General features: G+C 42.4%; 70 protein-coding genes, 1 pseudogene and 1 riboswitch. Of the genes and pseudogenes, 32 read left to right on the top strand and 39 right to left on the bottom strand.

Annotation, left to right across the window (positions count from 1 at the left end; all coding sequences use genetic code 11):
* Positions 1 to 38 precede the first annotated feature (38 nt).
* The 4 genes from L4D09_RS15500 to L4D09_RS15485 all read left to right on the top strand — a co-directional run bounded on the left by L4D09_RS15500 (position 39) and on the right by L4D09_RS15485 (position 2,348).
* Positions 39 to 923 (top strand): LysR family transcriptional regulator, encoded by an 885-nt coding sequence (locus L4D09_RS15500; RefSeq protein WP_428458420.1) that lies wholly within the window; start codon positions 39 to 41, stop codon positions 921 to 923.
* Between the two features lie 119 nt (positions 924 to 1,042).
* On the top strand, positions 1,043 to 1,318 hold the full coding sequence (gene nifW / locus L4D09_RS15495) for a nitrogenase-stabilizing/protective NifW family protein (protein ID WP_428458419.1): 276 nt from the start codon (positions 1,043 to 1,045) through the stop codon (positions 1,316 to 1,318).
* A 122-nt stretch (positions 1,319 to 1,440) separates the two neighbouring features.
* Positions 1,441 to 1,593 (top strand): hypothetical protein, encoded by a 153-nt coding sequence (locus L4D09_RS15490; RefSeq protein WP_428458418.1) that lies wholly within the window; start codon positions 1,441 to 1,443, stop codon positions 1,591 to 1,593.
* Between the two features lie 593 nt (positions 1,594 to 2,186).
* Positions 2,187 to 2,348 carry an Eag protein gene (locus L4D09_RS15485; RefSeq protein ID WP_428458417.1) on the top strand — a complete coding sequence of 54 codons (162 nt, stop codon included), beginning with the start codon at positions 2,187 to 2,189 and terminating at the stop codon, positions 2,346 to 2,348.
* A gap of 151 nt (positions 2,349 to 2,499) precedes the next feature.
* Here the strand turns inward: L4D09_RS15485 and L4D09_RS15480 are convergent, their stop codons facing one another.
* Genes L4D09_RS15480 through L4D09_RS15445 form a run of 8 tightly spaced genes read right to left on the bottom strand, consistent with a single transcriptional unit; the run spans position 2,500 to position 9,437 of the window.
* Positions 2,500 to 3,168, bottom strand: coding sequence for a GntR family transcriptional regulator (locus L4D09_RS15480; protein WP_428458416.1), 669 nt, complete (start codon positions 3,166 to 3,168; stop codon positions 2,500 to 2,502).
* Between the two features lie 53 nt (positions 3,169 to 3,221).
* Positions 3,222 to 3,740 (bottom strand): citrate lyase holo-[acyl-carrier protein] synthase, encoded by a 519-nt coding sequence (citX, locus tag L4D09_RS15475; protein ID WP_428458415.1) that lies wholly within the window; start codon positions 3,738 to 3,740, stop codon positions 3,222 to 3,224.
* A gap of 45 nt (positions 3,741 to 3,785) precedes the next feature.
* Positions 3,786 to 5,186: a citrate lyase subunit alpha gene (citF, locus tag L4D09_RS15470; RefSeq protein WP_428458414.1), complete on the bottom strand. Its 1,401-nt coding sequence runs from the start codon at positions 5,184 to 5,186 to the stop codon at positions 3,786 to 3,788.
* Entirely contained in the window at positions 5,171 to 6,061 is an 891-nt protein-coding gene (locus tag L4D09_RS15465) for an HpcH/HpaI aldolase/citrate lyase family protein (RefSeq protein WP_428458413.1), read from the bottom strand. The genes citF and L4D09_RS15465 overlap by 16 nt, the downstream gene beginning before the upstream one ends.
* Positions 6,054 to 6,326, bottom strand: a complete 273-nt coding sequence (gene citD / locus L4D09_RS15460; RefSeq protein ID WP_428458412.1) for a citrate lyase acyl carrier protein — start codon at positions 6,324 to 6,326, stop codon at positions 6,054 to 6,056. Before citD ends, L4D09_RS15465 begins: the two co-directional genes overlap by 8 nt.
* 11 nt (positions 6,327 to 6,337) lie before the next feature.
* Positions 6,338 to 7,246 carry a triphosphoribosyl-dephospho-CoA synthase gene (locus L4D09_RS15455; protein ID WP_428458411.1) on the bottom strand — a complete coding sequence of 303 codons (909 nt, stop codon included), beginning with the start codon at positions 7,244 to 7,246 and terminating at the stop codon, positions 6,338 to 6,340.
* 26 nt (positions 7,247 to 7,272) lie between these two features.
* Positions 7,273 to 8,124: a nucleotidyl transferase family protein gene (locus L4D09_RS15450; RefSeq protein WP_428458410.1), complete on the bottom strand. Its 852-nt coding sequence runs from the start codon at positions 8,122 to 8,124 to the stop codon at positions 7,273 to 7,275.
* A gap of 44 nt (positions 8,125 to 8,168) precedes the next feature.
* Positions 8,169 to 9,437, bottom strand: a complete 1,269-nt coding sequence (locus L4D09_RS15445; RefSeq protein WP_428458409.1) for a 2-hydroxycarboxylate transporter family protein — start codon at positions 9,435 to 9,437, stop codon at positions 8,169 to 8,171.
* Between the two features lie 355 nt (positions 9,438 to 9,792).
* Here L4D09_RS15445 and L4D09_RS15440 point away from each other — a divergent pair, with 355 nt between their 5' ends.
* The gene (locus L4D09_RS15440; RefSeq protein ID WP_428458408.1) at positions 9,793 to 10,143 is read left to right on the top strand and encodes a hypothetical protein; all 351 of its coding nucleotides are present in this window, start codon (positions 9,793 to 9,795) and stop codon (positions 10,141 to 10,143) included.
* Between the two features lie 100 nt (positions 10,144 to 10,243).
* Here L4D09_RS15440 and L4D09_RS15435 read toward each other — a convergent pair whose 3' ends face one another.
* The 3 genes from L4D09_RS15435 to L4D09_RS15425 form a co-directional block, all read right to left on the bottom strand.
* Positions 10,244 to 11,053 carry an NAD(P)-dependent oxidoreductase gene (locus L4D09_RS15435; RefSeq protein ID WP_428458407.1) on the bottom strand — a complete coding sequence of 270 codons (810 nt, stop codon included), beginning with the start codon at positions 11,051 to 11,053 and terminating at the stop codon, positions 10,244 to 10,246.
* A gap of 377 nt (positions 11,054 to 11,430) precedes the next feature.
* Positions 11,431 to 14,466: a hypothetical protein gene (locus L4D09_RS15430; protein WP_428458406.1), complete on the bottom strand. Its 3,036-nt coding sequence runs from the start codon at positions 14,464 to 14,466 to the stop codon at positions 11,431 to 11,433.
* Between the two features lie 433 nt (positions 14,467 to 14,899).
* Positions 14,900 to 15,427, bottom strand: coding sequence for an NADPH-dependent FMN reductase (locus L4D09_RS15425; protein WP_428458405.1), 528 nt, complete (start codon positions 15,425 to 15,427; stop codon positions 14,900 to 14,902).
* A gap of 122 nt (positions 15,428 to 15,549) precedes the next feature.
* On the opposite strand from L4D09_RS15425, the gene L4D09_RS15420 reads away from it, so the two are divergent.
* The 6 genes from L4D09_RS15420 to fhuB all read left to right on the top strand — a co-directional run bounded on the left by L4D09_RS15420 (position 15,550) and on the right by fhuB (position 23,281).
* The gene (locus tag L4D09_RS15420) at positions 15,550 to 16,479 is read left to right on the top strand and encodes a GyrI-like domain-containing protein (protein ID WP_428458404.1); all 930 of its coding nucleotides are present in this window, start codon (positions 15,550 to 15,552) and stop codon (positions 16,477 to 16,479) included.
* A gap of 169 nt (positions 16,480 to 16,648) precedes the next feature.
* Positions 16,649 to 18,766: a TonB-dependent siderophore receptor gene (locus L4D09_RS15415; protein ID WP_428458403.1), complete on the top strand. Its 2,118-nt coding sequence runs from the start codon at positions 16,649 to 16,651 to the stop codon at positions 18,764 to 18,766.
* A 59-nt stretch (positions 18,767 to 18,825) separates the two neighbouring features.
* Positions 18,826 to 19,560: a siderophore ferric iron reductase gene (locus L4D09_RS15410; RefSeq protein WP_428458402.1), complete on the top strand. Its 735-nt coding sequence runs from the start codon at positions 18,826 to 18,828 to the stop codon at positions 19,558 to 19,560.
* A gap of 9 nt (positions 19,561 to 19,569) precedes the next feature.
* Entirely contained in the window at positions 19,570 to 20,337 is a 768-nt protein-coding gene (locus L4D09_RS15405; RefSeq protein ID WP_428458401.1) for an ABC transporter ATP-binding protein, read from the top strand.
* Entirely contained in the window at positions 20,331 to 21,308 is a 978-nt protein-coding gene (locus tag L4D09_RS15400; protein ID WP_428458400.1) for an ABC transporter substrate-binding protein, read from the top strand. The genes L4D09_RS15405 and L4D09_RS15400 overlap by 7 nt, the downstream gene beginning before the upstream one ends.
* Positions 21,308 to 23,281: a Fe(3+)-hydroxamate ABC transporter permease FhuB gene (gene fhuB / locus L4D09_RS15395; protein ID WP_428458399.1), complete on the top strand. Its 1,974-nt coding sequence runs from the start codon at positions 21,308 to 21,310 to the stop codon at positions 23,279 to 23,281. The genes L4D09_RS15400 and fhuB overlap by 1 nt, the downstream gene beginning before the upstream one ends.
* Positions 23,282 to 23,361: 80 nt before the next feature.
* Here fhuB and L4D09_RS15390 read toward each other — a convergent pair whose 3' ends face one another.
* The 6 genes from L4D09_RS15390 to L4D09_RS15365 all read right to left on the bottom strand — a co-directional run bounded on the left by L4D09_RS15390 (position 23,362) and on the right by L4D09_RS15365 (position 29,639).
* The gene (locus L4D09_RS15390) at positions 23,362 to 24,567 is read right to left on the bottom strand and encodes a NupC/NupG family nucleoside CNT transporter (protein WP_428458398.1); all 1,206 of its coding nucleotides are present in this window, start codon (positions 24,565 to 24,567) and stop codon (positions 23,362 to 23,364) included.
* 288 nt (positions 24,568 to 24,855) lie between these two features.
* Complete coding sequence (locus tag L4D09_RS15385; RefSeq protein WP_428458397.1) at positions 24,856 to 25,794, bottom strand: LysR family transcriptional regulator; 939 nt, start codon at positions 25,792 to 25,794, stop codon at positions 24,856 to 24,858.
* A 210-nt stretch (positions 25,795 to 26,004) separates the two neighbouring features.
* Positions 26,005 to 26,403, bottom strand: a complete 399-nt coding sequence (locus tag L4D09_RS15380) for a VF530 family protein (protein WP_428458396.1) — start codon at positions 26,401 to 26,403, stop codon at positions 26,005 to 26,007.
* A 151-nt stretch (positions 26,404 to 26,554) separates the two neighbouring features.
* Complete coding sequence (locus L4D09_RS15375) at positions 26,555 to 28,105, bottom strand: tripartite tricarboxylate transporter permease (protein ID WP_428458395.1); 1,551 nt, start codon at positions 28,103 to 28,105, stop codon at positions 26,555 to 26,557.
* Between the two features lie 3 nt (positions 28,106 to 28,108).
* Positions 28,109 to 28,582, bottom strand: a complete 474-nt coding sequence (locus L4D09_RS15370; RefSeq protein ID WP_428458394.1) for a tripartite tricarboxylate transporter TctB family protein — start codon at positions 28,580 to 28,582, stop codon at positions 28,109 to 28,111.
* 121 nt (positions 28,583 to 28,703) lie between these two features.
* Positions 28,704 to 29,639, bottom strand: a complete 936-nt coding sequence (locus L4D09_RS15365; protein ID WP_428458421.1) for a tripartite tricarboxylate transporter substrate binding protein — start codon at positions 29,637 to 29,639, stop codon at positions 28,704 to 28,706.
* A gap of 242 nt (positions 29,640 to 29,881) precedes the next feature.
* Here L4D09_RS15365 and L4D09_RS15360 point away from each other — a divergent pair, with 242 nt between their 5' ends.
* Both L4D09_RS15360 and L4D09_RS15355 read left to right on the top strand, forming a co-directional pair.
* Entirely contained in the window at positions 29,882 to 31,519 is a 1,638-nt protein-coding gene (locus tag L4D09_RS15360; RefSeq protein ID WP_428458393.1) for an ATP-binding protein, read from the top strand.
* Positions 31,519 to 32,229, top strand: a complete 711-nt coding sequence (locus tag L4D09_RS15355; RefSeq protein WP_428458392.1) for a response regulator — start codon at positions 31,519 to 31,521, stop codon at positions 32,227 to 32,229. Before L4D09_RS15360 ends, L4D09_RS15355 begins: the two co-directional genes overlap by 1 nt.
* Positions 32,230 to 32,357: 128 nt before the next feature.
* Here the strand turns inward: L4D09_RS15355 and L4D09_RS15350 are convergent, their stop codons facing one another.
* Both L4D09_RS15350 and L4D09_RS15345 read right to left on the bottom strand, forming a co-directional pair.
* Entirely contained in the window at positions 32,358 to 34,247 is a 1,890-nt protein-coding gene (locus L4D09_RS15350) for a TRAP transporter permease (RefSeq protein WP_428458391.1), read from the bottom strand.
* Positions 34,248 to 34,375: 128 nt separating this feature from the next.
* Complete coding sequence (locus tag L4D09_RS15345; protein WP_428458390.1) at positions 34,376 to 35,302, bottom strand: TAXI family TRAP transporter solute-binding subunit; 927 nt, start codon at positions 35,300 to 35,302, stop codon at positions 34,376 to 34,378.
* Positions 35,303 to 35,625: 323 nt separating this feature from the next.
* On the opposite strand from L4D09_RS15345, the gene L4D09_RS15340 reads away from it, so the two are divergent.
* Positions 35,626 to 35,955, top strand: a complete 330-nt coding sequence (locus L4D09_RS15340) for a DMT family transporter (RefSeq protein WP_428458389.1) — start codon at positions 35,626 to 35,628, stop codon at positions 35,953 to 35,955.
* A 16-nt stretch (positions 35,956 to 35,971) separates the two neighbouring features.
* Complete coding sequence (locus L4D09_RS15335) at positions 35,972 to 36,193, top strand: hypothetical protein (RefSeq protein ID WP_428458388.1); 222 nt, start codon at positions 35,972 to 35,974, stop codon at positions 36,191 to 36,193.
* Between the two features lie 98 nt (positions 36,194 to 36,291).
* On the opposite strand, the gene L4D09_RS15330 is transcribed toward L4D09_RS15335, so the two are convergent.
* Complete coding sequence (locus tag L4D09_RS15330) at positions 36,292 to 36,777, bottom strand: prepilin-type N-terminal cleavage/methylation domain-containing protein (RefSeq protein ID WP_428458387.1); 486 nt, start codon at positions 36,775 to 36,777, stop codon at positions 36,292 to 36,294.
* Positions 36,778 to 37,155: 378 nt separating this feature from the next.
* On the opposite strand from L4D09_RS15330, the gene L4D09_RS15325 reads away from it, so the two are divergent.
* The 11 genes and pseudogenes from L4D09_RS15325 (at position 37,156) to L4D09_RS15275 (ending at position 48,684) form a co-directional block, all read left to right on the top strand.
* Positions 37,156 to 37,944, top strand: coding sequence for a YMGG-like glycine zipper-containing protein (locus tag L4D09_RS15325; protein ID WP_428458386.1), 789 nt, complete (start codon positions 37,156 to 37,158; stop codon positions 37,942 to 37,944).
* Positions 37,945 to 38,194: 250 nt separating this feature from the next.
* A complete protein-coding gene (locus L4D09_RS15320; RefSeq protein ID WP_428458385.1) occupies positions 38,195 to 38,668 on the top strand; it encodes a hypothetical protein in 474 nt (157 codons plus the stop codon).
* Positions 38,669 to 38,725: 57 nt separating this feature from the next.
* Complete coding sequence (locus tag L4D09_RS15315) at positions 38,726 to 39,220, top strand: copper chaperone PCu(A)C (RefSeq protein ID WP_428458384.1); 495 nt, start codon at positions 38,726 to 38,728, stop codon at positions 39,218 to 39,220.
* 171 nt (positions 39,221 to 39,391) lie between these two features.
* Entirely contained in the window at positions 39,392 to 40,273 is an 882-nt protein-coding gene (locus L4D09_RS15310) for a LysR family transcriptional regulator (RefSeq protein ID WP_428458383.1), read from the top strand.
* 172 nt (positions 40,274 to 40,445) lie between these two features.
* Positions 40,446 to 41,615, top strand: a complete 1,170-nt coding sequence (locus tag L4D09_RS15305; protein ID WP_428458382.1) for an efflux RND transporter periplasmic adaptor subunit — start codon at positions 40,446 to 40,448, stop codon at positions 41,613 to 41,615.
* Between the two features lie 9 nt (positions 41,616 to 41,624).
* Entirely contained in the window at positions 41,625 to 44,705 is a 3,081-nt protein-coding gene (locus tag L4D09_RS15300; protein ID WP_428458381.1) for an efflux RND transporter permease subunit, read from the top strand.
* Positions 44,692 to 46,143 carry an efflux transporter outer membrane subunit gene (locus tag L4D09_RS15295; protein ID WP_428458380.1) on the top strand — a complete coding sequence of 484 codons (1,452 nt, stop codon included), beginning with the start codon at positions 44,692 to 44,694 and terminating at the stop codon, positions 46,141 to 46,143. Before L4D09_RS15300 ends, L4D09_RS15295 begins: the two co-directional genes overlap by 14 nt.
* A gap of 562 nt (positions 46,144 to 46,705) precedes the next feature.
* Positions 46,706 to 47,017: a hypothetical protein gene (locus tag L4D09_RS15290; protein ID WP_428458379.1), complete on the top strand. Its 312-nt coding sequence runs from the start codon at positions 46,706 to 46,708 to the stop codon at positions 47,015 to 47,017.
* 79 nt (positions 47,018 to 47,096) lie between these two features.
* Positions 47,097 to 47,489, top strand: coding sequence for a hypothetical protein (locus L4D09_RS15285; protein WP_428458378.1), 393 nt, complete (start codon positions 47,097 to 47,099; stop codon positions 47,487 to 47,489).
* Between the two features lie 53 nt (positions 47,490 to 47,542).
* Positions 47,543 to 47,641: pseudogene (locus L4D09_RS15280) on the top strand (S-(hydroxymethyl)glutathione synthase); the annotation flags it as partial.
* 278 nt (positions 47,642 to 47,919) lie between these two features.
* Positions 47,920 to 48,684, top strand: a complete 765-nt coding sequence (locus tag L4D09_RS15275) for an MBL fold metallo-hydrolase (RefSeq protein WP_428458377.1) — start codon at positions 47,920 to 47,922, stop codon at positions 48,682 to 48,684.
* 128 nt (positions 48,685 to 48,812) lie between these two features.
* On the opposite strand, the gene L4D09_RS15270 is transcribed toward L4D09_RS15275, so the two are convergent.
* Both L4D09_RS15270 and L4D09_RS15265 read right to left on the bottom strand, forming a co-directional pair.
* Positions 48,813 to 49,409 (bottom strand): type 1 glutamine amidotransferase family protein, encoded by a 597-nt coding sequence (locus L4D09_RS15270; protein ID WP_428458376.1) that lies wholly within the window; start codon positions 49,407 to 49,409, stop codon positions 48,813 to 48,815.
* A 105-nt stretch (positions 49,410 to 49,514) separates the two neighbouring features.
* Positions 49,515 to 50,315 (bottom strand): PhzF family phenazine biosynthesis protein, encoded by an 801-nt coding sequence (locus L4D09_RS15265; protein WP_428458375.1) that lies wholly within the window; start codon positions 50,313 to 50,315, stop codon positions 49,515 to 49,517.
* A gap of 298 nt (positions 50,316 to 50,613) precedes the next feature.
* On the opposite strand from L4D09_RS15265, the gene L4D09_RS15260 reads away from it, so the two are divergent.
* Positions 50,614 to 51,015: a cupin domain-containing protein gene (locus tag L4D09_RS15260; protein WP_428458374.1), complete on the top strand. Its 402-nt coding sequence runs from the start codon at positions 50,614 to 50,616 to the stop codon at positions 51,013 to 51,015.
* Between the two features lie 123 nt (positions 51,016 to 51,138).
* On the opposite strand, the gene L4D09_RS15255 is transcribed toward L4D09_RS15260, so the two are convergent.
* Entirely contained in the window at positions 51,139 to 52,149 is a 1,011-nt protein-coding gene (locus L4D09_RS15255) for an adenosine deaminase (RefSeq protein WP_428458373.1), read from the bottom strand.
* Positions 52,150 to 52,225: 76 nt separating this feature from the next.
* A riboswitch (purine riboswitch) is annotated at positions 52,226 to 52,325 on the bottom strand.
* 181 nt (positions 52,326 to 52,506) lie between these two features.
* Between L4D09_RS15255 and L4D09_RS15250 the strand changes: the two genes are divergently transcribed.
* Positions 52,507 to 53,874, top strand: a complete 1,368-nt coding sequence (locus L4D09_RS15250; RefSeq protein WP_428458372.1) for an FAD-binding oxidoreductase — start codon at positions 52,507 to 52,509, stop codon at positions 53,872 to 53,874.
* Between the two features lie 74 nt (positions 53,875 to 53,948).
* Here L4D09_RS15250 and L4D09_RS15245 read toward each other — a convergent pair whose 3' ends face one another.
* The 5 genes from L4D09_RS15245 to L4D09_RS15225 all read right to left on the bottom strand — a co-directional run bounded on the left by L4D09_RS15245 (position 53,949) and on the right by L4D09_RS15225 (position 60,315).
* Positions 53,949 to 55,478: an endonuclease/exonuclease/phosphatase family protein gene (locus tag L4D09_RS15245; RefSeq protein ID WP_428458371.1), complete on the bottom strand. Its 1,530-nt coding sequence runs from the start codon at positions 55,476 to 55,478 to the stop codon at positions 53,949 to 53,951.
* Between the two features lie 150 nt (positions 55,479 to 55,628).
* On the bottom strand, positions 55,629 to 56,315 hold the full coding sequence (locus L4D09_RS15240) for an HAD family hydrolase (protein ID WP_428458370.1): 687 nt from the start codon (positions 56,313 to 56,315) through the stop codon (positions 55,629 to 55,631).
* Positions 56,316 to 56,420: 105 nt separating this feature from the next.
* On the bottom strand, positions 56,421 to 58,151 hold the full coding sequence (locus L4D09_RS15235) for a putative 2-aminoethylphosphonate ABC transporter permease subunit (protein ID WP_428458369.1): 1,731 nt from the start codon (positions 58,149 to 58,151) through the stop codon (positions 56,421 to 56,423).
* Positions 58,148 to 59,212 (bottom strand): putative 2-aminoethylphosphonate ABC transporter ATP-binding protein, encoded by a 1,065-nt coding sequence (locus L4D09_RS15230; RefSeq protein ID WP_428458368.1) that lies wholly within the window; start codon positions 59,210 to 59,212, stop codon positions 58,148 to 58,150. Before L4D09_RS15230 ends, L4D09_RS15235 begins: the two co-directional genes overlap by 4 nt.
* A gap of 89 nt (positions 59,213 to 59,301) precedes the next feature.
* A complete protein-coding gene (locus tag L4D09_RS15225; RefSeq protein WP_428458367.1) occupies positions 59,302 to 60,315 on the bottom strand; it encodes a putative 2-aminoethylphosphonate ABC transporter substrate-binding protein in 1,014 nt (337 codons plus the stop codon).
* Between the two features lie 237 nt (positions 60,316 to 60,552).
* On the opposite strand from L4D09_RS15225, the gene L4D09_RS15220 reads away from it, so the two are divergent.
* The gene (locus tag L4D09_RS15220) at positions 60,553 to 61,488 is read left to right on the top strand and encodes a LysR substrate-binding domain-containing protein (protein ID WP_428458366.1); all 936 of its coding nucleotides are present in this window, start codon (positions 60,553 to 60,555) and stop codon (positions 61,486 to 61,488) included.
* Between the two features lie 7 nt (positions 61,489 to 61,495).
* Complete coding sequence (locus tag L4D09_RS15215) at positions 61,496 to 61,825, top strand: SMR family transporter (RefSeq protein ID WP_428458365.1); 330 nt, start codon at positions 61,496 to 61,498, stop codon at positions 61,823 to 61,825.
* Between the two features lie 246 nt (positions 61,826 to 62,071).
* On the opposite strand, the gene L4D09_RS15210 is transcribed toward L4D09_RS15215, so the two are convergent.
* The 3 genes from L4D09_RS15210 to L4D09_RS15200 form a co-directional block, all read right to left on the bottom strand.
* Entirely contained in the window at positions 62,072 to 64,621 is a 2,550-nt protein-coding gene (locus tag L4D09_RS15210; RefSeq protein WP_428458364.1) for an Ig-like domain-containing protein, read from the bottom strand.
* Positions 64,622 to 64,849: 228 nt separating this feature from the next.
* On the bottom strand, positions 64,850 to 67,717 hold the full coding sequence (locus L4D09_RS15205) for an Ig-like domain-containing protein (RefSeq protein ID WP_428458363.1): 2,868 nt from the start codon (positions 67,715 to 67,717) through the stop codon (positions 64,850 to 64,852).
* A 619-nt stretch (positions 67,718 to 68,336) separates the two neighbouring features.
* Positions 68,337 to 68,801 (bottom strand): hypothetical protein, encoded by a 465-nt coding sequence (locus L4D09_RS15200; protein WP_428458362.1) that lies wholly within the window; start codon positions 68,799 to 68,801, stop codon positions 68,337 to 68,339.
* 244 nt (positions 68,802 to 69,045) lie between these two features.
* Here L4D09_RS15200 and L4D09_RS15195 point away from each other — a divergent pair, with 244 nt between their 5' ends.
* A complete protein-coding gene (locus tag L4D09_RS15195; protein WP_428458361.1) occupies positions 69,046 to 69,984 on the top strand; it encodes a patatin-like phospholipase family protein in 939 nt (312 codons plus the stop codon).
* 12 nt (positions 69,985 to 69,996) lie between these two features.
* Here L4D09_RS15195 and L4D09_RS15190 read toward each other — a convergent pair whose 3' ends face one another.
* From L4D09_RS15190 to L4D09_RS15170, 5 genes are all read right to left on the bottom strand, one after another.
* Positions 69,997 to 70,740 (bottom strand): GntR family transcriptional regulator, encoded by a 744-nt coding sequence (locus L4D09_RS15190; RefSeq protein ID WP_428458360.1) that lies wholly within the window; start codon positions 70,738 to 70,740, stop codon positions 69,997 to 69,999.
* Positions 70,741 to 71,991: an L-lactate MFS transporter gene (locus L4D09_RS15185; protein WP_428458359.1), complete on the bottom strand. Its 1,251-nt coding sequence runs from the start codon at positions 71,989 to 71,991 to the stop codon at positions 70,741 to 70,743.
* A 174-nt stretch (positions 71,992 to 72,165) separates the two neighbouring features.
* Positions 72,166 to 73,119, bottom strand: a complete 954-nt coding sequence (locus tag L4D09_RS15180; RefSeq protein WP_428458358.1) for a PfkB family carbohydrate kinase — start codon at positions 73,117 to 73,119, stop codon at positions 72,166 to 72,168.
* On the bottom strand, positions 73,109 to 74,131 hold the full coding sequence (locus L4D09_RS15175; RefSeq protein WP_428458357.1) for an ADP-ribosylglycohydrolase family protein: 1,023 nt from the start codon (positions 74,129 to 74,131) through the stop codon (positions 73,109 to 73,111). Before L4D09_RS15175 ends, L4D09_RS15180 begins: the two co-directional genes overlap by 11 nt.
* A 112-nt stretch (positions 74,132 to 74,243) precedes the next feature.
* Positions 74,244 to 75,524, bottom strand: a complete 1,281-nt coding sequence (locus tag L4D09_RS15170) for a nucleoside permease (protein WP_428458356.1) — start codon at positions 75,522 to 75,524, stop codon at positions 74,244 to 74,246.
* Positions 75,525 to 75,988: 464 nt separating this feature from the next.
* Here L4D09_RS15170 and fabG point away from each other — a divergent pair, with 464 nt between their 5' ends.
* Positions 75,989 to 76,768: a 3-oxoacyl-ACP reductase FabG gene (gene fabG, locus L4D09_RS15165; RefSeq protein ID WP_428458355.1), complete on the top strand. Its 780-nt coding sequence runs from the start codon at positions 75,989 to 75,991 to the stop codon at positions 76,766 to 76,768.
* Positions 76,769 to 76,853: 85 nt separating this feature from the next.
* On the opposite strand, the gene L4D09_RS15160 is transcribed toward fabG, so the two are convergent.
* The 3 genes from L4D09_RS15160 to L4D09_RS15150 all read right to left on the bottom strand — a co-directional run bounded on the left by L4D09_RS15160 (position 76,854) and on the right by L4D09_RS15150 (position 81,612).
* Positions 76,854 to 78,485 carry a polysaccharide lyase 6 family protein gene (locus L4D09_RS15160; RefSeq protein WP_428458354.1) on the bottom strand — a complete coding sequence of 544 codons (1,632 nt, stop codon included), beginning with the start codon at positions 78,483 to 78,485 and terminating at the stop codon, positions 76,854 to 76,856.
* Positions 78,486 to 78,548: 63 nt separating this feature from the next.
* Complete coding sequence (locus tag L4D09_RS15155) at positions 78,549 to 79,805, bottom strand: alginate lyase family protein (protein ID WP_428458353.1); 1,257 nt, start codon at positions 79,803 to 79,805, stop codon at positions 78,549 to 78,551.
* A gap of 28 nt (positions 79,806 to 79,833) precedes the next feature.
* Complete coding sequence (locus L4D09_RS15150; protein ID WP_428458352.1) at positions 79,834 to 81,612, bottom strand: sodium:solute symporter family protein; 1,779 nt, start codon at positions 81,610 to 81,612, stop codon at positions 79,834 to 79,836.
* Between the last annotated feature and the right edge of the window lie 221 nt (positions 81,613 to 81,833).

Below are 81,833 nucleotides of genomic sequence, written 5' to 3'. Positions count from 1 at the left end.
TTTATATAATGAAGCAGGCTTCAAAGTGGTGATGGATAATGAGTAAATTAGACCGATTAGACATGAAACAACTGAGGGTTTTCCAAGCGTTGATACGTGAAGAAAATGCATCGAAAGCCGCTAATCAACTCGGGTTGACGCAGCAAGCTGTAAGCGAACACCTAAAAAAGCTCAGGGACGTATTTGATGATCGGTTGTTTATTAGAAAAACAAACGGTTTTGTTCCGACACCATTTGCTCAACAGCTATCGATTAAGATTGATAAGTTACTCATTGATTTCAATACACTGTTGTCACCGACAACGTTTAAGCCAGAAAAGGTTAGCGGTACTTTCGTGATTGCTGCCACCGATTATGCTCAACAAGTTGTTTTGCCGGATTTGATTGCAAAGCTAAGGATACAATCACCGAATTTAAAGCTCATTGTTAGAGATTTTGAAATCGATAGCCTGCATGAACTGATGGAAAGCGGTAAAGTCCATTTAGCCATTGCCTTCCCTGATTACATCCCAAATAGTTACCCAATAGTAAAACTGTTTGAAGAGCATCATGTATGCGTTTCATCAGTAAGTTCATCTATCTCGCAAACCACGCCTTCATTAGCTGATATTGCCAATTACCCAACGATCATTGCTTCTCCATCTCGCCCAAACTTTAAAGGCTCGATTGATGATTGGTTCTCTCAATTTGGCTTAAAGCGGAATATTGTTGTGTCAGCACCCTGCTTCTCTATTGTCCCTATGTACCTTGAAACAACCGACTCGATTGCTTTTCTACCATCGAGAGCGATTAAAGGGTTAGACATTGTTGAAATACCACTAGAACAGTCACCTGATAGTTTTGATGTTATCGCGGCTTGGCATCCTCGCTACAATGACGACCAACTGCAAAAGTGGGTTATATCTTTACTTGATGTCGAGTAAAGGCACCCGCTTGACGTAGAATGCGAGTAACACGGTAATCGCGTAAAACACGTGCGATATCAATAATTGAAAGTCGACACTTTCATAAAATGGTCAAAACACTGTTATCAAGTTAGATTATGAGCCAAACTGACATTCAACACACTATCGCGAGTTTCACGTCAATTGAGCAAGCACTCGATTACTTTGATATTGGCTTTGATAGTCGCTTTATCAATGAGCACCGTACTGAGTTAGTAAAACGCTTTAATGGATACTTGATCCTTGAGAAGCCTGATGATTGGTTTTCAGGTCGACGAGCACTGAAAAATGCTTATTGCAAAATACAGCGAAGCCAACTCGATAAGCACACCCGATCTGCTTGCCGAGGGTGCACATCTTGCCAGCGTCGATAAGCGTTCAGAAGTAAATTGAATCAACACGATTGATAACTCGATTAGTCCGCAAACTGAATACCTGATTTAATACTGATGTTGAGATTTGTCATTCTCTATTCTCTCATATTCAAGGTATATAAATGTTTGCAGTTGATGATCTAGTCGTAGCAACTAAAGGGGTTGATTTAGGCCAAATGGTTGTTACAGGCACGAGTGGTGGTGATTTTTACGTACACGTGAAAGCGGGCGATAAAAAGCTTACTTACCCAGCTCAAGATTTAAAAAAAGCATAATACATTGCTGACCAATCGCTAAAAGGTAGCTAACGAGCTACCTTTTTATTATTCACCTATTATCACTCTTTTCATCCTCCACCAGCCTATCTAAGCACGTATTTCTCAGTTGATAATTCAACTCAATATTGTCGTATAATGACCTATATACATTTATCTGTATTACTCATAATGTCATTAAATAGAGGCATTCATTGAAAAGTTAGGATAACAGCTTAAGAACTATAAAATTTAGCCGCTATTACATCATTATCCATATTCTAAAAGTCGTTTAATCACACGGCTTTTGTATCAACTACATGACGTGTAGAACGGATATAATTAAGCTGCAAGGAAGCAGCACATAACCTCACACTTTGATTAAACCTCTCCTTTAATCAATTTACCTATTCCTTTTACTCGCTATTCAATTGATCAGAATCAATTTTATTTAACTTAGCTTTATACCCTAAGAGCTTAGAGTATGACACCTAGCCTTAATCTGGTTAAAATACGTACAATGCGTATTCACCAACCCGTTAGGTAACATGACTTGTTTGTGATTTTGATGCACTGATTCCAATTAGTTTTATTCATTGTTTAAAGGAGTAATCATGAAAAAGGTAAAACTAGCTGCTTGCCCAATATGTGAGTGTGAAGATATCGGTAAGCAGAAGCAGTTAGGTATTCTAACCGATGATTTTGTTTGTAGCCATTGTCAGTATATAAGTAAAAAGCGTGAATTTTTAAATACTTACAAACATATTCACCGCTAAAAAATGAACCTACCAATAGCGTTAAGACAATGAAAATTCTGAAATTGTCTATTGCAGTCAGAAGGCTACACCATTCTGACTGTATACATTGCTAATACAATAGTTAAGCCATTCTTTACAAAAGCTTCGATTACAAAAAAGAACAACTTAACTAAATTTGGTCTTTATTTAATTGCTGCAATAAACTCATAAATCGATGCTTACCTTGCAAAATATGATCATGCATAGCTTTGGCAGCTCGCTCACAATCACCGTCAACTAAGTAACCAATAATTTGGCAGTGTTCATCAGTCGAATCATTTACTGAAGTACTTACCTTAAAACTACGTAAACAGCTAAGTGTTTGCTTTTTATTGAGGTCATCCAATAACTCTACTAACAATGAATTATCACATAATGAGTAAATAGCTCGGTGGAAATCCCAGTTTTGCTTCATCGCATCACCAGGACGATCGTTATTAAAAGATTCGATCATCTCCTGATTTTTTCGCTTTAACTCTTGAGCGATTTTTGGGCTGATATTTAATGTGGCCTGCTTAACCGCCATTAGTGCTAAGTGCGCCCTTAAATCAAACATCTCAAGGGTTTCGGTAAGGCTATAGTCACGAACAAATACCCCTTTATGAGGCACAACTTGTACCACACCCGTCTGCTCAAGTAGCTTGAATGCTTCCCGAATCAACCCTCTACTATGGCCAAGTTCTTGAGTAAAGCGAACTTCTTTGAGGTGTTCACCGGGCTCAAACTCTCCGGAAAATATTCGCAATTCCAAATCGGCTACTAACGCCTGTAAGCGAGTCGATTTTTGTTCTGCAACCACCCTAACCCCTTTTTAAATAGTCACTTTTTAGCAACTAATATATCGCGATGGGATTAGATAGCAACCTGATTTAGTTTATTCGTTATCGCATCCCAAACCTCATCAAAACTATGATTACGGTTACGAACGCAAACTGCCGCCACTTGCTCACACAATATGCAACATCTTGGTGATAAATCAAGTTCACTTCGACCAACAGTAATACCTTTACTGTTTACCAAATCAAAGTCCGCCAGACGCCCTAAGGGGTCGTGCTGTTCAATCTCAACAGTCATTTGTTTCAACTTTGCGCTGGGCGAAGAAACTACCCACATAATGTAGTTCCCATCCGCAGAATCCGCTTCTACTTTGGCCGTTACCTCAATATTTTCACTCTCTAATTTAGCTTCAAACTGCTGAGATAAACGTTGCAGCGCCAATTGGCTTTGGGGTGGGTTTTTATTTGTGCCCGGAATATTTAGCGCTAAACAAATAACACAGGAATTATAACGTTTAGCTAAGGCTAAACGTTTATTCCAACGCTGTTCTCGGGCGTCTAAAATAGCGGAGACAATTCTTTTTTCTTGATTCATGCGTTCTCCAAAGATGCCGGTAAACACGCGTTTACCAGCTTTGATTTAGCGGTAAATCTGATCAAGGATAGAGCCATCACGGTACTCGACCGTGGCAATATGCTGCTGCCCCTGCTTGCGTAGTTCAGGCTCTCCCGCAATCATCACGGCTTTTTTACGTAATTCCTGCATCGTAAATACTGGCAGGCCTGCATCACGGCACATCATTGCCAGTTCAGGACGACGAGGGTTAGGAGTAACGCCATACTCTGTAATCAGCAGGTCAACAGTGTGACCTGGTGTACTGATCACCGATACTTTATCGACAACGATAGGTAAACGAGCGCGTAATAAAGGTGCGACAATAATCGTCAAGTCCGCACCTGCGGCAGCGTCACTGTGCCCGCCTGAGCCGCCGATAAGTATGCCGTTCGAATCTGTATGGACGTTGACATTAAAATCGGAATCGATCTCAGTTGCCCCTAACAGTACTGCGCTTAGCCCTGCAGTAAAGCAAGACTTACGTTGTGGATTAGCATATTGGGAGGCCGTAATTTCATGATGACGAATATTCTTAGCCAACGAGTTTACTGCCGCTAAATCAAAACACTGAACATCATAAATATCTTGGAATAGTCCTTCTTCCAACATATCGACAAAATAGCCTGTTATACCACCGAGTAAATAGCCCCCTTGCACCTGAAGCTGCTGCATGCGCTCTCGAACAAAACTGGCAGCTGCTAGCGAGGCGCCTCCGGCCCCCGTCTGAAAATTGAATCCATCTTTAAGCAACCCAACGGCTTCAATGCTTTTTGCTGCGTATTCAGCAATGACCAACCCAACAGGATCTCGAGTAACCTGTGTGGTGCCAGACACAATACCGGCAGGATCGCCAATACGGTCAACTTCGACCACAAAATCGATATTGGTATGCGATAGCGATATATGCTCTAAGGCGTGATCAAGAAGATTATCCGTTACTGCCACTACGTATTTAGCATGTTCGGCATCTGCTTGTGGATACCCTAAAGAGCCACAAGCAGAAGGTCCCTGCGCCCCCGATGCATTACCATGAATATCAACCGTCGGTGTGGCAATAAAGGCAACGTCTATGGCTAACTCACCCGACTCGATTGCACGGGGACGTCCCCCATGGGTACGGAACATTACTGGCTTGTTCAGCACTCCTTGTGATACCGCTTGCGCCATTGGACCGCTGATATAATTAGTATCAAGCCCTGTCACCACACCTTGCTGAGCCATCTCAACTAATACACGATGAGCACTAAACACTGAGCTTAAAGCTACTTTTAAGTCTTTGATCCCTAAAGCCGCAATTTCTTTCATCACTAATTCAACCACATAATCGCCATTACGTAGGTGATGGTGAAAAGAGATCGTCATACCATCTTCCAAGCGGCTAGCTAGAATGGCTTCACGAAGGGAGGAAATTAATTTTTCATGCATTGTGAGGTCCTTTCTGCATTTTCAACGCTATTTAATATACGTAAAGCACGCTTCACAATGGGCCCATCAACCATGGCTCCATCAACGGAAAACGCACCTTTCTTATCACGCTCAGCTTGTTTCATTGCGGTAACGATACGCTTTGCCCACCCTAGCTCTTGCTCTGAAGGGGCAAAGACCTGATTGACAACTCGAGTATGTAGCGGTGATATCAGAGCTTTACCGGTAAAGCCCATCTGTTTTGCCAGCTCAGCGTCCTGTCGTAAGTTGTCCAAATCATCAATAACAGTAAATGGTGTGTCGATAGCATCAATACTGGCCGCTCTTGCTGCATTCACCACACGGCCACGTGCATAAGCAATCTCCTCACCACTTAAACTGCGTTTAGCCATTAAATCTGCCGCTAAATCTTCAGCCCCCAACAATAAACCTGTCACCCTAGGGTCACTGCACGCTATCTGAAATGCATTTTCAACGGCGAGTGCACTTTCAATAATGGGTAATATTTGTATTGAATTTAGCTCTAATCCTAAACGCTGCTCTTCTCCGAGAAGAGCTTCGCTGAGTTGTTCAACCACTTGACGACTATCGCACTTAGGTAATAAGACCGTGTCGATCCCAGCGGAAACCACTGCTCGGAGATCGTCTTGCCAAAACGGTGTATCAAGGCCATTGATTCGAGCTATACGCTCTAAACCTTCACATTCTATTGTTCGATAGGCTTCGCGAACCAAGATTCTGGCTGCATCTTTTTCGCTGTGGCTAACCCCATCTTCAAGGTCAAAAATGACAGAGTCAGCGCCAAGTACTGGCGCGCTGATCAGCATTGCTGGCGTATTGCCAGGTACAAACAACACCGTTTTCCGTTTAAACATGATCACCTCCAGCCCGAAGAATTGCCGCTTCAACTCGCGCCTTTATAACGCAGTCTAACGCGCCTTTATCTTGTATTTTTATTCTGGCGGCGCTAACACCAAACTCAGTACAAACACCGTGAACTGTCGCTTTGATCGCCTCACCAAATTGAGCAAGTACGATACTATCGACCGCAATATCGACCTGGTTTCTTGCGGGGTAAACCGAAACTAAACAATCGTTTGACTCCAAGGATCCAACCATTGCTGATTGCACTAATTTCATTTTAAATTCCTTTATATTACGCCTTCAGGCCAAGCCTGATGCTCCATAAGATAAATAGCACTACTCAAAGCAAGTAGATCTGCGCAGCCGCCAGGACTAAGACGACGAGCTAAACATTGCTGTACCAATAGTTGATAACTTGCCAGTCCACTGGAACAAAAAACCGAGCCTTGCGATAAGACATTCCGAGCTTGCTGTTGCAGCCAACGTAACCCTTCAATACCGCCTCGGTGCAGTACCGTTGTATCTTCAACTTCTGCCATTAGGCTAAGTAAAGTGTGTTGCAAACTACGCTCAAGATTACCGCTTTGCATTAATCCGACCTGTAAAGCTGGGAGGGCGTGATATATGACCGAGGGTAAACCACCCTCCACTTCGCCACGGATCCCCTTAACGCCATGCAGCTTAAATAAACGCTCACCATAGCTGCGAGGTTCAGGGTTGTTCTGTAATTCGCGCTCGCAGAGCCCGTGAGTCATCTCAGAAATACCTTCTGCAATATCGAGCGCATAAATTTTTCTATTCTTTACTGATTTTTGAGCTGCTACCGCAGCGGCGAGGCTTCCAACAAATAGCATCCCACGGTGAGTATTTACCCCTCTTGTCGCAAGCATTAAACTCTGCTCCCAAGCATGACCGTGTTGCCTTAAAGTCTCGAACAGACTGCGGTCACATCCTTGAGCTGGCTGACCGATTTGTGCCGCTTGGTAAAATGCAGGTAGCATCGCAGTGGAGCCTGAGATAAAACTATGAAAGTTCATGTCATTGTGGGCACCCTGGCTCTCTGGGCAAACCAAACCAGGCTTGTTACTACACGCAACTTCGTGCAATACGCCTTGATGAAGCAAACTCGCGATATGCCACGCCTGAACATTGAACTCAGTACTTACTGAACGTTGAGTTGTGCTTAATTCTTCCATGCTCTTACTCCTTTTTACGCAGAACCTCATACAGGGAAAGCCTTAGCCAATATGGGCTGAAGCGGTACTGAGTAGTTGGATAAAGCATGTTGGTATTCCTGCATCGACTCGCCCGCCCTACCTTCTATAACAAACACTTTTTCAACATTCAGAGCCGGTACAATTCGTTCAGCAAAAACAGCAGCAGCAAGCTGGCTATGTACCAAAGCGTGATCTTCTCGGCCGCAGAAGTAATCTGGAAAAAAATCGGCGCTAAGCACATACGCTGAAGGTGCTATTAATTGACAGTTAGGCAAATCAGCACAAGCTTTTTGCAGCTGTTGAAATTGGTCGATATCTGTTAACTCTCCCTCAGCCCACAGTATTAGTTGCTCACAACTGGCTGAAGCCTGCTCAATGACACTAAAAATCGCAGGGCAAAAGTCAGTTGTTCGTACCCTTAGGGCTGCTAGGCTTTTATCATTTACAGAAAGTTGCTGCTGCAAATCATCAAGCCAATAGTCAATATCAGGCCAGCCATATTCAAACATCGAAGCTTGGCCACTATTGGCAACGCAGCTAAAACCCAACTGTTCAAACTGACGATTTTCAGGTTTACTAAACAGGAACATTTGATCGTGCCCTGCATCGATGGCGGACTTGAGTAATTCAGTTATCAAACCGCCAAGTAATTGCTGACCTCGGTATGCCTTCGCGATACAGATGCCCAATATCAGCTCTCTTCGACGATGACCAACAGCCACCATCTTTGCTCCATCAAAAAAACCAACGGCGATATCTGGGTTTTCTATCGGTAATAGCGCTTCGCTTTCAAGTAATGCGGCGGCATCGCTAAAGTCTTGCTCAGTATTTAAAGTTCGAAGAAAAAGTGGCTGCATGCCGAACTCCTCATAGGCAGGGAGCATCGCTCCCTGCAAATACACTAAAACAGGAAGGGAACTGTCACACCAACAATCACGAGGATCATCGCGCCACCAATTCGAGATGATATTTGAGCGAAAGGAATAAGCTCCATACGACGTGCAGCCGACAATACTGCTATATCACCAGTGCCGCCCATATTCGCCATACATAAACCCGCACAGAGTGATGACTCGATAAAGTAGAAACCGACCAATCGACCGCCAATACCTGCGCCGACAATCGCCCCTACGATAACCGAGATAACTAACAATACGTTTTCAAATGTTACAGCGTTAATGACCATTCCCAAATCGGTATAAGTAACACCGACACCCACAAGCAGAGGCGTTGTCAGGTATTTCGCCATGAATGAAAACCAAGTAGCACAAGCATCTTCGATTAATTTAGGGAAGAAATTACCCACTTTAAGAATCGCAACGGTAATGATCATCAAAGCGTAATAGTGGACACCCGGAATAATCAAGTTCAGTAACCGCCCAACCAGTAACAATGAGCAAGCGGTAAATATCCCAATAGCTAATGTTCTAAAGCTTAATTCCCGATCCTCACTTTTGACGTCATCATTCTGCTGAGACACCATGAGCTGACCATTACCAGTAAGCGATGGATGCCTGTTGCCTAAGCGGTATAACATTCCACCCGCAACAATCGAGGCTACATTACCTAACGCCATTGCAGGGATCAGTAGTGACAAAATTTCATCTGTTTCCATTGCTATGGCATTATTAAAAATTTCAGCAATGGGTAAAGCACCAGCACCTAGGCCGCCTCCCATGATTGGATAGGTTATAAAGGCCACACCATTACCCGCACCATACCCAATAAGCATTGCCACCATTCCGCATAGCAATACGGCAAACAGTAAGCCCATTACTACAGGCACGGCAAAGCGTACACCCGCTTTAATGAGTAACTTTGAATCAATACCCAAAATCGACCCAACAACCAACGATGCAATGTAGAAAGTTAGAAAGCCCCCCCCTTTCATAAAGTCATCAATTACAACTTTAGTGGTGTCAGGCATAATGCCCCAATACACCAAGGCTGCGCTTAAAAACATGCATACGATTGGACCACCACCCAAGTAGTCTTTCACTATGGGGGTACGGTCTCCTACATGTTCAAATAGATAGCCCAGCGACATCATTATCGCAAAGCCTCCAACTAACCCACTGGGCAGTTTTCCTAACAAAGCGGCACTACAGCTAATTGCCAGAAAAATCATAAAATACGGTAGAGGGATATCCTTTATGTGAAGCTTGTTCATGAAAGTCACTCCTAGACTCACTAAATAATATTGAAGAGGCTTACCTCTCACATTGAACTACACATTTACAGATTGTCCTACAATCTACCGAGCAACAACTTAACTTGTTAAGAATTTGTATACTGATCACAAGAAATATACAAACAATGATTAAATCAAGGATCTACATCACTATATCGATATGAATAGCCCGAGGTTCATCGTGGACTTTATCATAGGGTATGGCATTGCTATTTCCGTTAAGACGTAGCTAACTTCTGTTTCACAATCTCTGATATCATCAACACCATCATCTAATTACAAGCAGCTGCTAGCGACGATGGAAATTAAGATATTCAACAAGGATTAAATAACAATGAATTTTGAAACGATGTCAGATACCGCGCTGTGGGATATCGCTAACCCACTAATGGATAACCTGATAGAAGGATCGACGGAAATCAATCATGCAAAACATGTTCACGATTTTACCCAACGCATGCGTGAGATTGTTTCGCCAGAGTACTTCGACATGATTTGTAAGCAATATCAGCAAGAAAAAGGCTTTTTCACTCATCGAGAGCCTGTCGCTATTTTCAGGCGTCCAGACTCTGTTGCCTTTATATGGAAGCAATCATTTACCAAAGTTCAAGGGGAGTTTGTTGCGGAAATCGTGCTAGTTTATCGTAATAATCGTTTGCTTATTGACCATACCATGGTTTTCTAAACTCGATTATTATACTCCCCCCTCAAATCACCCTATATTATTAGCGATAGAGGACATTGATGGTTTGTTCAACGCTATCTTTTTTAAATAAACGCTTGTTTCAACTTACCTTCTTATCAACAAGATAAACGCCATGACCGTGCCATTTTTTCCTTTCAATTTCTGAGAGCGTTGCGACCCTTAAAATTTCTTCTGCAACATCTTCTCGGCTTATGCTTATTTTGGCATGCTTGAGAGGAAAATCATCTTTGTTTAATCCTGTAATATCAAAGCTATAGCCGTAGTTTCTTTTTGCTGGGGCGTCATTCAATGCTGCAGGCCTAAAAACAACAAACTTCAGGCCATCATTCGCAGCATGACCTAGAAGGTTTTCACTTTCAGTCACATTTCGATAAACAGGAAAGATATGGGGAATAATGTTTGCGATTACATTGTAGTTAGCAGGCCAAGCCGTGATAGATCCACCAGGAATACCTTCAGTACCGACAGAGCTATGGTAGAACGTCTCTACCCATCGGCTTTTCTTCATCCCTTCAATAAGCGCGCTAATAGTATCGGTGTAAACACAATAGCGAGTACTCAACATATCTTTGAACTTCGTAACACCAACAAAGCAACAGACAGCATCAATAGTGCTATCTTGCGTAAGAATAGTCTTGTAAGAACCTGCGTTCAATATACTTATATTAGTCGCTTTTAATTCACCTTTCTTTTCAGACGGTATAATTTTATTTTCTGTTAGTTTCGTGGTTTTAAGTATTTCATTCATTCGCTTTAATGCATCATCATCACTATTCGCTCTACACATTGCAGTTACGCTATGACCTTGCCTTAAGGCATTTTTGATGAAGATCCGTGCTCCTCTTGATGCAGCAGCGATGACCAGAAAGTGACGCTTTTCATTATTCATAACATACTCTATAAAATAAAATTTCACATACTTTAAACTATCCCCCCTAGGACAGAGTCAACAGCAATATCAATGCTAATATCGATAACTAACAATATTAAATATAAATATGAACTCGATCTAATTTATTCATTTTGTTGCATTGACTTAGAGCGCACTCTAAGTTTTAAGCTTCCCTCTAGTTTAACAAGAAAATTTAACAGAGAAATTAAACATCAGAGGCAAAAGATGAAAACAAAAACACTCGGTAATACAGAAATGAACATATATTAGCTATTAAGCCCTCTCAACGATGCCTCGTGGTTATATATGTCTTTTTTAAGATAAAAAAAACAGCCACCGGAATGGTGGCTGTATCTAAGAAAAACTAGGGGTAATTAGTCTTTAGTCAACTTTAGCTCAATACGATCCCACTCAAGTAGCTCTGTGGGTGTAACATCACTTTGTGAGTGACTTGAAGCATAGTCTTCCGATGTACGATAAGTCACAAATGGTTGTCCTATTTCCCATTCGCCATCATAAAAGAAAGCGTCATTTATGAGTGATTTATCAACCACGGTATAGGTAATAAAACGACTGGTTGGACGACCATATAAGCAATAATTTCCTGCTTCAAAAGAAGATGCTTTTTTCTCTTTCATTAGATTGGGTAAATTCAATATGTTGACAGATGTCGAACACCCTTCATATCGTTGTACATAAATACGTACTTTCGCTCGAGCTTTATTTTCATGTCCAGAAATATTCTCTACCGAGAACATCTCTACTGACAGTGCAACACCCTTTCCAAACTTTTGAAGCTCTTCATCTGTTGGTTCTAATACATCTACACCAGCAAAACCAATAGCTGTTTTATTATAAGGGTGCTTAACGTAATCTACCGAACTTTCTACTGGCGTTAATACAGGTGCCAACGTGAAGTCTCGTGTTGCTTTCCCTTTTTCCGGAGCTCTAACAGAAACATGGCTTGCAAAAACTGGACTTAACGCTTCATAAAACTCACTCTCTGCTTCACTAAGCACAACGCTAGAGCCATTCCCATAGCTATAATCTAAGAGTGTAACCTCACCTGACGTTGGATTTATTGAAATATAGTTGTCTTCAATCTCACCAGTAACAGACGTGCTATATGTACGAATACCATATGCTTTAGGCAGATCCAACATCACTTTCTTCAATGGCTCATATTCAAAGTCAGCTCTTCCCTCCTCTATACCAGGGTGATCCACTTTTGCGATAACAGCACTGACTGTGAATTGGGTCGGTTTATAGTTGCCCGTTTCATCAGCCGTTACTTCAACATTAAATTCTCCAGTAGATCGAATATTTAATGCGCCATTCTGTTCCAGAGTAACAGGTGATGTATTGGCATCTTTAACTTTATAACTTATGTTACCTTTAGCGTTTTCAATCGTTGGTATAATTACACCATCAGGTGAATAATCAGTATTTTGATATGACACTGAGACAGGGTTATTAGCTTTTTTAACTGTCACAGTGAAATGAGTTGAAGCCGTTTTATATTGATCATCACCTGCATCAGTCACCTTAACTATGGCATTACCCGCACTGACTACCGTTATTTCACCTGTAAGGCTATCAACCGCAATTGCATTTGAGTCACTTTTCTCTTCTACTACCTCAAAACTGAAATTACCAGTACCACCACTTATTGCAGGTGGGTTAATCGTATTTAATGCTTCAGAATAGGTAATTTCAACGTCACCATGCACCTCTAAGTTTAATTCTGCAGGGTGGACGATCATGTTCAACCTTTGTACGCTTGATGCTAGGTAATTATCACTTTCTTCAAGAACAACATCATAACGTGCAGTACCACTGCGCTTAATCCAAAAACACTGGCTGTCAGGTTTATACTCAGCAATAGCATTATCACCACTTGATACAGGCGTGATATTTATAGCCCCAATATCGCTGCTAATTTCTGGTCGAATACAACTGCCAGGCGTATAAGTCGTCGTGATACTCTTGACACTAAAATCAGGATGTTCGGCTTTTAGCACAATGACTTTAAGCGCTGCAGGCAACGATGTTTGGTAGTTTTCACCACCATCATCATAAACAGATAAGTTGACAGTACCCGCTTTCAGCACCGTAAATTTATTGCCTGATAAGGAAACAACATCAGTATCACCGGTTATAGCAAGTCTACCTAGCTGGCCTTCCATCTCAGGTGTAACAATCAATCCTTCACTATAGGTATACGTATCTGTTTGATTTTTTAACCCAGGGTGGACAGCAGGTACAACGGTGATCGAAAACCATTTCTCACTTGGATAGAAATTATCGTTTTGATCATCTGTTGCTTTTAACTGTGCATATCCAGCATTAAGAATACGTATAAACCCTGTTTGTTCGTCAACCTTTACAACATTTTCCCCAGAGATAACCTCAAATCGTACTGCTGCAATGTTATTATTCACGGCTGGTTGATAAAGAAAATCTTTAAGGTAAGCTAACTCGCTATCGGCAACACTTAGTTCAGGTCGCTCCCCTTTCATAATCTGAACATTAAAATAAGCAATTTGCTCTACATCACCATATTCAGCGCCCAATTGCTGAGTCACTTTAATTCGAACAACACCAGTTTTATTTACCGTCATCAAACCATTCGTTTCACCAATGGTGAGCACATCACTATCTTTGTCATCAAGCTCAAAATGGTATGTACCACTATCTACGCCACTGACTTTTATTGGGCTTAATGTCATCCCTTCTTTAAAGGTTCGATCTATATAGGAATACATCAGAGTATTAGGCTCAACAGTATCAATCGCTAATAGCGCAGTAACACTTCTCGAGCGATAATTTCGGTCCCCACTGTCTGTTACAGTAACCTCGACTTCACCAGGAACACCTGTTGACCAAATATGGCCTGTCTCTTCATCAAAATTCACCATGCCTTCAGGCTCAAAAGTGTAGCTTAACTCACCTTTATTCCCTTGAATTGGCAAAAACATCTTATTACTTTCAACCGTAGGCAAGTCAACAGTCGATACATTGAAATCACTATTCTCAGTTTGACCAACAGTTACGGTAAATGTCGTTGAAGAAGTACGATAATAACTACTTTTATCTTCAACCAAAACTTGTGTTTCACCAACGGCAAGGATCCTCATTTCACCAGTGCTATGGTCAACCCAGACAACATCCTCAGCTGCACCATCAGCAATTTGGTAGGTCTGACTGCCATAGAAGTCTGAAACTTGCGGATAAGCGATACCATACTCGGAAAATGTAAGAGAAAGGTCATTGGCAGATAACGCAACACGCTCTTGTTTGTCTTGGTGCACTGGCTTTGTAACATCCTCATTAGATCCGCCACTTCCACCGCCACATCCTGAAATTAATATACTTAATATTAATATGGTTGTTTTAAATAGTCTTTTCATATAGTCCCATAAATAATAACCACCACTAAAGTAGTAAGCAGTCAATTGTTCAGTGTTTTATTTGAGGTGATTATATATTCAGGTTCTATTCAGCTTCAATAGGGTACTTAAACTATTATTTAAATTAATATTTTAAGAATAATTAATTTAGGTTAATAAATATTAAAAACAAACATAAACAACAACTTAAAAATATTTGAACATACAATTAAATTGCAACATTTGATTTTTAAAATCATATTGTTCATTTTTGATTAACTAAAATCGTTCATTTGTATAGAACGGTGTAATTTATAAAACAGATTTGGTGATAAATAGTAGTTTCATTTCAAATACTGTTTTTTATAGTTCGTCAATTTATATGATATTCGATATTTAGAATTATAAAAGCCACCCGATACAAAGGGTGGCCTTATGCTTATTCTTCTGATATTTAGCTATAAAGTGCGCTCACTGCCGTTATAATCTGCTGATTAATTTCAGGATTACTCACTTTCTGTTCTTCTGAATTAAAATTATCAAAGAAGCTAGGTACTGAGACCGACGCTTTAACGTCTGCGCCAAAAAAAGGCATCGCACTACTTGCTGCGGCAAGTACACCCTGCCCACCTCTTGCTCCCGGTGATGTGGCAAGTAACACCATCTTTTTATCTTGGTATACCTTTGGCTGAATCCGTGAACACCAATCAAATAAATTCTTATATGCCGCAGAATATGAGCCGTTATGCTCTGCAAAGGAAACAACAACGGCTGTCGCACTTTGAATTTTCGCTAAAAATGCTTTCGCTAACTCCGGCTGGCCAAGCTCCTGCTCTTTATCTTGGCTAAAAAGCGGTAATTCGTAGTCGTTAAGATCTAACACTTCAACGTCTGCCCCCTCCAGTAAAGATACGGCATAAGTGACAAGCTGTTTGTTTATAGAAGTACTACTGCTACTTGCAGCAAAGGCGATAACTTTCATCGTCGTTTCCTTACGTTATTAATATCGTCGTTGATATACCTATAAAATAGAACAATAATTTACGGTTATTCAATGCTATCCTATCACTATTGGTCATATTTAGATCAGCGCCGAAAAAGATAATGAAAACCACTAACAATACCAATATTCAGCTAGACACCGAAAATCATCAACTTACCAGGATTGAGCGTGTTTTAGATTACATTCATACGCATATCGATCAACCGTTATCGGTGGAGTTGCTTGCTAAGAAAAGTTGCTGGTCACGCTGGCAGCTGCAACGGGTATTTCTCAGCGAAACCAACCAAACCGTTGCTCACTATGTACGTGAGTTGAAGCTAAGCTTGGCTGCTGAACTGCTGCTTAGCGGTAATGAGCGTATTGTTGACATAGCCTTAAACTGTGGTTTTAATTCCGAAGTCAGCTTTACCCGCGCGTTTAAACAACTTTTTAACTGCTCCCCCAGCGCTTATCGTAAACGTGGGCAACGTATCGGGTTAAAAACACCACTCAAAGCGACCATGCCAATTCATGAAGCCCATGAAATTAAAAAGCGGTTACTGCAAATACGGGTAGAACGTAAAGCTGAGTTTTTCCTACACGGTGTTAAAGGCGAAATCCAAGGCCTTTGTGCTAACGAACCCAATTTCGCTAATGTTGTACCGACTATATGGCAACAAATGCACCAACTCACTGGGCAAACAGCACCTTTAACTGTTCCAGCTTACGGTGTGATAGACACCCATGATATTGATGAAGGTAAACCAATCCCCTATTGGGCTGGCGTTGAAGTATCTATACAAGAGATGGCCAACTTAAATAAAGAGAGCATTTTGGTCGTACCAACTCAAGAGTACGCGGTGATCCCCTATACGGGTGCCATAGGTAACCTCAATCGAACGTTAGAATGGTTCCTTTCCGCTTGGCTTCCACAATCGAACTACCGTGGTATAGAAGGGTTCGAGCTTGAAATTTATCAACCTGGTTTCAACATTAATAGCAGTGATGCTTCCATGGAGTACTGGATCCCTATTCAACCAGCTACTGCTTGATTAAATTCCAACCAAATCAAACGTATTTCAACACCTGCAAATGCGTTTTTTTCTTATTTAGCCTCAATGATGCCCCAAATTGTTAATTTTGCATTTTCTCACTGCATTAGAATGCGAGTGAGAATAATTCCTATTTAGTAACAACTTTTTAACTATTTTTGAGGTATCCATGCAGCAGCTATATTCACGTTCTGTTATTGCGCTTTCAATCGCAACCGCTCTGGCGGTGCCTGCTACAGCGGTGGCCAACAACGAAGCGGCACAATCTGACGACGTGACAACCATGGATACCATTACGGTACTGGGTCAGGCTTACCGTAATACCGCGACAAAAACAGCACTAGCACCAGAAGAAACACCGCAGTCAATCACAACAATAGATAACGAAACCCTTGAGATCCGTGGTGTTAACTCTGTAAGCGAAGCGATGCGCTATGTACCGGGTGTAAATACCGAGGTGCGTGGTGGTGGCGTTAAAATCTATGACACCTTTAATATTCGTGGTTTTGATGTTAACCAAAGCTATTACGATGGCCTTGCCCTACAGTATCTATCAGGCTGGAACCTTCAACCTCAAATCGACCCGGTTGCCATCGAGCAAATCGAAGTCTTCAAAGGTCCAACATCGGTTCTTTATGGTGCAATGCCTCCTGGCGGTATGGTCAATATCATTCCAAAGACACCTCAAAAAGAGCGCAACACTGATGTGAGTGTGTCAACGGGTACCAACAACCTAAAAGAAGCCAGCATCGATACTACAGGTCAAATCGGTGATAGCGATTTTGCCTACCGTATTATTGCAAAAGCAAGTGACCGTGACAGTCAGGCTCCAGGTGTAAAAGAAACTCGCTACGTAATTGCCCCATCACTTGATTGGAACGTAACCGATCAAACATTGGTTAACTTCAACTTATACTACCAACGTGATCCTGATGCAGGCATTAACTCTGCAGCGCCAGCTGTAGGCTCGGTTTACAACAGTCCTAACGGTAACCTGCCATCTGATTTATTTTTGGGCGACCAAAACTGGAATAAGCTAGATCGTGAAGTTCTTCTAGCAGGCTACAAAATTAACCATGAATTCAACAGTGATTGGACGCTTCTTCATAATGTCCGCTATATGGATGCAAGCCTTCGTCAGGAAAACGTGTACAACACTGGTTTTGAAGATGGTAGTTCAGAAATGCTTATGCGTAACGCATACAGCACCGATGAAGAGTCGAAAGGCTTCACTATGGATAACCAACTAAGTGGCGTTATCTATACCGGTGATCTTGAGCATAATGTGCTATTTGGTGTCGATTACCAAAAACTAAAAGGCTCTGCACTTCACACAGATTTTGGTGCGGTTTCTTCAGTTAATATCTATAACCCAAATACAAACCAAATCGACCCATCATCGCTGCAAGCACAAGCTGAATACGATTATGATATTGATTCAGAGCAAATTGGTTTGTATTTCCAAGATCAGGTACGTGTTGAAAACTTAGTCTTGATTGCAGGCGGTCGTTTTGACCAATACAAATCAGATGCTGACGATGTAGAACAAGATCACTTTTCATACCGTCTAGGTGCACTATACGAATTCAGCACGGGTTTATCACCATTCTTTAGCTACGCGACCAGCTTTGAACCAATAGCAGGCCGTGATAAAGACGGTAACGCTTTCAAGCCTTCTGAAGGCAAGCAATGGGAAGCTGGTGTTAAATACATGTCTGACGACATGAGCAAAACAGCCACGGTATCTGCTTTCCATATTACGAAAACCAATACATTAGTACCGCTTGACCCTTCTGATATCTATGGCCCACAGACACAAACGGGTGAGGTTGTATCTAAAGGTATCGAACTTGAAAGCCAAGTCTTCTTAACTGAAAACCTAGATGTGGCGGTTAACTATACCTTTATGGATATGGAAATTACCGAGCATAACTCTGAGTACAAAGGTAAAACACCAATTTGGGTACCAGAGCAAACGGGTTCAGTCTGGGCAAACTACAACGTGTTTAACGGTGCGTTATCTGGCACAACATTTGGTGCAGGTGTTCGCTACGTCGGCGAAACACAACTTGACGCTCTAAATACCGATACAGTACCAAGCTACACACTAGTAGATCTAGCAGTTAAGTATGATTTGGGTGAGTTGAGCCATAGTATGCAAGGCGCTAGTGCCGTTGTTTCGGCAACAAATCTATTTAATACCGACTACTACTCGTGCTACGACAGCAACAACTGTTGGGCTGGTGCAGAACAGACCATCGAAGCAACAATCAACTTCAGCTTCTAAGGTTTAAAATAACATTAGACAGCAGGTACGCCTGCTGTCTTCTTCGTTATAGGCAGGTTATGGCGATAGCAAAGTACAAACAACTTTTCCAGTATGCAGAACAGGTTTCACCTTATTTGAAGGGGCGGATCGGCATTGCAGATCATCAGCATATATCAGCAGCTCATGGTAACCCTGAGCTGCTGAATACGTTATATCAACATTGGAAATCTGCGCACCCAGAAGCTGGTAACCCTTATTGGTTAACCCGCAGTTGGACCATGCTGGCCTGGCAACCGTTATATATTGCGTTTATCGGCGTCTATGCACTTCGCAGTATTCCTCCTCTTCGTAATATCGCACAAGATTACAAGCAAGGTGTTGTTGCGGGTTTTCACCTTCAAGGGGATAATTGGTACACCGGCACAGAAGATGAGTTGATTGAATATGCTTGCGCTCAGCTAGCCATGTTACTTGACGAGTTACACTGTCAATTTAACCAGCACAACCGCCTACGCCCTGGGCTAACAAAGCCCCTCATTGCTGATGCGATTCTGGAAGCATTGGTACAACGTCAATCTTTAATGACTGAGCAACAAGCCTGCGAAAAAACAAACCAAGAGATAGATAACGATATTGTTCGCCATGCCACAATGTGGCTTAGCCACCTAGGACTCCCTTTGCGCCACCTTGACGCATTGCAAAAAGATGAACAATCAGGACGCTGGCAAGTAAAGCGTATTAGTTGCTGTATGCACTATCGCCGTCACGATGGCGAGTTATGCGATAACTGTCCCCGACAGCAAGATAAATAAGATAAATGTATGTTTGATCTCAATAATATTAAGGTCCACCGAGGTGGACGTGACATTCTCTCAATTGATCGACTCACAATTGATACCAATGCCTTCACCGTCGTATTGGGTCATAACGGCTCTGGTAAATCGACCATGGTAAACATTCTGGCTGGGCAAATGCCTCCAGATAGCGGTACCATTTCACTTAACGGTGAGCAACTGCCGTCATTGAGTGCAAAAACACTCGCACAAAAAATTGCCTTTCTTCCTCAGAAATTACCTGATGTAGCTGGCCTAACAGTAAAAGAGCTAGTCCGCTTAGGTCGATTCCCGTGGCGTGGTACGTTCGGTCGTTGGAATAAACAAGACAACAGTATTATTAACCAAGCGATGCTGAAAACCGATACCGCAAAGTACGCCGATAGCCTTGCAGACCAACTCTCTGGTGGTGAACGGCAACGCGCTTGGGTCTCGATGCTACTAGCGCAGGAATCGCCAGTCTTAATCCTTGATGAGCCGACTTCAGCCCTCGACGTTGGACATCAATACCAACTCATGAAGTTATTGAGCGAACTCAATAAGACCACAGGCAAAGGTGTAATCGTCATTTTGCATGACTTAAACCTTGCACTGCGTTACGCCACCAATATTATCGCCTTGAATAAAGGCAAAATTGCCTTCACTGGCCCACAAGAAGTGCTATTGAATGAACCAGCATTAAGTGAACTATACGGCGCCGACATTCAATTAATCGATCACCCTAACCAACCCAATAAAGTGGCTGTTGTATGTTAACTGCTAAGTCAAAACTATCATCTATCTCTCGCAGCCTCTCTCGGTATCTAGCCATTGCAGTGATTACTCTTTCAGCTACCAATGTATCTTCTGCATATGCCTCAAGTCCCTCGGCAACAAAAAAGATTGAGGTAACCGATAGCCGTGGGGTGCACCAATTAGATCAGCACCCACAACGTATTGTGGCACTCAACTGGGATATAACCGAGCAGCTACTCGAACTTGGTGTAACCCCCATTGCGATGCCTGATATGGCTGGTTACACCGAATGGGTGGTGAAGCCAGCATTACCTGATGATATTGAAGACATTGGTACGCGCGTAGAGCCCAACTACGAGAAGATTGCGAGCCTAAAACCCGATTTAATCATGATTGCTTCGCCGCAGCTTGATCTACTACCACAGCTAGAACGCATCGCCCCAGTCATGTTCTATCAAACCTACAGTGGCGATCATAACAATGCTGAAGCTGCAATTGAAAACTTCCGCCATATTGCCAAGCTCGTTGATAAAGAAGCTGAAGCTGATGCACGCCTAGCGCACATGGAACAACGTTTTTCAGAGCTTAAACAGCAATTAGAAACAGCGTATAACGGTAAGCTACCAAAAGTAGCAACACTGCGTTTTGCTAGCACGACCTCGGTTTATCTGTATGGTGAAAACGCCATGTCTCGTTTTGCACTCGCTAAATTGGGCATCGATGCAGCTATGCCACAACCCAGCAACCAGTGGGGAGTTAGCCAAAAGCGCATTACAGATCTACAGCAAGTCGGTAGCGGCACCGTGCTTTATTTCCTACCGTTTGCTCAAGAAGAGCAACTTAAAAAATCAGTTATGTGGCAGGCAATGCCATTCGTTCGCCAACATCGAGTAAACAGTGTTAATGCAACCTGGAGCTACGGTGGCGCAATGTCGATCTTGTACATTGCCGAAGCATTAACAGCCAGCTTACTTGAGATCGCACCAGAATAATGATCAGATACACAACAACATTTTTTCTGCTGTTTATAGCAGGTGTCGGCACCTTACAAATTGGTGCCGAATTAGCTCTCTCTGAGCAAATGAGCCTGTTATACGGCCAGCTTAATGGCAGTCGTTTTGCCGAAAGCTTTGCCGAGTTCATGTTCAGCTACTCACAACTTCCACGCTTAGTCATTGCATTAATGATTGGTTCAATGCTTGGCCTCGTCGGTAGCTTGATGCAACAACTTACCCAGAACCCAATGATGTCACCGCTAACCTTAGGTACATCGTCTGGTGCATGGCTTGCATTGGTAATTGTGAATGTATGGTTCCCCGAGCTCATTGCAGATTACAGTGCGCTTGCCGCCATGTGTGGTGCCATGCTCACCATGGGGTTAGTGATCCTTATTGCGGGGATAAAAAACCTCAGTGGTTTGCCTATTGTTCTATCAGGTATGGCCGTCAACATATTGCTAGGCGCAGTAGCCACCGCGATTATTCTGCTTAATGACCAATACGCGAAAAACCTATTTATATGGGGCGCTGGTGATCTTACCCAAAACGGCTGGGATCAAGTGCTTTGGTTGCTGCCTCGACTTTCAGTAAGCCTCGTTATTTTATTTGCAGCACCACGTATTCTTGCCGTCATGCGTTTAGGACAGCAAGGTGCGGCAGCACGAGGACTGAATGTTATTCCGGCATTTCTGGTATTGATCGCTTGCGGGCTATGGCTTGTTGCTTCATCTATCACCACCGTTGGGGTAATTAGCTTTATTRGATTACTTGCACCAAATCTWGCCCGATCATTTGGTGCTCGTACACCTAAAGATGAATTGCTTTATAGCATGCTACTAGGCGCTTTAATGCTGCTCTTAACCGATGGTCTTGCAATTGGGTTAAGCCAACTTTCAAATGACATGATCCCAAGTGGCACGGCAGCAGCCGCCATTGGCGCACCAGCGCTGATCTGGTTTACTCGCCGCAAGATGAAAGCGCAGGATCAACTATCAATCAAACTGCCACCAAGTCGCGATGCTTTACCTACATGGGCATACTCTGCATTAAGCTTGATAATAATCGGCTTATCAACCGTTACCCTCTTGCTGTCTATCACAGAGCTTGGGTGGCAAGTTGCACTCCCAACGTCGTTCAGCTGGGAGATCCGTTGGCCTCGACTTATGACAGCATTAGCCGCAGGCGCGGGTTTAGCCGTTGCCGGTACAATTCTACAACGCTTGATTTATAACCCATTAGCAAGCCCAGATATTCTTGGTATTTCGGCAGGGGCAACGTTCACTTTGGTGGCAAGTAGTGTATTTTTCGGCACCACGATTTTCGAAAGCGGCCCTATTGTCGCCTTTGCTGGCTCAATGGTGGTACTTGGTTTGATCTTGTTCTTTGGACGTCGCCATCAGTTTGCCCCTTCAATGCTGATCCTTACCGGTATTGCGTTAACAGCCTTAATTGAAGCACTGGTACAATTTGCCCTTTCGCGCGGCACCGACGACGTTTATACCATCTTAGGCTGGCTAGCAGGCTCAACTTATCGCGTGACACCCTCCGGGGCATTAACCCTATTTTTGGGTGTTGCAGTATTAATCGGTTTTGCAATTGCTACTTCACGCTGGCTAACCTTGATTTCAGCAGGTCGCCAATTTGCTGCTGCTCGCGGATTGAATGTCTCTTGGGCTTTTACCCTGCTTTTATGTTGTGTTGCCCTGTTATGTGCCTTGGTCACTACCACTATGGGACCTGTGGCCTTTATCGGCCTACTAGCACCACATATGGCTGTCATGATGGGTGCAAAAGCAGTGAAAGAACAAATCATCGTTGCTGCTTTAGTTGGTTCGAGCTTGATGGTCTTTGCTGACTGGCTAGGCCAAGTCATTGTCTATCCAAGCCAGATTGCCGCAGGTACGTTGGTATCAGTTATCGGTGGCACTTACTTCATTCTTTTACTGGTTAGAGGGCGTATGCAGTAACGGCTTTTGATTCATACTCGAAACAAATTCAAAACAGAAAAAGGGGCCCAATGGCCCCTTTCTTTATACCAATGCGTTAATTACAGCGACAAAATCACACCTGCAATTGCAGCACTCATCAAGTTTGCAAGTACACCAGCAGTAATCGCACGGAAACCCATTTTAGAGATAAATGTACGACGCTCTGGTACCAAGCTTCCTAAACCACCAATCAAAATCGCCATGGTAGAAATATTTGCGAAACCACATAGTGCAAATGTCACGATCGCCACAGAATGATCACTTAGCTGATCTTTAATTTCCATTAGTTGAATGAAGGCAACAAACTCATTCACAACAATTTTATTACCAAGCAACGAACCTGCAAGTACCGCCTCATTCCAAGGTATACCCAACAAGAATGCGACTGGTGCAAACACATAGCCAAGGATAAGCTCAAAACTAAGCTCGATGCCAACAAAGTCACCCACCTGACCAAGCAAACCATTAAGTAAAGCTATCACACTGATAAAGGCTAATAACGTTGCACCTACTGCTACGGCAATACGTACGCCAGACATGGCACCGTCAGCGAGTGCTTCCACCACGTTTGTTGCGCGAGGAAGCTCTACAGACGTGATTTCATCGGCATCAGTGACACTGTCACTCGGTGGAACCATCATTTTCGCCATTAACAAGCCAGCGGGAGCAGACATAAAAGCAGCAGCTATTAAGAAGTTAAGATCCACCCCTAGCGAGGCATAACCCACCAATGTACCACCAGCAACAGAAGCCAAGCCACAGGTCATGACAGCAAAAAACTGTGAATCGCTCATGTTCTTTAGGTAAGGCTTAACCACAAGCGGGGCTTCTACCATTCCAACAAAAATATTAGCCGTTGCAGATAGTGACTCTGCACGCCCTGTTCCTAAGAAACGCTGTAAACCACCGCCAATGAAGTTAATCACTTTTGGCATCAAACCAATATGGTAAAGCGCTGAAATTAGCGCTGAGAAAAAGATAATGATCCCAAGGACATTAATCGCGAAAACAAAACCTACACTGCCAGTTGCTAAGCCTCCAAACAGAAAAGCAATGCCTTCTTGGCCATAATCAATCACACTAGAAACACCTGCGGTAACAGCGTTCAACACTTCTTTACCTGCTGGTATATATAGCACCAGCAGGGCAAATACTATTTGAAGACCAAAGGCCAATGAAACGGTTCTGAAGGGAATATTGCGTCTGTCAGTTGATAATAAATAAGCAAACAACAAGATGGCAACAATACCAAGAAGTGATGTCATGAGATAAAACCTGTGCTCTCGTGAATAATGCAGCGCATTGTAGAGAGCAAAGGTTTGCGTGCAAGAGCATGATGCTGCCAAGGTGTAACGACAAAGCAACAGACCTCAGCGAGTACAAACTAAATACATGATTATTATTATGTTTTTTACAATAACACTTTGATTGTTGCCATATGGAAAAGATATTTATGCCATTGCGTACAATTGAATAAAGCCATTGATTAAAAAGCCCGCGTTATCATGGTGTAAGTTTGATCGGGTTCACAATTTAGAAGCTATTTATCTCAGCTAAAAAGTGACCCATTTCATCAATGATTTATCCCAGTATGGCTGTTCGCCAATATGCGCGCGGAAAAATTCCACCACAGCACTTATTTTTCGAGGTAGGTGCTTTCGGCTTGGATAAACCGCAAAAATTGGCATTTTTTGGCTCGCTTTCCAATCGGGTAATAACTGAATCAATTTACCGTCATGAAACTCATCAGTCAGCAGGTAGCTTGCTAAATACGCAATACCCCACCCTGAAATAGTGGCATCACGCACTGCTTCCGCTAAATCAACACGGTAATTACCAGAGACTTTAACGCACAACGACTCATTCCCCTTAGCAAATGCCCATTGGCTATAGTCACGCTGGCGGCTTTGATACGTTAGACAATTATGCTCTGATAAATCATTAGGATGATATGGAATGGGTTTATCTATTAAATAATCTGGTGATGCTGCCAGAATAAAATGTGAGTCCGCCAACCGTTGTGCCACATACCCTTCAGGTAAATGTTCATAATTGGTGATCCACAAATCTAGCCCATCTTTTAGCATGTCGGCTTTGTGATCAAACAAACTCACTTCAACTTGAAGCTCTGGGTATCGTTGGCGCAAGGTTTCAATAGCAGGAATAATGTGCATTGTCCCGAATGACTGTGAGAGCCCTAGTCGTAATAAACCTGCAACCTCGTCACGCTCATCATCCATCATATCGTTGGCATCAGAAACAGCATTGCACACCTGCTCGCAATAACTTGAAAAGCGAATTCCGGCCTCTGTAAGGGTTAGCTTACGTGTTGTACGCTGAACCAGTTTGACATTAAGTTCAGCTTCAAGCGAACCAAGCTGCTTGCTGACATGGGACGTTGACACACCTAATTGAGACGCGGCGGCGGTAAAACTGCCGGCTTTGGCTAAGGTATAGAAAATGACCATTTGGCTGGCACGGTCGTGCATCATGCTATGCTACCTTGGTTGAACTCTGATATTAGGGCGAGCAAGTGTAATGGGCATTCGAAAAATGTCACGTAAAATACCAAAGAAGTGCAAATTGCTACATTGAAGATAGTTATTCAATGAAAGTAAGATAAAGAGTTTTGTTTGCCATTAAAAATACAAGCACAAAAAAGCGGGCTTCCGCCCGCTTTTGTTTTTATCTACACCAGAAAATTATCTACGTCTCTGATATGAACGGCGCGATGAACGTTCTTTATGCGCTGATGCGGCTTTTGCTTGAGAGTTCTCGATTGACTCAACAGTTAAAATCATTGGGTCACGTGGCACAATTCCCGTTGCAAATGTACGCTGACGAGGCGGTAATACATACTCTTCATCTGTCGCTCTTGGCATACGCTTATAACGAGATAAATAGAAACCTTCTACCTTTTCTCTTGCCCACTCTGTTTTACGCAAAAACTTAAGACTTGCTTGTATTGTTGGATTCGTTTTAAAACAGTTAAACCGAAACGCAGCATACAAGATTTCCCAACCGTAAAAATCAACAAGCTCTTGAAGTAAAGTCTCTAATTTTAGGCCATGTAACGGGTTATTCTGTTGTTCTTCTAACATCGATTGTTCCAAACAGGGTATCTATTGGCTACATATTAGCATGTGTAATTAGGAGTAAGGGCGAAATTAATTCCCTTACTTTAATAGTCAATATCATTAACATCCAACACAGCCATCAATGATGATAGTACCGTCTTCGCCTTTCCTCGCATCACTTCCCTGCATCCAAAGGTGTATCAGGGTCATTTAATGCGTTTCTTTTTACCTCTCGGCTATCTTTAAAAGCACTCACTAACGGCAACATCAACGCCAGAACAGCACAAATCATAATAGACAACGTAAGTGGACGCTCCCATAGGAAAGAGTAACTCCCATCTGATAACGTGAGTGAACGGCTCAGATTTTTTTCAAGAATATCCCCAAGAATGAACCCCAGCAGCATCGGCGCCATTGGAAAGCTCAATAGCTTCAAGAAGGTCGCAATGATCGTGATGATCACCATCATATGAATATCAAAACTATTAAAGCTGACTAAGTAAACGCCTGTGATCGAGAAGAACAAAATCAATGGGATCAAAATAGGACGTGGGATAGCCAACAACCGCGAAATATAAGGGATTAGTGGCAAGTTTAGAATCAGCAGCACCAAGTTACCAAAGTACATTGAGATTATCACCGACCAAAAAACATCTGGATTATCGACAAACAAACGTGGTCCAGGTTGAATACCGTATGCGATAAGCGCACCAAGCATAATTGCCGTTGTACCAGACCCCGGAATACCCAACGTCAGTAATGGTACAAATGAGCCCGTGGAAGCGGCATTGTTTGCCGATTCAGGCGCGGCTAAACCTCGCAATGCACCTTTACCAAATTTTGCTTTTTCTTCCTTAGAAGCAAGGTTACGTTCCATACCGTAGCTCAGGAATGACGCAATGGTTGCCCCTGCACCAGGTAAAACCCCAACAAGAAAACCAAATACCGATGAACGGCCCACCGTTGGTGCGACATGTTTTACTTCTTCTTTACTTAGCTTCATGCTGCCCAAAGAATCCATGTCCATTTGCGGCTCTTTCTCTTTGTGCTCACCGCGCAATACAGTCATGACAACTTCAGTCAAAGCAAAGGTTGCCATCGCAAGTAACAAGAAGCTTATCCCATCAATCAGGTTGATGTTACCAAAAGTAAAACGAGGTATACCCGACATTACATCGTTACCGACCATCGCAATCATCAAGCCAAACACCGTCATCATGAGTGCTTTTAATACTTGGCCTTTTCCTGAGAAAGCTGCCACTGCCGTTAAGCCTAATACCATAAGTGCAAAGTAGTCGCTCGACTGAAAACTTAACGAGACTTTTGCCAATGCTGGCGCTGCAAACAATAGGATAATTGCACCAATGGTTCCGCCAGTAAATGAAGAGTAAGCTGCAAGGGCTAACGCCTTACCGGCTTGCTTTTGCTGAGCTAGCGGATAACCATCAAAGGCTGTTACAACCGTACTCGCACAGCCGGGTGCATTGATCAGGATAGACGAAGTAGAACCACCAAAAATAGCGCCGTAGTAAACGCCTGCCATTAAAATAATGCCTGACGAAGGATCAAGTCCGTAGGTAATTGGGATCATTAAAGCAATAGCAGAAATAGGTCCTAAGCCGGGCAACATACCAATGAATGTGCCAGCAAAACAGCCCACCACAACCATCATTAAATTAAAGGGCATTATCGCTGTGCTCAGCCCTGACATCATTCCATCAAACATGGTTTAACTCCCTAATAGGCTGGTCCACACCTGTCCCGGTGCAAGGTAAATATCAAGTAATTGGGTTAAGACATACCAGAACCCTATGGCAAAAGGCACCGAGGCCAAAAAGAGTATTTTTGGTCTACGTTCACCTAACAGCCAATACCCCCCTATAAGGAAAAGTGCGGTCGAAACTAAAAAGCCCATCCAATCTAAAGACAGTGCAAACAGCACCATCAACACAAGCAACTTGCCCATTAGCACAAAGTCATAACCCGTTAGGCTCAGGCGATCTTTATCTTCTTTACTCGCAACAATAAGCTGGCAAAGTGAAAATAATATGCCAAGTGCAGCCAAGGCGATTGGCATAGATTTAGCGTGGAACGGTTCATATTCATCGCCGGGGAATAACGTAATAATATTGGCGTAATAACCGTAGGCTACGGAAAAACATAAAAATACCAAACCACCGATATGATCTTTGGTTATCGTCATGGGTGCTCCTTCACATACAACGTTTATTTACATACTGCTTTAACGGTAATAAATGTTTTAGCGGTAATAAAAAAGCGCAGCCTGCTTAACATAGGGAGCAGTACCACGCTTTAGGTTTTATTTAATTTAAGAAACCAAGCTCTCTCATGAGACTACCCATCTCTTGTTCTTGTTGAGCAAGGAAGGCTTCAAATTCAGTACCTGGCTTATAGATTTCAGTCCAACCATAGCGGTCACGTACTGTTGCCCACTCATCCGTTTCATACATTTTCTTTAGAACTTCTGCGTACTCAGCAACCTTCTCATCGCTCAAGCCCGGCGCTCCAAAGAAACCACGCCAGTTAACAAAGGTGGCATCGTAACCTAGCTCTTGAATCGTCGGTACATTCGGTGCAACCTTTGAACGTTCAGGCCCTGTCATCGCTAGAATACGAACTTCGCCCGCTTCAGCTAAACTCAGTGCTTCACTTAAGCCCGTTGATAGCACTTGGGTTTCACCCGATAGCAAGCCAGCCATTGCCTTGCCACCAGCATCATAAGCTAAGTATTTCAATTTACGAGGCTCACCACCTGCAGCTTTAAAGACCATCGCAGCAACAAGGTGATCCATGCTGCCTCGTGCTGAACCACCAGCAACCGACACTGAACGCGGGTTCTTCTTATAGTCGTCTACAATTTCAGTAAAGCTCTGATATTTTGAATCTTTCGCTACAACAAATGCAGCATAATCACCAATGGTCGCAGCAACCGGTGTTAGATCACGGAAAGACTGTGGGAAAACGTTTGATAAAGAGCGGATCACAATCGGTGTTGAGTTAACCATTAATGTATCTTTCGATTGAGCAGATGTTTTGATCAGATACGCAATTGCTTTACCACCACCGCCACCAGACATGTTTTCATATGATACTTTTTCGACGAGGTTAGATTTCGACAACGCTTCACCAGTGCCACGCGCTGTACTATCCCAGCCACCACCTGCACCTCCAGGTACAAGAAAGTGCACTTCATCCACTTTAGCCTGAGCTACGCCCATACTCATCGAGGCAGCCATCATGGTCGCCAGTACTGTTACACGTTTACAAGACAAAAACCGAGTAAGCATATTGTGTCCTTATTTAATTGTTATGTGTTCCTACGTAATAAAACTTATGCCAATCATAGCGCCATGAGAAGTTTGTAAATTTAATGTGAATAAGATACTTATTGGTGATTTTGTTCATATTGTTCACAGCACAATGAGTAATAAAAAGGTAAGGTGTGTGTAACAAAGCACTCGGTGGAAGGAATCGCCAAACAATGACGGCATTTTTGTCATTGCGTTTTTTACGCTTAAATACACGTATGGTATTGATTTTAGGGATTATTGCTGTATTACAAACGGGGATTCTCGGTCATTTTGCAATCCGCTATCTTGATAGCGTGCTTGATGAGCAAATTGGCCAGCAAGCCATGCGGGTTGCCCTTGCGATCTCTGTTTCCCCCGATGTTATTAGAGCTGTAGATGCTCGAAATACATCAGTTCTGCAACCATTAAGTTACAAACTTGCTAAATCTGCAGAAGCGCGTTTCGTTGTCTTTGGCGATAAAAATGGCATCAGGCTAGCCCACCCTAATAAAGCACGGATAGGCAAACCCATGCATGACGACGAAGGGGATATGAACGAAATAGCGCTGGTTGAGGGCCTGCCGTATATTTCCAAAGCCCATGGCAGTGTCGGGCAATCTGTCCGTGGTAAAGCCCCGATTTTTAATCAGCAAGGTACTGAGATTATCGGTATTGTCTCTGTCGGGTATTTGCTTGATACGGTTCAAGTATTAGTAAGCAATCATCGCACTTCTATGTTTATTGCCATTGCAGCGGCTTTCCTATTTAGTGTTATCACCGCAATTTGGTTTGCTCACCACTTCAAAAAAGCCATTTTTAATCTTGAGCCTGAAGAAATTGGCAGAATGTTCCAAGAACGAAATGCCACGCTCGAAACTGTACGTGAAGGAATCGTGGCCATTAACCAAGATGGAATAATTACCACTTTTAATCATGCTGCGATAAAGACCCTACAGCTACCAGAAACCCATACCTATATCGGCCAGCATATACAAGAGGTGCTGCCAGATAGCGGCCTATTGCACGTGCTCAGAAACGGCTCCCCACAATACGATCAAGAAGTCTGGATACATGATCAGCTTTTAATCGTGAATCGGATCCCCTTAATACAGGGCGATACAGTTAATGGCGTTGTCTCTAGCTTTCGGTTAAAAAACGAAGTTGATTTAGTCAGCCGTAAACTAACGCGAATAAAACAATATGCGGAAAGCCTACGCAGTCAGTCACATGAATATAATAACAAGCTACATACTATCGCAGGCCTAATACAAATAGACGCAACAGATGAGGCATTGGCAGTCATTGGTCAAGAAACATCAAGCCATCAGGCATTCATTCAACAACTTATGGATGTTACTTCTGACAGTATTCTCGCGGGTTGCTTACTGGGCAAGTACAATCGAGCCAAAGAGCTCGGGTTGAAACTTCACCTTGATGAGGCGAGCCATATGGCACATCTTCCAAGTGAGCTGCCAAGAGAGCAACTGGTGAGTATTCTCGGAAACCTTATCGATAATGCCTTGGAAGCAACATTAGCGCACCATGGCCGAGGAGGACAGATCACACTCAGCCTTTCCGATTACGGTAAGGAAGTAATTTTTGAAATAGAAGATCAAGGTCGAGGGCTATCGAATGAAGAAGTCGACGTCATCTTTACACGCGGCTACAGTACAAAAGATCAACAAGGGCATGGTATAGGACTTGATCTTGTTAAGACGTTAACAGAGCACCTTGGTGGCCTAGTTACCGTTGAACCCATTGAGCCTTACGGCAGTCGATTTACCCTCTATTTACCAAAAGAGAAACAGACAAAAGCAGAGGAAGCCTAATGTCAGACGCGATCAGCATAGTTATTGCAGAAGATGACCAACAGATAGCAGAAATTCAACGCCGCTTTGTCGAAAAAATTGAAGGATTTGAGGTTGTTGGTATTGCCCATGGCCTAGAAGAAGCACGAGATCTCATCGAAGTACTCAAGCCACAATTAATCTTGCTCGATAACCAATTTCCAACAGGTACGGGTTTAGATCTACTTCGTGAGTTGCGAGCAGAGTATTGCCATAGTGATGTCATTCTCGTCACAGCCGCGAAAGAAGTAGAGACCCTACGAACTGCTATGCACAGCGGTATTTTTGATTACATTCTAAAACCATTAATTTTTGAACGACTACAAGCTTCACTGGCCAAGTACCGAGCTCACCTAAGTAAACTCTCAGATATAGACTCTCTGCTACAGAGTGATGTTGATAAGCTTTTTCAGGCACCACCTGCCACCAAACAAGCTCAAGTGTTATCCAACAATAAAGTCACCAACAGATTACCGAAGGGAATTGACAGTTTAACGCTTGATAAAATAAGGGCGGTATTTAGTCAACAACACCTCACTCTAAACGCAGAACAAGTCGGTCAAGAAATTGGGGCAAGCCGAACGACAGCAAGGCGCTACCTCGAATTTATGGTTGCTACGGATGAACTCACTGCCGAAGTTTCATACGGTACAGTGGGCCGCCCAGAGCGTCGATATAAGCTCTGTGTTTAATTTAGTTAAAACTGTTTGATTGTATCCATTTCTATATCATCAAAAAAAGGGGAAGCCGATTGGCCTCCCCTTTTGATGATTTGAACGTGTGATTATTTGAACGACATTAGCAGTAAATCAAACGCCAGCTATACCGACGTTATACTTTGCTCTTTATTTCTGAAAACATTAATGGAAATGATCACCACAACAACCGCAATAGCTGCAAGTTGAATAGTCAATCCACTAAAGATCAAAGCAAAAGGGACTAGCAGCAATACCAAGCGCTCAGGTATCGACAGTAATTTAACCAACCGCCCTTCAATTGCACCAGCAAAGGCGACAATAAGCGTAATGGTCGTCACTATCGCAAACATGAACCCTAACCAGTTTTCGCCATCAAAAATTAATGGTGAAAATGCCATCATCAGCGGGATAAGGAAGAAACCTTGCGCTAACTTGAAAGCCTGTACTGCCGACTGCATGGGTGATGCGCCAGCAATCCCTGCCCCAGCAAATGCCGCTAGTGCAATCGGCGGAGTCACATTCGAGGTTTGTGATAACCAGAACACAATCATGTGGGCAGTAAGAATACCCAAACCAAGTTCAGTTAAGGCTGGTACGGCCATGATTGATAGCACAATATAGGCTGCGGTCACGGGTAACCCCATTCCCAGAATCACTGCTGCTACTGCAATTAAAGCCATTACAGACCATAAATAGCCACCAGACAATGCCATAAGGAACTGAGTAAACTGTAAACCAATGCCCGTCTGACCAACAACCCCGACGACAATCCCCGCCGTTGCACAGGCAACCGAGATAGGCAGTGCTAACAATGCCCCTTCTTTCATTCCCTCAAGGAATAAGCGGAGACTGATCCGGCTATGCTTACGGCACATAGCAGCAACCAACACAGCACTGCATCCCGCAATACCGACTAATACAGGAGAGTAACTCATTAGCAATAAAGTTGTGATCAACACCAATGGTACAATAAAGTGCCAGCCTTGCTTCATCACCACTTTTAGCTGAGTGACATTATCCATTCCCTTAAGGCCAAGCTTGCACGCCATTAAATGTACATACAACAAGGTACACCCGAAATACAAAATAGCAGGCGCAATAGAAACAAGCAGGATTTCACTGTAAGCAATGCCTGTAAACTGGGCCATGACAAAAGCCCCCGCCCCCATTACTGGCGGCATAATTTGCCCGCCAGTTGAGGCCGCCGCTTCAATGCCCGCAGCTTGCTCTGGCTTATAACCAAGCTTCTTCATCATCGGAATAGTCAGTGCACCAGTGGTTACTGTGTTAGCTATAGCCGATCCTGATATCGAGCCTAATGCCGCCGAAGCGATTACACTGGCTTTAGCTGGGCCCCCTCGATATTTCCCCGCAACCGCAAATGCGGCATCAATGAAGAACTGCCCTGCACCTGTTACTTGAAGAAAGGCACCGAACAATACGAAGATAAACACCACGCCCGCAGCGATTGCCAATGGCGCCCCAAACACCCCATTGGTTGAATAAATATGGAAACGAATAATTTCATCAAGGGCAAATCCTTTGCTAGCAACACTGGCCGGCAAAAGATCACCAAACATGGCATATGATAAGAAAAGTCCAGCGATGACAACCATCACCATACCAACGGTTCGCCTCGTGGCTTCCAATAGCGCTACAATCAAAATTGAACCAGCAAGTACATCACTACTGCTTAGCCCATCAAGTAAAAAGCCGATGTCATCATAGTCAAATCGAATAATATGCTGAACGGCCCACAGTGTGGCCACAACAATCGCTAAATCAACAAGCCTCGCAGGAAGATAAAGTGGGTTGTCCACTTTCAAAATCGGTTTAACGAGAAACACCAGCGCGAGTATCCAGCTAAGGTGTATAGGGCGAAATACAGGGGCAGAAAGGTTGGCAGTAATACCTTGCCAAATTTGAAATACTGATAAAGCGAATGCAGCAACAGCCGCCAGTTGCATTAAACGTTCAGTTAGCCTGTGATTTAACGCCGAAGAATTGGTCATTGCGTACTCCTTGTTTACTGCAATGTTCTATACCCATGTAACGTCGAATTGCTTGGGTATATCCCCCCGATATATTTCGGGGGGTATTACTTCACCCATCGATTGAGATAGGTGACACTTCGGATTATTTATTTTTGTTCACTCATAAACTGCTGTGATCCCGGGTGCAATGGAATACCTGCAAGCTTATTCATATTTTCAACGGTAGTGAATTTCGTTACACCGATCGACTGGCGGATTTGATCGATATTATCAAAAGCAACCTTCGTCATTTCATAAGCCAGGTCTTTATCCAAATCACCTTTAACAACCAGTACATTCCATACAGCTGGCGCTTGGAATGCAGGAACATTTCGATAGCTACCCGCTTCAACATCTAAGCCACTGTATGATGCATTTGCTTCATTAATCATGGCCAACTCGTCTTCAGTGAATGAAAGAATACGAATATCACGAGTAAGTGCTAGCTCAGTAATAGCACCTACGCCTAAGCTTCCTACAATCACTCCTGCATCAATTTGGCCGTTACCCAATGCTTCAGTGGTTGCCGTATAGTTCAGTGCCTGTCCACGCATGTCACTCTCTTCAATACCCAGAGTTTTCAAAATGTTCAATGCGCTAACACGCGTACCAGAGCCTGGTGCACCAAGGGCAACTCGCTTACCTTTTAGATCCGCTACAGACTTAATGTCTGAGTTTGCAGGTACTAAAAACTGGACAACGTTAGGATATAGCGCAAATAAAACGGAGACGTCCATCTTACGTGGGAAAGGCTCCGTGCCTTGGTAAGCTTGCTGAACAACGTTACCCATAGCAATTCCCGCCAACTGCTGCTCTGTCGACACTTTAATCACGTTTTCTACTGATGCTGCCGTCACTTCCGCACGCATATTAAAATCATCAATATTTTCGTTCCACACCTTCGCTAGTAACCCACCTAAAGGATAATAGGTACCACTTTGACTCCCTGTACCGATAGTGTAATTGTTTGCAGCAACAGGTAATGAAACAGCTAAAGCAAGAGAAATTATCCCTTTTTTGATCATTGAACGCATTGAGTATTCCTTCTCATTCAGAACGCTAAATTGTAGGTTTCAAATACAACTTAAAAGCACTTCGTCGTATTGTTCTATCGATGTTGCATCAAAAGAAATCGCTTTTAAATGTTAAATTTGTGAAATTTGTGAAAATGAGATATCAGCAGTGTTAACTACATCAATAACCGCACTTTCGTTATTTCACCCTACAATTTTGTTTCTTCTTACATTATTACCAACCAGTAAAAGTTATTTCCATTTCAACTCTATTATCATTATTCTGTAAATAGATAAACTACAGCCCATACCAACAACAAGTACAAAAACATTAAGGATTTTATATGGGCTGGCTATTTCTTACTCTGGGTGTATTGGCAGAAGCAACATCTCATGTTGCATTACGTTCGACGAATGGCTTCACCAATCTATTCCCCAGCATCATTGTTGTACTCGGCCACCTTCTCGCCTTTCTATTCCTTGGACAAGCAATGAAGTCATTACCTGTCGGTATCGTTCACGCCATGTGGGCAGGGATGGCCATTGTTATTGTTACCGCTATGTCGAGCATCATCTATAAACAGCATTTAGATGCCAAAGTCTGGCTAGGTATGATCGTTGTCGCCATCGGCATTGCCATCATCAATCTTTCAGGAGCGTCGCACACTCACTAATACATGGGGTAATCGCATGAATGAACAAAGGGCTATTAACCTTTATTACTATCTAGTGAACAACAAGGCACCACAAAAAGACATCAATGCGGTGTTAAAACTATTAGCAGAACAGCATCATATCGATCTAACACGGTTAGATCGAAAAAGACCTCGAAATCAAAACCGGTTCGATATCAACAGTTACGGTGCTGGCGGATCTAGAACCTTAAACCAAACACGGCAGCTAAATGGGTAGAGAACGAATAGCTTCTGTTTCATTGTCCACTCGTCAGGTATATTGTAAAGACTACAAAACTAAAGCCAGCAAAACTGCTGGCTTTACATCATTCAGAATTAGCAATCTTTTGTTATTCGCTTAATTTTCAATTCACCAAGTATATTATTTTCACGCTCGCCTCGAGTAATAATCAAATAGCATTGCTTTGCTGTTAGTGAGAAGTCATCTCCTGATGCCTCACCTCGCTTCACATAAACCTGATAATCACCGTATGGTGAGAATGCATCATACAGTCCATAACCATCAGTATTCATAGCACGTTTAATGTTTTTGGATCTTAGTTCGATATGGCCATCTTCAATAACAATATCAGTATTTGGTATGGTTACTTTTCCAACTGTACTTTCAACACCACTGACCATGGCCTTGCCCATCACGACTCCATCTGCACCATTAAATGCACCGACAAAGCCTTCTAGGGCAGACTTTCTCGCATCAGATTGAATATTCAAAAAACGTGGGGCTGCTGTTACTGATAAAATCCCTAATATAACAATAACAACCACAATTTCTATTAGCGTAAAACCTTTACTTGCTTTCATATTTCCGAACTAGTTTACTTTGCATTTACCCAGCGTCAAAAAACCGCCAGTTTGAATTACAGCGAATCATATACATACTGTAAAGGCTTTACCATCAATAATTATACAATGTTTTTTAAATGAACTGGCACATGCCAGTTGCATAAACATAGTGTTGGTATCAACACTTTTCCCATAAATTCAAATACCTCCATTTACTTACATCTGAAGTGTCGAATCCCCACTTTCACAGCAAGCAGTTTGTTACATTTACACACAAATAAAACACTGTTCATTTCGTACAGGAACAATTCAGGAAAGTGATGGTAAATTGATTCACATAATAAAGACCACAGGCGTGGTGCAGAGTTTTAACATTACTAGCAGCAGGAAATCATAATGAACAATTTCGGAAAAGCATCTATCGTTTCAATTATTGGCCTTACTTTACTGACTGGTTGTGTAAACCCAGGTGAGGATGATCCTAATGCAGCGACTAAACAAGGTGCTGCTGGCGGTGCGTTACTTGGCCTAACACTAGGTGCACTAACTGGTGATGCTGAACTTGCTATGAAAGGTGCTGTTGCTGGCGGTGTTGCCGGTGGTGTTGCTGGTTCATCGGTAGATCTTCAAAGTAATCGTGACAACATTCGTCATGACAGCCGAAATGACTCTCTGTCTCAAATTGGTAACGGTAACGCAGGCTCGGCTAACACAGCAACGCCACAAAACTGGGACCAGCTTGATAACTTTACTGGTGACTGGAATGTTAATATTTGGAGTGGTGTAGTATCACAGCCAGTTACAGGCACAGCAAGTGCTTCTGGTTCTCTAGCTAAAACCACTGAAGCAAGCCTTCAAATCAACAATCTTCAGGTACAAGGCGCGAAACAATCTCTTGAATTAACTGCAAACTTTGCCTATACCCCTGAAGCTGGTTACACACTGTCGCTAAATAACAATGCCAACAATATTCCTGTCAATTTTGCTGGTGAATATCAGCAAGGTATGAACCGCTATAACTACTACCCAACAAACACTCAAGCAAGTATCTTTGAAGGTATCGACTCTTCAACGGTACGCGTCGAACTTGGCTTTGCTGGCTCAAATGTAATAATGATTGATGCTTATGCACAAGTTGATGGCAAAGAAGAAAAAGTACAAACGTATCGCTTCACAAAAAGCTAACGTTCACCGATTAAAAAGTTAAAAAATACAACGCTGTATCTTCCAAAGGCTCAGGAAGGTACGGCGTTTTTACCTTTAGACAACTCCCTTCTCTCCTATCATCACCTATCTAACGCCAATCAATTCACTAACGAATATCGTGCATTGGTATCAACATCTCAATTTAAAAACATAAAATTAACATCTAATATTACAAATAACCGCTTTTATTGTTAGTATCGCGCTACTGTTTAAGGATAAACAACTAAAAATGGCTGCAAATACAACGAATAAGACAATGACACAACATCAAATGAGGCTAATGGTTGTTTTAACCATCGTTGTCTCATTGATCATGTCTAATGTGCTCTCATCTCTCGTTGTATTAAACCCAGACCAAAACAGCATTGCGCGTAACTGGTTAACCGGAGACAAAGTTTTAATCTGCACAAGTGAAGGCTTACAATGGATTAGCATCAATACTCTTAAAGAAAAAAACAGCCATCCCGACTCAGAGAAACATTCAACCGAACACCAGCCACTCGTTAAATTTCACTGCCCAATATTCAAGCTTCAACAAGTGGCACTCAACGACTTTTCTGGGCCTTTTTTAGCGTTTGTTACACTGTCGACGCAATTGCCAGCTGAAGTAAAACTCAACTATATGCCGATTCTCACTCGGCTTTATTACGACTATGCGCCAAAGCACTCTCCGCCTTTTCTAGCGAAATACTCACCCAAATAAAAATTTAAAAATATAGTCATAACTCGCTAGAAAAAGCGTGTGCTCATGGAGAAAGTAATGAAAAAAATTCAATCACTTATAATGACCTCAGTATTTGCATTTAGTAGCTTAGCTTTTGCTCACGAATACAAGACTGACACACTGCATATTGATCACCCATGGTCTAAGCAAGTACCGCCTACCTCTTCCGTTGTCGCTGGTTTTTTCAATGTGATGAACCATGGTGACCAAAATGATATTTTACTCGGCGCCTCTTCACCTATTGCTGAAAAGACCGAGCTTCATGCTCACATACATGAAGATGGTATGATGAAAATGCGTGAGGTTGAGCAAATTGAAATTCCTGCCAATGACACACAGTCACTTAAACCTGGTGGCTACCACATTATGTTCTTCAACATAAATGAAGTACCAAAGCTTGGTGATCAATTTCCAGTCACTCTTAATTTTAAAAATGCTGGCAACGTAAATATAGATGTGAAAGTTGAGAAGGCAACATACATGCCTGAGAATGACAAAACTGAGCAAGCGATGGATCATTCGAACCACTAATAACGAAAAGTAATCTCAGCGCTAAAGCGTAATTAAGGCCAGCAGGTGAAAACTGCTGGCTTTTTATTTGCTCGATGCTAATCCAAATCAATATTGCTGAGTATTAAGGTTGTTTATTCTCATTTTTTCACGCAACCTTATGTGTAACACATATATAAGCACATCAACATTATGCGTCTTGACGATCTCAAACTCTTTACCACCGTCGTTCAACTTGGTAGCTTTACAGCAGCAGCAAACGCGTTAGATCTTCCCCGCGCCAACGTCAGCCGACGTATTGGGGATCTCGAAAAACACCTTAATGCTCAGTTGTTCTTTCGTACGACTCGAAAATTACGCCTGACTCAACATGGTGAAATCTACTATCAAGAGCTTCTAAAAGTCATAGTGGGTATAGATAAGGCACAAGATGCAATTCACCAACTCGATGACAGTCCCGTGGGTAAAGTTAAGATTGGTGTACTGCCTGATAGCGATGAAGTCGTACAGCCTATTTTGACCGAGTTCCAGCACAAGTACCCTGAGATTGAGCTAGATGTTCGATTCAGTAGTAATGGCTTCCAAGATTTATATGAAAAAGGGTTAGACATTGCATTCCACGCTGGTACTTTACAAGACTCAAGCCTTGTAGCCCGCCATATTGCGAGTATTAATCGCTTTTTGTTAGCGAGTCCAAGCTATATTAAGCAACATGGTGAGCCGCGTAGTATTGAGGAACTGGCCCGTCACCGCTGTATTTGTTACCGCTGGCCTGATGGACGAGTTGAAGATACATGGCGATTTACTGACTCCCAAGTATCTGTCTCGCCGAAGCTCAGCAGTAACAGTACTAACTTTATACGCCGCTCTATGATTGCAGGCCAAGGCATTAGTTTTTTACCTTTGCTGCTCGCAATTAATGCAATGGAATCAGGCGAGTTAATACGCGTATTACCAGAGTATCAATCAAAAAGTGATGATCTTTGGCTTATCTACCCCGATAGACTAGGCATAAGCAAAGCAACTCGCACACTGATCAACCACATACTAGACAAGTTACCTGCAGTATTCTAATTGTTACAGTTTTCATACCAATTCATCTGACCATATCGACCATTATCTATATACAAGCGATAGTACAAAATTTATTGTCATGATTTTCATGACAGTATTTCCTGCTAGAGTCAGATTATCACTTCCATCAACCATCATAAAATGACGCCTACAGAAACAGTGGGAATCTATTATGAAATCAACAACTTTTTTGCTTGCGCCACTTTCACTACTGCTTTTAACAGCATGTAGTGATGTGACAACAGAATTAGCTGAAAAAACACCGAGACCAGTACAAGCAATAAAGCTGGGTGACATGAGTCAGCTCAGTGTTAAGCAGTTTGCTGGCGTTTTAGAGGCAAAATATAGCGCCAACCTCGCCTTTAAAGTACCTGGGACCATTGAAGAGATTCTGGTTAAGACTGGCGACTCGGTTGTTAAAGGGCAAGTTATTGCACGCCTTGATCCCCATGATTATCAAGTTACTGTACTCGAATTAGAGGCACGCCTCGATGAGGCTCAAGCAGCGCATGCACTTGCGGCCATTGAATTAAAGCGAGTAAAACAAGCCTCCGACGACAATGCGATTGCAAGCGTCAACCTTGACCGAGCTCAAGCTGGTTATAAACGCAGTGCCGCCATGGTCGAAGTCGTTACGCAAAACTTGCAAAAAGCACAAGATGCGCTGAAATACACATCATTAACAGCCCCATTTAATGGCGTTATTGGCAAGCGATTTAGCGACGAATTCGAACAAGCAGTACCCGGTATACCAGTTTTTATCGTACACCAACCGAACCAACTGCAAGCTAGGCTAGATATGCCAGAAAGCATAATGTCTAATTTTAACCGTGGCGCACCAGCGTCGGTCAGTTGGTATGGCTTTGAGCACAATATTCCGGCAACGATAAAAGAAATCAGCACCCTACCGGACATTATTAAACAAACCTACACTCTTGTTTATGCACTTGATACAGAAGCACTGCTCGCCAACAACGCGCGAGTATTGCCAGGTAAAGCCGTAAAAGTAGCAATCAAGTTCAAACAAGAAACGGGGCAATATTGTATCCCCTATTCGGCAATTTTTGTCGATCCTACTGCTGGAACTGCGATATTTACGATCGATAATGGTATAGCACAACCTAAACCAGTTACCGTTAATACGATACAAGGTCAAGATGTGTGCGTATCAGGTAATATCGCATCAGGCGACGTTGTTATTATCGCAGGCACACATTACATCAAACCCGACACCGTATTGGGTAACATCAATATTATCGCTTCAATTTATCCCTCACCAACCAACGTTAGTCAAAGTGAGCAAATTGCTCTTCAGTCACCTTCTCAATCACACACACAATAGGCAACATTCATGAATCTTGCAGAATTTGCCATCCGACAACGTACCTTTGTCATTTTCTTTTGTGCATTGTGCGTTGTTGCTGGCCTAACGTCCTATTTCAAACTGGGTAAATTAGAAGACCCAACATTTACCGTTAAAAGTGCCGTTGTAGTTACGCTTTACCCCGGGGCATCAGCTCTAGAAGTAGAAGAACAAGTAACCGATAAAATCGAAACAAAGCTCCAAGAAATGGAGTCCTTATGGAAACTCCGCTCTTTGTCTCGGCCTGGTAGTTCCATGATCTTTATTGATCTTAAAGAATCAACCCGCTCGCAAGATCTCCCTCAAGAATGGGATTTACTGCGTAGAAAGGTTAATGACATTAAGCTCAATCTACCAGCAACAGCTCAGATCAGTATTGTTCAAGATGAGTTTTCTGAAGTCTATGGCATGCTTTTCGCGGTTACTGGTGACGGTATTGAACCTAACGAGCTAAGACTGTATGCAAAAGAGCTACAACGCCGTTTGAAAGCCGTTGATGGTATCAAAAAAATCGAACTTCACGGTGTTCGCAACCAAGTCGTAAATGTCGATATACCTGATGAACGCCTTGCTGAATATGGCTTGTCATCCGCTCAAGTGATAAATCAATTAGCCAGTCATAACATGACCTATGATGCTGGGCAGTTTAAAGCGGGCATAGAACGTATTCGTGTAGATCAAGGCAGTGAATTCAAAAGCTTAGATGACATACGTGATTTAACTATTAAGAGTGGTATCGCTGACTTTAGCTCAGGGCTTATTCGCCTTGGTGATATCGCGACGGTTTCAATGGGCTATCAAACACCCGCATTAACAGAAAGCCGATTTAATGGCACAGATGCGATTACCCTTGCGGTTAGTCCTAACAACGGTATTAATGTTGTCTCTTTAGGCGAAACCCTCAACCAAGTCATTGCTGAGTACCAACAAATACTTCCTCTGGGTGTTGAAGTAAACACAGTTGCTTTCCAACCCGAAGAAGTTCAAAAATCAATTAATAACTTCGTTACTAATTTAATTGAGAGTGTGGCCATTGTTGTTGCCATTCTATGGCTGTTTATGGGCTTTAAGAGTGCAATGATTGTTGGCAGCAGCTTGATGTTTACCATCTTATTGACTTTGGTATACATGAAATTTCAAGCAATTGACTTACAGCGTGTTTCTCTAGGTACGTTTATTCTTGCTTTGGGAATGCTCGTTGATAATGCCATTGTTGTGACCGACATGATTATTAATAAGTTCAACAAAGGGGTTAATAAACTTAAAGCAACTAAAGAAACCATTGATGAAACGGCAAAGCCGCTTTTAGCTGCAACGATTATTGCCATCATGGGTGCAAGCCCGGTTTTATTCTCGCAAACAGACTCTGCTGAATTTGCTATCTCAGTGTTTTGGGTTATGTGTTCATCCCTATTGCTATCATGGCTTGTTGCTATGACGGTCACGCCGCTCATGTGCTGGCTGTTTATAAACCCTAAAATAGCTCAAGAGGGACAACAAAATTCCAAACCATCCATTTATCAAAAAGCGATCTCATATACGGTTGCTCACCCATTAAAAGCGATTAGTCTTTTAGGGCCGTTGTTGGCGATTACCGCATTCGTCATTCCAAATATTGCGATCAACTTTATGCCAAGCTCGGATAGACCAATGGTATTTTTGGATTATTGGTTACCTAATGGTGCCCAGATAGAGCGTACATCTCAAGATATGACCCATGTTGAAAAGTGGTTATTAGAGCAACCCGAAGTCAAAAATATTACAACGTTTGTTGGCGCAAGCGCCCCTCGTTTCTCTGTAACAGTAGAACCTGAACCATTTGACCCAAGTTACGGGCAAATATTAATTAATACACACGACTTTGACTCGATAGACGCTTTAGTTCAGCGAGGAGATGCATGGCTTAGAACAAATTTCCCTCATGCAGAACCGCGTTTTCGAGCGCTAAAACTGGCAACAAAAGATAAGTTCAGTATTGAAGCGCGTTTTATCGGACCAGATCCAAAAGTGCTTCATGCGCTTTCGGCACAAGCTCAAGATATTTTGGCTGCCAACCCTTACACCAAATATGTGCGTGATGATTGGCGTCAACCAAGTAAAGTCATTGTCCCGCTGCTGAACCAAGAACAAGCACGCCGCGCAGGGGTTAATCGCACAGATATCGCACTAGCGATTAAACGAGCTACCGAAGGGGTTACATTAAGCCAGCTGCATCAAGGTGACGAGCTAATACCAATTAAAATCCGTAGTTCGAATGCCGACATCAGTTCATTAGACACCCTACCCGTTCGCTCTCTATTGGGAGTACATACTGTTCCTCTTGGACAAGTCATGGATGGCTTTGAGTTGAAAACCGAAGAAAGCATGATTTGGCGACGTAATCGCCTTCCAGCAATCACTGTTCAGGCTGGCGTTGATGGCATGACGGCATCCGACGTTCGCAAGCAAATTGCGGCTCAAATCGAAGCGATTGAACTGCCTTATGGCTACCAGTTTGAATGGGGAGGTGAATATTACGATGAACATAGATCAATCGTTGATACGCTAAAACAAATGCCTAAAGCATTACTCGTTATGGTGGTTATTCTTGTCGCTTTATTCAATGGCTTCAAACAACCCATTATTATTCTCACAACAGTTCCGCTCGCAGCAACAGGTGCTAGCTGGTTCTTATTGATAATGGATAAGCCCTTTGGTTTTATGGCGCTCATCGGTGCAATTGCACTTTCAGGTATGATCATTAAAAACGGTATCGTACTAATGGATCAAATTGAGTTAGAACGTGCAAACGGTCGAACATTAGAAGATGCCATTAAAGAGGCAACACTGAACCGCACAATGGCAATTTCAATGGGGGCATTAACGACAGCAATGGGGATGATACCATTACTTTCTGATGTGCTATTTGATCAGATGGCTGCAACTATTATTGGTGGTTTAGCTGCTGCAACCGTCTTATCACTGTTTATTATGCCAGCTTTATATAGGCTCTTTTATCGTGCTGATTTACATAAGACGCCTGAAACGAACACGATGAAAAATGAGGAGCTAACCAATGAACTTAGCTAAACTCTGCCCTATCGCTTTAGCATTAATCATGACTGGCTGTGCAACAGCACCTGATTATGCAGCACCTAACGATGTACTTATAAGCAATTACCTCAACCAAGGCGCTGACGGTACATCAAACGTACTTCAGCAAAATGAAGCCGTTCACTCAACGTGGTGGTATCAATTTAACGACAGTACTCTCAATCAACTGGTTGCCGATGCACAACAGCAAAATATTCCGTTAAAAATAGCGGCAGAACGTATTAAGACAGCACAAGCATACCAAAATATTGTTGAGTCATTTAAGGTGCCTACAGTCAGCTTAGGTGCTGGATATTCATCTTTAGGACTCAGTGATAATGACCCATTAATGGGGCCGCTAGTGTCAGCAAATAATCCATTGGGTACATCACTCGTTGATAGTAATCAGCAAGCTTTCACGATGGGAGCAACCATTGCATGGGAGCTGGATTTATTTGGCCGCATTGACAAACAAGCTCAAGCTGCTGAGATCCGAAAAGAACAAGTCGAGATATATCGTCAAGGGCTGACAACTATGATCACCTCTGATGTTATTCATAATTACCTCCAGCTTCGCGGTGCACAAGCGCGTAAAGTGATTGCGAAAGACATGGTTGATGACCAAGAGGAAACGCTTGAATTAGTAAAGAAAGTAGCCAAAAGTGGCTACGGTTCAGATCTTGATGTAGCGAGAGCAAAAGCAATGCTCGCTGCGACAAAATCCATAATTCCACAATTAGATACGGCTGAAAACGCACACCGCCAGAGGCTGGCGATATTACTAAGCGAAACACCGTCACAAATGCAGGTGCGTCTTTCATTGCCAAAAACAATTCCAACATTCAAAGGGTTGATCCCAACAGGTCTTCCATCTGATTTATTAAAACGTCGGCCAGATCTGCAAATTGCCGAACGCGAAATGGCGGCCATTAATGCCGAGTTGGGGGCTGCTGTCGCTAACCAATACCCTAAGTTCTACCTTACTGGTGCACCAGGGTTTCTGGCGAAAGACTTTGATGACTTGTTCAGCAATAACTCAACAGCCTGGATAGCCAATATTGGCGTCAGCTGGAATATTTTTGATGGTGGGCGGACTGAAGCCATGATCGATCTGCAAGAAACGCGCTTTAGAAGCAGTGCTCTTGCATATCAGCATGCTGTAAACGGTGCTATCGGTGAAGTGGAAACCTTACTTAATGGCTACGGTAATAGTCAGCAATACCAAATGCTGATAACGGAATCTCAAACTGAAACGGATATCGCCGTTAGAAAGGCCAAGTCTCTCTATCGTGCTGGATTAATTGATTACCTCTCGGTTCTTGATGCACAGCGCCAGCAACATGTATTACAAGACCGTGTCATTGCTGCTCGTTTACAAACAGCCAATATGGCCGTTGGGTTAAATAAAGCGCTTGGTGGAAACTGGGCGATTTAATCATTGAATAACGAATGTGCTACTTCATTTATGTTCTTCAACATAAATGAAGTAGCAAAAATATCTCAGCTTAATTACCGGCACTAAAACGTAATGAAGGCCAGCAGGTAAGACTGCTGGCTTTTTATTTACTCGATATTAATTCAGCGGTATTACGAATTCAGCCCGATATTTATATGAGTTATATCACATATATGAAGCCATATTTTTCTTAACCGTAACAGCTAATAATGATATCAATTAATAACTTTTACTTTTTTCTCATCCTCCCACACAGACCAACCCTTTGTTTATTAAAATATTTATCGCCATTATTACACACCAGTAAAAGTCATTTATAAAAAACCTAGATTATCACTTTTCACGGAATGGAGCATACTGCCTCCAACAAACGAAGAGCCTAAATCATGGCTCTGATGTTAACTTAATTCTATGTTATATAATCGTTACACCTGTTGGTTTAATATTGAATTATTTCAATCTATCTACAGGTATGGTTATTTAGCTAAATATGATTAGTGATGCATTTAGTACTAGATGCCATAATAAATGAAGGTAAGAAGTGAAAAAATTAAACGTTTCTATTACTGCGTTGTTGGTTTTATTTTCAGCCGCAACATTAGCTGATATTGATATTGCAGATACAAAAAATGGTTCATGGATAACGGTATCTAATAACGGTGCTGTAGAAGAAAATGCATCAGTTACGGTTTCAAATATTCCACAAGTAACTCAATCATTTAAAACTAATTCGAATGGACGTGTATTCATTCCACTATCATTAAATAGTTCACGTTCTGTTCAATATAAAGCCATAACATCTGATGGTGTAGAATTATCACGCAGTGGTTTCCACAGCGTAAGTAAGCGCTAACCGCCTGAATAAAACATCAACCACATAATCTTATAGTTTATCTCCATGTTTTTATAGACTATAAACCAAGGAAAATAAAATGACGACTCTATCTGATAAGCCAGGTATCACTCTATTAAAATCTGGCTCATTTAAGTTAAATAATTTAAGTCAACTTCTTGAAGTCGAAGGTTTAAAAAGCCATATGGCTGAAGTTGCGGTGACAAATAATTCAAATGCATTAACTATTGGTCACTTCACCATGGAACCAGGCGTTGAATTTGAATACCTTTATGATTCTGTAGAATATAAAGTGATCACCAAAGGTAAAATTGTAATGCGTGACAAGCAAGGTAATAAATACATTGCTGAAGTTGGTGATGTTATTTTATTTTCACCTAATGTCACTGTAATTTTTGATGCTGAAAGTGATGGTGAGGCTATTTATACCGCTCACCGAAAAGCAGCGCCTGAATTTGCACCTCAAGCATAATTCTCAAGGTATTATTATGATAAGTAAAGTGGTTAACAAATATAGAGCGATAAATACGTAAGCAACTAAAGTCACTAGGTTTAGAACCTTATGACTGCCTTTCTCCTGTATTGATGGATGCAATCGCGACACATATTGCAAATAACAAATAACAGATAAAAAGGCTCTTCGGAGCCTTTTTTCAAATGGTCATTAACCTACCCTAAGAAAGTGCTATTTATGGCCGCTATTCCAACATTGACACAGCATCATATTGCGACAAAATCGGAATGACGCCACATTGACACGACAAAGAGACCCTCGGGCTCACTAGCCATCTTCTCTTTTTCTGCTCATTATTCCCTCTTGATTGTGTCTAACATTTAATCAATAATGATTTTCAAACACGCGTTTAATTATTAACGTAAAAATCAAAATACTAAGAGCAACTATGTCTTCAATGTTAAAGCTGCACAAACTTGACGGCTACATACAGTCAATTTATCTTGCTGAATACCCTCACGGCCTGCTACTTCTCGACGGCTGTAGCCGTGCCGATATCCCCTATATCAAGGCATTCATCACAGATACACTCCACCGTCCATTGACGGATCTTTCGCTAGTTGTCGTCACCCACATGCACCCCGACCATGCAGGTGCTGCTCATCTACTTAGAAAAATCTCAGGGTGTAAAATTGCAGCGGCCAATGTCGGCGGCGATTGGTATAGTGGCGTAGATGGTAAGCTCATGCATTTGGCTGATATCTATTTAGCTAAATGGGTCGCTAAACGTATGAAAAAGCCAACACAAAAAGTTTGGTACTCCAGCATTTTAAAGCCCGATTATCGTCTTGATGATAATGAACCCTTACCAGGCTTCCCTGAATGGGTCGCCATAGAAACACAAGGTCATACCGACCGAGATATTTCGTTACACCACCAGCCTAGCAACCGTATTTATGTGGCTGATTTAATGGTAAAAGTAAAAGGTCGGTATATTCCCCCTTTCCCTGTATTTTACCCCAACCGCTATCGTCGTTCTTTACATAAAATTATCGATTTGAAAGCAAGCTCCCTCATTCTTGCTCACGGTGGTGAAATTCAACCTTCCGAAGAAGAACTTCAATACTTGCTTGACCGCACACCAACGAAGCCCATGACGCATTGGCGTTCAGTTAAAGCAAAAGTAAAGAAAGCACTTATCAAACAACATTAATATGTTGGATCGACCACACCTCGATGTACCGTTAGACGCTACACCAAAGGTATTCAAATAAAAGAAAGTTCCACGATTTGAAAAACCTGCAATACGGCTTTGGTTTACGCCAAAGCCTGAACTTAAAGCTATAGATATGTCGATATAACTGACATACAGCGATTAACCGTTTCTTCTTTTTCACCTACTGGAGCTACATAATGAATCGCTGATTCAGCTGAGGCTTTATTTGCAAGTTTACTAATAAACCACGCAGCTAAGTACTGAGACGACATGCAACCGCCTGCTGTCGCAATATTACCCTTTGCAAAAAACGGCTGATTCAAAACAGCGACACCAGATTCAAGCACCCAAGGCGTTGTTGTTAAGTCAGTACATGCTGGTATACCTTTAAGCAAGCCTAGAACGGACAACAAAAGCGTTCCAGAGCACTGCCCTCCGATTAACTGCCGATCAGGATTCAATGTTAGTCGAGACAGAATGGTTTCATCTTTTGCTATAGCGCGTGTTAATGCACCACTACCGAATAACACTGCATCTGCGCTATTTGCAAACTCAAGTGGTTGCTGAGCTTTAACAACAACGCCATTCATTGATGTTACAAATTCAGAGGGGCATGTAATTTGTACATTCCAGCCAAACTCTTTCATTCTATTTATAATGCTTGAAGCTATGAATGAGTCCAACTCATTAAAGCCTTCAAAGGTAAGTACTGCAATATTCATATCCAATTCCTTTTGCTTAATGCCAGCCATATAGCAGGCCCCACTAAATATCAAATCAAAACGGCTAACTCTAAAAGCGCTGCCTTGAGGCATTTATGACGCAACTTATACCCACAGAACCCCACTAATAACCGTCCTAGCCGAACCAATGAGTTTAATACGTTTGTTTGGTAGAAGTTCTGTACATATATACCCTCCTCTCGAAGAGGCTTGATACGCATTGAATCTGTATTTCTTCAGCTTCTGCCCCCAGTATTGAGTTAGAGCACAGTGAGCAGAGCCCGTAACTGGATCTTCATCTACACCAACCCATGGTGCAAAATATCGAGACACAAAATCCAAGTTTTGATCAGTTGACTGTGCTGTTACAACAACACCACGCCCTTCTATTTTCTTCAATGCATCAAAGTTGGGTGACAAATTAAACACTATATCGTCGCTAACTACTTCGATAATGTTTTTTGAGTCGAAGCCACCAAACGAAACGACCTGTTCATCACTAAGACCAAGCGACTGAATCAATATATTATTTATTGGTAAATCCAATAAGAGTTCCGTGCTTGGAAAGTCCAGTTCAATTGTCGATTCGCAAATTCTAGCGGACAAAGAACCAGATAATGTGTTGAAAGTTAATATATCCCCAACTTGCGCTAAGCCCTTACCTTTTAATACGTGTGCTACCGCTAGTGTTCCATGACCACATAACTTCACCTCTACTTTCGGTGTAAACCAACGCAAATTCATATCGTTTAATGTTAAGAAGGCTGTCTCTGACACAGCCATTTCCTCCGCAATCGAGAACATTAGCTCTTCAGTCAGAGGATTTTCTGAGATACAAACACCCGCAGGATTTCCCTTAAATGGTTCCGATGTAAAAGAGTCAACTTGGTAGATTTCTAAATCCATAACCACCCTCATATGTAAATTTTACGGTTGCATAACGCTAAGATAAACAACACACCCACTTATCTTTCAATACCCACAACCTTCATACCAAAACTGCCCAGTATAAAAACGAACCAACGTTAAAATATAGAACCCGATCCCATCTTAATCGGTAATACCTTTAATACGCCTATAACCAAGTAAAAATGTGCTAAAGCTTACTAGAAGCTTTAGCACATTTACATTTTATAGGTACGTAACCGTCAATAACTCAATTAAATATCACTGCATAATAAGTATAAAAGGAATGGGAATATATATGACTAAGTGGGTATGGGCTTTACTGGCATTTTTTATGGTATGCCTTCAGGCGAATGCAGCGACATCGCGCGATTTAGCCAAAACGACAACATCTTGGGACGGGCAACCTCTTCCCAGTTACAATCTAAAGCAACCTGAAATAACCATCAAAGAAATCATCATTGCACCCGGCGAGAAACTCCCTTTACATCAACATCCTGTGATAAATACCGGCATATTATTAGCGGGTGAATTAACTGTTCACACAAAAGATAAGAGCATCACGATTAAAACTGGGGATACACTGGTCGAGGTCATGAACACCTCTCATTACGGTGAAAATAATGGCAGTGAACCAGCAAAAATTATTGTCTTCTACTTTGCAGAAAAAGGGACAAAAGTGACAGTGTTAGATCACTAGGGCTTCAACATTTTAATGTACCAAAAGTGATTATAAAACAACCATAGTTTCTACCACGTTTTATGGTTGTTTTATGGTTGTTTTATGGTTGTTTTATATTAAAAGTCCTACCGACTCGCTACATTACTCTTGATGCAGCTCTAAATATCGTTGAGTCACTAATCTTAGCTGCTGTTTCTCTTTTTCAGAGATAAAGCTAGCTTCAATTGCATTAAAAGTGAATTGTGCAATTTCATTTTCATTCATCGTGTGCGCCCTATAAACTGCCAAAAAGTTATCCGTCATATAACCGTCAAAATAGGCAGGATCATCAGAGTTTATCGTTACACATACCCCCTTGCGAAGAAGCTCAACAATATTGTGTTGCTCCATATGGTCAAATACTTTTAGTTTAATGTTAGATAACGGGCAAACAGTAAGGGGAATACGTTCAGTAATTAACTGCTTTACTAGAGCACTATCTTCTGAGCAACGAACACCGTGATCAATTCGAGTAATTTTCAGTAGGTTTAATGCATCTCGTATATTACTTGCAGGCCCTTCTTCTCCAGCATGGGCAACAGCAATGAAGCCTTGGTTAATGGCTTGCTCAAATACTCGTTTAAATTTACTCACTGGATGACCAATTTCAGTTGAATCTAATCCTACACCTACAATTTTATCTTTATGTACTAGTGCTTGCTTCAATGTACTAAGTGCTGACTCTTCATCTAAATGACGTAAAAAACACATGATCAACTTACTGCTTATACCTAGTTCTGTTGCTCCTCTTACAAGCGCTCGATGGATGCCGTTAACCACTGTATCAAAATGAATACCACGTTCAGTATGCGTTTGCGGGTCAAAAAAAACTTCAGTATGCAAAACATTATCATTTTGACAACGCAGTAAATACGCCCAAGTTAGATCAAAAAAATCTTGTTCATGGATAAGTACATTCGCCCCTTGAAAGTAAATATCTAAAAATGACTGAAGATTGTTAAAATCATATGCATCCCTAACCTCAGAAAACGAATTAAACGGTATAGCAATATTGTTACGCTTTGCTAGGTCAAACATAAGTTCAGGTTCTAGTGTTCCTTCAATATGAAGGTGGAGTTCGACTTTTGGCAGGGATTGAATAAACTTTTTCATTATGAAACTCTTAATAAATAAACTGTTTATTAAGCACTTTTCTTTTGAAGATAAAACAAATACAAAGAGAAAAGTGCTAAAGCACTAAACTCTTCGTAATTAGGAATTAATGGTTCCTAGTAGAGACCCCCAATCCATATCATTGGGGTTATACGAAGTGAAGTATGTTGTCGCCTTCTAGACCACAACTTACTACTTGCCAGATGGTACAACATGTATTTCTGCAAATCTATATAATCAGTGTTGTACTTACTATTGCATCAGTATATCGCTACTATGCACTGGAAAATGCCCCCCATGCGACTACAGTAATGTCTAGCATCATTACATTATGGCAAAGCCATATAGGCTGACATTATGAACACCTTTTCTAAGCTTAGAAACCAAATACAGGGGCGAGTGATCGTACCTAATGATCCAGATTACGACGAAAAAAGACAGATCTGGAATGCCATGATTGATAAGCGCCCAGCGGTTATTATTCAATGCAGCAATGCTTCTGATGTACTCCACGCGCTAAATTATGCCAAGGATAATCAAGCTGAAGTGACTATTCGTGGAGCAGGACACAATATAGCCGGCAATGCGATTTGCGACGATGGGGTCATGATTGACCTTTCGGAAATGAAAGGTGTTCGTATAGATGCCAATAGCCAACGTGCTTATGTTCAACCCGGTGCCACCTTAGCGGATTTCGACGCCGCAGCACAACAACATGGGCTCGCCACCCCTGTCGGTATTAATTCAACAACGGGCATAGCTGGGTTAACACTCGGAGGCGGTTTTGGCTGGTTAACCCGTAAATACGGTATGACCATTGACAATTTACTCTCTGCGCAAGTTATTACTGCTGATGGCCGTCAATTAACTGCATCTGAAAACGAAAATAACGATCTATTCTGGGCTATCCGTGGTGGTGGTGGCAACTTTGGTATTGTAACCGAGTTTGAGTTTAAACTTCACCATGTGGGGCCAGAAATTGTTGCGGGTTTGATTGTTTATCCTTTCGATCAGGCTAAGCAAGTGCTTACCTCTTATCGTGAATTCACCCAAACCGCCCCTGAAGATCTTAATGTTTGGGTTGTCATGCGCCAAGCGCCTCCTCTACCTTTCTTACCTGAAGAGGTGCATGGAAAAGAAGTGATTGTATTAGCCATTTTTTATGCTGGTGAAACTGAAGCAGCTGACAGGCTAATTGAACCTCTTCGCCAGTTCGGCACACCTTATGGCGAACATATAGGTGCGCAACCTTATACCGCTTGGCAGCAAGCATTTGACCCATTACTCACCGCAGGTCAACGTAATTACTGGAAATCACATAATTTCACAGACCTTAGCGATGAAGTGTTTGCTCACCTACTACACTACGTCGGTGATCTTCCATCTCCACAATGTGAAATCTTCATTGGCCAACTTACAGGTGTCGCAAACAATGTTGATTCTACTGCCATGGCCTACAGTAGTCGTGATGCTAAGTTTGTCATCAATGTGCATGCTCGCTGGGAAACACCCGATGAGGATGAAAAAACCATTGATTGGGCCAGAGACTTTTTTTATGCAACCAAACCTTATGCATCTGCCGGTGTATACGTCAACTTCATGACCGATGATGAATCAAGTAGAGTCTCTGCAGCTTACGACTGTAATTACCAACAGTTGGTCGATATAAAACGGAAATACGACCCAGACAATTTCTTCCATCATAATCAGAATATCAAGCCATAAATACGATTTAGGCCGCTTTATAGCGGCCTAATGTTTACCTTATCGACACTAAATTAATCGCTTGGTTATTAATATTAAAGGTTCACATGGTCTTCAATAACTTCTTTACTTAGTGTCAAAACTGCATAGTCTTTACGCCAACCATTAATTGTCTCATCCCGACGTAATCGTAACTGCAAACCTTGATCATATTCAGAGTTAGAAAGAATATTTAAAACACTTTTAGATACTTTAATTTCAAACTGTTGATCTTCGATATCACCTTCAATATTCTCGGTTTGCCAAATACTCTTACGAGCACCTGTACGATCTCCCATAATAGCGAAGATATAACCCCAATCATCATGCATTAGATCTAAATTCGTCAGTTGAAAGTTAATAACTAAGTCTTCACCATCACCACTTAATACTACGTTATCAAATTGTGGTTCCCACATTACAGGCTCTGTTTGTGGTTCGTCATAGGGTGTTTCAATCACATAGCTTGTTGAATACCAAAGGTGATCAGAAACGAACCCACGCTCTCCGTACTGAGGTTCACCTTCCGCATCCACTTTTGCACCGCTATGAGGATCTGACCAAGTATATGTCTCATCGTCACCGTGTGGACCAGGGAAATACGTTTGGATACGAGGACCAATGAGTGAAGCTTCCACTAATTCAACACCAGAAGCTTCTGCATTATAATAAATTAAATCAATACGATCTCGGTCATCCAAGGTACGACCACATTCAGTGACATAAGTACCACCACTTGTCCAACTATCACCCTGGTGAAACGGCCAAGACAAACCGGGATGTGTAACAGGGTTCGGATAAAGCTCTCGATATGTATCGGTATAACCCGCATCTCTAATTAAACGATGGGTCAAAAAATCGTGCTCTGTCCCGCTATGGTCGAACATATAAGCCGTTTCTGCAGTCCAATCTAAGCCGGAAGCTTCATTAAAATCTCCACCAAGTATGATGAGCTCATTGTTATCTCTGTAGCCCGTAAGCTTATTCAACATATATCGCACTTGATCTGGTCGCCTAGAGCGCTCATTCAATTCATCTAGTTCATCTGAATCAGAAATGGCAACACATCCCTCACGTGCAGCCCAACTTGACCCATTGCCTCCGCGCGCATCGTAAACCACATAATTCGTATAGTCTAAATGCGCACTCCAAACAGGTACATCTCGGCCATTTATATCAAGAATCGCACCGATAATATTCCCATTATCAGAGTGTATATCTTGATTATCAAAAACCTGTTTAATAGGGTATTTTGACAATAGCCCAACACTAGAGGCATCTTGCTTACCTTGCCATACATACATCTCAAGAGCTTCACCAAGACGAGTCGTAATACCCGACGCCTCAGAAAGTAAAATAATATCAGGAGAAGCAAACTCAAATTCCTCTACTGCTATATCAAAAGATGAACGCCCATTTTCTGCAAAATCTCTATTTAAACTGTGCCACATGTTGGCAGAAATAACTTTCACTTCAGTTTGGTAAAAATCTGGTTTTTCTGGTAAATCCTTACCATCATCAGAAGAGCTATTGCAGCCAGCCAATGCACTAGCAATCAAGAAAGGAAGCAATTTAGATATATTCATTATTCTATTCACCAAGGATATTAAATTGGATTGTAATATAAAATCAGCAAGTAATAGTTACCTGGGATTTAATAATCAAATTAAATTTGAACTTGTAAAGCATTATATTGAAATTGATATAAAAACAGTCATATAATCATATGAATACATTCATTTAATTCCCCAATGAAGCTGCTGCCATCCATATTTATTAGCTTCGAGCCTTAATCGCTCACAGCCGTTAACGACCACAGGGTAATCTACCTCTAATAACAGGGGCAAATCATTGATTGAGTCTGAATAAAAATGAATTGGTGCATACTGCTCTCCACGCCTTTCAACCCACTGTTCAAGGCGTATTACTTTACCGTCTTGATAGCTCGGTGTTCCTTGTATTTTGCCAGTATAGCAGCCGTCTTTAATCACTAGATCTACACCTTCGGCATGGGATAACCTCAAGTATCGAGCCATAGCTTTAACCAGAAAAGTAACGCTGGCAGATATGATCATGCAAGTGATCCCTTTCTGCTTTAGCTCTTCTAATAATACTTTTGCCTGCGGATATATATACTTTGATGCTGACGATTGAACATAATTGTCAGCCATCGCATCGATTTCTAAAGCTGAATAACCATCTAATGGCGAAAGACTAAATGCGATATAAGCATCTAAGTCCATTTTTCCTTCATAATAAAGCGCCATCATGCGCTTGTCTTCTTCCAGAAATTCTTTATCAACAAGACCAAGCTCTTCAACCAAAAATTGATGCCATAACATTGATAAGTCATTGGCAATTAATGTTTCATCCATATCAAAAATAGCCAACTCACAAGGTTGATTTATTTCTTTTACTAACATTGAGGTATACCTGTACACAGGCTGTATTTATTACAGCCTGTATTATTTAATGAATAGAGTTATTTAATGAATATAATTGTTGTGCGGTTTGGGTGACCTATGGCGTTAGCGTGTACGCCAGCTTTGTGTTCTTTTTAGTAGTAAATAACTAATCGCACCATGCAAAAGCCGCGCGACAGCGGATGTCAGCATAATCATAACCGCCATTGCCGCGGCAGCAGCAGTATACCCCATTTCATCAAGGTGCATGACCGCAATTGAGGCTAAGGCATTTTCTGTTGTATATAAGAATATGACACCCGACGTCGTTGTCATTGCATTCACAAACAAATAGCTACCAATATCTAACACAGCAGGTAACGCAACAGGTACAGATATTCTTAAAAATGCTTTGTACTGCGGGATTTTCAACGATGCAGCCACCGCTTCAATTTCTGCTGGGATCTGCCGTAATGCTGTTAACGCAGTCATATGTCCGACGGTATATAAATGAACAACCGTACAAACCACCAGTATTGTCATCGTGCCATAGATACTGTTCAATGGATTAGACGGCGCATTAAAGAAAAATATATACCCCAAGCCTAAGACCATTCCAGGTACAGCCATTGGCATCATCGCGGCTAGGTGAAGCGTATTACGCAACGGCCCCATAGTACGGCCTTTACCAACACAATAAGCAACGATAAATGTAATCGCCGTACCGATAACGGCAACCAACAATGACATCACGACTGAGTTATAAAACGGTGCCCACCCGTAACTGATGAAACGGCTAAAGTCGTAGTTATTCAGTGTTAATGCTGTATTGTAAGGCCAAAAGCTGACAACCGAACCATAAACAGCCATCCCAATCACCACCATAATTGAGATAGCAATCATGCTGCAAAATACAAACGAGATGCTATCACGTATTTTATGCGGTTTAGGCTGATAAATAACAGAGCTCGCGCTCATCATGTTTTGCTGTTTTTTACGAATACGCGTTTCAATTGCAAAAGAAAGTAAAGCCGGTAGTAGTAGTACAACGGATGTAACCGCACCCATTGCAAAGTTATGCTGACCAATCACTTGCTTGTAGATATCAGTCGCCAGTACGTTATATTGTCCACCAATAACCTTTGCTACTCCGAAATCGCAAACAACAAGGGTAAAAATAACCACCATGGCGCTCATTAGGCCATACTTTGCACCGGGTAATGTCACCGTGAAAAAAGTTCGAATAGGCGATGTTCGCATCGCTCTAGCAGCTTCATATAGCCTTGCATCAGCCGTAGAGAGCCCCGTACTCATAATTAACAGCGCATGTGGAAAACACCAAAACACCAGCCCTAGTACAATACCTATTGGGCCATAAATGCTATTTCCCATTAACCACTCTTTCCATATTCCCTGATTACCAAATAAATAAACCAAAGAAATCGCAGGTAAAAGTGAGGGAGCAAGAATCGGTAAACTGCCAATAATTTTAAATAACCGCTTCCCTGGCATACAGGTTCGAGTTAAAGCATAGGAGTAAAAAAAAGCCAGCAAACCAACAATCGTAGAGACCGTCACTCCAATAAATAAGGTGTTATAAATAGAATGTGTTAATGCGGGGTTGGTTAAGTAATTCGCATAGTTCACAAACCCAACATATTCACCCGCACTATTTTGAACGCTCTTTGCGAACATTGCACCAAGTGGAGCAAATAACCCAAATAACATAAGTAGTGCCGCTAATATTAGTACCGCAGCCATTACTAGTTTATCTGTACTCACTCGCGTCATAAGCTTTCCAGCATTAAAACGCCCTGACCACTGACGTTTAAGAGGAAGCGCTGCTTCTAAGCTCATGCTGGCACTCCTTCAAACACATGCGTGTGTTTTGCATCCCACATTAGACGGCATCGTTCTCCTTTCGCCGGCAGTCCTTTTTTTGCCCGCTCTGAAGAGATATCAACTTGAACGACAGGTAACATCGAATCTGGCTGGCACTCTAATCGTACATAGGCACCCATGAATTCCAACGCATTTACCGTAGCATTCAAGCCTGATTGACCATCTTCTGCTAAACGAATTTCTTCAGGGCGTAATGCTAGATTTACTGATTCTGAATCAACCATTCTTGGTGATTTAAATGTAAAGTCGTCAATTTTTAATGTGTCTTTTTCCATCACGCGTGCAGGTAAAAAGTTCATGGTACCAACAAACTTCGCGACAAATTCTGATGCTGGGTGGTTATATATTTCTTCTGGTGTACCCACCTGTTCAACGACACCATGATTCATCACTACAATGCGATCTGCCATCGTCAGTGCTTCTTCTTGATCATGAGTAACCATGATCGTGGTAATACCAAGTTGGCGTTGAAGTTGGCAAATTTCATGGCGTAAATGAGTACGCACCTTCGCATCCAGCGCTGACAGAGGCTCATCCAAAAGAAGTAAACCGGGAGATAGTGCTAAAGCACGACACAAAGCGACACGTTGTTGTTGCCCACCCGATAATTGAGCTGGAAATTTATCGTCATAGCCATCAAGATCGACCAGTGACAACCACTCACTGACTTTCTCTAAAGCAGCCGCTTTTTTAAGGCCTCGGTTTATTAATCCAAAAGCGATATTGTCTGCAACCGTTAGGTTTGGAAACAAGGCATAAGATTGGAACACAATACCGAAATCACGCTGCTCTGGCGGCAATAAAGTGATATCACGATTATTTTGGCTTATTTGACCAGATGTCGGTAATTCAAGCCCTGCAATTGCACGCAGTAAGGTGGTTTTACCGCACCCTGAAGGCCCAAGGAAACAGACAAACTCTCCTTCATTGATATCTAGCGATATCCCTTTCAGGGCAGAAAACTCACCAAAATTCTTTATCAAATTATCAATATGAAGATATTTTTTGTTCAACATTACGTATTACTCTGTATGGCACCAAAACGAAAATAATGAGCGATATGACCGCTTTTATTCAGCGGCCATATCGGCATCACTTACGAGCGTTATTTAGCGTCTGATTTTCCATCAAAGCGGCTAGTCCACTCTTTAATGATGTTGCTGTAATTATCAGATGCCCATGCAAAGTCATTCGTTATCATCAGTTCAGTTGCGTTATCAGGGTAATGTGCAACAGGCTTGGCCAATTCACTGATTGCGATAACTGGGTAGAATTTGTTGTAAGCGCGGTTTGCGTCTTCAGAAGCAGCAAAGTCGATTAGGGTTTGAGCCGCCTTTAGGTTACTCGTGCCATTTACCACAGCTGCAGCTTCCATGTCCCAACCAACGCCTTCCGACGGGAAGATCATATCGATTGGTGCACCTTGCTCTTTTAGCGTCGCACCTCGGAATGCAAATGATACACCCATCGTAGCTTCACCTGTTGCCGCTAGGTTACAAGGCGCTGAGCCCGAGTGTGTATAACGAGCAATATTCTTGTGTAGGCCTTCCATATACTCCCAGCCAGCATCTTCACCAAACTGTTGTAGCCAAGCTGATACGTCAAGGAAGCCCGTACCTGATGATGCTGGGTTAGGCATAACAATATGGCCTTGGTATTCAGCCTTCGTCAGGTCGGCCCATGATTCTGGTTTTTCAAGACCATGCTTTTTCGCTTCAATGGTGTTAAAACAAATACCCGCAATCCATGCATCCATACCAATCCAGTGTGGAACTTCTCGGCTATCACGGAATTTCTCATCTAGCTTTTCTAGGCCGACAGGTGCATAAGGTGTCAAGACGTTTTGATTATCCAAGACCATCATAGATGTCGCCGCTAGCCCCCAAATAACATCGGCTTGAGGATTGGCTTTTTCTGCTAATAAACGTGCTGTTACTACGCTCGTTGAATCACGCATAAAATTGAGTTTAATTTCAGGGTGCGCAGCTTTAAATGCAGTTTCAAGCTCTCTGATTTGTTCAATTTCAAAAGCGGTATAAACATTCAACTCTTGCTTTGCGAACGCAGCAGCACTTGTTAAAGAAGCTGCAATAGCAGTAGCGAGTATCAGTTTGTTCATGGAAATCTCCGTATCATTAAAGAATAAGCAATTAAGTTACTACATACCTTAATGAAGCAAGATTAAGTAAAAGTTACATAAACCTTATTATTTTCATACCATTAACAAAGTAAAACTTAAGTTCTCATTCATTAATTCGTCATGATGTTAAGTAAAACTAATATAACCAATCATTAATATAATGGTCATGTCTATGCATTATTTTTTATTTACCCTCCTTATTGGAAACCTACACTTATGCTACCGCCATTAAAATCACTGGTCGCTTTTGAAGCTTGTGCAAGACATAACTCAATAACCAAAGCTGCCGAGGAATTACACGTTACTCAAGCCGCTATCAGCCAACACATTAAAGCATTAGAGCACTATCTTGGTTTTCCTTTATTCAATCGTGAAAAAAGACGCTTGAAGCTGTCTATTCAAGGCTTACAGTATTATCCAACCGTTCACCAGTCTCTTCGTGCTATTAGCACCCAAACCAAAGCGTTAACGCATAGAAACGAACCGCAGCTGCTGTCGGTCAAAGTGAATACCTCGTTTGCCTATCATTGGCTGATTCCAATACTTGACGATTTCTATCAGCAACACCCTTATATTCGTATTAAGCTTTACTCAGAAGACTGGCCTCAGTTAGAAGCAACACAAACAAATGTCGATATAGAGATCGTTAATGGTCAGCCAAACCCAGAACAACATACTGAACTACTATGTAAAGAATATTGGATTGCAGTTTGTAGCCCTGATTTTAAAAAGAAACATAATGAGGCAATACAAGCGGGTACGTTTGAAAAGCTCCCTGGGATATATGTACGTGGCTATGCTGAAGGTTGGCACGAATGGATGGCCAGTAGTGCTCATAATTCATCACCTCCGGTTCAACACTACGAAGTCGATAGTACTTTAATGGGGCTAGAACTGGCGGCACAAAGCGCGGGCTTAATGCTATGTCGCTCTCTTAATGCAATACCACAACTGAAAAGTGGCCGTATAATAATGATAAATAACCATCTTATTGCATCGACAGATAGCCACTATTTACAATATGATAAAAACAATGCGCCGCCAAAAGTTAACCTCTTTACAGCGTGGCTGAGACAAAAGCTGCTGACACTTCGTCCCGATGAACAGTTTTTTTCCGCAATACCCGAACTATCTGAACAACAAGTATCATGAGAAAACAATGCATTACGTCCTCCTAACTATCGCTATTATTGCTGAAGTTGCAGCAACTACAGCCCTAGCCAAAACAGCAGGCTTTACTAAACTGGCCCCTACCCTTGCTTGCTTATTTTTCTACTTCGTCGCTTTTGCCTGTCTGGCACAAGTTGTGAAAATTATACCTGTTGGGATAGCCTACGCTATTTGGTGCGGTGCAGGTGTTGTGTTAGTCGCGGGACTGGGTTGGGTGCTTTACCAACAAAAACTTGATATGCCGGCAATCATCGGTATTAGTCTGATCTTAATCGGTACCATTATAATTAATCTTTTTTCTAATTCAGTCTCCCACTAATCGCCTGTTTTTATAAATCTAAAGGCGTACATTCGGGCAAGCTCAGTACAATGATATCGAGCTAGAACACATAGTTGCTAGATATCTGTTTGTGAACGCCACCATACTCAGCATTAAATCTACCGCCAAGGTGAACTGGCATTAAATGGATGGGTACGTCGTTGCTCCTTAGCGATGTGTAAGCTGAAACTCATCGAGGATGAGTTTCAGCTTAGGAAACATGAGCATCAACAGATGTGAGGAAAACTATCGTTGATTTAGCTCACTCAGTTTACTACCAACACCTTGCGAATAGGCACGATCATAATACTCGTCCCAGTTGATAGACCAGAACATCACACCACCAAAGTTATCGTAGCGTTTTTCAGGAACAACGGTATCACATTGAGTACCAAGAACGAGGCAATCTAACGCCTTATTGGTATCAGCTATTGTAGTTTGACCACTGCCTGCGGCTTTAGCGCCTGATGGAAGGCCGATTGATACCTGATCATCACGTAATGGTTCAAAGTTTGGACCTTGGCCATATGCTGTTTGAAAGCCTTCAACCAACATTTTCTGGGCTGCAACCATCATATCAACAGAGCCAGCAGGAGCTGTACCGCCATATGGATGTTCTAAACCACCGTTGTTATATAGCTGAACATGTAGAAGATCGAGCATATCACGGGTTTCGTTAATCACCGGCAAGTAAGCCCCCCAGACGCTACCATCTGCCACGCTTACATAACCACCTTGAACATAAGGGTGCTCTGGCGCCATGGTGAGATACAAATCCCTGCCAAGTTTGTCTTGAATACTACGTAACGCACGAGGAAGACGTTTCTGAATTTCTGAACCGTTGACTAGGCCCGAACCACTTTCGTAGTCCACATCCAAACCATCAAAGCCCCACTCTTGAACAATTGCTGTTAAACTTTCAACAAAGGCTTGCTCAGAAGCGTCATTGTTAAGGGTGATAGTCCCTTCAGCACCACCAAGTGATAGTACGATCTTACGACCATCAGCTTGTAAAAGCTGAATATCTTGCTTGAAACGCTCTGCATCAATGGCTGGGCAGCCTCCATCACCCGAGAATAGGTTGAAGTAGTTACTTCCTGGTGCTGAGTGGCTGGTATCGGCAAAGGCAATATCGATCACATCCCATTCGGTAGGAATATCGCTTAGGTTCATTGGGCAAACAGAACCGTTTACGAAATTATGCCAGTAGCCAACGAGTTTGTGCTTTCTTTCTTCAATCAATGTCACGCTGATTGGTACCGCACTTGAAAACTCTTCATCGCCACTACCATCAATTGCTTTTGCTTGGATCTGGTAATCACCCGCAGCTTCAGAAGTCCAAGTTGCTGTATAGGGTGCTTGTTGAACCGTAGCAACAACTTTACCATTTACAAGAAATTCAACACGATCAATATCTGAAGTAAACGACTTCGCGTCTGCCTGCATCGCTACAGGTGTACCAATACTAAAGCGTGAGCCGGCTGTTGGCTTCGTTAGGTCAACGACTAGGGCTTGATCGGTAACAGTCACTTGCTGAGTAGTCTCACCTTCAGCGTTATCTTCATCAGTTGCAATGGCTTTTAGCAAAGTGTTGCCGATATTTACTGGAGTCCATTCAAGCTGGTAATTATTACCATCAGCAATACCAGTACCAATAAGCTGATTGTCTGCGAAGAATTGTACTTTAGTGATAGCAAAGTCACCTGCCGTTGCATTCGCCACGAGGTTTGTTGGAATACCTGCTAACAACGTTTCACCAGCAGTTGGTGAGGTAAAGCTAAGCTCAGGCGCTGTACCACAGTCGCCTTCATGCTTCCAAGCATCTTGCCAATGTTGGCCAACACCTGGTTCGTATGCCCATGCGGCGCCACCACACCAGCCTGCAACCTGACAGCTATATTGATTATCAATGTTAGTAACGAGTTGGCCTTGGGTATAGCTTTCGCCTTCTGTATAGGCAGGGAGATCCTTACAGCTACCACCAGGTGTGCTGCCGTTAACGGTAAAACTGACCGCTTCTGTTTTGGTGCTCTGCTGCTCACTATCAATAGCTTGAGCAAATACGGCATGGTTTCCTGCTGTGGAAGTCCAGCGGTGTTCGTATGGTGCATTGTTATCGCTGCCAACAAGGACATCGTTAAGGTAAAAATCTACGCGGTCAATGCTGCTATGGTTACTGCTGGCATCGGCAGCTATAGTCACGATGTCACCTTCATCGAAGGTGCTGCCCGAACTCGGTGAAGTTAAGGTCACTTCTGGCGGTAAGGCAATATCACCATCGACAATAGCCACATTCACCTGACTGGTTTCAGTCATGTTGTCGATGTTGGTAGCTTTTACTGAAATTACCGTTTGGCCTAGTTGAGTTGGCGTCCATTCCGTAGAAAATGGTTCTTGTTGGATAATGGCAACTGACTCTCCATTTACAATAAACTCAACGTCTTTTATCTCAGAGTTTTGGCTGCTCACTTGGGCCGCAAGTAAAATGGGTTTATCGAGAACGAATTGGCCGCCATCTTGAGGGGACGTTATGGTAATTGCAGGTGGTTGTGGCTCGCCAGAATCACACTGACCAAGTAAGCTCCATTCCTGCCACTGACCTGAAAATTCATCAGGAGCATTACCTTTAGACCACCAATTAGCTTGATAAGCATGCTCAAGGTGCTGAATACTCTCACCTTCATTATAAACTGTAGTGCTATTCCATACTTCTAGCCCTGTACAGTCATACCCACTCGCAAATACCTGAGGTGACATTAATGTGGCAATAATGCCTGTAAGCGTTAACTTTCTCATTAAAGATCCTATTTATGTATTTATTATTTCCATTGATAGCTGCTGCTTTTAGTCACGCTTATAAATATTAATTTGCTAGAAATATCATTTTTAAAATAAATATTACCCGCAAAATTAACCAGCGTGACTTAATGCATCGACAGCAGTCATCCGAAAAACCGAGAACGATTTCCAGTTCTCGGTTTAACATCATTGGTTACCGACTGGTGATAACATCAATACAGTCAATTAGTTGTTATCAATCAGCTCATTGAAGTATTCAACCTGCTCTTTGGTAGTCAAACTTTCTGTATTAGAACCAAGGGTCCAAATAAAGAAACCACCATAACCACTTAGCTTCTGCCACTCGGTACGCTTGATATTATTCTCGCGAGTTTCAACAAAACGGCCATCAGGTCCCCACTGGCTATTAATCGTATTACCAAGCACAACTTTGGTCTTATCACCGATATGCTGTGCATAGTTCGCCATTGCAACTTCATATTTGAAGTTTTGACCTGCGTCGTAAGCCATCACATTGAAGAAGTCGAACGTATCGCGGGTATTTTGAAGTAGCGAGATCACTTCACCATGGTGTGCAGAGCGAGAAGGCTCTACAAACGAACAGTCTTCGTATACCGATGGGTTGGCACACTCGACTGGATCAGCACCTACGTGGTAAGTCGTCAGTGACAACAGCTTACTATTACCAATACGCTCTCGCAGCAAAGCGACCAATGCTTCTAGGTTCCGGTTATCTTGTTCTGAAATACGAACAGTACGTTCAAAATCAAAATCGATACCATCTATAGTCGCGTAACCCGCTAATTGATATGCGTTGTAATCACAGTCCCCCTGCCAATCGTACGCCAGACACTCCCCAGCCAATTCTTCAGGCTTCAAACCTTTCTTATACACTGGGTATGGCGTGTTTAAGATAGATACCAACTCATCAACAATCGCTTCACGCTGTGCTTCTGTCCCCATGTGAGTCCACATGCTGTCATACGCTGCGCCGCCCATTGCTACCATCATTGCTTTGTGTGGCTGTTCATGTTTAAGCTGAGTCCATGACTGATACGAAGGTTCAATCCAAGAAGAGTTATATTCCGCAGAAATCATTTGATCAGACACTGTCACCTGACCTGACGCATCCCACTTACCAAATGACAAAAAGTAACCATCACCTTTAGAGTTTTGCAGCTCTTCAATATCTGATAACCCCCAAGAAGTGAGGTAAGTGATAGAACGATCAGGGTTATCGCCTAATTCAGGTCCAGACGCAGATTCCTTCACTTCGATCTGTGCTGGTGCTGAGGTTTGCTTCTGTCCTTCAGAGTTATAGGCTATCGCCGTGATAACATGCTCACCAACTTGCGCACCATTCCATTGATACTCAAATGGCGCTTGGGTCAATTCTTCCAATACATCGCCGTTCAGAAGGAATTGTACTTTCGTTACATTACCTTCAAACGATTTCGCTTCAGCTGCCAAGCGGATACTGCGCCCTTGATAGAAGGTTGAGCCATTCGTTGGTGCAGTTAGGCTTACCACGATATCAAGATCGGTTACTGCAAGTGTTATTGGTGCAGTTTCAGACGAACCTTCCTGATCATTGTGCGCCACAGCCGTAAGGTTATATACACCTTCGCTCTGTGCTGGCAATACGATATGGTACTCATCGCCATTGATCGGATCAGTACTCGAGCCTGCGAGTTCACCGTTTAATTCAACGTCTACTCGCGTGACTTTTGCTTCGTCATCGGCAGCATTCACAATAACAGGAATAGTTTCACCCGGACGGAATCGGTCGCCGTTGCCCGGAGAGACAAGATCAACTTGAGGAATTGGGGTTGGATCGCACTCACCATCGACATCCCAAGCATCTTTCCATGCATCAGGGTAATTAGGATGACCAGTGCCTGGAGCCCATACCGGGTCACCACACCAGCCAAAGACTTTACAGGTATAGATAAACCCAACATTGGTTACCTGATCACCCACTTGATATGGTGTGCCATCTTGATACAGCGGAACATCACCACACTGATTACCAGAGTCTTTGGTCACAGTTATATTTACTTTGGCATTACCTGTTAGTGATTGCTCATCAGTCGCAACGGCTTTCAACTCGACGCTACCAGTAACGTCAGGGTTCCAATCACATGAAAAGTCTGATGTCGTTGTTGCATCAATCACACACACTTCTTGGTTATTGGCTGTCACTTGAATCGTGGCTAGATCATCATCAGCATCAGTGGCATTTAGTTGAATGTTAACAGTGTCAGACTGCTTGAATGCCCCCCCTTCTTCTGGGCTCAAAAACTCGACTTCCGGTGGTTGGAACTCATTCGAATCATTGTAAATTTCAACTGAAGCATTATCGGCTTTTATGCGAGTACCAGCCTCATTAAACAGGATAACCTCTATGGATCCGGAGCCTAACTGAGATGGTGTCCAAGCCATATCATACTCTGCTTGGTCTTCTTGAACTTGCTGGATACCCACTTTTTGATTAAATGCCCAGAACTCAATCTGATGGGCGTCATCACCCTCTACGTTAGCAACAATATTTGTTTGCAGGCCAAGTTCTAGTCGGTCACCATCTCGTGGTGACAACAATGAAACGTCACCGGACGGTGGTATCTCACCACCTTCACCGTTAAATTCCACACTCTGCTCAAATGCATCAAGATCGGCGATCATACCGCCAAAGCTGACCGTAATGACAAAGTCATCCCCTTGCGACAAAACAGAATTTGCCCAATCTTGCTGAGGAAAGTCGAATGTTAACGTATGAAGCACTTTACCATCTGAAGTCGGTGTATGTACCAAACTCCATGCCGGATAAGCCAATGCCGTTGATGACCAATTAATGCTCGATGCCGCGGTATCTAATACAAATTCTAACGTCGATTTATCTACTTCTACACCATCGGTATCAGCATTTTCGACATTAATCTGGTACGTACTCCAGTGTTGTCCTTCACTTTGTGGAGTAACACCAATATCAACATTACTTGCAATTGCCATCCCCATTGGAGAAATCATTAATCCTGCTGCAATTAATGCGCCAGTCACTTTATTAACACGTTTATTAAATAATGGTAAACGCATAGTTTATCCCTACTATTATTTTATTATGATTAAGTAATACCTCTTAAGGGGAAACCAACTGAAATAATCCGAATAGCGTTAAACAGAGAAAAAGGTTAATACAAAAGGTAAGTAAGGTACTAAATGCACACGTACTAAACGATTTCTCCACTCGTCGAACATAATATTCAAAACCCCTTAGAAGCAAATATATGATATCCAACTTTCTAGACATTTAAAGTATAGAGGGTTGAATCAGGATCACACAATTAGAAATTAAATATCATTTAATAAAAATAATCTAAAATAAATACTGACCACTAAGAAAAAACCAATTAAACACCCAAAAGGTCAGACCACATATTAATTTAAAATATTACACCAAAGACACAAAAACCATTTAAAATCAACAGATTGAAACCACAACACAACATAAATGGTTATATTTAAAAATCTCAAAACTAATGAACCCATGAAAATGACAATATTGACGGAATTGACGAAATTAACGAAGACAACGATAAGCAATGACAAGACTTTGAAAATAAAATCAATAAAAATAACTACTATTTAGATGTAGGAATGATAATTATACGATATGTAACATGGGGATAGTTGTTCTTAATGAATGTTTTAACTGTTAACAATAATCAATATTAAACTCAAACAAAGCTATATCATCACTAGCTTTAACTTGATAAGTTCGCTTTATCTTATAATTATCTAGACGTGTATTAATAGGGTGCTCACAGATTTCATCTATAATAGATTTAGAAATATCCTGGATGTGCTGATGAAGTAAACTACCAGTATTCACTATCTGCTGAGAAGTTTGCTCAAGTTTAATAGTTAAATACACACTCTCGACTTTTACGATTTCTTTTACCTCTGGTTGAAGAGAGTTTATCGCATCAAATTCCACAGGTTTGACAACATCAGGCTGGGACAGCCTGTCGCTTTGGTTACTATAAGCATGGCCACCTCCAGTCTTTTCGATTAACTTAGCTCCAGCTATTGCTAAAAAAATGCAAAGACAAACGATCAACAAGATGAAAGAAACATAACTCGCGACCTTCGCAAACTTAAAAAATAATCGCATGTACATGCACAAACCGATAATTAATATGGGTCTTAATGAAAGTAAGGCAAGACACCACGCAAAATAATGCTTAATGCTACTATCAAAGAACAACAGCAAAATAGGTCATTTTGCGACATATACTGATTTTGTATAAAGAAGAGACGAATCCTATCAATAGGTTTTGCCTACTAAATCAATTAGTACTACCCATTTCAGCTTAATGACCACGAGCGTTATCCTCTCTTGGTAAATCAAGTTCGAGGTAAATATGTCTGTTGAAAACCAATCTTTAGAAAGCGATTTTTTAGAAAACAATTTTTTAGCCCCCCCCTTAGATAGCCAACGCGCGCTTATTGTGGAAGGAGGTGCAATGCGGGGGATCTTTGCCAGTGGCGTACTAGATGCATTTATGGAATATGATTTCAAACCGTATGACTTTGCTATCGGTGTATCAGCAGGTGCTTCCAACTTGGTCGGCTATATTGCCAATGCACCTAAACGCAGCTATGACGTGATCACGAAACTGGCCACCAGCCCTGAGTTTTTTAATCCAACTCGCTTTTTAAAAGGTGGGGATCTGGTTGATGTCGAATGGCTATGGCACCAATCAAACCAGCGCTATCCAATAGACAAAGATAAGTTTTATACCTCTCTCCCTTTCTGGGCTGCGGTAACCAACATCGAAACCGGGAAAGCGGACTATTACCGTATTGACGAGCACAATGCCGACAATGCAATGGTTGCTACTGCTGCCTTGCCTATCGCTTTTAAATCAACGCCTTGTTTTTCTGGTGGCTGTTTTAGTGACGGCGGCGTGGCCGACTCAATCCCAGTAAAGGAAGCTTATCGCCGTGGAGCTCGAGACATCACCGTTGTTTTATCTCACCCTCTGAATTATCAAAAGAGCGAATCAAAAACACCATGGTTAATTAAAAGGCTCCTATCTCGTACACCGGGCTTAGCCAAGGCAATGGTAATGCGGAATAAAACCTATAACGAAGCACTGGATTTCATTCGCAATCCACCCAGTGATGCAAAGATCAAAGTGATCGCCCCACCCAACAATTTCACGGTGAAACGCTTAACAATGAACAAGGCAGTGCTAAACCAAGGCTATGAGATGGGGCTAAGCGCAGGCAAAGAGCACATTACGAACCTTAAAGGGTTGAATGGACTCACAGAAGAAAACTGCCACTTTTGTATTTAGGGCCTGTTGGCCCTAATCTTCAGCCACAAATACGTACATGTCACCACGACAATAGTTAACGCTGTACTCCATCAACTGACCCGATGCATCATAAGCGACCTGATTAATTACCAATACAGGAACCGTTGATTTCAGCCCTAAGTGTTCAAGAAACTCATCGGTCGGTAGCTGAGCACTGACTCGGCTCTTAGTACGAGTTAAGGTAATATTCTGGCTTTGGAAATACTCATACAGCGACATTTGAATATCATCAGCATCTGCAATTAAGTGTGCCGGTACGTACGACTCTTCAATAGAAACAGGTTGGTCGTCAATATAGCGAATTCGTTTTAACAAGAATACGTCGTCATCAGGGGTAATTTGAAGCTGACTGGCGACATCATCATTACAAGGAACGATTTCTTTCTTGATCCATAGCGTATCAGGGCGCTTTCCTTTCAGTACCACTTGTTGAGAGAAGCCTTTTGGCTCTTTCAATGAATACTCAAGGGTATCGCTAACCATTGTGCCGCAGCCTCGAGAGCGGACAACAACACCTTCTTTATCAAGCACATCAAGCGCTTTACGAACCGTAATACGAGAAATTTCCAGCATCTCGCCAAGCTCTCGCTCTGTCGGTAAAAAATCGCCTCCGACTAACATTTTTTGCCGAATCGCCTGCTTCACAGTTTCGGCAACTTTAATGTAAAGTGGCGATTTATCCTTTTGCTCTAAACGCGCTTTAATGAGCTTGATCAAGTTATTGTAATCGTTCATTTATTCATGCTTTTCCTTGAGTACTGGCCTAATTATACCCAAGCGGATAGGCTGTAGCCATAGCGCTAGGCCAACGGTAACCGCCATTAATACTGCACAGATCTGATAAGCAAGCTGGTAATTCCCTGTACTGTCAACGACTACGGCAGCAAGAATAGGACCAATAAAGCCTCCGGCACCCCATGCTGTATATAATACGCCATAGTTAGCACCATAGTTTTTTAAACCATAGAAACTCGCCATAATTGAAGGAAATACTGCCAAAAGTGCCCCGTAGCCGACTCCTGCGGCCCCCGCCCCAACAATTAACCAAAAACTATTGTCATAGTTTGCAAACAACATCATGTTAATACCTTGCAGGGCAAAGGCCAGTGTCAGTGTTCTGACCCCACCAATTTTGTCTGATAACAACCCCGTAGCCAGTCGTCCACCTGAGTTAAATATGGCTAGGGCTACGACCAAATAGGCAGCATCGGTAATGTCAGCCTGAATCGCAGCAATCGATGTAATATTAGCAATCACCATTAAGCCCGCAGCGGATGAAAATGCATACATTAGCCACAAAATATAAAACTCACGCTTTTTAACCATGCTACGCCATGGAACATCGAGTGTAGGCTGTTCATTGCTTGCAGACGTGTTTATTCCATTGCTCGGTTGTTGAGGGGCTTCTGGCACATAGCCTTTGGGCGGATTATCAATAGTACATGCCAGTGGAAAAGCTATCGCCAGCAGTGCAAAGCCTAAAATCAGAAAGCTCTGATTAATACCGTATTGCTCAATTAAATAAGTAACGAGTGGCGCAAGGTAAATAGAAGCAACGCCAAACGCCGTTGCAATTAACCCATTCACAATCCCTTTGCGAGATGGATGAAACCACTTCATGGCAACTGGGTTTAAGCACGCATAGCCAAATCCGATTCCACAGCCGGTCAGTACACCAAATGTGACACTTAGCACCACGGGTGACAACGTCAATGATGACAGCAACATCCCTGCTCCTGCCAGCAAGGTGCCAGTCATTAAGACTTTGCGAGGACCGATTTTATCTTGGACGACACCAGCGGCCAACACTGCGAGTGAGAGTACAACAATTGAAAGCGTATAAGGAAATGAGGCCTCTGCATTCGTCCAGCCTTGCTCAACCACTAATGCATTTTTAAAGACACTCCAAGCATACAAAATACCAATGCATAGATTAACGCCACAGCTCGCCAATAGAATACGAACGGCTTTCGCTTTTAGATTCATAAATATAACCACGGTATACCAGCTAATACCTAACAGAAGAAGCAACAGCTCATCACCACATACGGCAGCTTATTCAGATAGGTATTATTTGAAGTAAGTGAAAGAAAGAGAAGCACAAAATCGGGCTTCTCTTTCTTATTTGTTTATTTGAAGTAGTGACTAACTCAAATGATATTAATAGCGTAATAAGTAATCAGATATTTCTTTTTGACTTGGCGCGCAATCACCACCTTGATGGCTAACAACATAGGACGCTACAGCATTACCAAGGAGCATGGCATCAGGCAGTTCCCAACCAGAAGCAAGTCCGGCGAGTACTCCACCAGCATGAGAATCACCAGCACCAATGGTATCAACAACATTGGCTTTAAATGGCAACACGCAACCCGAGGTTTTTTCATCGGCAAACAATGCACCATCACTATCAATGCGTAGAATCAATGGACACTGGTATTTTTGATACCAACTCTGAGTAAAGGCCTCTGATGACACCATACCTAAAACTTCAGCTTCTTGGCGGTTTAGAGAAACTATCGGTTTCAATGCTAGCAAGCGGGAGAATAGCTGAGGTGGAATATCCGCAATACGCGGACCGAAGTCGACAAATATATCCGTTGCTTCAGGCTTACTCTCTAACCAAGACACCAATACATCACCGGACTCAGACGCTAACTGATAACCCGACACATAGATCAATGCATCTTCAGCCAATTCAATACTGCTAAGTAAGTTGGCATCCCATTGATTTTCAACCCCACTAACCGAGATAAAGGTGCGTTCACCGTCGGGTTCAACCAACGCCATGCACCAGCCGTTATCTGCACGCTCGTTTCGTAGCATGCTGACAATACCTTTCTCCGCCATGGATTTCTCAATTAAGCTCGCCCAATTACCTTTGCCTAATGGCAGCGCATTAAGTGACTCGACCCCAAGGCGATTCAAGGCAATGGCAATATTTAGTGCGCACCCACCAATGTGCAGTCCTTTCTCAGCAACTTCGATATCACCTCCCCGCGTTGGCAGCGCGGGAGTATCAGTAACGATATCAATAACAGCCGCCCCAATAACGCACAGCTGGCGCTGATTACGCAATGTAGGAATGAGCTGCAATAATGCGTTATGAGGCATAATTGCCCTCCTTAGCGGCACGAAGCTCGGTAAAGGCTTTGCTGTATTTGGTAAAGTCTAACTGGTTGGCAGCATCAAGCTGGGCTTTCAGCTCAGTATCAATACTATCGATACCGTTAATCGCACCACAAATTGCCGTGGCCATTGCGCCAATGGTATCAGTGTCGCCTCCTAGGTTGGCACATAGAATCGCACAACGGTTAGGATCGGTTTTCGCAAGCTCTACCATCGCAATAGCAGCCGGCACCGATTCAATGGTACTTGTACCTGTACCAACAAGATCGTAGATCTTCTGCATTGTCGTTTCGACACCCGTTGTCTCACGTACTACTGATAAAGCTAACTCTATACGCGATCCCATTGATGCACTGAATGTGGTGATGTTTTTATTCTGAGCGGCATTAGCAATCGCAGGTAATTGATCGCTAATATTTTGCCAGCTTTCGCCATCAACCGCTTTTGATACCGCCCAAGCAATTGCAGTAGCACCAGCAACTGCAACATCAGATTTATGCGTCGGGCTAGATGCCAACCATACTTGCTCTATGAAATCGTCAAGTGAACACGTCGGCATCAAACAACCCAGTGGTGAAACGCGCATTGCCGCCCCATTGGTTACACCATTATTCTCAAGCTCAGCAATTGGCGTGCCTGCCTTAATCGCTTTCATTGCTGCTTTTGAAGAAGGCCCAAAAACATTCTTGTTAAACGCATCAAAACCATCGGCCCAAGTCATCACATTACGAGCGATTACATCTGGGTTTATTTGACCTTCACACTCTAAAATCGCATCGGCAAGGGCAAGGGCCATTGATGTATCATCAGTGAAATGACAAGCTTCAAAATAACATGCTGCATTATTTTCTGCTGGACCCGGAAGAAAGCGGTCAATCCAACCGAAGTGTGCTTTTACACGGGTGCGAGGCCATAGTTCAGAAGGCATTCCCATTGAATCACCCAAAGCCTGACCATAAAACGCACCAAGAATTCGATTTTCTGTATTGTTATTCATTCTGACTACACCTAAAAAACTAAAATTTGAACGTCGCCCGCCTTAAACTAACCAGTCTAATTTGAGATAAGGCGGGCGGAATACCAGCTACGTATTCGCAATATTACTAAGGTTATGCGCTAGCTGTTTTTTGCTTTACTTCGTTATCACCTTCAACTGAAATTTCGCTGATCTCGCCATCTGATTCGCGGAAGAAGAACATAAACACAACGAGGATGACAGCTATCATGACGCCACCGAAGCCCCACATACCTGACCAGTTAAACGTCAATCCATTAACCGGCTCTTCGTAAGCAAACATCTTCTCCATCATCACACCACCAAGGCTATAACCCAGTAGGCTACCTAAACCCTGACAACAAAGCGTAATTAAACCTTGTGCGGCGGTACGCATGTGTTTTGGTGCTTTTTTGTCTACATAAATGTATGCAGTCACGAAGTAGAAGTCATAGCTCACACCGTGAAGCAAGATCCCTGCGAAGAGTAATGAGTACAGGTACCACTGATCAGCACTGCCGTAGACAAAGAAGCCATAACGAACTGCTGCAGTAAACAGACCAAGCATTAATACCTTTTTAATACCATAGCGTTTGGTAAAGAAAGGTAGCGCTAGCATAAAGAAGATTTCAGAGAACTGGCCTAAAGACATCCAACCAGTCGCGTTAGTCATACCAACTTCTGTTAAGTAACCGTTGGCAAAAATGTAATAGAACGCAAGTGGCATACTGAACATGAAAGAACAAATAAAGAATGCTAAAAAGTTTTTGTCTTTCAGGAGCACGAGTGCATCTAGACCAAGCATCACTTTTAAGCTCAGTTTACCTGTACTTTGTGGCGGTGTGTTCGGCAACGTCAGTGCAAATACACCTAATAATGCAGAGCTTGCTGCCGTAACAAGTAGCGGAATATTCGTTGCTGAAATATCGCCATAGCCTAACCAACCCGGTAAGAAACCACAGGCGATACCTGACGCGATCCAACCGATAGTACCAAGCACACGAATACGCGGGAAGTCACGTTCTACATCATCTACATGTGAGAATGCAATCGTATTCGTCAACGCAATTGTCGGCATGTACGTTAGTGCATACAGCAACAATATCGGGAAGAAACTGGAGAACTCCGTTTGCTGTGCCGCAAGATACATTAACCCAGCACCCGCAAGTAGAAGTGCTGCTAACACTTTTTGGGCAGGGAAAAATCTATCTGTAATTGAACCAACAAGAATCGGTGAAATAATCGCCGCAATAGCCGTACATGCATACGACCACGCAATTTCTGTTGGGGTAAATCCACTGGTATTCAAAAACTGCCATAAGGGAACAAACCAAGCTCCCCAGATGAACCATTCAATGAACATCATGAATGACAGCTTTGTATTTGTTTTAGTCATTATAATTTCCTTTAGTAGTAGGGCAAGACCAAAGTTATTACTAAAGTAATACCAAAGCAATACCAGATAGTTCGAAGAGTGATCGCGGTTGTATTTTTAATATTAGAAATATCAACAAACAATGACTTAGCTTTACTTCTCTTCTCGGCTATTTGTTAAGTGTAGGATTCAAAAAGTGGAACTGACACGCTTTACCTTCTATAGAGGGTTGGACTACAAGATAAACAACTTTGACAGTTCACGCAGGGCGCCGATAGAAGGCACACAGTGAGGATAACGATTAAACACATCTAAAATCGACTATCGCCGCACCGACTTTTAATAGGTGGGAGCTACATGCTAAATCCATATATAACAGTTACTTATTACCATAAGTTGAATTAAGAAATTCTTACAAAGTAGCTAATGCAATTATACCGCCACTACAATAGCATGCACTCAAACACATAATGAGAGAGTCAGACATGCTTACACCAATTAAAGATCAAGTTGTTATTGTTACAGGCGGCAGCAAAGGCATTGGCAAAGGGATCGCACAAGTCTTCGCTCGCCAAGGGGCAAAGGTAATAATTGTGGCTCGAGGTAAAGAAGCGTCACAAGCCGCCGCTGAAGAAATACGTAACAATGGCGGCTCAGCTGAATACTATCTTGCTGATGTAAGCAACTGGCAAGAGATGAGCAAAATGGCAGAATCGGTCCGTGAAACACATGGCCGTATAGACGTACTGTGCGCCAATGCTGGTATTTTCCCGCAGACTAGCCTTGCTGATATGGACCCAGAAGACTGGGACTTAGTGATGAACACCAACTTAAAAAGTCTATTTTTAAGTGTGAAAGCCGTGACACCATTTATGAAGGAACAAGGTAAAGGGCGCATTGTCGTGACTTCTTCTATTACAGGCCCTGTTACTGGTTTTCCAGGATGGTCACACTACGGTTCATCAAAAGCAGGCCAATTAGGGTTCATAAAAACAGCGGCCATTGAGCTTGCACGCTCAGGGATTACAATTAATGCCGTAATGCCTGGGAATATTTACACTGAAGGTCTGCAAGATTTGGGGCAAGACTATCTGGATACGATGGCCTCATCTATTCCACAGAACCGCTTAGGTAGTGTTGACGATATTGGTAATACCGCCCTCTTTTTTGCCTCAGATGAAGCGGGCTATATAACAGGGCAAACAATCGTCGTGGATGGCGGTCAAATTTTGCCTGAATCTTTAGAAGCGCTTGACGGTCTATAAGCAGAATGAGCCAAATAAAAAATGTCGTGCTTAAAGCACGACATTTTCTTTATCTCTTAATAGATATACTTAAGTGATAGCATGACTATTGGAAGCGGTATGTCGGCCCTACCTCATCAGCGGTTAGTACCTTTAGTTTACTCACATCAGCGCCAACGCCATCAAATTGATAAAAACCGTTTACCATTTTATAGCTCGGCTTCTCTGTTGAAATCCCCACAGGCAGGGTGTCCATACCATGCGTAGCACCGTAGTACACTTCATCGCTATACGAAGGATTTGTTAATTCAGCCTTTGGATCTGCGCGTAGTGATTGCAGATTGTCTTCTACGTTAAATACAACATTTTGATTAAAGGCAACCTTATCACCAGTGAATGTATTCTCAACTTGGCTATTATCAAACAGGCTTACACGGTGAGTTTGGTTACCGTGCACCATGCCATATTCAACATCAACCAACGTATTGCTTTCAACTGATATATTTTTCGGTGTCCACTGCTTATTCAGCTCTTTGCCTTTGACTGACTGATCGAGTACTTCACCATCTTGAACATTGATAATACCAGTATTGATGACAACCCCACCGCGAACGTCAGCATTACCCGCAATTTGACCTCCAGCACCACGTAGACCCATTAGGTAGTTGTTACGAACAATATGATTTTCATCATAAATACGGATACCACCAGTATCTTGTTTATGGTTACCGAGTACGACATTATTCTCAACAAGGTTGCCTTTACCATGACGTAACGAGATCATCGAAGCGCTTTCAAATATGGTGTTTCCTGCAATTCGGTTTTCACCCGATTTAACAGAAATTAGCTCTCGCTCGCCATCTGAATCAACTAACAAGTTATTGATAAACTGAGTACGTGATGGCCACTGACTGCTCTTTGAATCACCAATTCGGATCGCTTCCCAACTATTACCGTTATAACGAATAGCTTCTTTAATATCGAGTTCGTTAAACTGGTTTTTCTTCTGCGAATAGAAAATGTTGTCAGAGATAATATGATTATCGGCCTTGTCATCAATATTTTTCTGAATACCGATTAACGTGCCACGCTTATGTTTTCCTTCAAAGCGATTGTTAATCACCTTACCATCTTTACCCCATAGCGAAACCCATAAGTATTTAGGGTACTCACTGCGGCGCTCATCAGGCTCATAAGCATAATCTTCAATGAAATAATGGAATGTCGAATTCTTTAGCGTATTCCGGTTACCTTCAAGTCGAATACCGCCCATGCGCTCTGCCGGCCCACCTTCAGTAAACACAAGACTATCTAAAGTAATGTCATCACCCTGTGTAATTAGCTGAACTAATCCGGTCAATAATGCCGTGCCTTCCTGCTCAGCTTTCACTGTTACATTGTTCGCCGTCATTTTTACCACACCTAAATTGGCATAACGTCCAGCGGGAATTGCAACAACATCACCATCTTTAGCATTCACTAGTTGATCTTTTAACATAGCAACAGCCGCATCACTTGCTTGCGGAATATCACTAATATCAACCAATGTTCGAGTTGTGCCAGCGACAAGCTGTTCACTACTCAATTCATCAAGACTCATTAATGACGAAAGTGACATAGTTGCCGCGGCAACTTTTTGCTGCACCGATGCAACATCGCTGGTATTTGCCGCAACCTGAAAAGTAGCCAAAGACATTGTTGCAGCCAGAGCTGCTACAATCGGGGTAAGTTTCTTCATGGAAAGTTCCTTGCTCTGAGCTGGAACCAGCCCAGAGCGTTTATTGATAATAATATTTAACGATTACAATTTTGGATAAAGCAGGTATGCATCTCGCTCTGCCCAAACTTGTGAAAGGTTGCTCAAGTCTGCATTACCAAAGCCAATCTGCTTAATCACGTCATCATAGTGATTCGTTCCCCAAGCAAGATCTGCTTTACGGTACACGGTTAGCATGCGATATGTTTGGAAACGCCCTTTCTTCACATCATTATCTTTATGTGGCCACTCTTCTGCTTTCTGGAACTGAGCGACATAATCAATACCCGATTTCATGTTACGCCCTCGGTAGTCATGATTCCAAATATCGACACCCATCTTGTCACCAAGCTGCGCAAGATATGCCATTGCATCCAAGTTAAAGTAGCTATAGTGGTATCCGCGTGTACGCGCCAACTCTTCTGGTTGTGTACCTTTACTATCTAGCTGCTCACGAATACGCCATTTAGTGTTCGCAACCGCCACTTTTGCGATATCTTCACGACCTAGATAATAAGCAATACCCGCAATTTGCGCCTGCATCCAGGTTCCATGGTTGTTGGGTGAATACATCTCAGCAGTACCTTGCTCAGAAGTAATTAACCAATCAAGGAAGTCCCCTAACCATGCACGCATTGCCACATCATCTTCAGCAGTCCAGTGCTTTGAAGTTTCAAGCAACGACAATGCATCAACTAAACGATCTGAAAAGCTGCGTGAATCAATCATGCCACTTCGGCGCTGATCATCGACCCCAGGTACTGCTTGCGCATAACGTACATTTGGGTTCATGCGAGTGTCAGAATTAATGAACCAATGACGCAACATTTTTGTTGCTTGCTCTGCGAACTTCTCTTCACCCGAGAAATAGTAAGCAACCCCAAGCGCACGTACAGAGCGAGTAAACAAACCTATTCGAACAGAGTCCGTGGCATCCGTTTTTGAATCTGGGTTGGTATTCCCGTCATGGCGGATCCAAGGGAGTCCATCCTTAGTATCTGGGTTTGGCCACCAGTACGGACTTATCGAAAAATAATCATTTTTATCACCACTTGGCGGTAGTAACGTTTTATCTGTTACAGAAAGCAGGCCAACAGACATTGCTGATTCAGCTTCTTCAATTAAACGCTCATAACTTGCTTGTGCTTCAACCGTTGCAGTGTCGTTGTGAATACGCGCTTTACTTTCCGCAATCAATTCTGCGTCAAAGAAAACGGTATTTGGTAAGGTATCACTCGCATATAAAGGCGCTGCAAACATTGCGCTGGCTATCACAGCACTACTAATTGCTTTGTTCAACATTTTGAAACTCCATTATTCAAATTGTTAATTATTTTTGCTCTGCCGCTAAGTCTGCTGATTCAACCGAATCATCAACAGCTTTAACAAGCAACAAACCAACAGCTAATACAATGGCACCGCACAATACAAAGATCATTCGTCCCCACATTGGATTAGGTAGCACGAACATCGCCATTACACCCACACCTGCGACAGCAATCAGTGAACCAAGCATACGGCGCTGTTTATTATCTAATTGCTTTTGCTCTGTAGATTCAGCAACAAGTGGCGTTGCTAGGTTATTGAAGAATCGGTCAACATCGTTCTGACGCGCTTCTGGAAGAGGCTTATAAAACACCGTTGTCAGAATAAAGAAGCCTGCGGTGAATACTAGGTGAGCAATTAGGCCAATAGCAACTTTCAAGTCTGACCACTCACGGCCTGTTAGCGGCTCTAGGTTAAACCAACCCTGAACCATATCTGCAGTAATAACGAAGCCAACAAAATAAGAAACAACACCACCGACAACTAGCGTACCCCAGCCAGCCCAATCCGGTGTTTTCTTAATGAAGAAGCCACAGAAAGCAGGAATAGTCATAGGGAAACCAATCAATGCGCCGACATACATCATGGTGTCAAACAGGCTAAGTCCTTTCAGCGAGTTGATGAACAGAGCAACCAAAATAATTGCAATACCAAAGAACGTTGACGTTAGTTTAGAAACAATAACTAGCTCTTTTTCATTCGCGTTAGGACGCAGAATTGGCTCGTAGAAGTTCTTAACAAAGATACCCGAGTTACGGTTTAGACCTGAATCCATTGAAGACATGGTTGCAGCAAACATTGCAGCAATCAGCAGACCAACCATACCCGCTGGCATATATTCCTGAACGAAATATAAGTAAGCAAAATCAGCTGCTTTAGAGCCTGCATCTGGGTATTGAGCGATTAAGTCAACGCCTTGACCTGCAATAAACCATGAAGGCATGAACCAAATAAGTGGGCCCATCGTCATTAGGATACAAGCTAATAACGCTGCTTTTTTTGCATTTTTTGAATCTTTCGCCGCTAGATAACGGTATGAGTTCAGCATGTTGTTAGTAATGCTGAACTGCTTGAAGAAGATGAAGAACGCCCAAAGACCAAAAATGCTAAGGTAATTTAGATTGTTACCAGAAACAAACGAAGCACCTTCTTGAACAGGGAAGTTATTAACAATTTCACCAACACCGCCGCCTTGGATTATCGCAACAACAGCACAGGTAACTGTTACAGCCATAATAATGACCATCTGCATAAAGTCAGATGCAATAACCGCCCAAGAACCACCGGTAACCGACATAATCAATACAACAAGACCAGTCAATACAATCGTCGTGGTCATATCAAAGCCGAAGATACCTGACGCTATAATGGCAAGACCATTTAGCCAAATACCTGCAGTAATCACACTATTAGGCATGCCCGACCATGTGAAAACTTGCTCATTATGCTTACCAAAACGTAAACGAATAGCTTCAATGACTGTAACCACCCGCATTTGGCGGAACTTCGGTGCGAAGTATAGGTAGTTCATCAGATAACCAAAGGCGTTAGCCAAGAAGATTATCGCAACAGCGAAGCCATCGTCATAAGCTTTACCTGCCGCACCTGTAAATGTCCACGCACTAAATTGCGTCATAAATGCTGAAGCACCTACCATCCACCACAACATGCTGCCGCCGCCACGGAAATAGTCACTAGTCGTATTCGTAAACGTCCGGAACATCCAACCTATTGCAATCAAGAATAGAAAGTAGATGCCGACGATACTTGTATTAAGATCCATCGTTATTGTCCTTTGTAGTTTTAATGTCTGTATTCACTATAAAAAAAACAAAACAAATCTTGTACTACAATAAGCTTTATACGTGACTTGGATCTCTAATAAAAACAAACAAAAGTAATACAAAGCATTTAGACGATTAAAAACAAGCATTTAAATTCATTCACCAACACTTTAGTTTTTACTAAAAACATACAAAAATAATTATAAGTATTATTTTATAT

The sequence above is a fragment of the Photobacterium makurazakiensis genome, assembly GCF_050336715.1.
GTDB lineage: Bacteria > Pseudomonadota > Gammaproteobacteria > Enterobacterales > Vibrionaceae > Photobacterium > Photobacterium makurazakiensis.
This window is presented reverse-complemented; position numbering and strand designations above follow the sequence as displayed.

What these genes read in the sequence shown, in the direction of transcription:
- L4D09_RS15500 (WP_428458420.1), top strand. Translation starts at nt 39, where the DNA reads ATGAGTAAATTAGACCGATTAGACATGAAACAACTGAGGGTTTTCCAA.
- nifW (WP_428458419.1), top strand. Translation starts at nt 1,043, where the DNA reads ATGAGCCAAACTGACATTCAACACACTATCGCGAGTTTCACGTCAATT.
- L4D09_RS15490 (WP_428458418.1), top strand. Translation starts at nt 1,441, where the DNA reads ATGTTTGCAGTTGATGATCTAGTCGTAGCAACTAAAGGGGTTGATTTA.
- L4D09_RS15485 (WP_428458417.1), top strand. Translation starts at nt 2,187, where the DNA reads ATGAAAAAGGTAAAACTAGCTGCTTGCCCAATATGTGAGTGTGAAGAT.
- citX (WP_428458415.1), bottom strand. Translation starts at nt 3,740, where the DNA reads ATGAATCAAGAAAAAAGAATTGTCTCCGCTATTTTAGACGCCCGAGAA.
- citF (WP_428458414.1), bottom strand. Translation starts at nt 5,186, where the DNA reads ATGCATGAAAAATTAATTTCCTCCCTTCGTGAAGCCATTCTAGCTAGC.
- L4D09_RS15465 (WP_428458413.1), bottom strand. Translation starts at nt 6,061, where the DNA reads ATGTTTAAACGGAAAACGGTGTTGTTTGTACCTGGCAATACGCCAGCA.
- citD (WP_428458412.1), bottom strand. Translation starts at nt 6,326, where the DNA reads ATGAAATTAGTGCAATCAGCAATGGTTGGATCCTTGGAGTCAAACGAT.
- L4D09_RS15455 (WP_428458411.1), bottom strand. Translation starts at nt 7,246, where the DNA reads ATGGAAGAATTAAGCACAACTCAACGTTCAGTAAGTACTGAGTTCAAT.
- L4D09_RS15450 (WP_428458410.1), bottom strand. Translation starts at nt 8,124, where the DNA reads ATGCAGCCACTTTTTCTTCGAACTTTAAATACTGAGCAAGACTTTAGC.
- L4D09_RS15445 (WP_428458409.1), bottom strand. Translation starts at nt 9,437, where the DNA reads ATGAACAAGCTTCACATAAAGGATATCCCTCTACCGTATTTTATGATT.
- L4D09_RS15440 (WP_428458408.1), top strand. Translation starts at nt 9,793, where the DNA reads ATGAATTTTGAAACGATGTCAGATACCGCGCTGTGGGATATCGCTAAC.
- L4D09_RS15435 (WP_428458407.1), bottom strand. Translation starts at nt 11,053, where the DNA reads ATGAATAATGAAAAGCGTCACTTTCTGGTCATCGCTGCTGCATCAAGA.
- L4D09_RS15430 (WP_428458406.1), bottom strand. Translation starts at nt 14,466, where the DNA reads ATGAAAAGACTATTTAAAACAACCATATTAATATTAAGTATATTAATT.
- L4D09_RS15425 (WP_428458405.1), bottom strand. Translation starts at nt 15,427, where the DNA reads ATGAAAGTTATCGCCTTTGCTGCAAGTAGCAGTAGTACTTCTATAAAC.
- L4D09_RS15420 (WP_428458404.1), top strand. Translation starts at nt 15,550, where the DNA reads ATGAAAACCACTAACAATACCAATATTCAGCTAGACACCGAAAATCAT.
- L4D09_RS15415 (WP_428458403.1), top strand. Translation starts at nt 16,649, where the DNA reads ATGCAGCAGCTATATTCACGTTCTGTTATTGCGCTTTCAATCGCAACC.
- L4D09_RS15410 (WP_428458402.1), top strand. Translation starts at nt 18,826, where the DNA reads ATGGCGATAGCAAAGTACAAACAACTTTTCCAGTATGCAGAACAGGTT.
- L4D09_RS15405 (WP_428458401.1), top strand. Translation starts at nt 19,570, where the DNA reads ATGTTTGATCTCAATAATATTAAGGTCCACCGAGGTGGACGTGACATT.
- L4D09_RS15400 (WP_428458400.1), top strand. Translation starts at nt 20,331, where the DNA reads ATGTTAACTGCTAAGTCAAAACTATCATCTATCTCTCGCAGCCTCTCT.
- L4D09_RS15390 (WP_428458398.1), bottom strand. Translation starts at nt 24,567, where the DNA reads ATGACATCACTTCTTGGTATTGTTGCCATCTTGTTGTTTGCTTATTTA.
- L4D09_RS15385 (WP_428458397.1), bottom strand. Translation starts at nt 25,794, where the DNA reads ATGATGCACGACCGTGCCAGCCAAATGGTCATTTTCTATACCTTAGCC.
- L4D09_RS15380 (WP_428458396.1), bottom strand. Translation starts at nt 26,403, where the DNA reads ATGTTAGAAGAACAACAGAATAACCCGTTACATGGCCTAAAATTAGAG.
- L4D09_RS15375 (WP_428458395.1), bottom strand. Translation starts at nt 28,105, where the DNA reads ATGTTTGATGGAATGATGTCAGGGCTGAGCACAGCGATAATGCCCTTT.
- L4D09_RS15370 (WP_428458394.1), bottom strand. Translation starts at nt 28,582, where the DNA reads ATGACGATAACCAAAGATCATATCGGTGGTTTGGTATTTTTATGTTTT.
- L4D09_RS15365 (WP_428458421.1), bottom strand. Translation starts at nt 29,639, where the DNA reads ATGATGGCTGCCTCGATGAGTATGGGCGTAGCTCAGGCTAAAGTGGAT.
- L4D09_RS15360 (WP_428458393.1), top strand. Translation starts at nt 29,882, where the DNA reads ATGACGGCATTTTTGTCATTGCGTTTTTTACGCTTAAATACACGTATG.
- L4D09_RS15355 (WP_428458392.1), top strand. Translation starts at nt 31,519, where the DNA reads ATGTCAGACGCGATCAGCATAGTTATTGCAGAAGATGACCAACAGATA.
- L4D09_RS15350 (WP_428458391.1), bottom strand. Translation starts at nt 34,247, where the DNA reads ATGACCAATTCTTCGGCGTTAAATCACAGGCTAACTGAACGTTTAATG.
- L4D09_RS15345 (WP_428458390.1), bottom strand. Translation starts at nt 35,302, where the DNA reads ATGCGTTCAATGATCAAAAAAGGGATAATTTCTCTTGCTTTAGCTGTT.
- L4D09_RS15340 (WP_428458389.1), top strand. Translation starts at nt 35,626, where the DNA reads ATGGGCTGGCTATTTCTTACTCTGGGTGTATTGGCAGAAGCAACATCT.
- L4D09_RS15335 (WP_428458388.1), top strand. Translation starts at nt 35,972, where the DNA reads ATGAATGAACAAAGGGCTATTAACCTTTATTACTATCTAGTGAACAAC.
- L4D09_RS15330 (WP_428458387.1), bottom strand. Translation starts at nt 36,777, where the DNA reads ATGAAAGCAAGTAAAGGTTTTACGCTAATAGAAATTGTGGTTGTTATT.
- L4D09_RS15325 (WP_428458386.1), top strand. Translation starts at nt 37,156, where the DNA reads ATGAACAATTTCGGAAAAGCATCTATCGTTTCAATTATTGGCCTTACT.
- L4D09_RS15320 (WP_428458385.1), top strand. Translation starts at nt 38,195, where the DNA reads ATGGCTGCAAATACAACGAATAAGACAATGACACAACATCAAATGAGG.
- L4D09_RS15315 (WP_428458384.1), top strand. Translation starts at nt 38,726, where the DNA reads ATGAAAAAAATTCAATCACTTATAATGACCTCAGTATTTGCATTTAGT.
- L4D09_RS15310 (WP_428458383.1), top strand. Translation starts at nt 39,392, where the DNA reads ATGCGTCTTGACGATCTCAAACTCTTTACCACCGTCGTTCAACTTGGT.
- L4D09_RS15305 (WP_428458382.1), top strand. Translation starts at nt 40,446, where the DNA reads ATGAAATCAACAACTTTTTTGCTTGCGCCACTTTCACTACTGCTTTTA.
- L4D09_RS15300 (WP_428458381.1), top strand. Translation starts at nt 41,625, where the DNA reads ATGAATCTTGCAGAATTTGCCATCCGACAACGTACCTTTGTCATTTTC.
- L4D09_RS15295 (WP_428458380.1), top strand. Translation starts at nt 44,692, where the DNA reads ATGAACTTAGCTAAACTCTGCCCTATCGCTTTAGCATTAATCATGACT.
- L4D09_RS15285 (WP_428458378.1), top strand. Translation starts at nt 47,097, where the DNA reads ATGACGACTCTATCTGATAAGCCAGGTATCACTCTATTAAAATCTGGC.
- L4D09_RS15275 (WP_428458377.1), top strand. Translation starts at nt 47,920, where the DNA reads ATGTCTTCAATGTTAAAGCTGCACAAACTTGACGGCTACATACAGTCA.
- L4D09_RS15270 (WP_428458376.1), bottom strand. Translation starts at nt 49,409, where the DNA reads ATGAATATTGCAGTACTTACCTTTGAAGGCTTTAATGAGTTGGACTCA.
- L4D09_RS15265 (WP_428458375.1), bottom strand. Translation starts at nt 50,315, where the DNA reads ATGGATTTAGAAATCTACCAAGTTGACTCTTTTACATCGGAACCATTT.
- L4D09_RS15260 (WP_428458374.1), top strand. Translation starts at nt 50,614, where the DNA reads ATGACTAAGTGGGTATGGGCTTTACTGGCATTTTTTATGGTATGCCTT.
- L4D09_RS15255 (WP_428458373.1), bottom strand. Translation starts at nt 52,149, where the DNA reads ATGAAAAAGTTTATTCAATCCCTGCCAAAAGTCGAACTCCACCTTCAT.
- L4D09_RS15250 (WP_428458372.1), top strand. Translation starts at nt 52,507, where the DNA reads ATGAACACCTTTTCTAAGCTTAGAAACCAAATACAGGGGCGAGTGATC.
- L4D09_RS15245 (WP_428458371.1), bottom strand. Translation starts at nt 55,478, where the DNA reads ATGAATATATCTAAATTGCTTCCTTTCTTGATTGCTAGTGCATTGGCT.
- L4D09_RS15240 (WP_428458370.1), bottom strand. Translation starts at nt 56,315, where the DNA reads ATGTTAGTAAAAGAAATAAATCAACCTTGTGAGTTGGCTATTTTTGAT.
- L4D09_RS15235 (WP_428458369.1), bottom strand. Translation starts at nt 58,151, where the DNA reads ATGAGCTTAGAAGCAGCGCTTCCTCTTAAACGTCAGTGGTCAGGGCGT.
- L4D09_RS15230 (WP_428458368.1), bottom strand. Translation starts at nt 59,212, where the DNA reads ATGTTGAACAAAAAATATCTTCATATTGATAATTTGATAAAGAATTTT.
- L4D09_RS15225 (WP_428458367.1), bottom strand. Translation starts at nt 60,315, where the DNA reads ATGAACAAACTGATACTCGCTACTGCTATTGCAGCTTCTTTAACAAGT.
- L4D09_RS15220 (WP_428458366.1), top strand. Translation starts at nt 60,553, where the DNA reads ATGCTACCGCCATTAAAATCACTGGTCGCTTTTGAAGCTTGTGCAAGA.
- L4D09_RS15215 (WP_428458365.1), top strand. Translation starts at nt 61,496, where the DNA reads ATGCATTACGTCCTCCTAACTATCGCTATTATTGCTGAAGTTGCAGCA.
- L4D09_RS15210 (WP_428458364.1), bottom strand. Translation starts at nt 64,621, where the DNA reads ATGAGAAAGTTAACGCTTACAGGCATTATTGCCACATTAATGTCACCT.
- L4D09_RS15205 (WP_428458363.1), bottom strand. Translation starts at nt 67,717, where the DNA reads ATGCGTTTACCATTATTTAATAAACGTGTTAATAAAGTGACTGGCGCA.
- L4D09_RS15200 (WP_428458362.1), bottom strand. Translation starts at nt 68,801, where the DNA reads ATGTACATGCGATTATTTTTTAAGTTTGCGAAGGTCGCGAGTTATGTT.
- L4D09_RS15195 (WP_428458361.1), top strand. Translation starts at nt 69,046, where the DNA reads ATGTCTGTTGAAAACCAATCTTTAGAAAGCGATTTTTTAGAAAACAAT.
- L4D09_RS15190 (WP_428458360.1), bottom strand. Translation starts at nt 70,740, where the DNA reads ATGAACGATTACAATAACTTGATCAAGCTCATTAAAGCGCGTTTAGAG.
- L4D09_RS15185 (WP_428458359.1), bottom strand. Translation starts at nt 71,991, where the DNA reads ATGAATCTAAAAGCGAAAGCCGTTCGTATTCTATTGGCGAGCTGTGGC.
- L4D09_RS15180 (WP_428458358.1), bottom strand. Translation starts at nt 73,119, where the DNA reads ATGCCTCATAACGCATTATTGCAGCTCATTCCTACATTGCGTAATCAG.
- L4D09_RS15175 (WP_428458357.1), bottom strand. Translation starts at nt 74,131, where the DNA reads ATGAATAACAATACAGAAAATCGAATTCTTGGTGCGTTTTATGGTCAG.
- L4D09_RS15170 (WP_428458356.1), bottom strand. Translation starts at nt 75,524, where the DNA reads ATGACTAAAACAAATACAAAGCTGTCATTCATGATGTTCATTGAATGG.
- fabG (WP_428458355.1), top strand. Translation starts at nt 75,989, where the DNA reads ATGCTTACACCAATTAAAGATCAAGTTGTTATTGTTACAGGCGGCAGC.
- L4D09_RS15160 (WP_428458354.1), bottom strand. Translation starts at nt 78,485, where the DNA reads ATGAAGAAACTTACCCCGATTGTAGCAGCTCTGGCTGCAACAATGTCT.
- L4D09_RS15155 (WP_428458353.1), bottom strand. Translation starts at nt 79,805, where the DNA reads ATGTTGAACAAAGCAATTAGTAGTGCTGTGATAGCCAGCGCAATGTTT.
- L4D09_RS15150 (WP_428458352.1), bottom strand. Translation starts at nt 81,612, where the DNA reads ATGGATCTTAATACAAGTATCGTCGGCATCTACTTTCTATTCTTGATT.